General features: G+C 57.9%; 100 protein-coding genes, 2 tRNA genes, 3 rRNA genes and 4 pseudogenes (2 of these 109 only partly in view). 58 read left to right on the forward strand and 51 right to left on the reverse strand.

Annotation, left to right across the window (positions count from 1 at the left end):
* Both tsaA and QQ992_RS21645 read left to right on the forward strand, forming a co-directional pair.
* Positions 1-205, forward strand: partial view of a tRNA (N6-threonylcarbamoyladenosine(37)-N6)-methyltransferase TrmO gene (gene tsaA / locus QQ992_RS21640; protein ID WP_286110957.1) — the 3' portion only. It extends 488 nt beyond the left edge of the window; only the last 205 of its 693 coding nucleotides appear in the window; its start codon lies off the left edge, out of view; it ends in the stop codon at positions 203-205.
* A 108-nt stretch (positions 206-313) separates the two neighbouring features.
* A protein-coding gene (locus QQ992_RS21645; RefSeq protein ID WP_286110958.1) for an IS3 family transposase occupies positions 314-1,533 on the forward strand; the annotation gives its coding sequence in 2 pieces (ribosomal slippage) (positions 314-662 and positions 662-1,533; 1,221 coding nt in all).
* A 61-nt stretch (positions 1,534-1,594) separates the two neighbouring features.
* Here QQ992_RS21645 and QQ992_RS21650 read toward each other — a convergent pair.
* The 4 genes from QQ992_RS21650 to QQ992_RS21665 form a co-directional block, all read right to left on the reverse strand.
* Positions 1,595-2,917: a dicarboxylate/amino acid:cation symporter gene (locus QQ992_RS21650; RefSeq protein WP_019098118.1), complete on the reverse strand. Its 1,323-nt coding sequence runs from the start codon at positions 2,915-2,917 to the stop codon at positions 1,595-1,597.
* A 411-nt stretch (positions 2,918-3,328) separates the two neighbouring features.
* Positions 3,329-4,675, reverse strand: a complete 1,347-nt coding sequence (locus tag QQ992_RS21655) for an ATP-binding protein (RefSeq protein ID WP_286110959.1) — start codon at positions 4,673-4,675, stop codon at positions 3,329-3,331.
* A complete protein-coding gene (locus QQ992_RS21660) occupies positions 4,672-5,349 on the reverse strand; it encodes a response regulator (protein ID WP_119369028.1) in 678 nt (225 codons plus the stop codon). Before QQ992_RS21660 ends, QQ992_RS21655 begins: the two co-directional genes overlap by 4 nt.
* A 149-nt stretch (positions 5,350-5,498) precedes the next feature.
* Positions 5,499-6,104, reverse strand: coding sequence for an outer membrane beta-barrel protein (locus QQ992_RS21665; protein WP_016712024.1), 606 nt, complete (start codon positions 6,102-6,104; stop codon positions 5,499-5,501).
* 129 nt (positions 6,105-6,233) lie between these two features.
* Here QQ992_RS21665 and QQ992_RS21670 point away from each other — a divergent pair, with 129 nt between their 5' ends.
* Entirely contained in the window at positions 6,234-7,025 is a 792-nt protein-coding gene (locus tag QQ992_RS21670; RefSeq protein WP_286110961.1) for a dienelactone hydrolase family protein, read from the forward strand.
* Positions 7,026-7,079: 54 nt separating this feature from the next.
* Entirely contained in the window at positions 7,080-7,781 is a 702-nt protein-coding gene (locus QQ992_RS21675) for a 4'-phosphopantetheinyl transferase family protein (protein ID WP_286110963.1), read from the forward strand.
* A 3-nt stretch (positions 7,782-7,784) separates the two neighbouring features.
* On the opposite strand, the gene QQ992_RS21680 is transcribed toward QQ992_RS21675, so the two are convergent.
* Positions 7,785-9,392, reverse strand: a complete 1,608-nt coding sequence (locus tag QQ992_RS21680; RefSeq protein WP_286110965.1) for an ATP-binding protein — start codon at positions 9,390-9,392, stop codon at positions 7,785-7,787.
* The gene (locus QQ992_RS21685) at positions 9,389-10,087 is read right to left on the reverse strand and encodes a response regulator (protein ID WP_286110966.1); all 699 of its coding nucleotides are present in this window, start codon (positions 10,085-10,087) and stop codon (positions 9,389-9,391) included. The genes QQ992_RS21680 and QQ992_RS21685 overlap by 4 nt, the downstream gene beginning before the upstream one ends.
* Positions 10,088-10,918: 831 nt before the next feature.
* On the opposite strand from QQ992_RS21685, the gene QQ992_RS21690 reads away from it, so the two are divergent.
* The 3 genes from QQ992_RS21690 to QQ992_RS21700 all read left to right on the forward strand — a co-directional run bounded on the left by QQ992_RS21690 (position 10,919) and on the right by QQ992_RS21700 (position 15,829).
* Positions 10,919-13,798, forward strand: a complete 2,880-nt coding sequence (locus QQ992_RS21690) for a ribonucleoside-diphosphate reductase subunit alpha (protein WP_286110967.1) — start codon at positions 10,919-10,921, stop codon at positions 13,796-13,798.
* 139 nt (positions 13,799-13,937) lie between these two features.
* Positions 13,938-14,069, forward strand: coding sequence for a hypothetical protein (locus tag QQ992_RS21695; RefSeq protein WP_256589582.1), 132 nt, complete (start codon positions 13,938-13,940; stop codon positions 14,067-14,069).
* A gap of 509 nt (positions 14,070-14,578) precedes the next feature.
* A complete protein-coding gene (locus QQ992_RS21700; RefSeq protein ID WP_105945509.1) occupies positions 14,579-15,829 on the forward strand; it encodes a ribonucleotide-diphosphate reductase subunit beta in 1,251 nt (416 codons plus the stop codon).
* A gap of 172 nt (positions 15,830-16,001) precedes the next feature.
* Here QQ992_RS21700 and QQ992_RS21705 read toward each other — a convergent pair whose 3' ends face one another.
* Entirely contained in the window at positions 16,002-16,280 is a 279-nt protein-coding gene (locus tag QQ992_RS21705; RefSeq protein WP_286110968.1) for a helix-turn-helix domain-containing protein, read from the reverse strand.
* 144 nt (positions 16,281-16,424) lie between these two features.
* On the opposite strand from QQ992_RS21705, the gene QQ992_RS21710 reads away from it, so the two are divergent.
* The 4 genes from QQ992_RS21710 (at position 16,425) to QQ992_RS21725 (ending at position 21,098) form a co-directional block, all read left to right on the forward strand.
* On the forward strand, positions 16,425-16,907 hold the full coding sequence (locus QQ992_RS21710) for a hypothetical protein (RefSeq protein WP_286110969.1): 483 nt from the start codon (positions 16,425-16,427) through the stop codon (positions 16,905-16,907).
* Between the two features lie 687 nt (positions 16,908-17,594).
* Positions 17,595-18,848, forward strand: coding sequence for a nucleotidyltransferase domain-containing protein (locus tag QQ992_RS21715; RefSeq protein ID WP_286110971.1), 1,254 nt, complete (start codon positions 17,595-17,597; stop codon positions 18,846-18,848).
* Positions 18,832-20,619, forward strand: a complete 1,788-nt coding sequence (locus tag QQ992_RS21720; RefSeq protein WP_286110972.1) for a ThiF family adenylyltransferase — start codon at positions 18,832-18,834, stop codon at positions 20,617-20,619. Before QQ992_RS21715 ends, QQ992_RS21720 begins: the two co-directional genes overlap by 17 nt.
* A 158-nt stretch (positions 20,620-20,777) precedes the next feature.
* Positions 20,778-21,098, forward strand: coding sequence for a Mov34/MPN/PAD-1 family protein (locus QQ992_RS21725; protein WP_350156413.1), 321 nt, complete (start codon positions 20,778-20,780; stop codon positions 21,096-21,098).
* Here the strand turns inward: QQ992_RS21725 and QQ992_RS21730 are convergent, their stop codons facing one another.
* From QQ992_RS21730 to QQ992_RS21740, 3 genes are all read right to left on the reverse strand, one after another.
* A complete protein-coding gene (locus QQ992_RS21730) occupies positions 21,099-21,650 on the reverse strand; it encodes a 3'-5' exonuclease (RefSeq protein ID WP_286110974.1) in 552 nt (183 codons plus the stop codon).
* Positions 21,651-21,756: 106 nt separating this feature from the next.
* Positions 21,757-21,960 carry an AbrB/MazE/SpoVT family DNA-binding domain-containing protein gene (locus QQ992_RS21735; RefSeq protein WP_286110975.1) on the reverse strand — a complete coding sequence of 68 codons (204 nt, stop codon included), beginning with the start codon at positions 21,958-21,960 and terminating at the stop codon, positions 21,757-21,759.
* Positions 21,961-22,114: 154 nt separating this feature from the next.
* Positions 22,115-22,474 carry a histone-like nucleoid-structuring protein, MvaT/MvaU family gene (locus QQ992_RS21740; protein WP_286110976.1) on the reverse strand — a complete coding sequence of 120 codons (360 nt, stop codon included), beginning with the start codon at positions 22,472-22,474 and terminating at the stop codon, positions 22,115-22,117.
* 286 nt (positions 22,475-22,760) lie between these two features.
* Between QQ992_RS21740 and QQ992_RS21745 the strand changes: the two genes are divergently transcribed.
* The gene (locus QQ992_RS21745; protein WP_286110977.1) at positions 22,761-23,867 is read left to right on the forward strand and encodes an SAVED domain-containing protein; all 1,107 of its coding nucleotides are present in this window, start codon (positions 22,761-22,763) and stop codon (positions 23,865-23,867) included.
* A 97-nt stretch (positions 23,868-23,964) separates the two neighbouring features.
* Here QQ992_RS21745 and QQ992_RS21750 read toward each other — a convergent pair whose 3' ends face one another.
* The 3 genes and pseudogenes from QQ992_RS21750 to QQ992_RS21760 all read right to left on the reverse strand — a co-directional run.
* Positions 23,965-24,102 (reverse strand): hypothetical protein, encoded by a 138-nt coding sequence (locus QQ992_RS21750; RefSeq protein WP_286110978.1) that lies wholly within the window; start codon positions 24,100-24,102, stop codon positions 23,965-23,967.
* A gap of 18 nt (positions 24,103-24,120) precedes the next feature.
* Entirely contained in the window at positions 24,121-24,624 is a 504-nt protein-coding gene (locus tag QQ992_RS21755; RefSeq protein ID WP_286110979.1) for a hypothetical protein, read from the reverse strand.
* Between the two features lie 24 nt (positions 24,625-24,648).
* Positions 24,649-25,142 (reverse strand): annotated as a pseudogene (locus tag QQ992_RS21760) (transposase); the annotation flags it as partial.
* A 267-nt stretch (positions 25,143-25,409) separates the two neighbouring features.
* Here QQ992_RS21760 and QQ992_RS21765 point away from each other — a divergent pair.
* The 5 genes from QQ992_RS21765 (at position 25,410) to QQ992_RS21785 (ending at position 30,002) form a co-directional block, all read left to right on the forward strand.
* Positions 25,410-26,372, forward strand: a complete 963-nt coding sequence (locus QQ992_RS21765) for an IS481 family transposase (protein WP_286110980.1) — start codon at positions 25,410-25,412, stop codon at positions 26,370-26,372.
* Positions 26,373-26,848: 476 nt separating this feature from the next.
* Positions 26,849-27,937, forward strand: a complete 1,089-nt coding sequence (locus QQ992_RS21770; protein WP_286110981.1) for a hypothetical protein — start codon at positions 26,849-26,851, stop codon at positions 27,935-27,937.
* Positions 27,927-28,253, forward strand: a complete 327-nt coding sequence (locus QQ992_RS21775) for an STAS-like domain-containing protein (protein WP_286110983.1) — start codon at positions 27,927-27,929, stop codon at positions 28,251-28,253. The genes QQ992_RS21770 and QQ992_RS21775 overlap by 11 nt, the downstream gene beginning before the upstream one ends.
* 15 nt (positions 28,254-28,268) lie before the next feature.
* Positions 28,269-28,772 (forward strand): hypothetical protein, encoded by a 504-nt coding sequence (locus QQ992_RS21780; RefSeq protein WP_286110984.1) that lies wholly within the window; start codon positions 28,269-28,271, stop codon positions 28,770-28,772.
* A gap of 373 nt (positions 28,773-29,145) precedes the next feature.
* A protein-coding gene (locus tag QQ992_RS21785) for an IS5 family transposase (protein ID WP_286110985.1) occupies positions 29,146-30,002 on the forward strand; the annotation gives its coding sequence in 2 pieces (ribosomal slippage) (positions 29,146-29,484 and positions 29,487-30,002; 855 coding nt in all).
* A 343-nt stretch (positions 30,003-30,345) separates the two neighbouring features.
* On the opposite strand, the gene QQ992_RS28170 is transcribed toward QQ992_RS21785, so the two are convergent.
* Entirely contained in the window at positions 30,346-31,554 is a 1,209-nt protein-coding gene (locus QQ992_RS28170; protein ID WP_433963096.1) for a sensor histidine kinase, read from the reverse strand.
* An 842-nt stretch (positions 31,555-32,396) separates the two neighbouring features.
* On the reverse strand, positions 32,397-33,086 hold the full coding sequence (locus QQ992_RS21795; RefSeq protein WP_286110987.1) for a response regulator transcription factor: 690 nt from the start codon (positions 33,084-33,086) through the stop codon (positions 32,397-32,399).
* Between the two features lie 297 nt (positions 33,087-33,383).
* Between QQ992_RS21795 and QQ992_RS21800 the strand changes: the two genes are divergently transcribed.
* Both QQ992_RS21800 and cas2 read left to right on the forward strand, forming a co-directional pair.
* The gene (locus tag QQ992_RS21800) at positions 33,384-33,719 is read left to right on the forward strand and encodes a YegP family protein (protein ID WP_286110989.1); all 336 of its coding nucleotides are present in this window, start codon (positions 33,384-33,386) and stop codon (positions 33,717-33,719) included.
* Between the two features lie 75 nt (positions 33,720-33,794).
* A complete protein-coding gene (gene cas2 / locus QQ992_RS21805) occupies positions 33,795-34,067 on the forward strand; it encodes a CRISPR-associated endonuclease Cas2 (RefSeq protein WP_286110990.1) in 273 nt (90 codons plus the stop codon).
* 232 nt (positions 34,068-34,299) lie between these two features.
* Here the strand turns inward: cas2 and QQ992_RS21810 are convergent, their stop codons facing one another.
* On the reverse strand, positions 34,300-35,538 hold the full coding sequence (locus QQ992_RS21810; protein ID WP_286110991.1) for a hypothetical protein: 1,239 nt from the start codon (positions 35,536-35,538) through the stop codon (positions 34,300-34,302).
* A gap of 1,256 nt (positions 35,539-36,794) precedes the next feature.
* A complete protein-coding gene (locus QQ992_RS27995) occupies positions 36,795-37,166 on the reverse strand; it encodes a hypothetical protein (RefSeq protein WP_350156420.1) in 372 nt (123 codons plus the stop codon).
* 135 nt (positions 37,167-37,301) lie between these two features.
* Between QQ992_RS27995 and QQ992_RS21820 the strand changes: the two genes are divergently transcribed.
* The 3 genes and pseudogenes from QQ992_RS21820 (at position 37,302) to QQ992_RS21830 (ending at position 39,208) form a co-directional block, all read left to right on the forward strand.
* Positions 37,302-37,937 carry a scabin-related ADP-ribosyltransferase gene (locus QQ992_RS21820; protein ID WP_286110992.1) on the forward strand — a complete coding sequence of 212 codons (636 nt, stop codon included), beginning with the start codon at positions 37,302-37,304 and terminating at the stop codon, positions 37,935-37,937.
* A gap of 29 nt (positions 37,938-37,966) precedes the next feature.
* A pseudogene (locus QQ992_RS21825) lies at positions 37,967-38,663 on the forward strand (hypothetical protein); the annotation flags it as partial.
* Positions 38,664-38,743: 80 nt separating this feature from the next.
* Positions 38,744-39,208, forward strand: a complete 465-nt coding sequence (locus QQ992_RS21830; RefSeq protein WP_286110994.1) for a DUF6392 family protein — start codon at positions 38,744-38,746, stop codon at positions 39,206-39,208.
* Between the two features lie 33 nt (positions 39,209-39,241).
* Here QQ992_RS21830 and QQ992_RS21835 read toward each other — a convergent pair whose 3' ends face one another.
* Both QQ992_RS21835 and QQ992_RS21840 read right to left on the reverse strand, forming a co-directional pair.
* The gene (locus QQ992_RS21835) at positions 39,242-39,946 is read right to left on the reverse strand and encodes a hypothetical protein (RefSeq protein ID WP_286110995.1); all 705 of its coding nucleotides are present in this window, start codon (positions 39,944-39,946) and stop codon (positions 39,242-39,244) included.
* 398 nt (positions 39,947-40,344) lie between these two features.
* Positions 40,345-41,253, reverse strand: a complete 909-nt coding sequence (locus QQ992_RS21840; RefSeq protein WP_286110996.1) for a site-specific integrase — start codon at positions 41,251-41,253, stop codon at positions 40,345-40,347.
* A 174-nt stretch (positions 41,254-41,427) separates the two neighbouring features.
* Between QQ992_RS21840 and QQ992_RS21845 the strand changes: the two genes are divergently transcribed.
* Positions 41,428-42,405: a DNA-binding protein gene (locus QQ992_RS21845; protein ID WP_286110998.1), complete on the forward strand. Its 978-nt coding sequence runs from the start codon at positions 41,428-41,430 to the stop codon at positions 42,403-42,405.
* A 333-nt stretch (positions 42,406-42,738) separates the two neighbouring features.
* Entirely contained in the window at positions 42,739-43,167 is a 429-nt protein-coding gene (locus tag QQ992_RS21850) for a hypothetical protein (protein WP_286111000.1), read from the forward strand.
* A gap of 90 nt (positions 43,168-43,257) precedes the next feature.
* Here the strand turns inward: QQ992_RS21850 and QQ992_RS21855 are convergent, their stop codons facing one another.
* The 3 genes from QQ992_RS21855 to QQ992_RS21870 form a co-directional block, all read right to left on the reverse strand.
* Positions 43,258-43,416 (reverse strand): hypothetical protein, encoded by a 159-nt coding sequence (locus QQ992_RS21855; RefSeq protein WP_169725158.1) that lies wholly within the window; start codon positions 43,414-43,416, stop codon positions 43,258-43,260.
* 135 nt (positions 43,417-43,551) lie between these two features.
* Complete coding sequence (locus QQ992_RS21860) at positions 43,552-43,740, reverse strand: antitoxin Xre/MbcA/ParS toxin-binding domain-containing protein (RefSeq protein ID WP_286113989.1); 189 nt, start codon at positions 43,738-43,740, stop codon at positions 43,552-43,554.
* 1,212 nt (positions 43,741-44,952) lie between these two features.
* Positions 44,953-45,831 (reverse strand): hypothetical protein, encoded by an 879-nt coding sequence (locus QQ992_RS21870; RefSeq protein WP_286111002.1) that lies wholly within the window; start codon positions 45,829-45,831, stop codon positions 44,953-44,955.
* A gap of 399 nt (positions 45,832-46,230) precedes the next feature.
* On the opposite strand from QQ992_RS21870, the gene QQ992_RS21875 reads away from it, so the two are divergent.
* The 15 genes from QQ992_RS21875 to QQ992_RS21945 all read left to right on the forward strand — a co-directional run bounded on the left by QQ992_RS21875 (position 46,231) and on the right by QQ992_RS21945 (position 62,890).
* Entirely contained in the window at positions 46,231-46,899 is a 669-nt protein-coding gene (locus QQ992_RS21875; RefSeq protein ID WP_286111003.1) for a hypothetical protein, read from the forward strand.
* Positions 46,883-48,796 (forward strand): integrase catalytic domain-containing protein, encoded by a 1,914-nt coding sequence (locus QQ992_RS21880; protein ID WP_286111004.1) that lies wholly within the window; start codon positions 46,883-46,885, stop codon positions 48,794-48,796. Before QQ992_RS21875 ends, QQ992_RS21880 begins: the two co-directional genes overlap by 17 nt.
* A 4-nt stretch (positions 48,797-48,800) precedes the next feature.
* Positions 48,801-49,754 (forward strand): TniB family NTP-binding protein, encoded by a 954-nt coding sequence (locus QQ992_RS21885; RefSeq protein WP_286111005.1) that lies wholly within the window; start codon positions 48,801-48,803, stop codon positions 49,752-49,754.
* Positions 49,751-52,252, forward strand: coding sequence for a hypothetical protein (locus QQ992_RS21890; protein WP_286111006.1), 2,502 nt, complete (start codon positions 49,751-49,753; stop codon positions 52,250-52,252). The genes QQ992_RS21885 and QQ992_RS21890 overlap by 4 nt, the downstream gene beginning before the upstream one ends.
* A 455-nt stretch (positions 52,253-52,707) precedes the next feature.
* Complete coding sequence (locus QQ992_RS21895; RefSeq protein WP_286111007.1) at positions 52,708-53,037, forward strand: BRO-N domain-containing protein; 330 nt, start codon at positions 52,708-52,710, stop codon at positions 53,035-53,037.
* A gap of 342 nt (positions 53,038-53,379) precedes the next feature.
* Complete coding sequence (locus tag QQ992_RS21900) at positions 53,380-53,643, forward strand: hypothetical protein (RefSeq protein WP_286111009.1); 264 nt, start codon at positions 53,380-53,382, stop codon at positions 53,641-53,643.
* Entirely contained in the window at positions 53,630-54,364 is a 735-nt protein-coding gene (locus QQ992_RS21905) for an ATPase (RefSeq protein ID WP_286111010.1), read from the forward strand. The genes QQ992_RS21900 and QQ992_RS21905 overlap by 14 nt, the downstream gene beginning before the upstream one ends.
* A 555-nt stretch (positions 54,365-54,919) precedes the next feature.
* Positions 54,920-56,158, forward strand: coding sequence for an OprD family porin (locus QQ992_RS21910; protein WP_286111011.1), 1,239 nt, complete (start codon positions 54,920-54,922; stop codon positions 56,156-56,158).
* Between the two features lie 231 nt (positions 56,159-56,389).
* Entirely contained in the window at positions 56,390-57,196 is an 807-nt protein-coding gene (locus QQ992_RS21915; protein WP_286111012.1) for an NAD-dependent epimerase/dehydratase family protein, read from the forward strand.
* Positions 57,197-57,222: 26 nt separating this feature from the next.
* A complete protein-coding gene (locus QQ992_RS21920; protein ID WP_286111013.1) occupies positions 57,223-58,104 on the forward strand; it encodes a glucurono-1,5-lactonase in 882 nt (293 codons plus the stop codon).
* Between the two features lie 65 nt (positions 58,105-58,169).
* Entirely contained in the window at positions 58,170-59,141 is a 972-nt protein-coding gene (locus tag QQ992_RS21925; RefSeq protein ID WP_019098126.1) for a TRAP transporter substrate-binding protein, read from the forward strand.
* A 67-nt stretch (positions 59,142-59,208) separates the two neighbouring features.
* Positions 59,209-59,736, forward strand: a complete 528-nt coding sequence (locus QQ992_RS21930; RefSeq protein ID WP_286111014.1) for a TRAP transporter small permease — start codon at positions 59,209-59,211, stop codon at positions 59,734-59,736.
* Complete coding sequence (locus QQ992_RS21935) at positions 59,737-61,017, forward strand: TRAP transporter large permease (RefSeq protein ID WP_016712039.1); 1,281 nt, start codon at positions 59,737-59,739, stop codon at positions 61,015-61,017.
* A gap of 55 nt (positions 61,018-61,072) precedes the next feature.
* Entirely contained in the window at positions 61,073-61,996 is a 924-nt protein-coding gene (locus QQ992_RS21940) for an EamA family transporter (RefSeq protein ID WP_286111015.1), read from the forward strand.
* Between the two features lie 24 nt (positions 61,997-62,020).
* Entirely contained in the window at positions 62,021-62,890 is an 870-nt protein-coding gene (locus tag QQ992_RS21945; RefSeq protein WP_286111016.1) for an aldose 1-epimerase, read from the forward strand.
* A 149-nt stretch (positions 62,891-63,039) separates the two neighbouring features.
* Here QQ992_RS21945 and QQ992_RS21950 read toward each other — a convergent pair whose 3' ends face one another.
* The 4 genes from QQ992_RS21950 to QQ992_RS21965 all read right to left on the reverse strand — a co-directional run bounded on the left by QQ992_RS21950 (position 63,040) and on the right by QQ992_RS21965 (position 68,168).
* On the reverse strand, positions 63,040-64,335 hold the full coding sequence (locus tag QQ992_RS21950; RefSeq protein WP_286111017.1) for an MFS transporter: 1,296 nt from the start codon (positions 64,333-64,335) through the stop codon (positions 63,040-63,042).
* Positions 64,336-64,492: 157 nt separating this feature from the next.
* Positions 64,493-65,389 carry a LysR family transcriptional regulator gene (locus QQ992_RS21955; RefSeq protein ID WP_286111018.1) on the reverse strand — a complete coding sequence of 299 codons (897 nt, stop codon included), beginning with the start codon at positions 65,387-65,389 and terminating at the stop codon, positions 64,493-64,495.
* A gap of 85 nt (positions 65,390-65,474) precedes the next feature.
* Positions 65,475-67,511, reverse strand: coding sequence for a pyridoxamine 5'-phosphate oxidase family protein (locus QQ992_RS21960; protein WP_286111019.1), 2,037 nt, complete (start codon positions 67,509-67,511; stop codon positions 65,475-65,477).
* A gap of 27 nt (positions 67,512-67,538) precedes the next feature.
* Positions 67,539-68,168 (reverse strand): glutathione S-transferase family protein, encoded by a 630-nt coding sequence (locus tag QQ992_RS21965; RefSeq protein WP_286111020.1) that lies wholly within the window; start codon positions 68,166-68,168, stop codon positions 67,539-67,541.
* A 34-nt stretch (positions 68,169-68,202) separates the two neighbouring features.
* Here QQ992_RS21965 and QQ992_RS21970 point away from each other — a divergent pair, with 34 nt between their 5' ends.
* The 4 genes from QQ992_RS21970 (at position 68,203) to QQ992_RS21985 (ending at position 72,294) form a co-directional block, all read left to right on the forward strand.
* Entirely contained in the window at positions 68,203-68,337 is a 135-nt protein-coding gene (locus tag QQ992_RS21970) for a hypothetical protein (RefSeq protein WP_286111021.1), read from the forward strand.
* A 1-nt stretch (position 68,338) separates the two neighbouring features.
* The gene (locus tag QQ992_RS21975; protein WP_286111022.1) at positions 68,339-68,884 is read left to right on the forward strand and encodes a sigma-70 family RNA polymerase sigma factor; all 546 of its coding nucleotides are present in this window, start codon (positions 68,339-68,341) and stop codon (positions 68,882-68,884) included.
* Positions 68,881-69,822, forward strand: a complete 942-nt coding sequence (locus QQ992_RS21980; RefSeq protein WP_286111023.1) for a FecR domain-containing protein — start codon at positions 68,881-68,883, stop codon at positions 69,820-69,822. The genes QQ992_RS21975 and QQ992_RS21980 overlap by 4 nt, the downstream gene beginning before the upstream one ends.
* 138 nt (positions 69,823-69,960) lie before the next feature.
* The gene (locus tag QQ992_RS21985; RefSeq protein WP_286111024.1) at positions 69,961-72,294 is read left to right on the forward strand and encodes a TonB-dependent siderophore receptor; all 2,334 of its coding nucleotides are present in this window, start codon (positions 69,961-69,963) and stop codon (positions 72,292-72,294) included.
* 79 nt (positions 72,295-72,373) lie between these two features.
* Here QQ992_RS21985 and QQ992_RS21990 read toward each other — a convergent pair whose 3' ends face one another.
* The 11 genes and pseudogenes from QQ992_RS21990 to QQ992_RS22040 form a co-directional block, all read right to left on the reverse strand.
* On the reverse strand, positions 72,374-72,925 hold the full coding sequence (locus QQ992_RS21990) for a UPF0149 family protein (RefSeq protein ID WP_110740150.1): 552 nt from the start codon (positions 72,923-72,925) through the stop codon (positions 72,374-72,376).
* A gap of 91 nt (positions 72,926-73,016) precedes the next feature.
* Positions 73,017-74,006, reverse strand: a complete 990-nt coding sequence (locus tag QQ992_RS21995; protein WP_286111025.1) for an asparaginase — start codon at positions 74,004-74,006, stop codon at positions 73,017-73,019.
* Positions 74,003-75,157, reverse strand: a complete 1,155-nt coding sequence (locus QQ992_RS22000) for a hypothetical protein (RefSeq protein ID WP_286111026.1) — start codon at positions 75,155-75,157, stop codon at positions 74,003-74,005. Before QQ992_RS22000 ends, QQ992_RS21995 begins: the two co-directional genes overlap by 4 nt.
* Positions 75,158-75,167: 10 nt before the next feature.
* Positions 75,168-76,064, reverse strand: a complete 897-nt coding sequence (locus tag QQ992_RS22005) for a nitrilase family protein (RefSeq protein ID WP_286111027.1) — start codon at positions 76,062-76,064, stop codon at positions 75,168-75,170.
* Between the two features lie 145 nt (positions 76,065-76,209).
* Positions 76,210-77,046: pseudogene (locus tag QQ992_RS22010) on the reverse strand (FAD-dependent oxidoreductase); the annotation flags it as partial.
* Between the two features lie 171 nt (positions 77,047-77,217).
* A complete protein-coding gene (locus QQ992_RS22015; protein WP_286111029.1) occupies positions 77,218-78,861 on the reverse strand; it encodes an acetolactate synthase large subunit in 1,644 nt (547 codons plus the stop codon).
* A 230-nt stretch (positions 78,862-79,091) separates the two neighbouring features.
* A 5S ribosomal RNA gene (gene rrf, locus QQ992_RS22020) occupies positions 79,092-79,207 on the reverse strand.
* Between the two features lie 134 nt (positions 79,208-79,341).
* A 23S ribosomal RNA gene (locus QQ992_RS22025) occupies positions 79,342-82,233 on the reverse strand.
* Positions 82,234-82,476: 243 nt separating this feature from the next.
* A tRNA-Ala gene (locus QQ992_RS22030) sits at positions 82,477-82,552 on the reverse strand.
* Between the two features lie 24 nt (positions 82,553-82,576).
* Positions 82,577-82,653: transfer RNA gene (locus QQ992_RS22035), tRNA-Ile, on the reverse strand.
* 85 nt (positions 82,654-82,738) lie between these two features.
* Positions 82,739-84,275: ribosomal RNA gene (locus QQ992_RS22040) — 16S ribosomal RNA — on the reverse strand.
* The 16S, 23S and 5S rRNA genes sit together here with 2 tRNA genes alongside, the layout of an rRNA operon.
* A gap of 459 nt (positions 84,276-84,734) precedes the next feature.
* Between QQ992_RS22040 and QQ992_RS22045 the strand changes: the two genes are divergently transcribed.
* On the forward strand, positions 84,735-85,631 hold the full coding sequence (locus QQ992_RS22045) for a formate/nitrite transporter family protein (RefSeq protein WP_286111030.1): 897 nt from the start codon (positions 84,735-84,737) through the stop codon (positions 85,629-85,631).
* A gap of 3 nt (positions 85,632-85,634) precedes the next feature.
* Here QQ992_RS22045 and QQ992_RS22050 read toward each other — a convergent pair whose 3' ends face one another.
* Positions 85,635-86,726 (reverse strand): MBL fold metallo-hydrolase, encoded by a 1,092-nt coding sequence (locus tag QQ992_RS22050; protein ID WP_286111031.1) that lies wholly within the window; start codon positions 86,724-86,726, stop codon positions 85,635-85,637.
* 130 nt (positions 86,727-86,856) lie between these two features.
* On the opposite strand from QQ992_RS22050, the gene QQ992_RS22055 reads away from it, so the two are divergent.
* On the forward strand, positions 86,857-87,930 hold the full coding sequence (locus QQ992_RS22055; protein ID WP_286113990.1) for a diguanylate cyclase: 1,074 nt from the start codon (positions 86,857-86,859) through the stop codon (positions 87,928-87,930).
* Between the two features lie 51 nt (positions 87,931-87,981).
* Positions 87,982-90,567: a bifunctional diguanylate cyclase/phosphodiesterase gene (locus tag QQ992_RS22060; RefSeq protein ID WP_286111032.1), complete on the forward strand. Its 2,586-nt coding sequence runs from the start codon at positions 87,982-87,984 to the stop codon at positions 90,565-90,567.
* 87 nt (positions 90,568-90,654) lie between these two features.
* Here QQ992_RS22060 and QQ992_RS22065 read toward each other — a convergent pair whose 3' ends face one another.
* The gene (locus QQ992_RS22065) at positions 90,655-90,981 is read right to left on the reverse strand and encodes a DUF2025 family protein (protein ID WP_016713809.1); all 327 of its coding nucleotides are present in this window, start codon (positions 90,979-90,981) and stop codon (positions 90,655-90,657) included.
* Between the two features lie 117 nt (positions 90,982-91,098).
* Complete coding sequence (locus QQ992_RS22070) at positions 91,099-92,016, reverse strand: LysR family transcriptional regulator (RefSeq protein WP_198752966.1); 918 nt, start codon at positions 92,014-92,016, stop codon at positions 91,099-91,101.
* 112 nt (positions 92,017-92,128) lie between these two features.
* Here QQ992_RS22070 and QQ992_RS22075 point away from each other — a divergent pair, with 112 nt between their 5' ends.
* Positions 92,129-92,887 carry an SDR family NAD(P)-dependent oxidoreductase gene (locus QQ992_RS22075; protein WP_286111033.1) on the forward strand — a complete coding sequence of 253 codons (759 nt, stop codon included), beginning with the start codon at positions 92,129-92,131 and terminating at the stop codon, positions 92,885-92,887.
* A 35-nt stretch (positions 92,888-92,922) separates the two neighbouring features.
* On the opposite strand, the gene QQ992_RS22080 is transcribed toward QQ992_RS22075, so the two are convergent.
* The 7 genes from QQ992_RS22080 to QQ992_RS22110 form a co-directional block, all read right to left on the reverse strand.
* On the reverse strand, positions 92,923-93,780 hold the full coding sequence (locus QQ992_RS22080; protein WP_110740424.1) for an efflux RND transporter periplasmic adaptor subunit: 858 nt from the start codon (positions 93,778-93,780) through the stop codon (positions 92,923-92,925).
* 12 nt (positions 93,781-93,792) lie between these two features.
* Positions 93,793-93,999 carry a DUF1656 domain-containing protein gene (locus QQ992_RS22085; protein ID WP_016713807.1) on the reverse strand — a complete coding sequence of 69 codons (207 nt, stop codon included), beginning with the start codon at positions 93,997-93,999 and terminating at the stop codon, positions 93,793-93,795.
* Positions 93,986-95,974, reverse strand: coding sequence for an FUSC family protein (locus tag QQ992_RS22090; protein WP_286111035.1), 1,989 nt, complete (start codon positions 95,972-95,974; stop codon positions 93,986-93,988). The genes QQ992_RS22085 and QQ992_RS22090 overlap by 14 nt, the downstream gene beginning before the upstream one ends.
* Before the next feature lie 184 nt (positions 95,975-96,158).
* On the reverse strand, positions 96,159-96,275 hold the full coding sequence (gene ccoM / locus QQ992_RS22095) for a cytochrome c oxidase subunit CcoM (RefSeq protein WP_008097462.1): 117 nt from the start codon (positions 96,273-96,275) through the stop codon (positions 96,159-96,161).
* Positions 96,276-96,410: 135 nt separating this feature from the next.
* Entirely contained in the window at positions 96,411-96,572 is a 162-nt protein-coding gene (locus QQ992_RS22100; RefSeq protein WP_016713805.1) for a hypothetical protein, read from the reverse strand.
* Positions 96,573-96,639: 67 nt separating this feature from the next.
* Complete coding sequence (locus tag QQ992_RS22105; RefSeq protein WP_016713804.1) at positions 96,640-96,969, reverse strand: hypothetical protein; 330 nt, start codon at positions 96,967-96,969, stop codon at positions 96,640-96,642.
* Positions 96,970-97,031: 62 nt separating this feature from the next.
* A complete protein-coding gene (locus tag QQ992_RS22110) occupies positions 97,032-97,727 on the reverse strand; it encodes a M949_RS01915 family surface polysaccharide biosynthesis protein (RefSeq protein WP_105945875.1) in 696 nt (231 codons plus the stop codon).
* Positions 97,728-97,889: 162 nt separating this feature from the next.
* On the opposite strand from QQ992_RS22110, the gene rapA reads away from it, so the two are divergent.
* Together rapA and QQ992_RS22120 are read left to right on the forward strand one after the other, a co-directional pair.
* Entirely contained in the window at positions 97,890-100,736 is a 2,847-nt protein-coding gene (gene rapA, locus QQ992_RS22115) for an RNA polymerase-associated protein RapA (protein WP_286111039.1), read from the forward strand.
* A 303-nt stretch (positions 100,737-101,039) separates the two neighbouring features.
* Positions 101,040-103,304 (forward strand): putative bifunctional diguanylate cyclase/phosphodiesterase, encoded by a 2,265-nt coding sequence (locus QQ992_RS22120; protein ID WP_286111040.1) that lies wholly within the window; start codon positions 101,040-101,042, stop codon positions 103,302-103,304.
* Here QQ992_RS22120 and QQ992_RS22125 read toward each other — a convergent pair.
* Positions 103,204-104,091 carry an NAD(P)-dependent oxidoreductase gene (locus QQ992_RS22125; protein ID WP_286111041.1) on the reverse strand — a complete coding sequence of 296 codons (888 nt, stop codon included), beginning with the start codon at positions 104,089-104,091 and terminating at the stop codon, positions 103,204-103,206. The genes QQ992_RS22120 and QQ992_RS22125 overlap by 101 nt on opposite strands.
* A gap of 169 nt (positions 104,092-104,260) precedes the next feature.
* Positions 104,261-104,572 carry a DUF2288 domain-containing protein gene (locus tag QQ992_RS22130; RefSeq protein ID WP_016713799.1) on the reverse strand — a complete coding sequence of 104 codons (312 nt, stop codon included), beginning with the start codon at positions 104,570-104,572 and terminating at the stop codon, positions 104,261-104,263.
* A gap of 359 nt (positions 104,573-104,931) precedes the next feature.
* Here QQ992_RS22130 and QQ992_RS22135 point away from each other — a divergent pair, with 359 nt between their 5' ends.
* The 8 genes and pseudogenes from QQ992_RS22135 to QQ992_RS22170 all read left to right on the forward strand — a co-directional run bounded on the left by QQ992_RS22135 (position 104,932) and on the right by QQ992_RS22170 (position 113,856).
* Positions 104,932-106,047, forward strand: a complete 1,116-nt coding sequence (locus tag QQ992_RS22135; RefSeq protein WP_198752954.1) for a branched-chain amino acid ABC transporter substrate-binding protein — start codon at positions 104,932-104,934, stop codon at positions 106,045-106,047.
* 185 nt (positions 106,048-106,232) lie between these two features.
* On the forward strand, positions 106,233-107,156 hold the full coding sequence (livH, locus tag QQ992_RS22140; RefSeq protein ID WP_003254876.1) for a high-affinity branched-chain amino acid ABC transporter permease LivH: 924 nt from the start codon (positions 106,233-106,235) through the stop codon (positions 107,154-107,156).
* Positions 107,153-108,409 (forward strand): high-affinity branched-chain amino acid ABC transporter permease LivM, encoded by a 1,257-nt coding sequence (locus QQ992_RS22145; protein WP_286111043.1) that lies wholly within the window; start codon positions 107,153-107,155, stop codon positions 108,407-108,409. Before livH ends, QQ992_RS22145 begins: the two co-directional genes overlap by 4 nt.
* Positions 108,406-109,173 (forward strand): high-affinity branched-chain amino acid ABC transporter ATP-binding protein LivG, encoded by a 768-nt coding sequence (gene livG, locus QQ992_RS22150; protein WP_013973920.1) that lies wholly within the window; start codon positions 108,406-108,408, stop codon positions 109,171-109,173. Before QQ992_RS22145 ends, livG begins: the two co-directional genes overlap by 4 nt.
* On the forward strand, positions 109,174-109,875 hold the full coding sequence (locus QQ992_RS22155; protein ID WP_003254879.1) for an ABC transporter ATP-binding protein: 702 nt from the start codon (positions 109,174-109,176) through the stop codon (positions 109,873-109,875). It abuts the gene before it with no gap.
* A 136-nt stretch (positions 109,876-110,011) separates the two neighbouring features.
* Entirely contained in the window at positions 110,012-110,686 is a 675-nt protein-coding gene (locus tag QQ992_RS22160; protein WP_286111046.1) for a COG3650 family protein, read from the forward strand.
* 103 nt (positions 110,687-110,789) lie between these two features.
* Positions 110,790-112,397, forward strand: a complete 1,608-nt coding sequence (locus tag QQ992_RS22165; protein ID WP_119368993.1) for an NAD(P)/FAD-dependent oxidoreductase — start codon at positions 110,790-110,792, stop codon at positions 112,395-112,397.
* A 102-nt stretch (positions 112,398-112,499) separates the two neighbouring features.
* Positions 112,500-113,856, forward strand: a pseudogene (locus tag QQ992_RS22170) (IS3 family transposase).
* 158 nt (positions 113,857-114,014) lie between these two features.
* On the opposite strand, the gene QQ992_RS22175 reads toward QQ992_RS22170, so the two are convergent.
* Positions 114,015-114,479: an outer membrane lipoprotein gene (locus QQ992_RS22175; protein ID WP_009684613.1), complete on the reverse strand. Its 465-nt coding sequence runs from the start codon at positions 114,477-114,479 to the stop codon at positions 114,015-114,017.
* A 147-nt stretch (positions 114,480-114,626) separates the two neighbouring features.
* On the opposite strand from QQ992_RS22175, the gene QQ992_RS22180 reads away from it, so the two are divergent.
* On the forward strand, positions 114,627-114,860 hold the full coding sequence (locus QQ992_RS22180) for a hypothetical protein (RefSeq protein ID WP_286111047.1): 234 nt from the start codon (positions 114,627-114,629) through the stop codon (positions 114,858-114,860).
* A gap of 140 nt (positions 114,861-115,000) precedes the next feature.
* Here the strand turns inward: QQ992_RS22180 and pdxH are convergent, their stop codons facing one another.
* Positions 115,001-115,343, reverse strand: the 3' portion of a protein-coding gene (pdxH, locus tag QQ992_RS22185; RefSeq protein ID WP_016713790.1) for a pyridoxamine 5'-phosphate oxidase. It continues 305 nt past the right edge of the window; 343 of the gene's 648 nt are visible here — the last part of the coding sequence; its start codon lies beyond the right edge, outside the window; it ends in the stop codon at positions 115,001-115,003.

Here is a 115,343-nt window from a genome sequence, read left to right on the forward strand (position 1 = left end):
CCTTCCACAGGCCCGCGAGCATGCACTACGCCTGGCTGAGCCCCTGGTAGAGCTGATCGAGCAATGCCTGGCCCAGGACCCGCGACCGGCCTATCAGATACCACCGCCCGAGCGGGTGTATGGGGTGAAGTTCTGGGATGTGCAAGTGAGGTGGCATTACCCGCAGCCGGAGGTGATCCGGGTGCTGGAAGTGGTGCTGGCCTGAGCGCGGCACGAACATGAAAAAGGCGACCTCAAGGGTCGCCTTTTTCATTTAACCTGTCCCGTCCTGAATAAGGTTTACACCTCTCATCCCGATTTTCCGGAGAGCTAGATGGAGCAAGGTGTAAAGCGCACACAGCGAGATTACTCGCTGTCTTTTAAATTGGCCGTCGTTGATCAGATCGAAAAAGGCGAGCTGACCTACAAGCAGGCTCAGGTGCGGTATGGCATCCAGGGTCGCTCGACGGTTCTGGTATGGTTGCGTAAGCATGGTCGGCAGGATTGGAGCCAAGGGGCGTCGATCCGGGCCGAGAGGAGCTGCGCGATGTCCGACCCTAAAACGCTCACTCCAGAGCAGCGGATCAAAGAGCTTGAGCAGCAGCTTGAGCTGATGAGCCAGAAGGCTCAGTTCTTCGAGACCGTCGTTGATGTCCTGAAAAATGACTACGGTGTATCAGTCGTAAAAAAGCGATCCGGCAAGTCCTCTCGCAAGGTCAAGTCGCAGGACTGAGCATTGCCAGGGCTTGTCAGTTTCTAGGCATTAGCCGGCAGGCTTACTACAAGCGCAATCGAGCTGCTGATGGCAAAGATCGCCAGGCAGATCGGGTTGTCGAGGTTGTTCAACAAATCCGGATGCGTCAGCCACGGCTAGGCACACGGAAGCTGCACTATCTGCTGCATTGCCAGCCTGATAGGCGAGTCCAGGTTGGTCGAGACCGACTATTTCAGGTTTTGGGAGAGCGCCGCTTGCTGGTGCTACCCAAGCGGGCGTATCACAAGACAACACAAAGCTTTCATCACTTCTACCGCCATCCGAACCTACTCAAACCGGGCCCGAATCAGGTTATCCCGTCAGGGCCGGAGCACGTTTGGGTCGCGGACATTACCTACCTGCCAGCTAGTAGCGGCCCGTTGTACCTAAGCCTGGTAACGGATGCGTACTCCAGAAAAATTGTTGGTCACCACGTACACGAAAGCCTGCACGCCGAGTCAGTTGCGCAAGCCTTCAGACAGGCTCTGCGCAAGCGGCGGCATCGCCAGCCACTGGTCCATCACTCGGACCGCGGCATCCAATATTGCTCGGCGCTGTACCAGTCACTGCATGCGCGGCACGGAGTCCAATGCTCGATGACTGATGGATATGACTGCTACCAGAACGCGTTAGCCGAACGCATTAACGGAATCCTCAAAACAGAACTGCTGCTGAGTAACCCTGAAAACCTGGAGCAGGCAAGGAAGATGGTTGATGAGGCAGTGCAAATCTACAACACAGAGCGGCCCCACATGGCCCTGAAAAACAAAACGCCCGATGCGGTGCATCGGGCGTTTTGAGGCCTATCGGCCTACCTGAACAGGTGTAAACCTATTTCAGGACTAGACAACCATCCCGCGATCAGCGAGCCGGGCCTTCGGCCACGCCCAGGTCATCGGTAGGACGGGTATCGACCAGCGGAGCACCACCGGAAGCCAGCTCGGAAGCGAGCTTGTCGTTGTCCATTTCCTTGACCCACTTGGCAACCACCACGGTAGCAACGGCGTTACCTACCAGGTTGGTCAGGGCGCGGGCTTCAGACATGAAGCGGTCGATGCCGAGGATCAGCGCCAGGCCGGCAACTGGCAAGTGGCCAACAGCCGACAGGGTGGCGGCCAGCACGATGAAGCCCGAACCGGTAACGCCGGCAGCACCTTTGGAGGCCACCAGCAACACCAGCAGCAGGGTGATCTGGTGAGTGATGTCCATGGTGGTGTCGGTGGCCTGGGCGATGAACACCGCGGCCATGGTCAGGTAGATCGAGGTGCCATCCAGGTTGAACGAGTAACCGGTCGGGATCACCAGGCCGACAACCGACTTCTTGGCACCCAGGCGCTCCATCTTGGCCAACATGCGTGGCAGTGCCGATTCCGACGAGGAAGTACCCAGCACGATCAGCAGCTCTTCACGGATGTAGCGGATCAGCTTGAGCACGCTGAAGCCGTGGGCGCGGCAGATACCGCCCAGCACCACCAGCACGAACAGCAGGCAGGTGATGTAGAAGCAGGCCATCAGGTAGCCCAGTTGCACCAGCGAGCCAACGCCGTACTGGCCAATGGTGAAGGCCATGGCGCCGAAGGCACCGATCGGGGCCAGCTTCATGATCATGTTGATGATGTTGAACATGACATGGGCAAAGCGGTCGATCATGTCCAGCACCGGCTTGCCATAGCTGCCCAGGCGGTGCAAGGCGAAGCCGAACAGCACCGAGAACATCAGCACTTGCAGGATGTCGCCGTTGGCGAAGGCGCCGACCACGGTGTTGGGGATGACGTTGAGCAGGAAGCCGACGGTGGTCTGCTGCGCGCCGGCGGCGGCGTAGGCAGCCACGCTGCTGGCGTTCAGGGTGCTGACGTCGATGTGCATGCCAGCGCCTGGCTTGACCACGTTGACGACGACGAGGCCGATGATCAGGGCGATGGTGGAGACGATTTCAAAGTACAGCAGCGCGTAGCCGCCGGTCTTGCCGACCGACTTCATGCTCTGCATGCCGGCGATGCCGCTGACCACGGTGCAGAAGATGATCGGGGCGATGACCATCTTGATCAGTTTGACGAAGCCGTCACCCAAAGGTTTGAGGGCGACGCCCGTTTCCGGGTAGTAGTGGCCGAGCAGAATACCGATGGTGATGGCGACCAACACCTGGACATACAGGGATTTGTACAGCGGCTGACGTGTCGTCATGGCTCATTTTCCTCAAGTGTGCCGGCCCACCCTTCCCAGGGTGATGGGGCACCTGAATCGCTAACCCTCCTGCACCCGGAGGGATTTGTCGTTGTGTTCGAGCTGCCTGGGCAGGCCTCTGAAGGGATCAATAGCAAGGGTGGTGCCAAAATGCCCATGAAGGGTGCAAAGGCCGTATTTGCTAGGGATAAATGCCCAACGACGGGGCGATTTGCCTGAGGAAGGCTGGCGGATTTCCGCCCGGTGGCGGGATTTGTACAGGGGCGTTGGCGGGAATCCGCCCATTGCAGTTTTCCTATGCCGGCCCTTTCGCGGGCTCGCCCGCTCCCACAGGGACCGCACTGCATTCAGCTCGTGCGCAGTACCTGTGGGAGCGGGCAAGCCCGCGAAGAGGCCAGTACAGGCGACGGTTCATTCCAAATTGAAGGTGATCCTGAACGCCGCGCCACCCAACGGGGAATCGCCAAGGCTCAACACGGCGTCATAGCTGTCGACAATGTCCTTGACCACCGCCAGCCCGATACCCTGCCCCGGGTGCTGGCTGTCCAGCCGCTCCCCCCGCTCCAGGATGCGCTCACGCTGATCGGCCGGCACCCCCGGCCCATCGTCCTCGATACACAAGGTCAACTGCCCGGGCGCCTGCTCCAGGCTTACCCGCACCTGGCCCAGGCTCAGCCGGTAGGCGTTTTCCAGCAGGTTGCCGAGCATCTCCAGCAAGGCGCCCTGCTCCATCGGCACCTGCGCCGCATCAGGCACCTCCAGGGCCACGTTCACCTGTTTGTCCCGGTAAACCTTGGCCAGCGTGCTGCACAAACTGTCGAGCAACGGCAGCAGCCTCACGCTGTGGCGCACCAGGCCGCTCTTGCGCAGGCTGGCGCGTTGCAACTGGTAGTCGATCTGCTGGCTCATGCGCTCGATCTGGCTTTGCAGTACCCGCGCCTGCTCGCGCTCGCCGCTGCGCTGCTGCAGGCTCTCGCCCACACCTTGCAACACCGCCAGCGGCGTTTTCAGGCTGTGGGCCAGGTCATCCAGTGAATCGCGATAGCGTGTGCGTTGCTCGCGCTCACTGCGTAGCAGGCGGTTGAGCGAACGGGTCAAGCGCAGCAACTCGCGAGGGTGCTCGCCGCTCAGGCCTTCGCGTGCGCCCGATTCCACCTCATCCAGCTCGTGGCTGAGCCGCCGCAACGAGCGCAGCCCCCAGGTCAAGCCCGCCCATAACAGCACCATCAATGCCAGCAAGGCAGCACCAAAGCCCAGGTAGAGCTTTTCTCGCAGGCCATTGAGGGTGGCCTTGTATTCGCTCACCGGCTGCAGGGCGACAATGCTGTAGGCGGCGCTCTGGCCGCCCAGCAGCTTGATCTCGACGTCGTAAACGAAGAATTCTTCGCCATCGGACTGGTGAATGCGGGCAAACTCGTTACCCCGCCCATCGTAGCGCGGGCTGTAATTGATGTGCCGGTCGGCAGTGGCCCGCGACTGCCAGACCAGGTTGCCGTCGCGGTCGAAGATGTAGCCCAGCAGGCCGGTATACGGCAGGTTGTAACGCTCGTCCGGCAGCAGCGTCGGCATCTGCAGTTGGCCATGCTCGATGCGCGCGGCGGAAATCAGTGTGGTCACATCCGAGGCCAACCGCTGCTCGATCGACTCCTGCAGGGCCAGGCTGAAGGCTTTCTGCAAGGCCGGCAGCAGCGCCAGCATGAACAGCAGCGCCAGCACGGCGGCGGCCAACATCAGGCGTACCCGCAGGGAGCGGATCATCGGCAGCGCTCGGTGAACAGATAGCCCAGGCCGCGCACGGTGTCGATGGGTTTGAAGCCGTGCTCGCCCTCAAGCTTGCGGCGCAGGCGGCCGACCAGCACCTCGATGACATTGGGGTCGCGCTCCTCGTCCCCCGGGTACAGCTGCTCCATCAGGCGTTCTTTGGCCACTACCTGCTGATGATGGCGCATGAGGTATTCGAGAATGCGGTATTCGTACGCCGTCAGCGCCAGGGGCTGTTCGTCGAGGGTGGCCTGTTTGCGGTTGAGGTCGAGCACCAGGGGGCCGGCGGCGATGGTCGACTGGGTGAAACCACTGGAGCGGCGCAGCAGGGCATTCAGGCGAGCCTCCAGCTCTTCGAACTGGAACGGCTTGACCAGGTAGTCGTCAGCACCGGCCGCCAGGCCCTCGACCTTGTCCTGCCAGTTGCCACGGGCGGTGAGGATGAGGATGGGGAAGGTCTTGTCCTGGCTGCGCAGGCGCGTGATCAGCTCCAGGCCACTGATGCCGGGCAGGCCCAGGTCGATGATGGCCAGGTCGAAGTGGTATTGCCCGGCCTGGTACAGGGCCTCTTCGGCGTCGGCGACGGCCTCGACCACATGGCCGCTTTCGCCCAGTCGGGTGTAGAGGTGATGGCGAAGCAGGGCTTCGTCCTCGACCACCAGCAGTTTCATGTGCAGCTCCTTATGTGTATTGCCTGTAGCGGCCCTTTCGCGGGCAAGCCCGCTCCCACAGGTACTACACAGGCTTCAAAAGCCGTGCGGTACCTGTGGGAGCGGGCTTGCCCGCGAAAGGGCCGGTACAGGATAACGCGGCTCGCCCGTCAGAACTTGTAGCTTGCAGCCAGGTAAGTCTGCGCGCTGCTGGTCAGGCGCAGGGTGCCGTCCTTCGGCCCGCCACGCTCGCCCACTTCGGTCGCGGCGTTGGTGCGCAGGTAACGGTAGCCCAGTTCGACCGAGGCTTTGTCGGTGATGTCCTGGATCACACCCGCCTGCAGGCCATAGGCATAACCGTAGTCGGTATCGCGGCTGGCACCTGGCGAGTCCTGGGTCAGCTTGGTCACACCCAGGCTGCCACCGCCAAACAGCTTGGTGGTATCGCCCACCGGCAGGAACAGGTCGTAGCTGCCCAGCAGGTTTTCCTGGCGCAGCTTGAGGCCGCTGTGGTCGCCCGAGACGTTGTCATAGGTCATGTAGTAGCGGCCTTGGTCATTGATCTTGCCCAAACGCACGCCCCAGGTGTCGTCCTTGCCGATGATGCCATCGGCGTTGAGGTGGTCGGTGTTGCGCTGCAGCAGGCCGGACTTGCGAACCTTGTCGCTGGTCTGGCCGTAGGTCAGGCTGGCGAAGTTGTCGTCGGCGGCCTGGGCGGTGGTGATGCCAGCGGCGCAGACGGCCATGGCGGCAAGCAGGGTGTTGAAGGTTTTCATGGCTGGATACTCCAGTTGGGTGCGCTGTTTCGGTCTGGAAGCTAGAGTAAGCAGGGCACCCTGAACCGCGACTGAACCCTGGCTGAACACCGGCTGAACGAACTGTCTGCAAGACAAGGAGTAGTAACCATGCGTGCCCTGCTGGCCCTGACCCTGATGTGCAGCGCCGCCTTAGCCCAAGCGGCGGTACAAACCCGTGAAATCCCTTACCAGGACGCCGATGGCAACCGCCTGGTCGGCTATTACGCCTACGACGACGCCATCGAGGGCAAACGCCCTGGCATTGTCGTGGTGCATGAATGGTGGGGGCTGAACGACTACGCCAAGCGCCGCGCCCGCGACCTGGCGGCGCTGGGCTACAACGCGCTGGCTATCGACATGTATGGCGACGGCAAGCACACCGAGCACCCGCAGGACGCCCAGGCGTTCATGGCTGCCGCCATGAAGGACCCGGCAGCGGCGGCAGCACGCTTCGACGCCGGCCTTGAACTGTTGAAGCTGCAACCGAATACCAACAAGCATCAACTGGGTGCTGTCGGTTACTGCTTCGGCGGCAAGGTGGTGCTCGATGCCGCGCGCCGGGGCGAGAAGCTGGACGGTGTGGTGAGCTTCCATGGCGCGCTGGCTACCCTGACACCGGCAAAACCGGGCGTGGTGCGGGCCGATATCCTGGTCGAGCACGGGGCGGCGGACAGCATGGTCACCCAACAGCAGGTGGATGCGTTCAAGGCAGAAATGGAGGCGGCCAAGGTCAACTATGAGTTCGTCAGTATTGAGGGGGCCAAGCACGGGTTTACCAACCCGGATGCCGACCGGTTGAGCCATGGCGAGCATGGCGGGCCGGACATTGGCTATAACAAGGCGGCGGATGAAAGCTCTTGGGCGGATATGCAGGCGTTCTTCAAGAAAGTGTTCAAGTAACGATTGCCGGGGGCCGCTTTGCGGCCCGTTGCCGGGGCAGGCACAATAAGCCCCATGAACACACTCCCCGCCTGTTGCGCCCCGCTCCAGCACCACTGGCCCTTGCCCCGCCCGCTCCCCGGCGCAGTGCTGGTCAGTTGCGCCTTTGACCCCGCCCTCCTGGCCGCCGATGACTTCCAGCGCGCCGGCATCGTGCCCAGTGCCAGCCTGCAACGCTCGGTGGCCAAGCGCCAGGCCGAGTACCTGGCCGGCCGCGTATGCGCCCGTGCTGCACTGCAACGCCTGGATGGCCGCAATTACGTGCCCGGCACCCACGAGGACCGCTCACCGATCTGGCCGGCAGGCATCCTCGGTTCGATCACCCATGGCAAAGGCTGGGCCGCCGCCGTGGTCGCGGCCCAGGGCAGCTGCCAAGGCCTGGGGCTGGATCAGGAGTCCCTGCTGGATGACGAACGCGCCGAACGGCTGATGGGCGAAATCCTTACCCCGCCCGAACTCGAACGCCTGGACCTTCGCCAGCTCGGCCTGACGGTCACCCTGACCTTCTCGCTGAAAGAAAGCCTGTTCAAGACCCTCTACCCGCTCACTCGCCAGCGCTTCTATTTCGAGCACGCCGAGGTGCTGGAATGGTCCGCCGATGGCCTGGCGCGCCTGCGCCTGCTCACCGACCTGTCGCCACAATGGCGGCACGGCGCAGAATTGCAGGGCCAGTTCTGCCTGCAAGACGGCCATCTGCTCAGCCTGGTCAGCGCCTGACCTTTACAAAGGGGCCTGCTGGCGCGGCCAGTTCAGGCTGAAGCAGGCGCCGCCTAGCGCCTCGCTGCGCCCCACCGTGGCCCGGCCTGCGTGCCAGTAGATGATCCGCCGCACGATCGACAGGCCCAGGCCATGCCCACCCGAGGCCCGTGTACGGCTGTCGTCGAGGCGGGTGAACGGGGTGAAAATACGGTCCCAGAAGCCCTCGGGTATACCTGGGCCGTCATCTTCCACATCAATGCGGCAGCGTTGCTGCCCCAGCTGGTAGCTCAGCCGCACTTCGCGCTCGGCATGGCGCATGGCGTTGCCGACCAGGTTCTGCAAGGCCCGGTGCAGGTAACGCGGCTCGGCCTCGACCCAGGCGCCGTCGGCATCCGCCCCCTGGCAGTCGCCACGCACCACCTGCACCTCGGCACGCAGCGGTGCCAGCTCTTCGATCACGCGGTCGAGCAAGGCATCCAGGTCTACCCGCTGGAACTTCAAGGCCGGCGCGCCCTGCTCCAGCCGGGCATAGGTCAGCATCTCGTCAACCAGCTTGTCGAGGTCCTGGATATCCCCGTCCATGCCCGCCAGGTGCTTGGCCCGCGCCTGTTCGGTGGTGGCGCTTTCAATCATCTCCAGGCCAAAACGCAGGCGCGCAACCGGCGTGCGCAGCTCGTGGGACACCGCCCGCACCAGCTCACGCTGCATGGTCAACGAGCGCTGCAAGTGCTCGGCCATGCCGTTGAAGGCAGCGGCCAGGCGCCCGACCGAGTCGGCGTCGCCAGCGGGCACACGGGTGTCCAGGCTGCCCTGGGCGATGCGTGTGGCGGCAACCTCCAGGCCCGACACACGGCGCTCCAGCTGGCGTACCAGCAGGTAGACCACCAGGCCGATCAGGCACAGGCCAAGGAAGGCGATCAATATCAGCAACTGCGGCGGATACGGGTTGAGCTGGTACAACGGGCCGATTTCCAGCACCCAGGGCGAACCTGACAGCCCGGCAAACACACGGATCGAGTCGCCATCCCTGCCCAGCGCCATCACGGTGTCGCCCTCCTCGACCCGGCGCCGCTGGTCATCGTCCAGGCTTACCCGCTCGATGCGCTGCAGGGCGACACCAAAGCCGAAGCCCTTCTCCTGCTTGATCTGAGCCAACCGCTGCTGCTGTTCGGTGACCGGGTAGCGCACCAGCTCATCGGCCAGCAGGTACAGGGTGGCCCGCGCCAGCTGTTCGCTGATCTGTTTGATCTGCGCGACCAGCATCAGGTCCTCTTGGCCGACCTTGCGTAGCACTTGTGCCGCATGCGGGCCGCTCTTTTCGACCACCACCAGGCCACGGTACAGCCGCGCCCGCTGGCCGCCGTCGAGGGTGCGCGCAGTCATGGGCTGCAACGCCAGCGGCACACCCAGCAGGCGCTCCCAGATCAGCAGCGAGCGTTTGCGTTCGGTGTCATTCTGCTGTGCGAGGTTGTCGGCCATCAGGCTGAAGGTGCCCTGGGCCAGGCCTTCGCGGTGCTGGGCGGCGCGCACTTCGTTGACCAGATGCAGGCTGAGTATGCCAAGCAGGGCCACCAGCACCAGCACGGCCAGCATGCCGCCGTAGATACGCAGGAAGATCGAGTTGTTCATGGCGCCTCGCCGACAAACAGGTAACCCTTGCTGCGCAGGGTCTTGATCAAGCGAGGCTGGAGTGGATCATCGCCGATCTTGGGGCGAATTTTTGAAATGCGGATGTCGATGGAACGGTCCTGGCCATCGTAGCCCACGCCACGCAGCGCGGTGAAGATCTGCTCGCGGGTCAGCACCCGGCCGGCGTTGCTGGCCAGCAGCCAGAGCAAATCGAACTCGGCGCCGGTCAGGTCGACCAGCTGTTCCCCCAGGCGCGCCTCGCGCAGGCGGTTGTCGATACGCAGCGCGCCGAAGGCCAGCTCCTGGCGCTTGTTGTCCACGGTTTCGCTGCGGCGCAGCAGGGCCTGGATACGCGCCAGCAGCAGGCGTGGGCGTACCGGCTTGCAAACATAGTCGTCGGCCCCCAGGTCCAGGCCCTGGACCTGGTCGAGTTCGTCGCTGCGGGCAGTGAGCATCAGGATCGGGCCGGGGTACTGGCTGCGTACACGCCGGCAGATGCTCAGGCCGTCCTCGCCGGGCAGCATGAGGTCAAGGATGACCAAGTCGGGCTGGCTGTCGACGATGCGCCGTGCGGCGCGGGCGCCGTCGCCCTCGACGCTGACCTCGTAGCCATTGGACTGCAAGTACTCGGCGGTGAGCTCGGCCAAGCGCTGGTCGTCTTCGACAATAAGGATTCGGGGTGCGGGGTGGTCCATGGCCTCTGCCTTTAATTGTTGTTTTTCTGTTGCCTGTGCCGGCCCCTTCGCGGCTAAAGCCGCTCCCACAGGTGCTGCACAGGTTTCGAAAGCGGTGCGATCCCTGTGGGAGCGGCTTTAGCCGCGAAGAGGCCGGCACAGGCAACATAACCTTTTAACCAAAAGGCAACATCTGCCCCGGATACTACGTCCCGCTTCCGGATACTGCCAACCTGCCTGCCGCCCCCTCGACTGAACCGTTTTTTGTGATAGGGTTCGCGCCCGAAAAAAACTGCCCCGGGGCAGCAAGGCGCAGAAAAATACTGCAAACCACTTGGCACAAGGCCTACAGCGAATACCCACCATTCACACACAAAGTACGCACAAGTTATCCACAGGCGCTCGCCTTGCAAAGGCCCCAATACCGCATTATCTTGTATCCCGATCGCAGCGAACCACTAGATGTTGGGGTTCGTGCAAAATCACACACAAAAGTCAACCCGCAAAATCGAGCGATTTTCCGGGCTGAACTTCAAGTGATTTCAGCAGCCAAACCGCTCCTGCGGAGGCGACCGAGGCAAGCCCTTCCAGGGCCTTGTTCGGGTATGGGTGTTGCAGGCCAGGCCTGACACTCATCAGCAACAGATTTTGGGCTCAGGCCCAGAACCTTTGACTTCGGCCAGGGAGCGGCGAGCTATTGCCCTAATTCCTGAGTCTGTCCCGAAGTCGGTACGCCCGCGCGGGCGGATGCGCATGCATTGCGCATCCCCGCCGGGGCATCGAGCAAGTGGACGGAACGGTGGGCGCCCAAAAGGCGCCTGAACACTATAGAAACTGTGGAGACACCCACCCATGCAAACCGACACAACTCGCGAGAACCCGCAAGCCAAGGTGCCGCAAGCTGCCGATTCCAACCAGGATCTGGCCGCCACCGCCCCTGGCCAACTGCGCGTGATCAAGCGCAACGGCACTGTCGTCCCTTACACCGACGACAAGATCACCGTGGCCATCACCAAGGCGTTCCTCGCAGTTGAAGGCGGCACCGCTGCCGCTTCGTCGCGCATCCACGACACCGTCGCGCGCCTGACCGAGCAGGTTACCGCCACGTTCAAACGTCGCATGCCATCGGGTGGCACCATCCACATCGAAGAAATCCAGGACCAGGTCGAACTGGCCCTGATGCGCGCCGGCGAGCAGAAAGTCGCCCGTGACTACGTGATCTACCGCGACCAGCGTGCCAAGGAGCGTGCCACCCGCGCCAACACCGATGCCGTGGTCGAGCCGCACCCGTCCATCCGCATCACCCTGGCCGACGGCAGCCTGGCGCCGCTCGACATGGCCCGCCTGAACACCATCATCAGCGAAGCCTGCGAAGGCCTGGCCGAAGTCGATGGCGACCTGATCCAGCGCGAAACCCTGAAGAACCTGTACGACGGCGTGGCCATCAAGGACGTCAACACCGCCCTGGTGATGACCGCCCGTACCCTGGTAGAGCGCGAGCCGAACTACTCGTTCGTCACCGCCCGCCTGCTGATGGACACCCTGCGCGCCGAAGGCCTGGGCTTCCTGAGCGTAGCCGACAGCGCTACTCACCACGAAATGGCCGACCTGTACGCCAAGGCCCTGCCGGCCTACGTCGCCAAAGGTATCGAGTTCGAGCTGCTGAACCCTGCCCTGGCTGATTTCGACCTGGAAAAACTGGGCAAGGCGATCAACCACGAGCGCGACCAGCAGTTCACCTACCTGGGCCTGCAGACCCTGTACGACCGCTACTTCATCCACAAGGATGGCGTGCGCTTCGAGCTGCCGCAGGTGTTCTTCATGCGTGTGGCCATGGGCCTGGCGCTGGAAGAGAAAGACAAGGAAGCCCGCGCGATCGAGTTCTACAACCTGTTGTCGTCCTTCGACTACATGGCCTCGACCCCGACCCTGTTCAACGCCGGCACCCTGCGCCCGCAGCTGTCCAGCTGCTACCTGACCACCGTGCCGGACGACCTGTCGGGCATCTACCACGCGATCCACGACAACGCCATGCTGTCGAAATTCGCCGGTGGCCTGGGCAACGACTGGACCCCTGTTCGCGCACTGGGCTCCTACATCAAGGGCACCAACGGCAAGTCCCAGGGCGTTGTACCGTTCCTGAAAGTGGTCAACGACACCGCCGTTGCCGTGAACCAGGGTGGCAAGCGCAAGGGCGCCGTATGTGCCTACCTGGAAACCTGGCACCTGGACATCGAAGAGTTCATCGAGCTGCGTAAAAACACCGGTGATGACCGCCGTCGTACCCACGACATGAACACCGCCAACTGGATCCCTGACCTGTTCATGAAGCGTGTCTTCGATGACGGCAAGTGGACCCTGTTCTCGCCTTCGGAAGTGCCAGACCTGCACGACCTGACCGGCAAGGCCTTCGAAGAGCGCTACGAGTACTACGAAGCCCTGACCGAGTACAACAAGATCAAGGTGTTCAAGACCATCCAGGCCAAAGACCTGTGGCGCAAGATGCTGTCGATGCTGTTCGAGACCGGCCACCCGTGGCTGACCTTCAAGGACCCGTGCAACCTGCGTTCGCCGCAGCAGCACGTGGGCGTGGTCCACAGCTCGAACCTGTGCACCGAGATCACCCTGAACACCAACAAGGACGAGATCGCAGTCTGCAACCTGGGCTCGATCAACCTGCCGAACCACATCGTCGACGGCAAGCTGGACACCGCCAAGCTGCAACGCACCGTGAACACCGCCGTGCGCATGCTCGACAACGTGATCGACATCAACTACTACTCGGTGCCACAAGCGCGTAACTCGAACCTCAAGCACCGCCCTGTCGGCCTGGGCATCATGGGCTTCCAGGACGCTCTGTACCTGCAGCACATCGCCTACGGTTCCGATGCTGCGGTCGAGTTCGCCGACAAGTCGATGGAAGCGGTCAGCTACTTCGCCATCCAGGCTTCTTGCGACCTGGCCGATGAGCGCGGTGCGTACGAGACCTTCCAGGGTTCGCTGTGGTCCAAGGGCATCCTGCCACTGGATTCGCAACAGATCCTGATCGAAGCCCGTGGCCAGAAGTACATCGACGTCGACCTGAACGAGACCCTGGACTGGGCTCCAGTGCGTGCTCGCGTACAGAAAGGTATTCGTAACTCGAACATCATGGCCATCGCGCCAACCGCGACCATCGCCAACATCACTGGCGTTTCGCAGTCGATCGAGCCGACCTACCAGAACCTGTACGTGAAATCGAACCTGTCGGGCGAGTTCACCGTAATCAACCCGTACCTGGTCCGCGACCTGAAAGCCCGCGGCCTGTGGGACGCGGTCATGATCAACGACCTGAAGTACTACGACGGTTCGGTGCAGCAGATCGAGCGTATCCCGCAAGAGCTGAAAGACCTGTACGCCACTGCGTTCGAAGTCGAGACCAAGTGGATTGTCGATGCCGCCTCGCGTCGCCAGAAGTGGATCGACCAGGCTCAGTCGCTGAACCTGTACATCGCTGGCGCTTCGGGCAAGAAGCTGGACGTGACCTACCGCATGGCCTGGTACCGTGGTCTGAAAACCACCTACTACCTCCGTGCCCTGGCCGCGACCAGCACCGAGAAGTCGACCATCAACACCGGCAAGCTCAACGCCGTTTCCAGCGGTGGCGACAGCGCCCCGGTCCAGGCAGCCGGCCCAGCGCCAGTGCCGAAGGCCTGCGCGATCGACGAGCCTGACTGCGAAGCCTGCCAGTAAGGCCTGGATGCCGCGCGGGGTGCCTACGGGTGCCCCGCGCGGCATTTTTGTATCTGCGTCACTGAGAAGCCCTGCCCTTTTCCCGCTGCGGATGCGGTTCGGTAAAAGGACTGGACCTCTCTAAAAAGGACGCAAGCCCATGGCGCGGAAAAAAGTGGCAACTCGCAAGATTGGCCGTAACGCAGAAACCGGCCGCTTCACCTCGGTCGAAGCAGCACGCAAGCAGCCCAAGACGCACATTGTCGAAACGCTGCATACCCACCGCAGCTAGTGTTGCCTGACCTGGCCTCATCGCCGGCAAGCCAGCTCCCACAGGTACTGCATCGCCCTCCAGAATGGCGCGGTACCTGTGGGAGCTGGCTTGCCGGCGATGAGGCCGGCGCAGACAACATATGCCACCCGAAAACACTATATGGTGTGCCTTTAAATTTGAACTGGCACAACATATAGGTTGGCGCTACACTCTCCCCCCGTAGACGAACACAGCCATTTCATGAACGGACGCACGCAAAACCGGTCGAAAAAGTTACCCTCGCCGGCAACACGCGCGCCCCGATCGAAGCTGAATTCCGGTATACTTTGCGCCCTCTGAAAAGAGCACCATTCAATTGTCCTGGCCCCTCCCCGAGGCCTGGCCAGGTACAAGCCAGAACACATTCAGATGTAAACGAGAGTCAGCCTCTCGAGCTGATCATTTGCCCATTGGCCGTGCGTCAGGCATCACATTCTTAAAATCCAACCGGTTGCCCCAGGGCGACCCTCAAGCAGGAGCCAATCACCATGCTGAGCTGGGACGAATTCGACAAGGAAGACGGCGAAGTAGCCGCCAAAGGCAACACCCCTGCGCAGGCCGCTGCCGCCGCCACCCTCGACAAGCTCGACAGCGCCGGTGGTGCCGCCGCCCTGGAAGCCCGCGCGGCCACCGCCTCTGACTCCGAAGCGGTCAAACGTGCCAAGGCCGCCCTCGACGCCCTCGACATTGCCGAAGGCCTGGCTGAGCTGGAAGGTTCCTCTGCCCGCGTTGCGGTAGACGAAAAGCGCATGATCAACTGCCGCGCCGACCTGAACCAGCTGGTACCGTTCAAGTACGACTGGGCCTGGCAGAAGTACCTGGACGGCTGCGCCAACCACTGGATGCCGCAAGAGGTCAACATGACCGCCGACATCGCCCTGTGGAAGAGCCAGGACGGCCTGACCGAAGACGAGCGCCGCATCGTCATGCGCAACCTGGGCTTCTTCTCCACCGCCGACTCGCTGGTTGCCAACAACCTGGCCCTGGCCGTGTACCGCCTGATCACCAACCCGGAGTGCCGCCAGTACATCCTGCGCCAGGCCTTCGAAGAGGCGATCCACACCCACGCCTACCAGTACTGCATCGAGTCGCTGGGCATGGATGAAGGCGAGATCTTCAACATGTACCACGAGATCCCGTCGGTCGCGAAAAAAGCCGCCTGGGGCCTGAAGTACACCCGCGCCATCTCCGACCCGGAATTCAACACCGGCACCGTCGAAACCGACAAAGAGCTGCTGCGCAACCTGATCGCCTACTACTGCGTACTGGAAGGCATCTTCTTCTACTGCGGCTTCACCCAGATCCTGTCCATGGGCCGCCGTAACAAGATGACCGGCGTGGCCGAGCAGTTCCAGTACATCCTGCGTGACGAGTCGATGCACCTGAACTTCGGCATCGACGTGATCAACCAGATCAAGATCGAGAACCCGCACCTGTGGGACGCGGCGATGAAGGAAGAAGCGACCCAGATGATCCTGCAAGGGACCCAGCTGGAGATCGAATACGCCCGAGACACCATGCCACGCGGCGTGCTGGGCATGAACGCGGCGATGATGGAGGATTACCTCAAGTTCATTGCTAACCGTCGTTTGACCCAGATTGGTCTGAAAGAAGAATATCCAGGGACTACCAACCCGTTCCCTTGGATGAGCGAGATCATGGACTTGAAGAAAGAGAAGAACTTCTTTGAGACGCGCGTGATTGAGTATCAGACCGGTGGTGCACTGAGCTGGGACTGATTGTCCGGGCCTTATTTTTCAGCGAGCACCGAACAAATTTCAGACTTTCCGAATTCTCGCACCAAATAAGCGCATGAAATGAAAAAAGCCACCTGGGCCGCAAGGGCCAAGGTGGCTTTTTCGTAAAGACTAGAGCTGTACCTGATCGGTACTGCGGCAATCACAAGAACGGCTAAACCCCTACCCGCTTCAGCGCTCTGATTTCATCCCGGATTTTAGCCAGAAGCACGTCCACATCTCCCTCCTGACCGACCTGCATCAAGACAATCAAGGTCGCAGGATTCACGCCTAGTCGCTCAGCAAATTCTTCCATTTTTTCGATCGTTGGGCTGCGAATGCCGCGCTCAACCGTGGAAACGAAAGATTGACTCGCCCCCAGCTGTTCTTGTGCGATCTCCTTTCGTACCCGCACCTCCTTAAGCGCGGAGCCAAAAGCCAACTTGCGTTCCATCGGGTTACCCACAAAAGGAACGATGAAGCCCTGATGCGGACTCAAACACTATGCTGCATGCAGCATATATGAGAAAATTCGATGTACTACCAATTAATCAGTACGACCCCCGCTCCGTATCCGTTTTGATCGAGGTTTCAAGCCGTGTTTGTTTCAGATCCCCAGGAAGAGGTCATCACTCATATAGGCAAGGTCGACCCCAGCCATAAGAGTTGGCCTAGAGTCGATACCAGCGAGACATTCTTCCAGGTTCACACTAAGCAGCGAGGAGATCCCAAGCTCACCTTCGGCGTAATATTGCTGGCGACACCGCGAGCACTCATAGACTATCTCGAATGCTGTCAACGGGATGAGCAAATACGTATTGTACAAATTATTATTTCAACCCCTCCTCACGCTAACCGGTCCAGGACCTGGCGCACCGAAGCACTGGTCAAACTTGAGATAGGCTTCGATGACAATGAAGTGCCAAACTCGATCGTCTACCACACGATTGACGAAACCTACTATGAGGATCGAGTGTACGGAAAGCGTAAAGACCAAGGTCAGCAAATTTTAAAATCAGTATACAAAGCGCGCTCAAAGCGGCCGCCCCTCAAGAAAAGTAAACAAGCAGTAGTCATCTAGCCTGCGACGGCTGCGCCTCCCCCTGAAACGTGCAGCGCTTGAAATTAGTTGCAACAATCACGCTCTTTCCGTTCGCACACGACCCATGTCCCTCTATTCAGCAGTTGAGTGCTTCAAAATAAGGAAAGCGTCGACAGTAGTACACATGCAGCCCGAGTGCGACATATTAAGTCACACTCACCCCGTACGAATTAAATTGCAAATTACGATTCGAAAACACTTTGTTTTGTTTCAAAATATACACCAGATGAAACGTTTCATCATAATTAATCTACTTTGACTTCCAAATGAATCCGTGGTCAAATCTTGCCTAGAAAGAATATCCAGCCCCCTATCTTCAGTGCGTAGCCGTGAGGATTTAATCTTCAGCACAGCGATGTCAAAAAAGCGCCGTCAATATGACAGCGAGCACCACAGGAGCACAAGCTATAGCCTGTGGCAACTTTAGCCAAACAATCTTTGTGAGCACCTTAGGGATTTCACTCTGCGGTCGCACAAATGATTTACAAGCGCACAACTTACAACTGGCAAGCGTTAATACCTTCATTGCCGGTAAATCTAACGAGATTGATTCTGGCAACGCCGGAGCATCAGGAAGCATATGCGTTGAATGCGCGAAAGAATGGAGCTATTGCAGCCATTCAGACGCATTATGACCTTGGGCCACACTTCTGACGAGACTCGACCATGATTACGCAAGATGAATCGACCAGGCGTAGTAGCTGGGAGCGCCTACTGCTACGCGCTGCAAGCAGCATCTCTTTGACTGCGAGTCAATACGAGGTGATCGAGGATAGGTATTCACAACTGCAGAAAATTCTCTCGGCCTCTACAAATCCTTTGCTCGCTGGGGCACATATCTTCCCCCAGGGTTCAATGCGCCTCAGGACTACGATCAATCCAGTCAAAGATGCCCCCAAAGATCTCGGCACTATCGATGCTGATGCAATCGTCTGGCTTCCAAATGCCGGTCATGCGGATGCGGACACAGTTCTAGCAGCTATAGAGCAGCGTTTCCGCGAGGGTAGCCGAGTGCAATCCGAGATAGTCCAGCTGCGCCGGGGCATTCGTATCGAATACGCTGACGAAAATCCAGGATTCCACATTGATGTCACCCCTGCGCGCGCGGTGCAAGGTAACGACGAGAGTGACGGTCAAGGAAAACTTGAGGTACCTGACCGTGTCACCGGCTGGAAGGCCAGCAGCCCAATCCCCTACGCGGATTGGCTACATAGCGCTTCAGAGCAAAAGATCTCTCTGGCGTTATTCAAGAGCTTTGTAGCCAATGAGAGTCGGGCGATGGACTCTGCCACCCAAGAGCCCCTTCCCTCGTATCAGGAGTACGACAAGCTCGATCCTTTGCGAGCCACTATCAAGCTGCTTAAACGGCACCGCGATGAATGGGCAATCGAAACGCGAAATGAGAACTACCGGCCCATCTCTGCTGTGATCACCACCCTGGCAACTCATGCCTATCTCAAGGTGGTAAAGGAGTCACATCACACTCCGCTGACTCCGATCGATGCGATCCTCAAGATAGTGGAAAAAATACCGGAAGAGATCAGAGTCTTTGCAGGACAGTACTATGTACTGAATCCACGGGACCCCGGTGAAAATTTCGCCGAGAAATGGAATAGGCCTGAGGAAGGGCACAAATATTGCCAAGCCTTCGACAATTGGCATGCGAGTGCATTGGTTGCCTTTATGCTTGGCCTGCAGCCCCACGACAGCGCTGATTCATTCGCCAACGTCATGAAGCGAAGCTTTGGGATCGGCCAAAGTGTGATTACGGAAGTCAATAACGAAATACCTGGGCATTGGACGATGGCTGGTCGAAAAGTTGGCACCACCAAAAATATTCTAGCCGCCACTGCAATCTTTGGCAGCTCCAGCCACGCCACTCCACAAACGAATGTGAAGCCAGTTGAACGCCTCGGTTAAGCCCAATCTGTCCCCGGCCGTGGAGCGTGGCATCGCCGCGCTTCGCGCCTTTGTGGGTGAGGAAGTCGCGACTTCGATCCTTAGAACCACCGATCGAAAACAAGGCGAAGCTGCCTGCTTTCTGTTGCCTCTCCCCCCCGACTACACCGGCGTTGAAAGGCAGCTGCGCATCGCGTTTCCAAACCAGTTTCCATTGGTCTCGCTGAGGATCCAAGTCGAGCCGTCCCCCTGGCTCGCATGGCCGCATGCCACGAAATCAGGGCTCTGTCTGCACGGTTTCCGCGAACGGCCAATTACAGGAGATCCAGAAACAGTGGTACAGGACTGCCTCGTCCGGCTTGGGGCAATTCTTGAGTTTGTTCGAATAGATGCAGATCCCGCATTGCGGGATGCCGAGTTCCAAAACGAATTTACCTCGTATTGGAACATGCAGCTTGATCTTTCTCCTCAAGATGTCTTGCTGTTGGAGAGGCCTAAGGCGGCATCAGAACTGTTTGCAACTAGCGACCCCCGCCCAGCCCGACGCACCCGTACTGCCTGGCTTGCACCAGATGTGCAATTACTCAGAACGCATAGCAAACGGACTCTTGAGTTAAGCGCGAAAATCCAAGCACCGGCGGTCGCGGGGTTCTATCTGAAGTTGCTGACCTATCCCGATATCCGATTCCCAGCACCTGATCACTTACTGGAATGGTTGACACCGCACCTTAGTCCGGACGATAGCAAGAAATTCCTGGCCTGGTTCTCCGGTAAGGGCTCACTGGCCAATCGGTGGCTTGTAATTGAGCTGCCAGGCCCCCCAGGTGCGCCCCTGTACTGCCTAGATGTCCGCTCTTACAGCAAACAGCCAGACCATGGCCGCTGGTATGGTTTTCGCTCAGCTCGGCGATGGTCAGGGAAGAACCAGCCATCCCACTCGCCTGTTCTGGTGAGAGGGGCCTTCCTCAATGTGTTGGATCGGAACGACATCCTTTCCCGTGACCTCAGCGATACTGCGAAGAGCTTGGAAAAGTCCAAGGTCGTAATGGTCGGCGTCGGCTCGCTAGGGAGTACCGTTGCTTTACAACTCGCCCGCTCGGGAGTAGGAGAGCTCGTTCTCATTGACCCTGACATCCTAGAGTCGGCGAATCTAGGGCGCCATGTACTGGGCACAGATGATCTCGCTCAGTCAAAAGCGGCTGCTCTCGCCCTGAAGATTACGCATGATCTACCTACCGTTAAGGTTACGGGCTTCATGGATTTCGCCGAACTCATGCTGCTCAGGATGCCGGAAATTTTCGAAAACGCAGACATGGTAATCGTCACCACCGCAGACTGGTCATCGGAAGTAGCACTCTGGTTCCGCAAAGCGCAAGCTGCAGGCTGGAGTCTCCTGCAAGCGTGGAGCGAGCCCCACTCATTTGTTGGTCATGCGCTCTTGGCACCCAAAGGTGAGCATGATGGACGGTCCTTGTTCGATGACGCTGGGAATTTCAACTTCAAGTACACCGAGTGGCCGAACGGTAACGGAGTCGTTTCACTGCCGGCGTGTGGCCAAACCTTCATCCCTGGAAACGCTTCAGGTATGGCCAACGTGGCATCTCTAGTTACGCAAGTAGCTTTAAGGGCGCTGACTGGGCAGATCGGCAAGCCTGTGTGGACCACAAGTATTTATCGGCCTCAAGACATTCCTGTGCATGGGGGCATTTACAGTGGGCCAGCCTTGGCAGATGGCGCCCAACACACTGTGCTAGAACGCGAGTGGCCAAATGCGGAGAGTGGTAAGGAGTGAGTGCGATAGCGTGGACATGGCAATGGCCCGGCATTGATGTTCGCTTGCGTGTTTCGCATGCTGTTGCCGATGTACTCGATCAGTACAGGCAACGGACATGGAGAACTGAACGAGGTGGCCAACTGTTTATCGACCTAGCCAACCCCGAGGGTTTGACGATGAGCCTCGCCACACCTCCACATGCAGCAGACCGCGCGGGATGGACCTGGTTGGAACTCGACGCTCATCGTTGCCGGAAGGAAATTGAATTGGCCAACTCACAAGGGCTCCGACTTGTGGGGTATTGGCATACTCACCCACAAACCGTCCCGGCTATTTCACCGACGGATATAGCAAGCTTCTCTCGATTCGCAGCACGCTACGCGCAGGAACTACCCCACCCGATCGCAGTGATTGTGGGCCTATCCCCCAACCCCGACGGCATCAAGGCGTGGTTGTTCCGTGACGGAAAGTGCGTAGAGGCCGCCCTGGCTAACTGATCAGAGCAGCGTAGCCCTGCGCTGCAGCATCAGTTGGAAAAGCTCTGCCTGGTAGCGTGCATCATCTAGCGCGTTATGTGTGGCAGATGTCTGCGGTAGTAAATTTGCACTCATGTGCGATGACTTGGTCTGCTTCCAATCGAGATTGAAAGCCCCCATGTAATACGCCTTGATATCAAGCGCCGCAAACCCGAAGGGGTTCTCACCCACATACTTATGAAAGTAATAATTGACAAACGACCAATCAAAGGGAGCATTCAGACCGACAAATACCACTCTTTGGTCGGGCGAGCTGACATCGGCCAACCATTCTGCAAGCGCCTGCATCGCCTTCGTAGGGGCGGTTCCTGTAACTGCCAACTCCTTCAGATCGAATCCCGTTACAGCCAACGCTTCAGGATCATGTCTTCGGCTTTCTGGCTTTAGCTCCAGGTAGATAGCCTGATCTGGCTGCCCGACAACACACGCCCCAAGGGAAAGCATGCTGTACTCTCCAGGGATTGGTCCTGAAGCCTCGATATCTACAGAAATATAAAGTTCTTCACTACTCACTCCCCTACCCCCTGGATAGAAATCTAACGATCTGTGCGGCCCAGTTCACCATCCTACTAGAAAAAATGGCTAGCATTCGAGCGTTCAGAAATATGGCAATATTTATTTAAGCGCCAAACAGCTCGTCCACCCGATCAGGAATTTTTGGCGTCTTCGACAAGACCAAACAGCGACTGGTGCCGACGAATTCTTCAATCAGATAGAGGGAGTCCCCAACGTCAACGCCAAGCTCTTGCAAGGCTTGATCAGGTATGCGGACTGCTCCGTCTCCATCCCAGTCTTCAATGGTTACTCTGAATCGGGTATTCATCGTCACTCCAAACCCCGCCACGCCTTAGAAATCCTACAACACCTGTCCTGCTCAGCGCCTGACTCTACCAACGCATCAGCACTCAAACCTCGAAGCGTACAGGGGCCGCTGCCCATCCGGCCCCTCTGCTGAAAAACAGCATCAGTGGGGGGGCTCAGGAAAGCCAGGAGTCTACCGTGCCGGCGCCGTACTGAGCTTTCCATTCTTTCAATGTACGGTGATTCCCGCCCTTGGTTTCAACCACTTCTCCCGTATGGGGGTTTTTAAAGACCTTCACCTGGCGAGGTTTCCGAGCATTTTTGGCCGGCAAGACGGCTACTTCTGCGCGAGCGCTCGGGTCCAAAATCTGAATCACGTCGCGCAAGCTATAACCGTAATCTCCCAACAAAGTACGCAGCTTTCCTTCGAACTCAATCTCTTGTTTCAACGCGTTGTCATTTTTCAAGCTTTCCAGCTCGGCCAGCTGCGCCGCAAGCTTCTGCTCAAGAGCGCGAAATTCAGCGAGTTTAGACATGAGAAAAACCCTAAGTGAGTAAGTGAAAACATTCAATCATTAGCTTGCTTAGCATGTCAACCCGACGCAGTCTCCATTTACGACCGGCGGAAACATGCCGCGTCCAAGGCTTGCAAAAAAACCGTAACCATGAGGACATTTTGATATCATGCCTGCCAGCGTTAACAGCTTTTTTGACCCGCTGATATGTAAATTTTTATTGGCTCACCGTATTTATCCTCGATCAACTAATCACCTGTAGTCAGTCGTGAGGCTGCAGTGTCCCATCAGACGTAAGGATGTACTTATGCTTAAGGAAGAATTGCTGAACTGGGGAAGAAAGCTAGTCGACTGGTTTGTCCGCCCCAAAAATCTTGGCGTAACACTGATCCGCAACGGCGCTGTGGTGATAGGGCTCTCGCTAGCCGGCGGAATAGCCGGACAGATTGCGTATAAAAGCGACTCTACCCAGCTACAAGCCAGCTTAGACACATCAGGAGGGTCTGCTACCTGGATCAGCCTGATTGCCTTCGGCGTTGGCGTACTGATGATTTTGGCTGGGGTTTTCCTCAACCTGCAGGACCGTAAGCAGTTAGCCCGACAACGCGTCATCATCCTTGAGCAGAAAGGTCTATTCAAGATTGATAGCCCTTTGGACTCCGCAGTAAGAGACACCATCGGAGGCAACGTCGACACCATCCTTGTCGACATTCGCGAAGGAATTACCGAGGGCCGCATCACCAACCCAGAGGCCGCCCTGAAAAAGGTGATAGACGGCAGAGGCGATCTGGTCCGACGCCTTGATGGGCAGAACAAAAACGATATTGAGATCGTCTACGGCGGACTCATGGCCGTGCCATTCACGTTTTTGACTGGCTGCCTGATTGATGACGGGGGAGGCAAAATTAAGGTTTTCGATTGGGACCGCCTGGGAGCCGGACAATGGCGCTTGATTCAAAACGGTGTTGACGACAATCAGAGACTTCAAACTGTGTCTAAAATCACCGGCCAGGTAGAGGAAGTTGTCCTAGCGCTTTCGATTTCTTACCCAGTGGACGAGCCCGGTATCGCAACCACCTTTCCAGGATTGCCCATTTTACATATGAAAATGAACAATCTCTCGTCCAACGCCCACTGGTCCCTTGAAAAGCAAAGCGCCTTGGCAGAACAGTTCCTGCAAATCCTCAAGGAACTGTCAGCTAAAGGGGCTAAGACAATTCATCTCATCATCGCCGCCCCAAACAGTGTGGTATTCAATCTGGGGCGTATCTATGATCGACGACTGCTACCTTCGGCAATTGTTTATCAGTACGAACGGTCATCCATCCCGGCTTATCCCTGGGGTGTTGCCCTTCCCTCCCACGCCCAGGACGAGCCCTCAATATTTCGACACGAGGCGATACAAGCTTCTTAAACTACACGGGTGAAAGAGCCAGGAGTAGGTAGGCCGACTCAAGGCGTTAATGGCCGCCATATTGACGCCATTAACGCGGGCACTAATGGCGCTACGATTACTTTCTCTCAGGAGGCTTATAGTTTTCTAAACCCTCTACAATTGGAAGAGGTCTGGAATTCTTATTCGGTTGCTCACGGTCAGCAGCCTTTTCTGTTTGAGTCTGTTTTTGAGATGAATTTTTTGAATCGCTCATACACTTTTCCTAGAAACTTTAGGGAATAAGACAGAAATATGTCACCAGCAATGCAACTAGTAAACCTGTCGAAAATTGTATTTCCTTGTATGCTACTCCGAGGTTCTTGATCTTATTCTCCAAAAGCTCCTGGGCTCTGCCTACCGCTTCTTGGCAAGTCATGGCTACGCGGAAGTACATTGTAATGAGCTCTTCCTCTTCGGCTAACTGATTCGCGGCCTCCCCGATTTGCACCCTTGGGACATTAGATAATTTTATAGTAGCAAATATTCTATACCACGCTGAGATCAACGCAACCAGAGTTAGAGAAGCCAACACTATAAATAAGTAGGTACGCCAGCTTGGATGATTTATCATGAGCATCTTTGGTGAGGCCGCATTTATAAGGGCAGTGTACGCAACGATACCCACGCTCAAAATGCTGAGGAAGCGACTTGCTTTTTCATCGAGCCTCTTGTAGCGGTCAAGCTCATCATCCAAAGCCTTCTTGGATAGCTCGTACAGGAACTTGTATCTTTCCACTCATCCTCCTTAGCAGGGCTCTCCTTACCATAAGCTTCCGATACATGAAAGCGATATTCCCTCAAAGTAACACATTAGACTAGGCTCTGTACGAAAGAAATGTCGCAAACACTGCATGGAACAAGCCAGCGAGGCCATTGCGGCATAGCTTTTTGCAAACTGTCGCTGCGTGTCACGATGCGGCGGCTCTCTTTCAGCCAGCCAAACATACGCTCGATGATGTTGCGTTGTCGGAACTTGAGTCGATCAAACAGTCTGTGTAAACCAAGCTTGGGTTTGCGTTTCATCGTGCACATTGGGATGACGGCCTGCATTCGATATTGGTCGCAGTAGTGGCGTAATGCTTCGACGTCGTAGCCCTTGTCGGCAAGTAGCCATTTACAGCGCTTGCGCGGGCGACCACATTGGCTCGACGGAGTGCTGACCTCGCCCAACAAAGGATGGGCGTAGCTGATGTCACTGGCTTGGCCGCCAGAGTAGAGGAAGCGCAACGGAGTCTCGTTGGCGTCGCAGAGTACGCCATCGAGCATCAGACGATCGCTCAGGCGCGGCCGCCCTCAACCATGAGCTTCACTGAAGAGATCGGCGACGACACCCCAGGCCTCATCCGAGAGTTCGTAACGCTTTGCCATCACTGAATTCCTGACCGTAGATGGTCGCGAACCCTACAGAATTTCAGCTTCCGAAGGGCGCCGATTCGGTTTCTCGGGATTTCGTACAGAGCCTAGGTGTTCAGTCCCAGAGAGTCATGGTGCATCCTTAACGCCTCATGAGGAGGATGCATTTTGGAAGGACGTATCCATGGCTCAGCCCGCACGACGCCGCGAATCCGAGCCGAGCTCCAAGCGTCGAAAGAGTCGAATCGAAAGCTCGCCGCACGCTACCGGCTGAACGTAAAGACGGTCATCAAATGGCGATCACGAACTACCACGCAGGATGCTCGGATGGGGCCTGCCAAGCCATGCAGCGCCAAGCTGACAGCCGCTGAAGAGGCAATGGTGGTCGAGTTCCGACAGCGCACGATGATGCCCCTGGACGACATGCTGGGCCATCTCCTTGATTACTTTCCGCAGTTGAGCCGCAGCGCGTTACACCGTTGTCTGGTGCGCCACGGGATCAGCCAAGCCCCCAAAAGCGGCACTGCAACCAGGCGTGGAAAATTCGACAAAACAGAGATGGGCTATCTGCACATCGATAGCTCGGAGCTGCGTCTTGAGAGCGGCAAGCAGCACCTGTTCGTGGCGATTGATCGCGTAACGAAGTTCACATACGTTGCGTTTTTCGACGTTGCGACCAAGCGCAACGGTGCTGAGTTTCTACGCCAGGTGGTGCAGGCGTTTCCGTACAAGATCCACACCGTCCTGACTGATAACGGTGTGGCGTTCACTGAGCAGCCGCGGTATCGCAACGGCGCGACAAATATGTTCGGTGGACACATTTTTGATCGCGTCTGCCACGAAAACGGCATCAAGCACCGTCTGACCAAGGCCTACCATCCCTGGACCAACGGCCAGGTTGAGCGCATGAACCGGACGATCAAAGAGGCCACGATCAAGGCCTTCCACTATCCCGACTTCGCTGCGCTACAGGCGCATGTGCTGGCTTTTGTCATGGCCTACAACTTCGCCAGACACCTCAAGGCCTTGAGATGGCGTACACCCTTCAAGGTGATCTGTGAGGCCTGGACGAAAAACCCAGAGCACTTCACTATCAATCCGCACCATCTCATTCCGGGACCGTACGCCTAGGCAGGGAGGCTGCCAGAGGATTTCGGGCTTTACGACCACAATGCATGCGGCTGTGTGAGGCGGGCTTGGGTCGCTGGGGGCAGGTGTTCCAGGTCGATATCTTCTTACACATGGCAGTAGCCTTCGATTGCTGAAAGACAGCTTGTCTTCATATCCCTGTTCAAGCTCCGGGCCAAATTGTTTGTGAGCGTCGAGTGCTCCATCGTGGCTCGAGCTCGGTTAGCAGGTTGGTACCCCACGAGCTGCGTTCAAGACGAAGCGCGCGGGATCAGTCTTGAAGGCGCCGACGTGGTGGAGGGCGCGAAGCTACTGCTGTTGGTGAACTCTTCAGTTTTGAGCAGCACGAGCTTCGCAAGTTTGGCTAAGGTGGAATCCTGGCCGAACCTGGTTCATGCGACAATCCTAGGGGAGTCGGGTAAGATAGCTAAACGGGGAAGTTTATTGGTTGCGAAGAGCAAGCCAAAGCATGGAGAAATATGAAAAAGCGCAAAGAGTCCGACTGGACAAGACAACGGAATGCCAGCTATCGCAGTCATAGAAGCATCTATCGACCTGAATACTCTCGAAATCCATTTTTCGTTAATTCGGTGCTGGGGTTGTACCCGATTACTGTACCCTATGAGTTAACGTCATTCACAGAGCAGGGTAGGCAAGATTTATACGTCCTGCTTCGAAGAATAAAAGGAACCCCAGAAAAATGTAAGATCCTTCTAGATTTTAGAGGCCTGAGCAAATTCAAAATATCTGCAGCATTGATATTGTTTGCGCACCTGGAGATATTGATTGAGTCTCGTCCGAAAGTAAGGGTGCTATGGCACCCTCCTGAGGATGCCATAGCTAATGAAAAACTCGCAGACCTAGGGTTTTGGGAGGTAATGGGTGGAGCTTATAAAGCCAAAGAGGGCAGTATAAAAATCTGCTCAGTTTCCCATCAGCAGAAAGAAAATGATGATAAAAGACCCTTGAAAGAAGCTATCCGCTATGCAGAAAAAGCTATTGCTTCTTATGGTCTGCAAGATTCCGAGGGCGAAACAGATCAAGCTCTATTTGCCGCTGTCTCTGAATCATTCTCAAATGTGTGGCAGCATGCTTATGCTGAAGATATAAATAAAAAACATAGCACTCTTTGTGTAACCTCAAGGGCACAAAAGTGGTGGATCGCGCTTCAGCATTTCGAGGGGCAACTATTTATAGCTGTTTACGACGTCGGCGTGGGAATTCCTGCGAGCACAAGAAAAAAAGAATGGTACAAGTCGCTGAGCGGGGAAATTCTTAGTGCCTTGGGAGGGTTAAGTCCAGATAGCAGAGATATAAAGACTGCTCTCGAGTATGGTACGTCGCGCTATAAAGTGCAAGGTAGAGGTAATGGTTTGCCGGCGGTGAAAAGGTTTGTTGAAATCAACCCAGATGGCCAATTGCACATAATGTCTGGGAGAAGCCTTTATAGATATCGATCAAGAGGCAACTTTACGAAGTGGACTAATTTGATTGATTGCTTCCCAGGTACAATAATTCAGTGGAACATTGCTTTAGGTGAGGCTAATGGTGAAGACAATGAAGCCTGAAATAACACTAGACGTATCAAAGTATACGGATACTCCGATAGGACGAGATGCTTTGGATGGGCCAAAGAACGGCTCTGATTATCGAGATAATTACGTGATTCCAGCACTTGATGACTATCAGCGGGTGAAATTAGATTTCACGAAGACGATGGGTACTACACCTTCATTTCTTGAAGAAATATTCGGTGGAATTATTCGAAAAAGGGTGCTGGGGCCGCAGGAGCTGAAAGCAAGAGTGGAGGTCATTTATAAATATGAAAGTGTCAAGAGAAATATTTTAAATTATATTAATGAAGCCGCCGAAAAAATCAAGTAACTTGCGAGCTGAGATATGGATAAGGTCGCTTTGCTAGTCGCCGTAATTGCAATTATTGCAACTTTTTTGGCTGCTAAATCTTCAAGTGTAAGAAATGAATCGCATCAACAAGTTAATAATATTCACGCGCTGCTGAAAGAGATTTCAGATATCACGCATCGGTACTTCGAAGGCTATGTCGTTACCGCTCAAGATACCCTGGATATAGATAAAAGGAGGGCTAATACTTATGAGGCGGTCTGTAATATGAAGCTTGACTTGCTAGAGTCGTCCTTGACTCTGCTAGTTAGACGTTGCACCAGCTATTTTTTCTACGACGCCAACTCAGCTGAATTTCTTGAGAGCTATATTGATAAAATTGGTGCGATGCGAGATAAGATATCGGAAAAGGCTTATCTGGAGACGTTTCCGCACAGCAGCATATTTTCCATTGACTCAAGTCTTACGCGGCTTTATGCGGACTTAAATCAGTATATTGGCGATAGGTTTCGCCCAGTTTTCGAGAAGGCGACTGACTAATTGTCACGTATGGTACAACAGATAGCTATAGTTGACTTTTACACTCTATAGCCACATATTGGGGCGAGCTTATGGTTGCCAGTTTTCGTCTACAAACTACAGCCAGGGCGTTGAGAGCGAGCACTAGCGTGTCTCGGTAATTGATCCTTTGCCGTCCAAGGTTGAGATTAGGGCGTCTAGGCCTGCTGCATTTGGTAGCTAGAAGCCGGAGTCTGATTCCACCCGGCAGATTAGTATTATGAAAGTATTTGATTGGCCGCGCCGTACTAACGTCTACCTAGGCTCTGTAAGAAATCCTGAGAAACCCAATCGGCGCCTTTCGGAAGCTGAAATTCTGTAGGGTTTCCGGCCATCTACGGAAAGGAATTCTGTGATGGCAAAGCGTTACGAACTCTCGGACGAGGCCTGGGATGTAGTCTCCGATCTCTTCATCGAAACTCATAGCCGAGGGCGGCCACGCCTGAGCGACCGCCTGATGCTCGATGGCGTGCTCTGGGTGCTCTGCTCGGGCGCTGCGTGGCGAGACATGCCGGAGCGCTTCGGCCCATGGTCAACGGTGTATCAACGGTTTCGCGGCTGGCGAAACCAGGGGACGTTCGATCAGATGCTCAAACGCTTGCACCTGAGATTGAATGAGCAAGGCTTGATTGATCTGCAAACCTGGATGATCGACTCAACCGCAGTACGTGCAACCCGAGCCTCATCTGGCGCTCGGAAAAAAGGGGGCCTGACGAACCTGCCGATCACGCTCTAGGCCGCAGTCGCGGTGGCCTGACAACCAAGATCCACATGCTCTGCGACGCTAACGGGATACCGTTGCGCTTCCTTCTCTCTGGCGGTCAAGCCAGTGACATCAGCTACGCCCAGCCTCTGCTGGAAGGCGTCAGCATTCCTTCAAGCCAACGTGGTCGTCCGCGTAAACGCTGTAAATGGCTGCTTGCCGACAAGAGCTACGACGCCGACGCGCTACGCCGCTACTGCGATCAATATCGGATGCAGCCTGTCATCCCGCTACGCTCAATGAAGCGCAAGCCCAAACCTGGCTTACCCAGACTGTTTGATCGGCCCAAGTACCGGCAGCGCAACATCATCGAGCGCATGTTTGGCTGGCTGAAAGAGAATCGCAGGATCGTGACACGCTTCGACAAGCTTGCAAAAAGCTATGCCGCAATGGTCTCACTGGCTTGTTCCATGCGGTGTTTGCGACAACTCTTTTCGTACAGAGCCTAGGTCTTCGGTCTTGAGCGGGAAGCGGCCTCCCCACTGATGAAGTGAACTGCTAGCATGCGCCAGTATGTATGTAGATGCAGGATTCTCGAATGGAAATCGCACCTGCTAAGCCATCTAAACCCTGACCGAGAGGCCTTGATGCTAGGCCTGATAGATCCCGTCGAAAAACCGCAAAGTGAGGCTGTCCATAGCGGGTCGCACCACTAGAATATTCTCTCAGAGTTCCTCCCGTATCGGCAGAGTCATTCAACCCACTCAATGATGCCGAGGATTGCGAAATCCAGGCATCCAAAATGGGGCCACCTGAGGCATCAACTTGGGAGTTTAACAACTCCCAAGAACCTCAATGAGCCCTGGCAAGCTTTATTTCAAACCGCACGCCGCCCTTGATATTTTTGGCTGCTATGCTGCCACCCATTTTGTTTATGTACTGCTTGGCTATAAATAACCCAAGCCCCTGGTGATCACCCGAGACATCTCGACTGCTGACACCATATTCGAAAACTTCATCTATAGGGTAAAACGGAATATGAGGACCGCAATTATAAATATGAATCAACACCCAATTCAGATCAGAAAAAACCTGTAAAGTCACCACTGTACCATCGCCCCTGAATTCCTTGGCGTTGTTCAATATAGCCATTAGAGACGCTTCAAGCATATCTCCATCCGCACTCACATAGACTTCACCAGGCGGCCGATTAAAAACAATGATTCCTTCGCTGGATTCAGCCGCATTTTCTAAATACTCAGTGATATCCTCTCTTGTGATGTTTCCAGACGAAGCGCTGATGGCTTCTTTCGGTCCTAATACTTTTTCCGAGCTTTGACCAGAATACGTACTTGAGAGCGTTTTCAGCGCATAGGAAATTCGCTGCAAACTCTTCGCGCTCGGATCTCCTACTTGGTTGTGGCGCAACAATAGCTCCTGCAATGGAGATTTAATCTCGTGACCTAAAGCACGCAATAATTCACTTTCATTTCTTGCCCGTTCCAGTGCCTCTCGACCATAGGTAGTGATAGATTTATGAAGATCTTCAATACTTGCCCAGAGGACGCCAATCTCATCACGTCGGTTCGGGATGGAATACGGCAGCCTGAATCCAGCAGCATCCGAGTAACGCCCGCGCATATAAATCGTATTTCGCCTAACTCGGCTAAGTGGCGCGACGACAAAGTAATAGAATGCATAGCCACTAACGATCAGCAGGAAACTTAGAAAGAGCGCGAAGGCAATGATTGCTTTTGCAGCAGCACTCCATCCCCCTAGGACGAGCGCGGGATTACCATTTATTTCGACTTCACCACCATTCAGTAGTTGAATAGTTTTTTTGGTAGTGATAGACGGTGTAACCACACCCACAATGACACTTGCAAGCGAGCTGAGCAATGATCGCCCCTCACCACGCATACTAGGGCTGTCAGTCGCTTGGACGTCAACGGACTGTGTGCGATCTTGAGAGGTAAATTTGAGACTTTCACCAGGCGCAAGGTACTGGCTCATTGAATCGAAGGAAAACTGTGGTTTCTGGGCCAGCCTGCCCCCATCCATGAGAACAGGAGCTAATTTATCGTTAGTAGGCCCGACCAGTTTGAGCAAAACACGTGCGTCTGAAATACTTGCTGGTGGCCATCCTCCACCGCGTTGCTCATCCATGTATGCATACATCGGCACTTGTAGTATAAACTCATACGCAATCATCCCTTCCCTCGTCGAGCCGTGCGCCAATACACGCCCTTTAATATAGGGCTCGCGAGAAAACCGCTCGGGGTTGTCAGGAATGATTTTAAATCCTGCAATACTCCATGCCGGAGAAAACACAGCTGATTCGTAATTTTCCGAGCGGAGAACCGGATCAAAAGTAGCGATAAACCTGCTAACTTTATTTTTTGCGGTAATAGCGATGGTAAAATGATGCGACTCAAAAAGCGACTTTGAATATGTAGGCGACATTAAAGCCGCATTAATTCTAAATTGACCTCGAAGGTACACGACTGAGCCGTAATTCTTATTTTCCAGCACGCCAGCGCAAAGGTGACTGTCAGGATCCGCCATGGTTGCAAAGCTACAACCTCGAAGCGGCCTGAGCTCCTCCGCATGCCCGGGAATAATACTTAGAAATTCAAGCGGTAGTTTTGCTACAGGAACACCATTTTCATCAGAGCGTTGTTGATGCATGTTATTTAAAGCTATCTCCCCATCCAGGCTATCCAACTCAGCCGCGACTCGCTGCAAAGTACGCTGCAGCGCCGCCTGGTACTGCTTTGCTACCGGGATATAGCTAAATCTCAAAACTGCAAATGTACCGACGATTACAACGACTACCATGAAGCTCATGATTCCGACAATGAGAACTCGAGCAGTTGCTTTTCTCAGATTACTTCTCAGGCTTATTAACGATTCGACAAGTCTTGCCACTGGACACCCTTCATTCTTATCACGACCACGTGATCAGGAGACTCGCCGACTTCTTCTAAAGAGTCACGTATTAACTTGACATGCTGACGAATGGCTTCTGGATTCTTTCCAGTTTTCACAAGCTCATGAAACTCGGAATACGGCACATAAGAGCCTCTACGCCCATATATCCTCCAAAGGATACTCTTAGCGGTCTGAGGTATATTTAAAGGCTTTCCCTTAAATCTCATTTTACCTGTAGCTTGCTCATACGTAATAATTGCCTCTTTATCTTCGGCATCTGGTGCACTGTTACTTCTCAAGACCTGCCAGACCATTTCTATAAACTCTTGCCCATCTGGCGGAATTGGCTTTTCCATGTAGTCCCAAACATCGAGCTGACGCATTACCCCTCTATAAAGCGAAGGATCAAGCCCGGAAACCACCATGACCGGTGTTTTATGATTCTCAATATTGGTCCGCAATATGCCAACCCCGGCATTCTTTTCTGGCGGAAGCTCAATATCCAGAACTATCAAACTGTAACCACCTTCAATAATGGCTTTTTCTGCTGACTCTCTATCATGAAACTGATCTACGACAATATCCTTACTGATGCTTCTGCAGAAGCCAGCCAGGGCGTTGTTGGTTTCAGTTGAGTCTTCTACGATTGCTATCTTTTTCATGCCTTTTACCTCATGCGCACATTGGGGAAGAATATCAGTTGTACAACCCCTTCGGCTGCCGGCCAACGTGAGCGTTTGCTCACGTTCACCCAAGAAATCAAGCGTTCAATCACAAATCCTCTGAATCCACTGCTCCCCCTTACGTCTGCATCTGGATCCAATCGTTACGACCTTCAACCCTCACGACTCCTTGCGTAGCCTAGATTTCAAGCCGGCAACCCGGTCAAGAATCTTGTGCCCTGCACAAGGTCATTCACATCCAGGCCTCAATTTGAGAGGCAAATCAGAGGTTTCACCATGGCTGAACGTTACGAGATTTTCCGCTCCACTCAGAACCAGCAGTACTACTTCCATCTCAAAGCACCCAACAATGAAATCATCCTAGCCAGCGAGGGCTATATTCAAAAGTCCAGCTGCGAGAACGGAATTTCGTCATGTAAGGTTCACTCGCCCTTTGATGTCTACTACGACAAGCGGGTAGCGCAGAATTCTCGCCCTTACTTCGTGCTGCGTGCTGCGAACAACCAAGTGATTGGTACAAGTCAAACTTACAGTTCAACCCAGGCTCGCGACAACGGCATCGCGGCAGTGAAGGCATACGGTAAAAATGCACCCACTGTTGACCTCACCTAATCCTGAATATCGGGCTGTGCATGCCCTGCACAGCCCACCATATCAAGCTTTAACAAAAACTCATCGGAGAAACTAATGACCACCTATACCGTCACATACGACCTTATCAAAAGCAAAGATTACCAGACATTACTCGATGAGCTGAAACGCCTGGGCGGCCATCGCACACAAGAGTCGTTCTGGCTGATCGCTGTTAACAATACAGCCAAAGAGCTTCATGACCACTTGAAAAACTTTATTGACGGTGATGATCGGATCTGGGTCTCTGAGCTTACAAGAAACCACTACTACTCAAATGCCTTAGGTGGCACTAATGCGTGGCTCGAAAAAAACCGCCCTTCCCGGTAAGTGCTTCCACCTAATATCTCTCATCCTTCCTAGCAGCGACACCGACAACGACTCGCTCTGTAAGCCAAGGCCGTTGTATAAAGCTGAGCAAAAAGGGCGCTAGCAAGCGCCCTTTGATTATTTTAGGCCCCGAATGGCAAGGCACAGTTATTGTGATCAGCGCGCATCAACGCCAAGCTATGTACCGTTTCAAGCCGGCCATTAAAGTTGCGCCATACCTATCATCCGCCGCTCACGCCCAACGGCGTCGTTCCTTCGCTACCAGTTCCTGCATAATCTCAATCCGCAAAGCCGACGCATACGCTTTACGCTCAGCGCTCTGCTCAACTGATAGAAGGCGTTTAGCGTCCTCCGATGCACTGAAATGACATATTTGCAAGAAGCTCGCCTCGTCGACACGGCCTGAACGCATCGTCCGTGACCGGTCGTCAAATAACATGAAGCGAATCGGATTCTGCCGCAGCAGGTCGCGCCACCTTGCATCCAACGAAACAAAAAATGGGACGTAAAAGTCACCATGCGCTCTCTGCGTGGCTAACCGCTCAAGAAGACGTAAATGGGCAATATCCCAGGCCATTCCGCTAACCTTCTCAAGCATCGTGCTAGGGCATCCCAATATCGGGCCAAGAAATGCCGCGGTCTGCTTTGGGGAAATAGCGCTCCAAATCAAACTGAGATCCGTCAGCGGAGTGAAGCCCAGTTCAACGATACAAAAATCAAGAAGCTGCCCAAAAATCTTCTTAATGTCACGATTGGGCACTTTCCAAAGAGCCGCCAATCGTAGTAACAACGCCTCGGTGGCCAGTGCGGTTGCCTCGTGACGTATAAAATCCTCGGAGTGTTGGAGTTTGCCAATCAATTCTTCTGCAGCGGGACGCAGCTTAGCTTTCAAGGCTTCCAGTGTCATGCCGTCAACTCGAAGTACGCGCGAACTCCGAAACTCTTGCCAATCTACATAGTCCAACACACGAAATGCCACCAAAGTATCGACTGGCCGAGTATTACTAGAATTAGCGCGAGAAAGCCGGACATTTTCATAGAGGAAAGGCAACAGATCAAACTGAACACGCTCATTATGCGCCTTGAGCATCAGGACACTTTCGACATCCAGTAATTCACTATTTTCTCCAGCAGTTGTACGATTGACCAGAAGCTTGAGCTTCTCTGCGAAGTTAGAATCAAAGCTGAGTGAATAATCTAGAGTAACGCAGGAACGGCCGTTTTGCAGCACTCCTTGCGCAGCAGTCATGCCCGAGATAAAAAACGCCTTAGGACCAAGAAAAATCGGGATGATGCATTTATTACTTCCGCCCCCCAGGTTAAGATCTGTTTCTATCCCTCCTGAGTGGTCCGTACAGACCATGCTTCTCAGAAAAGCGCACTCTTCCGAGCGCTCCTCCAACCGTTTCCACACCTCGGGTTCGTCAAAGACCACTGCCCGATACAACTCATCAATCACCGCTCGCTGCACGCCCCCTCCCTAACAACTCAACCTTTGATAATATGCTGCAGACACAAAATAGCTGCGCAGTATGTAAGTTAAGCCGTGAAATGTGAAAAAGCTAGAATAAGTAGGTGACCACATTTCCATAACCCACTTTGTTCATGATAGGCACGCGGCGTTGAAGCCATTCCGTCCCTCTCGGCTCCAATAGGACCCGACAGAACATATGAGTAAGTCACCTGGAACTGTGCCCCACCATCGCTCCGCCCCTACACCATGGATGTGACGGTGTGCCCCCCCATGGCTTGGCCACTCGATTAGACATGCGTTTGCAGTCATCCTGCAAACGTATTAGCGTGAAAGAGTACCCTCCTAGACAAGGCTGAAAGCACCATCGCCGGCTACGACTTTGACATCTTCAAGAAGCTTTGCCTGTCCAGAGTCTTCTTCTCCTTGCACCTCTAAGCAGCCTAGGGCGTTCGCCTACTGCGGCATAAGTCCAGTGCGCAACTTCACAAGGTAGCCCTAGCTTGTCCCTTTCTCTTGGGCCCGATGCCTCGCATGTTTGATTGCTCAAGGGGCTGGTAATCAGCCTTCCCAGCCGTGTCACCCTAGTCATGCCCTTCGACATCGCAGATTCTCCGAACCACTCTTTACTTGGGAACTGATTCAGCGTGCCTGCTGCGACACAACATCCACCGGAAGACTTGGAAGCCACACGTCAAGCCGATGCGACGGTCTCCAGGCTGTGGCAAGCGGCGATTTTCAGGCGAAGTCAGAACTAAATAACGGTTACACATGGCCATCGCCAGAGCCGGGCAAGATCCGAACAGCACCATGAACGACTGCGAGGCGAAGATCCGTGCCTCCTCCACCTGCGTTTCGATTACGTTGTGAGTTCCGTGTCCACCGGCTCGGTCGTGTTCAAGACGGGATGATTGAAGCGATAACCTCACCGCCCCCCGCTGCAGTCGAGGGCGCAGCTCATGAGCATATGGTGGTTTTTCAATGCCGACTCTTCGGCTACGTGCAACAGAATCTCTGTGCGCGCGTGTCTGAGCGACTGAACTGTAAGCTCGCCTAGTGCTAAAACGTAACGAAATGATCGGCTTTTAGGTAGGAGCACTTACAGGCGGCTGCCCTGTACCTGTTGCTACCGCTGCCTTTTCGCCCAGTATGCCACCTCACCAAGCAGTCGCAGACTCCCAGGATTTCTGCGAACAGCCCCAACGGCCCGCAAGAGCCCCCCCAGTGAGGCATACCACCTCGCGAGCAATTGCCGATCAGTAAGTAGTTACGCTGTCGACACCGCACGCTCTCATTTGGTAATCGGTTATAGCGTGGAACAAAAACTCTGCAATTTGACGCAACCCTGCAACTTCGACCGCCGGTACACCTGAATTTTGAGCGTCGTGATACCGGCGCATCGCATCAACTGCCTCGGTGTAGGCAGGATGATCGGCCAGTAAGATCTTGGATGATTTGAACATCGGTGCCCCATGCTCAATGAGTCGAGTCAAACTCTGCGCCTTCACCTTGGAAGTATCCTTCGGCGAATTAAGGCTAACGCCACGCCCCTTAGCGGCCATACGCTCGACCTTGTGTTCATTGGCACCACTGATCGCCTCTGCTATTCTGGGCCAGAAACGCCGCATTGCAAGCCCTTCAATTACTGCAGCAATGGGTACTGCTCGCGACGACGGCAAGACTAACTACGGCGCAAGTTGCATAATTCTCAAATACTGAGAGCACACACAACCTGACCTCTTCCTTAAAGGGTATGAAAACGCATGAAGCGACTCGTTGAAAAATTAGAATCATCATTATCCGACGACGACACAACAGCCGCCCTGCAAGATATTATATATCACATAAATAATCACCCCTCCGAACTGGATAAGTTAAAACATGAACTTATTGCCAGGAGAGGCGTTGGAGGCTGCATAGCGCCTTTGTACGCAATCCTAAAAGATCTTGACTTCATCCCAAGCGTCACTGCTAAACAGAAACTTCCTGCCTGTGTTTATCGGGGAGAATCAAGAAACCCTTTTGAGATCTTGAAGGTTGGTGGTTTTAGACCTCTAGGCACCCAAAAAGGGGTAATAAGGCACAAGGCTTTCACCAGCGAAAGCATTTACATTAGTGCCACCAGATCTCTTCCCATTGCGATAGAGTTTGCGAGCCAGCACGGGTCAAAATGGGTCTATAAATTAAAGCCAGACAATGGCATCTGCGTTAACGACTTTCTGCACCCCGTTACACTTCATCAGGCTGAGATGGAGATCATTTTCCCGCACCATGTACCAGTAGAACAAATCCAGGGGGTTGCAATCGCTGACACATATAACTCTTTGGCCACACAATTTTTTACACTGGATCAAACCCAACAAATAAGAAAAGCCATGATAAATTATGGCATTCCATAACCTTGGTAAAGTGGCGATTGACTACCTTGCTCCCGGTCGGGATTTCGCCTGAGCAGTCCTCGGCCTGCCAGCGCTTGGCTGGAACACTGGCGACGATACTCCGCCAAGTCCTGGCACGCCGCGACACGACCCTATGGGTGTGGTGCTTCAGGTGCTGCGGGCATGGCCGGATTGGTATTTCCGGGCGGAGACCGTCAGACATCCACGCAGTCGTGACACGTTGGCCTACATGCCAGCGCTGTAAGGTGGCAATGAACTGATGCCAAAAGAGCAGGCGCTGTTGAACCTGTTCCTCGATGAGAAAGCGAAAGGCCGCATGGTCCTCACCGACGCCGTCTGCAGTGGGATACGCGATACGACGTCCAGGTTGAAAAAGGTCCTCCACCGCATCGACCACGGCGTCGACGTGTTGCTCACTAACCCGTAGCTGGTCAAGAACGGGCTGGGGACTTACCGACCATGGCGTTCCTGTAGACGGGGTACAACGTGCACACCCTGCAGCTGGCCGCGCGACGTTCGTGGAGGATCAGGCAACTGCACCCGCTGTGTCTGATGTTCTTCGGCTACGCCGGCAGCCCAGAAATTACCCGCCTGCAGTTGATGACGAAGAAGGTTGCTGCGGCACAAAGCACTTCGGGCAACGTGCCTGACTCGGGGCTCGACGCCCTGAACCAGGACGGTGATTCAGTTGAAATGGCGCTAGCTAGACCGCTGATCGCCGCATAGCATATGGCCACCTGCGGGTGGCCTTTTTTACCCGGGCGCAGTACAACTTGTATGAAATTGAGCCACCGATGGAAATACCAATGAAAGAACAACTTGAGTTACTGATCAACAATCTGGGAAAGTCCTATCATGATCTAGTGAAGCTTGGGCTGATTGAGAAATATTCGCTCCGTGAATCTCAATACGAGGATTGCGAATCGTTTGAAATTGAAAGCATCCCTGGTCTAGAACTTGTTTTTGAGCCAGTCGCATGTCGATTTGAGACTGTATACATCCGGCTCAGAGACGATACGGATTGTGACCTTCCCGTTTATTCCGCTCCGCTGCCAAATCCATTTAGCCTCATCACTAACAGAAGTGACGTTTGCAACCACCTGGGCATCCCCCTCGCCAGCTTCGAGGCCAAGCCAATTGAGGGACTGCCGGCCTACGACACGTTCCAGCTAGACCGCAACCTTCATTCTGCCGCCAGACTGTCTCTCCAGTACGGTGCCGACACGAAACTTAATACCATTGTTATTTCAGTATTCAACACTACGGTCTGAACCGCAGGCCACCGCGAGGTGGCCCTATTCAACCTAATGCTTGCCAGTGGCAACTTCGTTTTCCCGTCCGTAATAATCTTCACCCATGGCCTTTTCTTTCAACCAGTAATTTATCGTTTCGCCCACTGATACAGGCGTATGAGTTTCAAGCTCCCACATACCCACATCCCTCCACGCTTCGAAAGTCTGCTCACAAAGTCTATGGGTGACTTCCGCCAGAGGCATACTTGGATCGCACAACTCTTCCGCTGAGGTGCCTATGCCAAACCACTCATCAACACACAAAGAATCTGGAACTCCCTCAAACCTCCACCACCCATGATAATTTTCCGGAGTCCGGGATTGCCAACTTCTCTCATCTTTAGCTGTCCAGATCCCCTTCTCTTTCAAATTATCTCGACCTGCATTCATGTCCACAAAGAACATTTTCCATTCGTCCGGGCTAGACGTCTTCCAATCGAACCAGCATACATGTATATCGGACTGCCCCAAGCGCAGGACCGTCTCAATTACACTGGCCTTCGTGGGACCGAACACCCACTGATAGTCACGCATATAGTCAGGCTTATTTCCGTGCTCGATACCTTGACATGCATAGGGAAGCTGGTCTTTATTGGCCTTCCAAAACTGCTCCAAGCAGCTTAGTGTTGGCAGGTCAATTGCTATCGTTCCATTTTCAAGGACCAGCCCTTGGGCCAAGGGAATATCAACTGGATTAATCTTTTTCTGAGGTTTCATAAAGCTCACTGAGTAACTGAAATTAATATGTAACTACTGTAACGCCATTGGCAGAACTAATTGCGCACTCTGGCTTCGAACATTCCCCACTTCTTTGCTCACCGGGAACCATTGAAAATCGACTGCGGGTCCGCAGCCGGCCTGGACGATATCTGTCAGTCGCTCGAGACGAGCATCAGGATCAACCCATTCTGGGGCAATCTAAAGGCTGATAACCAACGGCTTTTGATCACGGATGTCCTCCCGGCCCAGGTCTGCTGCTGCCGTGATGATCACAAAACCGTCCTGCTCCTGGTGGGACGAACCCGCTGCGGACTTCCGCCAAGACTGCAAAATACAACAGTTCATCTTTGGTGGTCTTGATGTAGTCGAACTGCTTTCGCTTTGGATCGGCAGGGTCAACGTGCCCACTCCCCGAACGGCGCATCGCCTTCGACATACCGCGCAGCCGTCTGCACATCGCGCCACCCGACATAGTCCATCAGGGCTTTACTGCTCCATTGATTTTCACTCGCCCAGGTGGCAAAGCCTCTCCGCAGGGAGTGCGCCGAGTAACCTTGCGACTCTACACCGCTGCGCAGAAAAACCTGACGCAGCAACCGCGAAAGGCTGTTGGCGTTGAGCGCTTGCTCTCCGATATGCCCCCAACGATCGATTGAGCGAAACAGCGCGCCCTCGGTAAGCCCACTTTCATTCAACCACACCTCATAAGCTGCGACGGGGCACAAGCGCTTGAGTGCTGGAACTTTAACCACCCGGCCTTGGTTGCTGCGATCGGATTTACTACTCGGCAGGAACAGCTCCAAACCCTGCGCTTGACGCGATTTGATGTGCTCAATACGCAGCCGACTCAGCTCATCACCGCGAAACGCCCGCCAGAAGCCAAGCAAGATCAGCGCCTGGTCACGCGCAGCGCGCAACCTCACCACGCGTGCAGGGTTGGCAAGCTCAGATTCGAGTTGAGTGATGCAGCTTTCCAACTCCTTCAGCGCCAAGGCTTCGGCTTGTTTGACCGGCTGCGGGTGCAGTGCCCGGATGCCACGCAGCGTGTCGCGCACTCGCGTCGACTTGGTGGGGTCGGAAAAGCCTAATTGCTGATGCCACCGCGCCAAGGCGGCCAAGTGCACCCTCAGCGTGCTGCTGCTGAGTTGATCACCATAGTGCGTGAGGTAGCGCACGATGCTTTCGCTGGACGCGGGCAGCAATCCACCCCACTCCGCCTCGAAGTGCTCAATGGCTTGGGCATAGCGCCGCTCGGTACTGGCGCGACGCGCGGCCCGGAGATAACGCTCGGGCGAAGTGTCCACCAACGCCTCCTGCTGTACCCCTCATCCCGCCAAACAGCCACTAAAAAGCGCTATCACGTTCGAGAAACTTGGCTTCTCAAACGTCAGTCTGTCCGATTATTCGGATCGGATCAGGCATCTATACACGTGTACTTCCATACTGTTTGAACAGTACGAAAAAGTGAGAGCAACAGCATGGCCCGCGCCGGAATCAACAAAGCCCTCGTGCAGCGCGCCCGCGATGCCCTCCTCGCCCGTGGTCTGTCACCCAGTATCGAGGCCGTGCGAGCAGAACTCGGCCACACGGGCTCGAAGACCACCATCCTTCGCTACCTGCGTGAACTGGACGTAGCAGAACCCCATCCGCCACAGGTGAATCTGTCGGAAGAATTGCAGGCGCTGCTGCAGAGTCTAGCTGAGCGTTTGGCGAACGAAGCGCAGGCCACGGTCGCCGTCGATCGTGCCCGCCTGGAACGACAACAAGCGGCCTATCAGCAGCAGCGCGCGGTAGAGGGCGCGCGCCTCGAGCAGTTGCAGGTGGCACACACCGCAGAAATGGAAGCCCATCGGCAGTTGCGTCTGCGGGAAGTGCAGCTGACGGGTCAACTGCAATTGGCCGAAGGTGAGCGACGGCGTCTTGAAGAAGCGTGCCGGCAGCAGCTGCAGATGCTCGAGGAGCGAGCGACGACGATCCACTCGCTCGAGACCAAACACCAACAGGCGCGTGAATCCCTGGAGCACTTTCGCCACCAGCATCAGTTACAACGCCAGGAAGAACTGCAACGGCATGATCAGCAGTTGAGTCAGTTGCAAGCCGAGGTGCGGGGATTGCGTGAACAACTCGCTGTCCGCCAGGAAGAACTGACACAGCTCTACCGAGACCTGGAACGCTCGACCAGCACGCAGGGCTACCAGCAGCAACAGCTCCGTCAGCTCGAGCGGGAGTTGAACGCCGCGCAGCAGCACTTGGCGGCCGAGAAGCTGAACATGTACCAGGCGCATCAGCAGGCAGAAATCATGGCGAGTGAGATCACCTTGCTCCGCGAGAAGTCCAGGTCTTACCTCATCGCCCACCGTCATGACCAGCGCCTCCTGCGGGCGCAGGCGCAACAACTGGCACGCCTGCAGGGCGTGGTCGAGCCGGGGTCATCCGACAGTCCAATTCCTCAATGATGGATCAAACCTGGCGCGGAGTCGTCCCACCTCACGCGAGCGTCGCTGTGTACCTCAACGCATGCGGGGCAGGAAAGTTAAGAAAAAATGCAGAAAAACCTCAAAAATGAAGATTTTCATGGGCCACTTAAGAAAAAGCTGACGATAGGGCCTGTCTGAACAGAAAATTCCCGGATAGCCTCATCCACTCAAGCACTAAGCTAGCCTGCCACAGCAACCTGGCGATCCCGACTTACGACGCGGGGTCCTGCCCGCCCAGCACAAATTGTTGGACCCTTGGATCACATCGCAGAATTGAGGGGTAGGCAACCACTGATCACCAGACGGATATCCATGTCTATGCGCCCTACCCTTTCCCGAGAAACGGCCATGCTGGAAAAGGGCAAAGTACGTCTCCTGGGCAGCGGTGACTTCTTGACTGCCGAAGCGTTCGCAGTCCTGGCTCAGCTGAGCATGGAACAAGGTGCTCTTGAACTCATGGCGTGGAAACGGGCGGGAAGCATTTTTTCGCTGGCTCATGAAGACAAGGAATACTTTCCCCTCTATGCCTTTGACTCCGCTTCCGGCTTCCGCCCATTTTCGTCATTGACAGCCATCATCGCGACGCTCGGCCTCAGCAAGGCTGACTGGGCTATGGCGCTCTGGTTCGGCTCATCCAATAGCTACTTGGAAGGCCAGATGCCGAAGGATGTGATGATGGACGAGCAAGCGCGGGTATTGGATGCAGCCCGAAGTGAGGCGTACGGAGCGCTGCATGGGTGACAGATTGCCTGTACATTTCGCGTTAGCGTCGCCAACTCTGTGGGCATATCTGCCCATGAAGCCCTAAGCAATATTTTTTCGCCGGAAAACTCAACCAGCCAAGCGCCCTACTGGCTCCCAACTCCGGTCTTTAGAGGCGGCAATATCGATGAAGCGGCCCTGGCTACTGCGCTTGGCCAGCGCTTCGCGCGCTTCTGCTTGAAAGCGGGCGGCCATCAAGGGTTTGGGTTCCTGCTTGATCTGCCTCATAGACACCTCGTGTGTCGTGACCTTCGGGTGGATAGGATTGCTGGGCGGTGACGATGACAAGACGCGTCCTCACATCATACTGGACAGTAACAGTCCGGAGCACGCTAGGCGTGCAACTTAGAAGCCGGGTGGCGATCAATAAACACCGTAATCGAGCCGGACGAGGAGCTCCGCCAGCTCCGTATAACCGTTCTTGGTTTTCAACAGCATGCACGGCAGACGCCGGCCAAGTCCGATCGCCGGCTTGGTGAACCATGCTTCAGCCAGCTCACGATTTCCGAACACCTGCTCACCGGTTATCAAAATCTCATGGCGTCGTCTCATGAAGCAGTGATGGTTCAGACTCCAACACCTGTTAGGAAAAGGCGAGCTGAGTGCGAGAACTCTAAATGCCGTCATGCGCGGCTCCGGTTGGTGATTGCCCACAGGCGCTGCGGATGCCTCTGGTTTGTAACGGTATTCGTGAGGAGAGAATCGTCCCGCCCCAAACAATAACTGAGCGGTGAAAGACTCCACGAACGCCATCGCCTCCCTTTGCACGTACCGTTCGTAATGGGCGCGATATACAAGCGGTACAGTAGCGCGATTGCCTAAGCACAGGCTGACCAGCTCTGATAACACGTAGCCACGAACATCGTAACGGGCATCAGCGGCTCTGAGCACCGTTGCATAACAAGAGTGGAAAACGAGCTTTGCGCCAGGGGAGCTCTGAGAAGGTATTTGATCGCTAATCTTGCAATTCCTATGAGATCGTTGAGCAGCTACGGCAATGAAGACACCAACGGGTGGGCGATTGAGTCGTAGCGTGGCGCATTGATGAAACTGACGGAAGTATCCAGGCTGGAGAAAATCCGTCCAGCCCCGTGGCATCCTGGACTCAGTGAAGTTGTCCCTCGGCCAGCCTTTCAATGGGCGATAAAATTCAACTCATCCGGAGGCCTGCCCGCCATCGCTAGGAAGCGCCGGCCATTGACCTGTCGGGAGGGACCGGTTAGGTGTCTCGGCGCCGCTACAGGCCGGTCCCTTACTCCGGATCGGCTGCCGCGGTAATGCGCGTAGATATGTCCGAAAATGTCTGCAAAAAAATGTGTAGAAAACAGCCATGTTCAACCGATGAGAAAGCGAGGAAAGCCCCGCGTCATCTGATTCAGGGTGGATAGGAATTTATGCAGAAAAATGTGCAGAGTTGTTGACCCATCTCCGGATTTCGATACCGGCAAACGATGCCTCACGGGTACCACAAGCAGTCCTCCCACACCGTCCAGTCGATGAATCCTCTGCACGTGCCGGCACGAGACTACCATCCTGATATTTCGACTAGAGTACACATGTACTCCACGCCACTGACGCTTGGCATTTACGTCTGGGGCAGATGACAACTGACTCGTCCAGTAGATGGATCAACGCCAGAGCAAGCGGGAATATTGGCAGGGCCCGAAGTGTTGCTACTGGGCCGGTAGCCAGGCAAACAAAGGTTGACCGAGCTGAGCCTATCGCTCGGCGATCATTTTGTGATTTGGAGAATCTGATCCTTCTTCACATCGACAGCGTGACAACAAATCGTGCCCTTTTGACTAACGCCCGTTGCACTTCGATGGTTACCGCGGGCGGTTTCATGCCGTGCGGGAAGACCTCCGTGGATAGCAGCGTTTCCACCAACTCAGTGTGTTGCTGTTCAGCCAAAGACCAAAGCCAAAGCAGACATTCATCATCCCAACCGTCGACCCATCCGTTACTAATCAGCCGATCACCCAGTTTGATCTGCTTCACCAAGAGGCGCTCGAACCACCCAGCATCCGCCGGCCAAAACGCTATGTCACCCAGCTTGCCCTGGGCCTCTAGTGAATGAATTGCCTTCCAAAGCGGTACTGCCAGTTTTCTATGACCTGGTCGCACACACATCAAGCAGCAAAAAGCGGCAAAGGACTTACCTAACCATCGGCGCTGCATGAGGAACGTGCTCGATTTCGAGCGAAGGATCGCGAGCAGCGGAGCTAGCCGCTGCCAATGCGGGCAGCCAGAGAGTATTGCCAATGACTTCGAGCTGAAGCCTGCCAACTGCTTGCCATTCACGCGCACCGATTGCGCTAACTCTTCAGCGCGTGTGGGCAATAAATCTGGCTTGAGCAAGCTCCACAAGGAGGAATCGAAAACGCTGCGGAGGTCGGGAAAGCGCTCATACAAACTCACTCGAGCTGGTTCAGAGGCAACGGCGCCCTTGAATCGGCGTCGCCAAAGCTTGAGCAGTTCTAGAGGTGTTCCCGTTTGCGGGAGAACGGTGATGTCGTGGGCAGCTTCACAGGCTGCTACCGCTGCAGCACTGTCCTGACACCCATAGCATTCAGCCACCGAAACGGAAAAAGCGATGCCTCGAGCACGTCTGAGCTCGGGCAAATCCAACCGGCTATCCCTCATAACAAGAACTCCTTTCCAATGTCGCCCTAACCCATGAGGATCAAACGGATCGCATCTAAATGTAGTGTCGCAACAGAAAATGTAGCAGCACTACACATCAAGCCTTACCACTACATGACGGACTTGCGGCACTACAAAGGAGCGGTCATTGCCGTCCCTATTCACAAATGCAGAAGTTTTCGCATTTGTTAACCTATTGATTTTTCGAAAAACTGCCTACGTCAGAACAATAGATTTTATTCATATCATGGTCTGTCAAGGTGAACCGAGCTGGGTGAAAATGGAGTCAACGGGGATGCCTTCCCCGCTGACCCGCGTCAAGCCCACAGTCAGTGCCTGAGGCAGGGGAAGATCACAGTTTTGATTAGAGAGCCCAAAGCCCGTCTATACGGAGACTTTATGGAACTTGATCTGAAACGCCATCTGCCAGGCACGGTTACGATCACCGCGCGTGCTGAATTAACGACTGGTCAACACCATAGGCGAATCACCCACTTCCCATCGAATAAAAACAAGTCCGCTGTGGGCTGCACGGTACTGCAGCATTCAGATTTTTGTATTCACTTAGAATATGAACCCAGAGTCACAGGCTACTGCAGCCGGCCCGGAAAAATTCGCTTCGAAAAAACTAATCAGTGCTACAGCCCTGACTTCTGCGCCTTGTTCGACGAAGACCATATAGTCTTCTACGAACTATTGAAGCCTACAACTGTAATTCTTCAAGTAGAAAAAGATAGGCAGAGCGGGCTCCGCGCACTCTTTAGCGAAGCGGGGCTAAACCTGGAAATAATCATGCTCGCCAGCATTAGCCAATCCCCAAAAACTCTTAACCTTAGGCATCTTTACCATCACGCCCTGCATGGCACATCAGAAGGCGCGCGCCGGGTAGTTGCAACAATTAATAATTTCGCTTCTGATGAGGTATCAGTCCAGCATCTGCTCAGCAGTGGCCATCCGGCTAAAGACATTGCTTATTCAATTTTCTACCAGATGACCTCTGTCAATCTCAGCCAACCATTCAACCTCGATACCCGCCTGCGTAGTTCTCAACATGCGCGCTTTGATTGAAATTCGGGCGGGAGAGCGTTATCACTACTGCGGCAAAGATTACCAGGTAATGGAGGTTGACGGCGAACGCGCCCAACTACGTTCGATCTACGGCCCTGCTCAAGTTGTTTATCAATATGTCACCACGCTTCGTCGAGCCATTGACCAGGGCAAGATGATTAAACTGCAGGAAGCACCAATACAAACTGATCCCAACTTAATAATTTCCCGCCTACCCAAGAGGGAAGCTCGTGCTCTCGAAACTCGCACCGCCTATGTCGAAGCCTTCTTAGGAGACTGCGGGTGGGTCACACGCCGGACTCATCATGATTTTGTCGAAATCATGATCAAAAAAATCGGGCCTCATAAGGCTCCCAGTTATACTACTTTGTGGCAATGGAAACGGGCATTTTTAAATGCCGGTAGAAACTTTACCGCCTTAATACCTAACACTTTCAGGCCAATCAATAAGCACATTTCTCATCAACCCCTGGAAGTGCAGCAACTGATAAAGTCCAACATCGCCACACTTTTCTGGACCCCAACCCCCTTTACTAAAACAGCCCTAATCTCCAGCATTAGGTTGATGCTGAAAGCATTGAATGAACGCCGCCGGCTCACTGAGCAGTTTCGCGTTCCATCCATATCAACTCTTTATAGAATCATCAACGAGGTTAACGCTCACGAGACCATACTTCATCAGCGCGGCCGAAAAGCTGCCAAGAAAACTCATTACTGGGGCGCGCCGATACCTGAGCCTGCTCGGCTATTTGAGCGCGTAGAGGCCGACTCACGCCCCTTGGACGTCATAGTGGTGAATAAGCATGGCAAGCCAGTCGGAAAGCCTGTACTAACTGCCTTTATCGACGTTAAGACCCGCTATATTATCGCTTGGCTGATCTCATTTAATCCGGCGTCCTTGGACACTACCATCAATGTCCTACAGAGTTCGTTAAGCTCCAACAATCCGCGGGGTGGCTTGGCTGAACTATACATCTTTGATAACGGTGCCGAATTTATCGCTAAAACCCTGAGAAAACTTCTTCACTTCTTGGGCTCAGCGGTCACTTTTTGCGAGCAAGACGAACCGAATCAGAAACCGCATATCGAAGCTTTCTTTAAGACCTGGGCCTGTGAAATAGAGCACATGATGCGCGGCACGACCCACAAAAGTATTGAGGCGAGAGGTGACTACGACTCTGAAGGGCAAGCGATGTATACGCTCGAACAAATCCAAAGCATTTTCACCCAATGGCTTGATACGTATCATGCGGACAAACACAGTTCGTTGGAAATGTCCCCCGACGAAGCTTGGTCACAAGCCTTGGCTACCCAATTTCCGCCTCAGAGATTTTCGGACGAGGATCTACGTCGCTGTTTTTGGCGATCTGCCGAAGTAACGGGAAATCCAAGCGGACGGGTACGCCACCAGAACCTGCACTGGTATGGGCCTGCAGTTAGTTATTTAGCCACAAAGCAACCCCTAGTAAAGAAGCTTATCCTTTATTTTGATGCTGGCGACGTAAGCCAAGCCTGGATCTGCCACCCCAGCTATCCGCATGACATCCAGCCGCTAATCCCCATGCACCCTGAATACCAAAACGGTCTAACGCTGCATTTTCATCATGTGATCCGAGCGCAGCAAAAGGCTATCAGGAAGACGCAGTGTTATTGCAAAGCACTGGAGGCGCGAACACAACTACTCTGGAAGATTGCTAAGGCCAACAAAAAGGGCTACCAAACACTTTTGACAGCGCTAGAGGATGGGAAGTTGAGTACGCAGCAAGTGACAGAAATTTATGAGCAACCATCATTGCCATTGGACAACGTACTGCCTTGTCACGAATACAACACTGCAACTCCTGAAGACTTTACACTTTCAATAGGGGGCCGTCGAGATGGAGACCGCACGGATTAATTCAATGCTCAATGCATTCAAGCATTGTAGGGTTCACTTCCCAAGATTCAATGCTGCGCATTCGGTTCTACTGGATGCAATCGAGGATACGAAGGTATCAGAAGAACCTTATGGGGCAATATTGTGCGCCAGGACGGGCACAGGAAAAACAACGCTATGCTTTAGTGCTATGGAACAATACGTAGAAAGGTATGCAAGCATTGGCGAAGGTGGAGTCGACCTATGCAAGCCCGTCATCTACTTCGAAGTCCCTAGCGACGTGACCGTAAAGGGCATGCCGCGACAGATGTTAATCGCGCTAGGCATTAGCAAACCCAGAGGCAGTCTTGAGGAAATGACACAACAACTTGTAAGCCTCCTGAAACAACTACGTGTAGAGCTTGTATTCTTAGATGAAATCAACCGCCTTTGTATCGGCGCCGCCCAAAAAATACGCCCGCAAACTCTTGGTTGGATAGCATCTTTTACTACGAAACTAGGTAAGCCGGTGATTATTAGCGGCACCGAAGAATGTGTTGACATACGGTCGCATCTCGGCGCATTCGCGACACGCTTCCCATATCAAGTAACTTTGGAGTTTTTCACGTACAGTGACGATCCAAACTCAGAATACTTTCGCACATTGGAAAAGCTAAATGAGGCCCTTTTCACGGTCACAGGCCTTTCCAGTGACATTAATCTTCATGACCCTTCCATTGCTTTGGGCCTTTTTATAGCAACAGCTGGTAATCTTGGCTGGCTCAGGAAGATTCTCTTCGTTGCGCTGAAACGATGTCTTTTACGCGATGATGGCAAGGGTTTAAAGCTAACCGACCTGCATTATTCCTGTGAACACCTCAGTTTAGATACCAGGCTGTCATCTCGCAACCCCTTCGCAGCAGATCTAGTGAGCAATCTTCGACTTATAGAATCACAAGAGGTTCAAGAAAAGATAAAATCGTATCGGGTATCAGCATGAATGAAGTATTTTACTTGCCCTTCCCCTTGCCTGAGGAAAGCCCGACAAGCTTATTGAAACGATTCGCTTTAAAACACGGCTGCATTACACGCGCTCAATTTTCGAGTCTCGGCATCCCATTATCTATGTTTAACGCACTCAGCCGCAATGGGGAACCGGCAGTATGGCTCGGCGACAGATCAGGCGATTATAAAGATAAAGTATTATCAGGATTTTATGCCCCTTTAACTACGTTTCGATCAAATAGGCAACACTCCGTCAACAACCTTCTGATCAAGAACTCGATGATACGCTGGTCGGCACGAGGATTGTGTTCCGACTGCTGGCATGAAGGCATGGAGCACTTTCTTAAGGACATTCGATTTTGTTTCCATTGCCCACTGCACAGCAGAACCTATTTATTTAATTGCCCACATTGCAGCGCTCTCATCTCGTGGTTTGATGCACTGACGCTACACTGCAGAGCCTGCAAGAATGAATTGATCTCTCCACCATGCACTATCGAGGATACAAATCCAGAACAGAAATTACTTAACTGGTTTCGTGAGTCAAAGCAAGAAAATATTGAGTTGCTAGAGCATGCATTCCACGCTCTAAATTACACTTATCCTGTTTCGAACAGTGACCCTGACAGGGCTACGCTCCTTGTTGCAGTGGCGATTGTTGAAAATGACCAAAAAACCCTGAGTGAATTTCTTAACACCCTTCACTCCTGCCATCCGCATTTGGAACGCCGCATCATTGCGGCGGCATTATCGAGTGTAGAAACTGAAGCTTCTAGAAAGGTGGTTGAATCGTTCTTGGATAACAAAGACGCAGGCCATCCCGCTATCTCTGGTTCATCCAGCACATCTCACATACAACCAGGAAAAACGTTTTCCTTGGCTAGAACACAAGTCAGGAAACTCTTAAACCTACCTCAAAGTGTGCTGCTAGCCCTCTACAAAGAAACTCAGCACATTTGGAAAAGCGTTGGTCGCCAACGTATGATTCCTGAAAACCTTATCCTTGAGCTGATAGAAAAATCCGATGAATTCAGAAATCGCCCAATCAAGAAGCCAGAAACAAAAGGATTGACTCTAGGGTCTACAGCGCAACGACTCGGTGTAACTAGGCATAGGCTTAATCGAATCATCCAAGAGGGTCTGCTTGAGGTTACAGTTCATGGTGACAATTCCTATAGCGTCAACGAGCGTCAGATTCGAAATTTTGAAAATAGGTACGAAACCTTAGCGCAGTTCTGCTCAAGAACTAACACGGATAGAAATTCAGTGATATTGGCTATGCAGGCCCTCGATATAATTCCCCCTCCAGCCCAGCAATTCACTTATGCGGTCCCTCTAGAGCGCTCTGTTACCGATCGGCTCGGTGCATATCTGGAAGCACGAGTGCCGCATGAGAAGCACCCAAGAGCTCAAAGAGCTCAACTGGAGTTTATTGATGAGGCAGAAATCGATAAGTATTGCTGTTCGCAGAAAGCCTCAGAGCTGTCAAATCTCTCACCTTGCACAATCGCTAAGCTTATTAGAGATGGTTGGCTCATCGCTCGACGAAGAAAACGGAGGGGTAACTCTTTATACTTGCTAAAAACGGATGTTGAGGCAGCAAAATATGATTTCTTAAAAGCGGAAGAATTCGCAAAAATTATTGGAACCGTCCATAACTTAGCAACCAAGCTGCTTATAAGCCTGGGATTGAAGCCGTTAGCAGGTCCATTTACTGGCTGCGGTGACACTACAATATTTCACCGTAAAGACATTGAAGAAATAGTCCGCAAAAACTCAAGCCACAATAATGAAACGATGACAATCCTTGAAGCCAGCAGCTACCTTGAGCTTTCGGTAAGCACTGTAACAACATTATTGACAACTCGTGAGATATCTGCTGATTGCAATGGTGCGCCAAGCAACTTATTCATCGACAAATCGAAGGCAGATGAATTTCTAATCAATCATATCAGTGCCACCGAAGCCTCCAAAATGATTGGTATCAGCCCTTCAAAAATACAAACATTTTTAAAAAATAGAAATATATTACCGACACATAAAAACCCCAACGAAGCGTCTGAAACTTTTTTTCTTCTCAGGAATCTTCAACAGCTAGGCTTCAAGCTCGTTACCAACAGTTCGAACGAAACATATCTAGATGGTTTCGTATCACTGCCAGATGCATGCAATAAGCTTAAGATTTCCCTTCCAGATTTTACCAAGAATTTCACCAAGACGGGGTACGTGAACACCATCCGCGCAATGAACAAGGATTGGATCTCTCATGAAGATCACAACAAGGTTAGCCAGTTTCTGAAAGCCTACTGCACTTTAGCCATGGCAGATTCACGCGCAGGTGCAAAAGGGCGCTTTAAATATCTCATAGACATAGGTGCAATACGCATCGCAACCAAGCTTCCGCCCCAATTAGCGGGTGGGATATTCATCAGCAAACGGGCAGTCGCAATTCAAATCAAGCGTTTTGAATCGTCACCCGGTAGGCGTCATTAATATGACAGCCTACACTTCAAAAACTTACCTTCCAGGGCTGTAGTTAATTTAGGTCCAATCGACTGCCTTTGTAGACATCAATATAGTCTGCGAGAGGAGCGCACTCAATCATTCGGCCCACCACAAATCCCTGTGCTACAGAAGCGGTCGCAATCGCCCAGAGAGCAGGTCACCTTTTTGGCGCTTGCATAGTCTATAGACGTCCACCTGCGCTAGCGTCTGAGCGATCAGAACTCGAACCTAGGCGCCCTTGATAACATCAATACGATTGCCAGTGACTAAAATTCTTCTGGTTCAATTTTTTTGATATTTTTGTTCGGTCCGCGCTGAAAAAAACTATATTTATCAATGCCTATCATTCGGAAGTCAGTGAAAAATAAGGCCGGGCTGAAGCATCGAGAAGGCTGCCGATTGGCAGCCTTTTTTATTTTTATGGCAAGTACCAGGAGACCACCATGGTCAGCGAGTCCGGGGCCTATACCTTGTTGGCGCATCACCATGTGCCGGAGAACCGCCATTTGCGCTGGTGGCTGACGCATGAGGTGGTGGCGGTGCTGCGTGATGCTCAGGCTGATGGGGTGGACGATGCGCCGCGGCTGGGGCAGATGTGCTGGCCTGGTGGGCGGAGCGCTACGTTGCTGTATTGGCAGAGTGAGCCTTGGGTGAGGATGCGGGATATGCCGGTGGTGCTGGCCGGGGAAGTCGAGCTGCCGGGGCCGGTGGAGAAGCGCAAATTGAGTTGGCGGGAGTGTGCGCAGCGGGCGCTGCGGATGCATGGGGTTTAGCGGGCCATTTTTTTGCCTGTAAGGGCCCCTTCGCGGGCGAACCCGCTCCCACACCGAACTCGGATGCCTGGACTGATTCCGTTAGCCTGAACAGCGTTTGCGAGCTCTGCTACTACGCGGCTCCGGCTATTGCAGAACCAGTGGGAGCGGGATCAGTCTACTGCCAGTCAGTGAGCCAATTGGGGTCGCTTTACGGCCCTTCGCGGGCAAGCCGTACTGCTTTTGTAGGATCTTGATTCAACACTGCCAGCAAAAACCACACTCGCGGCCTTCTGGTTACCTGCCTGGGCTATTACACTGATGTGTATTCAATCCACGCGTGTGATCGAACCAGGAAAAGCTATGGCAACCTTGCGCGAAAACCAGCTTAGCGACGAGGCTATCGAGAATCTGGAGAACCAGATCCCAGAGATGGCCGCTGCTGCTACACGCCTTGCGTATTTCCGGGCTGTTGCAGCGGGGCATACAGTTGTCACCGTCGACAACAACCACATCATCGCAACCCACGCTGATGGCCATGTTGAAGTGCTTGCAGAAACCAAACCGGGCCTGAAGGTGAAGACCGGACAGCGCTTCACCGTGCGCAAGCTCAGTGGGCGCGCCTAAGCTTCGCGTTTTTGCCGGACCTAATGGGTCTGGCAAAAGCACCATAAAGGACCAGATTCCTGCTCGGCTGGTCAACCTTTACGTCAATGCTGATGAGCTTGAAAAGTCTGCCAAAACGACAGGGCTCATCGACCTGAGTGATTATGGCCTTGAGCTGACCGAACAGGCATTACAGGCGTATCTCACCCAGCATCCATTGATCATAAGGGCAGGCCTGCAGGAGAGCACAGGCCGGCTAACACTCGTAGGCCAAAAAATCGACCTCCGAGGCGTGGATATAAATTCCTACCACGCTGCCGTCATTGCAGACCTCATCCGACATCAATTGCTCGAACGCAGAATCAGCTTCACGTTCGAGACAGTAATGTCTTCTTCGGAGAAGGTTCGATTCATGGAGATGGCCCAGCAGATGGGCTACCGAACCTACCTGTATTTCGTTGCCACCGATTCACCGCAGATCAATATTCTTCGGGTAGCAAACCGGGTCGATGATGGCGGGCATGACGTCCCGAGAGACAAAATTACCCAGCGCTATGCCCGTACACTCTCACTGCTCCCCGAGGCCATTTCCGCGGCGAATCGGGCTTATATTTTCGATAACTCCGGAGATGAGTCGGTCTTTCTCGCAGAGATTACTGATGGCGCCACGTTGGAGTTTCATCAGGACGACATGCCAGATTGGTTCATCAATGCCTACCTGAGCCGGGTTTGGGAATTTTGATGAACTGGCTGAAGGAAAGAGGAGTGCGACGGCACAGCTTCTGCTTTCTTGCATGAACTGCTGGAGCTAGGGAGCGCTCGATCTCATCCGGTCAGTCGCTCCGCAAAAGAAGAGGCCCCGCCCACGCCAACAATAGGGGTACGGCACAGCTGTTGGGATAGTGGCTGGGGCTACCTTGGTCGTAGTATGTCTCTAGAACGCTCACAGTAGAGCTTCTACAGCCCGATTTTTGCCATGTCCCCCCTAATTTGCTCAGCCATCAAGCGTTGACAGCCCACCTTACCCTTGCTAATAATCGCCAACAGTTGTACGACAACACATAACAAAAACAACAATCAGTGGACGAACTCATGTCGACACCCATCCCGAGACACCCACGTCTGTTGCACACCCCTCTTCCCCCGGCCTGCCTGCGTACGCCCGTCAGTACCTAGCACCCGGTTACCGCGCACTCACCCCTGGCCCTGACCGGCCCGTTACCTACCCGCCCCTGCCGAAGGCCGCTTGCGCGTGCCCGGTGGACGGGCTGCCATACCCTTCGGGAGCACAACAATAATGAAAATCTGCCACACCCTGCCCTTCGCCCTGGTTGGCGCCGGGGTCATCGCCGGCCTGCCGGGTACCAGCCTGGCTGCGGGTTTTGTCGAGGACAGCAAGGCCACCCTCGGGCTGCGCAACTTCTACATCAACCGTAACTTCACCAACCCCAGCAACGCTCAGAGCAAGGCCGAGGAATGGACGCAAAGCTTCATTCTCGATGCCCGCTCGGGGTTCACCGAAGGGCCGGTCGGGTTCGGCGTGGATGTGCTGGGGCTGTGGTCGGTCAAGCTCGACGGCGGCGGCGGCACCTATGGCACAGCGTTGCTGCCGCGCCATGACGATGGCAAGCCAGCGGATGATTACGGGCGGTTGGCAGTCGCTGGCAAGGCGCGCATTTCCAAGACCGAGCTGAAGATTGGCGAGTGGATGCCGGTGCTGCCGATCCTGCGTTCGGACGACGGGCGCTCGTTGCCGCAGACGTTCCGTGGCGGGCAAATCACCTCTAACGAGATTGCCGGGCTGACCCTGTACGGCGGCCAGTTCCGCGGCAACAGCCCGCGCAACGACGCCAGTATGGAAGACATGAGCTACGGCGGTGGCGTGTCGGACCGCTTCAACTTTGTGGGTGGCGAGTACAAGTTCAACCAGGACCGCACGCTGGTGGGGCTGTGGAATGCGGTGCTGAAGGATGTGTACCAGCAGCAGTACCTGCAACTGAGCCACAGCCAGCCGGTGGGCAACTGGACCTTGGGCGCCAACCTGGGCTACTTCCATGGCGATGAGGATGGCTCCGAGCGCGCCGGGCAACTGGACAACAAGACCTACTCGGGGATGTTCTCGGCCAAGTACGGCGGCAACACCTTCTGGGTGGGCCTGCAGAAAGTCGATGGCGATACCTGGATGCGGGTCAATGGCACCAGTGGCGGGACCTTGGCCAACGACAGCTACAACTCCAGCTTCGACAATGCCAACGAACGCTCGTGGCAGGTGAGGCATGACTTCAACTTCGTCACCGTCGGAGTGCCGGGGTTGACCTTGATGAACCGGTATATCAGCGGGCGTGATGTGCATACCGGGTCGGTGACCGATGGCAAGGAGTGGGTGCGCGAGACGGAGCTGGCGTATGTGATCCAGAGCGGGGCGTTCAAGGATTTGAGTGTGAAGTGGCGTAACTCGTCGATTCGGCGGGATTACAGCAATAACGAGTTTGATGAGAACCGGTTGATCTTTAACTATCCGTTGTCGCTGCTTTAACCGGAACATTGGTGCTGCCTTTATTGGGGCCGCTTTGCGGCCCATCGCAGGCAAGCCAGCTCCTACACCGACCGCGCTGACTTCAAGGCATGTGCAGTACCTGTGAGAGCTGGCTTGCCGGCGATGAGGCCGGTAAAAGCCATACAAGTCTCATTGACAACACCCAAACCCACCGCCAATAATCAGCTTAGTCATACGACAACCTACAACAATTAACAACAAGAGCCGGCCATGACCCCTACTCCCCTCAATCGCCTGCTGCTCACTGGAGCCGCAGGCGGCCTGGGCAAGGTCCTTCGCGAACGCCTGCAAGGCTACGCCGAGGTCCTGCGCCTTTCCGACATCAGCCCCATGACACCTGCTGCAGGCCCGCATGAAGAAGTGATCACCTGCGACCTGGCCGACAAGGCGGCGGTACATGCCTTGGTCGAAGGCGTTGACGCCATCATCCACTTCGGCGGCGTGTCCACCGAGCATTCCTTCGAAGACATCCTCGGCCCCAACATCTGCGGCGTGTTCCATGTCTACGAGGCAGCACGTAAGCATGGGGTGAAGCGCATCATCTTCGCCAGCTCCAACCACACCATCGGTTTCTATCGCCAGGATGAGCGCATCGACGCCCACTCCCCGCGCCGCCCCGACAGCTACTACGGGCTGTCCAAGTGCTACGGCGAGGATGTGGCCAGCTTCTACTTCGACCGCTACGGCATCGAGACCGTCAGCATCCGTATTGGCTCGTCGTTCCCGCAACCACAGAACCCACGCATGCTCTGCACCTGGCTGAGCTATGACGACCTGGTGCAACTGATCGAGCGCGGGCTGTTCACGCCCGACGTTGGCCACACCATCGTCTACGGCGCCTCCGACAACCGCACCGTGTGGTGGGACAACCGCCATGCCGAGCACCTGGGCTATGTGCCCAAGGACAGCTCCGAAGCCTTCCGCGCCGCCGTCGAAGCCCAGCCGGCGCCCGCCGCCGATGACCCGAGCATGGTCTACCAGGGCGGCGCCTTCGCCGTGGCCGGCCCGTTCAACTGACCCCACGCACGCCAGGAGGCACGGCCATGAACTGCGAACTGATCGTCGACGCCCGCAACGGCACTGGCGAAAGCCCCGTGTGGCACGCCGCTGAACAGGCCCTGTACTGGGTCGATATTCCCGCTCGCCAACTGCACCGCTGGCAGGCGGCCGATGGCAAGCACCAGGTCTGGCAGGGCGACGAGATGCTGGCCTGCATCGCCCGCAGCGGCCAAGGTTGGGTTGCCGGCATGGAAAGCGGCATCTTCCAGCTTCAGGCCAAGGCCGACGGCAGCCTGGACAGCCGGCTGCTCAGCAGCGTGGCACATGCCCAGGCAGGCATGCGTTTCAACGATGGCCGCTGTGATCGCCAGGGCCGCTTCTGGGCCGGCACCATGCTGCTGGACATGCAGCAAGGTGCCCACGTGGGCGCGCTGTACCGGCATGACGGCGAAGGCCAGTTGCACCTGCAGCAGGACGGCATGATCGTGCCCAACGGCCTGGCCTTCAGCCCCGACGGCACACGCATGTACCTCTCCGACTCGCACCCCAACGTGCAGAAAGTCTGGGCCTTCGACTACGACACCGACAGCGGCACGCCGCGCAACAAGCGACTGTTCGTCGACATGCGCGGCTACCCCGGCCGCCCCGACGGCGCGGCTATCGACCAGGACGGCTGCTACTGGATCTGCGGCAACGATGCCGGGCAGATCCACCGTTTCACCCCCGATGGCCGCCTGGACCGCTCGCTCAACGTGCCGGTGAAAAAGCCCGCGATGTGCGCCTTCGGCGGCGCCAACCTGGACACCCTTTACGTCACCTCGATCCGCCCTGCGGGCATCGACCTCAGCGACCAGCCGCTGGCTGGCGGGGTATTTGCCCTCAACCCTGGCACCAAAGGCCTGGAGGAGCCTGCCTACCGGGGCTGAGCCCCACCTGCCACACCCACACTTGCACGTACGAAACCAGATAATAAAAACCACGGAGTTTCATCATGACGTTCAAACGCAAGCTGCTTCTTGCCGTACTCCCCTTCGCCTTCAGCGTGGCCATGCCCGCCTCGGCACTGGACATCAAGTTCGCCGAAATCCACCCGGCCGGCTATCCCACCGTGGTGGCCGAGCAGAACATGGGCAAGAAACTTGAAGCAGCCAGCAATGGCGACATCACCTTCAAGATGTTCGCCGGTGGCGTGCTGGGCTCGGAAAAGGAAGTGATCGAACAGGCGCAGATCGGTGCCGTGCAGATGACCCGCGTCAGCCTGGGGATCGTCGGCCCGGTGGTGCCGGATGTGAACGTGTTCAACATGCCGTTCGTGTTCCGCGACCATGAGCACATGCGCAAGATCATCGACGGAGACATCGGCCAGGAGATCCTCGACAAGATCACCAACTCCGACTTCAACCTGGTGGCCCTGGCCTGGATGGATGGCGGCTCGCGCAGCATCTACACCAAGAAGCCCGTACGCAGCCTTGAAGACCTCAAGGGCATGAAGATTCGCGTGCAAGGCAACCCGCTGTTCATCGACATGATGAACGCCATGGGCGGCAACGGCATCGCCATGGACACCGGGGAAATCTTCAGCGCCCTGCAAACCGGCGTGATCGATGGCGCCGAGAACAACCCGCCGACCCTGCTCGAACACAACCACTATCAGAACGCCAAGTACTACACCTTGACCGGCCACCTGATCCTGCCGGAGCCGGTGGTGATGTCCAAGACCACCTGGAACAAGCTCACCCCCGAGCAGCAGGCGCTGGTGAAAAAGGTCGCGCGTGAGGCGCAGATGGAAGAGCGCGCGCTGTGGGACGCCAAGTCCGCCGCCAGTGAAGAGAAGCTGAAGGCCGCCGGTGTCGAGTTCATCACCGTCGACAAGAAGCCGTTCTACGACGCCACCGCCTCGGTGCGTGAAAAATACGGCGCGCAGTACGCCGACCTGATGAAGCGCATCGACGCCGTCCAGTAACAGCGGCCCCTTTTCTGAACGACCTCGGCAGTGCGGCGCCCGCCGCCCTGCCGCTTTGGTGATGCCCATGAAAAACCTTGTTCTGCGTGCGAACGACACGCTGTACCGCAGCTGCATCTGGGTCGCCGGCCTGTCGATCCTGGCGATGTCGCTGATCATTCCCTGGGGCATTTTTGCCCGCTACGTGCTCGGTACTGGCGCCAGCTGGCCGGAGCCGGTGGCCATCCTGCTGATGGTGGTGTTCACCTTCGTCGGTGCCGCCGCCAGCTACCGCGCCGGGGCGCACATGGCGGTGGCGATGATTACCGATCGCCTGCCACCGCTGCAGCGTCAGCTGGTCGCGCTGCTGGTGCAGGTGCTGATGATTCTGGTGTGTGTATTCATGACCTACTACGGCACCAAGCTGTGCATCACCACCTGGAACCAGTTTCTGGCGTCGCTGCCGGGTGTACGGGTGGGTATGACTTATGCGCCGATCCCGGTGGGCGGCGTGCTGACCCTGGTCTTCGTGCTGGAAAAACTGCTGCTCGGCGACCAGAGCCAGCGCAAGGTGGTGCGTTTCGACCACGTAGAAGAAAGCGAAGGAGTGGCGTAAATGGATGCGTTCATTCTGTTGGGCAGTTTCGTTGCGCTCATCCTGCTGGGCATGCCGGTGGCCTATGCACTGGGCCTGTCGGCGTTGATCGGTGCGTGGTGGATCGACATCCCGCTGCAGGCGATGATGATCCAGGTGGCCAGTGGGGTTAACAAGTTCTCGCTGCTGGCCATTCCGTTCTTCGTGCTGGCCGGCGCGATCATGGCCGAAGGTGGCATGTCACGGCGGCTGGTGGCCTTCGCCGGGGTGCTGGTGGGCTTCGTGCGCGGCGGGTTGTCACTGGTCAACATCATGGCTTCGACCTTCTTCGGGGCGATTTCGGGCTCGTCGGTGGCCGACACGGCCTCGGTGGGCTCGGTGCTGATCCCGGAGATGGAGCGCAAGGGCTACCCGCGCGAGTTCTCCACCGCCGTGACCGTCAGTGGCTCGGTACAGGCGCTGCTGACCCCGCCCAGCCACAACTCGGTGCTGTACTCGCTGGCCGCTGGCGGCTCGGTGTCGATCGCCTCGCTGTTCATGGCCGGCGTGATGCCGGGGCTGCTGCTTAGCGCGGTCATGATGGGCCTGTGCCTGCTGTTCGCGAAAAAGCGCAACTACCCCAAGGGCGAAGTGATCCCGCTGCGCCAGGCGCTGAAAATTGCCGGTGAGGCGCTGTGGGGCCTGATGGCCATGGTGATCATCCTGGGCGGCATCCTGTCGGGCGTGTTCACCGCGACCGAATCGGCAGCCGTGGCGGTGGTGTGGTCGTTCTTCGTGACCATGTTCATCTACCGCGACTACAAGTGGCGCGACCTGCCCAAGCTGATGCACCGCACGGTTCGCACTATCTCCATCGTGATGATCCTGATCGGCTTTGCCGCCAGCTTCGGCTACGTGATGACGCTGATGCAGATCCCGTCGAAGATCACCACGGCGTTCCTGACCCTGTCGGACAACCGCTACGTGATCCTGATGTGCATCAACTTCATGTTGCTGCTGCTGGGCACGGTGATGGACATGGCGCCGCTGATCCTGATCCTCACCCCGATCCTGCTGCCGGTCATCACCGGTATCGGCGTGGACCCGGTGCACTTCGGCATGATCATGCTGGTGAACTTAGGGATAGGCTTGATCACCCCGCCGGTGGGGGCGGTGCTGTTCGTGGGCTCGGCCATCGGCAAGGTGAGCATCGAGTCGACGGTGAAAGCGCTGCTGCCGTTCTACCTGGCGCTGTTCCTGGTGCTGATGGCGGTGACCTACATTCCGGCCATTTCCCTGTGGCTGCCTAGCGTGGTGCTTTAACTGAAAACGGGGCCGCCTTGCGGCCCCGGGTTCTCTCTGCAAATGGACCCTGCACATGGCTGTTCCCTCCTCTGCTGCCCCCCTGTTCCCGCGCAAGCTGGCAATTGCCCTGCTTGCTCTCCTGGCGTGTTCATTCGCCGGCAACCACATCGCCGCACGCATCGCCTTCGATGACGGCACCGGCGTGCTGCTGGCGATTCTCTGTCGCTCAGGCATCACCTTGCTGGTACTTGCCTGCCTGTTGCTGTGGCAACGCCAGGCGATAGGCCTGCCTGCGGGCACCCGTCACTGGCAGTTGCTGCTAGGCCTGCTGATCGCCACCCAGAGCCTGTGCCTTTACTCGGCAGTGGCGCGCATCCCGGTGGCCCTGGCGCTGCTGGTGGGTAACACCTTCCCGATGTTGCTGGCATTGCTTACCTGGGCGCTGGGTGGCGCGCGACCTAGCGGCCGCACGGTGCTGTTCATGGGCCTGATTCTGTGCGGTCTGGTACTGGCGCTGGATGTGCCGGCTCGCCTGGCCGACAGTGGCGCAGCCAACCCGCACTGGGCGCTGGGCGTCAGCCTGGCCTTTGGTGCCGCCTGTGCGTTTGCCTGCGCCTTGTGGATCACCGACCACAAACTGGCTGCCGTACGCGGGCCGGTGCGCAGCCTGCTGACCTTGCTGATCGTGTTTTCCAGCATGCTGGTTGCAGGCGCAAGCGGCGTGATGCCGTCGGGCTTGTCACTGCCCAGCAGCAGCGGTGGCTGGGTCGCCTTGGGCAGCCTGGTGGTGCTGTACGGCCTGGCCTTCACCTTGCTGTTTGTGTGTGTGCCAAGGCTGAACATGGCGCAGAACGCGCCGGTGATGAATGTCGAACCCATCGCGACACTGCTGCTGGGCTGGGCGTTGCTCGATCAGCACCTGAGTACCCCGCAACTGATCGGCGCCGCCGTGGTGGTGTGCGGCATCGTGCTGCTGACCTACCGTCGGGCCCGTTGATTGTTCATTTGAAAGGAGCCTTGAATGGCTGTGACCGAGCTGCACCTGCAAGACAACCTGACCCGCCTGAGCCTGGCCCCGGAACTGGGCGCCAGCCTGGTCAACTGGGAAGTGAAGGCAACCGGGCAGCCATTGCTACGCCATTCCGACGCGGCCGCACTGGCCAGCGGTACCCCACGACGGCTGGCCTGTTACCCGCTGGCGCCGTGGTCCAACCGCATTTCCGAGGGTGGCTTTTCCCGGCCCGAAGGCTGGCAGGCACTGGCGCCCAATACCACGCACGACGCTTACCCGATTCATGGCAGCGCCTGGCAACAACCCTGGCAGGTGGAGCACCACAGCGAGCGGCGCGCACGCCTGACGCTGCGCAGTGACGTGCCATTTGCCTACCAGGCCACGCTGGATGTGCATTTGCACGAGGGGTGCCTGAACCTGGACCTGCATGTCACGCACCTGGATGAGCAGGCTAACTGGTATGGGTTGGGGTTGCATCCCTATTTCCCGCGGTATCCCGATACCAAGCTGCATGCAGCGGCACGCAAGGTGTGGCTGGCCGAAGATGGGCGGTTGCCGTCGTATGAGGCCGAGATACCAGAGCGTTGGCGTTTTGAAACCCTGCGAGGATTGCCTGACACAGTCGTGGATCACGCGTTCAATGGCTGGCCGGGGGAATGCGTGATCGAACAGCCCGGTGCCGGGTATCGCTTGGCGTGCAGTGCCAGTGGGGCTGAGCATTTCTTGCTGTTTTGTCCGCAAGGACAAGGCTTTTTCTGCTTTGAGCCGGTTACCCACCCGGTCAATGCCCATCACCTGCCGGGGCGGCCAGGGCTGAGGTTGTTGCAGCGTGGGGAAGCGGTGAGCCTGGGCTTCAGGATGCAGTATCAGCCGTTGTAATCGTGTCGCCTGGAATTGGGGCTGCTGCGCAGCCCATCGCGACACAAGGCCGCTCCTACAGTTGATCGCGTTCGGTCTGGGTTGCGCAGTCCCTGTAGGAGCGGCCTTGTGTCGCGATGGGGCGCAGAGCGGCCCCAAAATCTCAAACCCTACGCAACTACCTCAACTGGTGTCGCCATCGGCTTTTCAGCCGAAGTACCCCGCACCTCCCGTGCCACCTTCCACACCAACACCGCCGCCACAATATCGAAAGCGGCCAGCACCACGAACAACGGGCTGTACCCAATCTGCGTGACCAGCACGCCGAACACCAGGGTAAACGCCGCCGCCCCCAGGTATCCGCACATGCCGCCCATACCGGTCGCCGTGGCCACCTGGTCCTTGCTGAACGAGTCGGAAGTGATCGAGTACAGCGCCCCCGACAGCGTCTGGTGGGCAAACCCGCCAATGCACAGCAACAGGATCGCCGTGTACGGGCTTTCCACCAGGCCGATGCAGGCTGGGCCGATCATGCAGCTGGCACCGAACACCAGCACCATCTTGCGCGAGGTGAACAGCGATACCTTGAAGTAGCGGTGGAACAGCGGGCTGAGGTAACCGCCCAACACACAGCCGATGTCGGCAGCCAGGAACGGCAGCCAGGCGAACATCGCCACTTCCTTGATGTTCATGTGCCGTTCGGTCATCAGGTACAACGGAATCCAGGCATTGAAGGTTTGCCAGGCAGGCTCCGACAGGATCCGCGCCGACGCGATGGCGTAGAAGTTACGGGCCTTGAAGATACGCTTCCACGCGCCCTTCTCGCGGGTGTCCTGCTTGAAGTGCGCTTCCTGCCCGGCCAGGATGTAGTCGCGCTCCTCGTCACTCAGGCGTTTCTGGTCGCGCGGGTGCTTGTACAGCAGCATCCACAACAGGGTCCAGACAATGCCCGAAACGCCAACGATCACGAACGCCAGCTGCCAGCCACTGTGCAGGATCGCCCACACCACCAGCGGCGGCGCCAGCAAGGCGCCGAGCGACGAGCCGATGTTGAACCAGCCAATCGCCACCGATCGCTCCTTGGCCGGGAACCACTCGGTGGTGGCCTTGACCCCGGCCGGCAGGCCGGCGGCTTCGGTCATGCCCAGCAACCCACGCATGAACGCCATGCTCTGCCAGCCGGTGGCCAGGGCCGCGCCGGCGCAAGCCAGCGACCAGGCCATGGCGAACACGGCAAAGCCCAGCTTGGTGCCGATGAAGTCGATGAACCAGCCGGCAATGGGCTGCATGAGGGCGTAGCACACCTGCCAGGCAGCGACGATCTTGGCGTATTGCTCGGTACTGATGGCGAGGTCGGTCATCAAGGTGGGGGCAGCCACCGAGAGGGTGTTGCGGGCGAGGTAGTTGACGACGAGCCCAGCCGTGACAAGGCTGACCATCCACCAACGGATGCCTTTCATCTTCATGGTTCACCTGAATTTCTTGTTTTTAGAGTGGCGAGCGTTTGGCGCAAACGCCGGCAGGGCTATTTGCGACAAATTGTTTCAGGTGGAAGAGTGCCACGTCATAGGTCGTCGTACAACAAATATTATTTCAAGCTGTTTTAACCCTTGTTGTACGATCTCAATCGAGTTGTTGGGCTCGCAGTGCCTGCGCCAGCATGTCGATGAAGGCCCTGACTTTGGCCGAGCCATACTTGCTCTCCCGGTGCAGCACATGAATTGGCCAAGGCGCCTCTTCGTACTCGGCCAGAATCACCTGCAGTTGCCCGTCGGCCAGTTCATCGGCCACCTGGTACGACAACAACCGGGCAATACCCAGCCCGCCACTGGCAGCCGCGATTGCCCCATCGTTGCTGGTGACCGTCAGCCTCGGCTTCATGCGTACCATGGTCGGCTCTTCTGTCACACCAAAGCGCCAGCCGGCACGGGGCGACAGGTTGGTGGTGCCGATTACCGCATGCCCGGCCAGGTCCGAGGGATGTTTCGGCACGCCATGTCGCGCCAGGTAATCGGGGGATGCGCACAACATTCGCCGCACTTTGCCGACCCGCAACGCCTTCAACCCCGAGTCCGGCAACGGGCCGATGCGCACCGCAACGTCCATGCCCTCCTCGACCATGTTCACCACGCGGTCCAGGAAGTAGGCAGACACATCGACCTCAGGGTACTGCTGCAGGTAGCGGACGATGCACGGCATGACGAACTTCTTGCCGAACAGGATCGGCGCGGTAACCGCCAGGTCGCCCTTGGGGGTGGCGTTGATGCCCGCTGCGGCGGCGTTGGCCTCGTTGATGCTGGCGAGGATATGCCGGGTGTCTTCCAGGTAGCGGCCTCCCGCTTCGGTCAGGCGTACGCTGCGGGTAGTGCGCAGCAGCAGTTTTACCCCAAGCTGGTCTTCCAGGGCGCTGACGGCGCGGGTGACGGCGGCCGGGGAAATATCCAGGCGGCGGGCAGCAGCGGCGAAGCTTTCCAGCTCACCTACGGCGACGAACACCTTCATCAGGTGGATCTGGTCCATGCGGGCTCCTGAGGACATGAGGTGCCGGGATTATTATTCATCTGGGCATTTTGTGCTGCCCGCGAAGAGCGCCGGGACTGGTTTGTCAGATGTCCAGCACCAATGCCTGTAACCCCTCCTCCACCTGCGCCGGCACCGCACAACAGATCAACACCGACCCCGCCTCCGGCAGCTCTGCCGGTGGATTCGGATAATGGACCTGGCCACTCACAAGTTTGGTCTTACAGGTACCGCACGAGCCACCCCGGCAACTGAACTCCGGCGCCAGCCCGCGCGCCTCGGCCAGCTCCAGCAAGGTACCGCTACCGGGTGCCCAGCGCGCTTCCTTGGCTGACGCCGCGAAGTACACCGGTACTGGCTCGCTGGCGGCGGGGGGCTGTTGCAAGGTGGGCTGGTCGGCGTCCGTGTGCCGCCGCAACGTCGACGGCCCAAAGGCTTCTGCGTGAATCCGCGCATCCGGCACATGCACACCGCGCAACCCTTCATACAAGTCCTGGGTAAAACTGCCCGGTCCGCACAGGTAGAAATCGTAGTCGTCCAGCGCCAGCGTCGCCTTGACCTGCTCGATGCCCAGACGCCCGGCAAACTCGTAATCTCGCCCAAGCAGCGCATGGCCTTCCGGCTGGCTCAGGGCGCGATGGATGTGCAGCAAGCCTCCCGCCTGTTGCCGCAAGCTCGCCAGCTCCTGCCTGAACGGCAGGTCGGCCAGGCTACGCGCGCCATGGAACAAATGGATATGCCGCGTCTGGGCCTTGCTCAACTGCTCGCGCAGCATGGCCAGTAATGGCGTGATACCCACCCCCGCGCCAATCAGTACCAGCGGCCGCGTGCTCTGCACGTCCAGCGTGAAGCTGCCCATGGGTGGACGCACGTTAAGCACATCGCCGGGCGCGATGCGCTCATGCAAATGCCGGGAAACCGGGCCCTGGGCTTTGACGCTGATGCGCAAATAGCCGTCTGAAGGTGCGCTGGACAAGCTGTAGGTGCGTATCAGCGGCGCTTCACCGTCGCGCTGTACCTGCACCGGAACATGTTGCCCAGGTGCAAACACCACAGCGCTATCGCTGGGCGGCTGAAGGTAGAACGAACGGATATCGCGGCTTTCCTGCTCCACCCGCAGCACGCGCCAGGCTTGCCATTGGCGCTGTTGCTGACGTTGCTGCAAACGCGCCTCGGCCTCGGCCCAGATGCCGGTCATCAGGCTGGTCGGTGCGTACTCCTTGAAGGCCCAGCGCAGGGAAACCGCAGCCGGCCGCCACACCACCTGCTCGACCTCCAGCGTCCACAGCCGCTCTGCACCTTCGAAAGCCTGGATGGCCGGGCTTTCCAGCAGCACCTCGGCACGCCCGCACACCTGCAGTACGTTGCCGTTGCTGAAGTCGATGAACAGCAAACCTGCCCTCGGGTTAACCAACAAGTTGCCCAAGGTGTTGAAGTGCAGGTTACCGGCGTAGTCGGGAATGGTCAGCGTGTTGCCTTCGACCTTGACGAACCCTGGCCGACCGCCTCGGTGGGAAACATCCACCGAGCGCTGGCCGCCTTCATGCTCGACATAGCTGGCGACGAAGAATGTGTCAGCAGACTGGATCATGCTGACGGTCGTGGCATCCAGTGTTGTCGCATCGACGCGCCCCTGGGCCGGTTCGGTGACGCGGGTGTAGTCGCGCAGCTGGATGTACTGCGGGCAGTTGCCGAACGACTGGTCCACCGTCACCTGCAATTGCCCCGCAGCAGCCTGGCGGATATGCCCGTTAAGGCGGTTGCGCCGGCGGGTGTGCAGTTCGATGCCCAGCAGGCCGATTGCCTGCCCGGCGACCAGCCCCGGGGTGGCGGGGTCATCTGCCGGTAACCTGGTGTCAATCGTCAACTGGCGTGGGTCGGGCGAGCTGACGAAACCTTCCGGCCCTTCCAGCAGCGTCGCCCAGGGCCGCCCCTGAGCGTCAACGCTGGCCGCCACCATGAACGGCAACTGGTGATAGAACGTGCGGTGCTGGTCGGGCATGTAGTCACGAATGACCTTTTGCCCGAACGCCTCCATGCGCTCTGCTACACCGACCTTTTCCTGCAGGGTTTTCTCGCCCGCATGCCAGGGCGAGGGGCGTTGGTCCGGCGTCTGTTGCATGGCGGCGTTCCTCCCGAGGGCGGGGTGTCAGGCGCTGGTCTGCAGCCCGATCACGGTACGTGGCATGGGCACGAAGCCCGGCAGTGACTCGATCCGTGCCAGCCAGCTGCGCACGTTGGCATAGGGCTCCAGCGACACATTGCCCTCTGGTGCGTGAGCGATGTACGAGTAGTTGGCGATGTCGGCGATAGTGGCTGTGTTGCCAGCCAGGAAGGGCGACTTGGCCAGCTCGGCATCGATCACCTTGAGCAGGGTGTGGGCGCGAGTGATCACTTCGTCGGTGTTGAACGCAGCACCGAACACGGTCACCAGGCGGGCGGCGGCGGGGCCGAAGGCCAGCGGGCCTGCAGCGACCGACAGCCAGCGTTGAACGCGCGCTGCAGCGACTGGCTCTTCAGGCAGCCAGGTGCCGTTGTCATATTTTTTGGCGAGGTAAACGAGGATGGCATTGGAATCGGCGATCACCGTGCCGTTGTCATCGATGACCGGTACCTGGCCGAACGGGTTGAGGGCCAGGAAGTCCGGCTGCTTGTGCGCCCCCTTGGCCAGGTCGACGAACACCAGCTCGGTGGGCAGGTTGAGCAGAGACAGCATCAGTTCAATGCGATGGGCGTGGCCAGACTTGGGGAAGTTGTAAAGCTTGATCGGGTTCGACATGGGCTTGGCTCTTGGTCAGCACCGGAGTGGGCTGATGGAGCACATGCTGCACCTGATCGGCACAGAGCAGAATCCGTGTGATGAGGAAACCATAATTTCGCTGCGCGAAATAATTCGCCAGATCGGTCGTGCCAAACTCCAATTGCCGCGCCAGCGCGACCCCGCATAGAATGATGCAACTAATTCTCAATAACGAAATCAGCCTGCCCATGCCCTCGGATCGCGCCCCCATCCAGCAGCTCTACCGCAGCCATCACACCTGGCTGCAAAGCTGGCTGTACCGCCGGGTGAATGACCGCTGCGATGCAGCAGACCTGAGCCAGGACACGTTCGTGAAACTGCTCACCCACGCACCACCCGCCGAGCTGCGCGAACCGCGTGCCTACCTGGCAACCATCGCCCGGCGCCTGCTACTCAACCTTTATCGTCGCCGCTCGTTGGAGCAGGCCTACCTGGAAGCACTGGCGAACATGCCAGAGGACCAGGCCCCCAGTGCCGAATACCAAGCGGCCTTGCTCGAGGCCTTGAATGCCGTGGATCGGGTGTTGGCGCGCCTGCCGGGCAAGGCACGACGTGCATTCCTGATGTCGCAGGTGGAAGGCTTCAGCCAAGAGCAGATTGCCCGGGAGATGGGGGTGACCGTGCGCTCGGTGCAACGTTGGCTGGTACGGGCCTTTGAGGAATGCATCGTACTGGCGTCGGGGGAATGGGCATGACGGCACAACCAGTATCACGGCGTATAGCCCAGGAAGCGGCGCGCTGGTTTCTGTGCCTGCAAGGTGGCGCCAGCGATCAGCAGCAGCAGGCCTGCGCAGCCTGGCGCGCGGCCAGTGCCGATCACGAAAGGGCCTGGCAATTGGCGACACGTTTCAGTGCCCAGGTGCAGTCAATACCGCCCACGCTGGCCCGCTCGACGTTGCAGCGGCCGGCAGCATTGGGCCGCCGTGCGGCGGTGAAGGCGCTGACATCGCTGGTGGTACTGGGCTCGCTTGGGGTGACGCTGTCACGCACGGGGGCAGTGGATACCTGGCTGGCGGATGCCAGTACCGGTGTCGGTGAGCAGCGCGAGTTGACCCTCGACGATGGCACCGAGTTACGCCTGAACACCGATACAGCCGTGGACATCCGCTACAGCGCGAGTGCGCGCCTGTTGGTGCTGCGCCGCGGTGAATTGCATGTGCGTACCGGCAAGGACCCAAGGCCGATGCTGGTGCGCTCAACGTGGGGCATGTTCCAGCCGCTGGGCACGCGTTTTGCCGTGCGCCAGTTCACCGGGCATGACGAACTCAAAGTATTGGAGGGGACGGTCGCAGCAACGCCGAATACGGGTGCGACCTTGCGCATCATGGCCGGGGAGCAGGCACTGGTCAGCGATACCCAGGTAACGCGTTTGACCACGGTGCCGGCCAGGGTGGATTGGATCGATGGCGTGTTGCGGGTGGAGCGCATGCCGCTGGCACAGTTCCTGATAGAGCTGGGGCGTTATCGCCATGGATGGGTGCGGTGTGCACCCGAGGTTGCCCGGTTGGAGATTTCCGGGGTTTATCAGCTGGCGGACAGCGATGCTGCGCTGCGGGCGTTGGCCATGGCGTTTCCGCTGAAGGTGAAGTACGTGTCGCGTTACTGGGTGACGGTGCTACCGGCCGAGGGATGAGTCCCTGCGGCTGGACTCATCACAGGTGAACCCGCGAAGAGGCCAGCAAAACCAGCACATGAAAATGACCGTGTCGTGTTTTACCCGCCTCAGGTGTCCTCTTCCTGAAAACCACACTTCAGCCCATCAGGAAGCCCCATGCGTCTGCGCCTCACCCTGCTCGCCAGCTTCATCGCCTCGCCCCTCGCCTGGGCCGAGGACGACCGTCACTACGCGATCCCCGCCGGCCCCCTGGGCCAGGCTCTGGCCGAATTCGCCGCCCAGGCCGGCGTTACCCTGCCCCTGGACCCAGCCATGCTCGGCGACCTGCAAAGCCCAGGCCTGCAAGGCGACGTAGGCACCGCTCAAGGGTTTAACCTGTTGCTGCGCGGCACCCACCTGGAGGCCGTACCGCAGAGCGGCAACACCTACACCCTGCGCACCAGGCCCACCTCCTCGGCCTTGCAACTGGAGTCGACCAACATCAACGGCCTGCACGATCTGCGTCACTCGGCCATCGGTGCGCAGCAAGGCTACAAGGCCTCAAGCAGCACAGTGGGCACAAAGACCGACGCCGCACTGCGAGACATCCCCCAATCGATCCAGGTGGTACCGCGCCAGGTGCTGGAAGACCAGCAGGCCAACAGCATGGCCGACGCCCTGAGCAACGTCAGCAGCATCCAGCGCGGCAACACCCACGGTGGCAGTGTCGAGAGCTTTATCGTGCGTGGTTTTCAGGGCACCACCTATGCCATCGACGGGGTGCTGACCAACTCGCTGACCGTACGCCCGGAAATCCTCACCGACCTGGCCGGCGTGGAGCGAATCGAAGTGCTCAAAGGCCCGGCCTCGGTGCTGTATGGTCGCGGTAACCCGGGCGGGCTGATCAACGTGGTGACACGCAAGCCGACGCTGGTGCCGGAAGCCCAGGTCAAGCTGCAAGCCGGCTCCTACGACTATCAGCGCGGCCAGGCCTGGCTCAGTGGCCCCCTGTCGGCCGAACACAACCTGGCCGGCAGCCTGGCCATGGCCTACCAGACCGAGGGCAGTTTTCGTGACCTGTACCGCGACAGCCACCGCCGCCACTTTGCCCCGTCGCTGTCGTGGACACCGGGTGAGCACACCCGGGTAGACATGGGCCTGGAATACACCGAGACCGATGCCCAGTACGACCGCGGGCTGCAAGTGATCGGCGACCGGGTCGACTCACGGCACAAGGTGTTTCTCGAAGAACCTTGGTCACATAGCAACAGCGACAAGACTGCCGCCTGGTTCAAGCTGGAGCACGACCTGAACGATTGGCTGACCCTGCGCCAGGTCACCCGCTGGGACAAGTCGAACAAGACCATGCTCAACATCTCCCAGCGCACTTTGGAGAAGGACGGCTTTACCCTGACCCGACGTGCCACCGACTTCGACGAAACACAGCGCTCGCTCAGCGCCCAGTTCGAGGCCATCGCACGCTTCGCCACTGCCGGGCTGGCGCATCAGTTGCTGGCGGGGGTGGAGTCGGTAACGGGCAGGCGCAGCGTGACCATGCTACGGGCCGATGTTGCCCCGTTGAATATCTGGAACCCCGTGCATGGTGCGCAGCCAGGGCGGTTCCGCTTTGGTGAGGACTCGCGCTTCGACCAGGAGACTTACGGTGTGTATGTCCAGGACCAGATAGAGCTGGGTGAGCAATGGAAGCTGCTGCTGGGCGTGCGCCACGACCAGGTAAAGCAGCGTAACCGCAACTACACCGAAGCAGGCGACTACGCCGATATCGACATCGAGCCCTCCGACACATCGCCCCGTGCTGGCCTGGTTTACCAGCCTACCGATCGGCTGGCGCTGTACGTCAGTTACAGCACCTCGTTCGCCCCACAGAACCGCCTGACCCGCGACCGCAGCGTGCTCGACCCGGAAACTGGTGTCCAATACGAGGTGGGCGCCAAGTACGACATCATCCCCGAACGCCTGGCTGCCACACTGTCGGCGTTCGAGATCCGCCGCAAGAATCTGGCGGCCAATGACCCGTTGGACAGCAACTATTCGATCCAGACGGGCGAGCAGCGGGTGCGTGGTGTGGAGCTGGATGTGAGTGGTGAGATTCGCGACGGCTGGAACGTGATCGGCAACATAGCCGTGCTCGATGCCAAGCTGGTCGAGGATACGCGTTACGAGGAAGGCAACCGGTTGGAGGGTGTGCCTGTGGTCAGTGGCTCGCTGTGGTCAACCTACCAATTGCAGGATGGCCCGCTGCAAGGGCTGGGTTTTGGTGCGGGCGTGTTCTTTGCCGGCAAGCGCTATGGCGACCTGGCCAACAGTTACAGTGCCGGTGGTTACGGGCGGCTGGACTTGAGTGTGTTCCACGATTTCGACGAGCACCTGCGGGTGTCGCTGAACGCGCGCAATGTGCTGGACAAGGATTACATCGAGACCATTTCCAGTGCGGGGAATTATGCGGGTGAGCCGGCATCGTTGGTGGCAACGGTGAGCCTGGGGTTCTGAGCCGACTGTGTGCTGGATCTGCTGGCCTCTTCGCGGTTTTACCTGCGAAAAGGCCAGCAGCCTTATTGCAAACTCTGTATCAGTGCAGCTTGTTGAAATACCGGAACAGCCCCCGCGCGGCCTCGACCACCTGTGGCACACACGCCTGGATATCGGCTTCGCTCATCTGGTCCAACAACTCGAAGTTGTCCTCCAGCCCATGCAGCGAAATAGCCTTGAGCAGTTGATCCTGCTCTGGCGGCAACGCCTCCCAACCGGCAACCTGGGTACCGCGCATGTAACCGAAGCACCACTCTTCCATGACGATCACATTGCCTTCATCACCTTCGTTTTCTTCGAATAGCGGCTCGAAGTGGTCGACGTCGTCACCCAGCTCTTCTGCCACCTGGTTGGCATAGCGCAGCATCAACGCGGTGTACGCTTCTTCGTGCGCAGGCTTCTTGAACTTCGGCACCTTGCCACCGGCTACCGCAGGCAGCCATTGCTCGGGGTAGACGGTGACCGGCGAGCTGGCGAGCGCGGTGAAAAAACCATTGAGTTCGGCCAGGTTCAGCACCGAGTAGTCGTTGCCGTAAGTGATCAGCAGGTCTTCGAGGCGGTCGAGTTCTTTTTCGCTGAGTGCGGGGAGCATGGGCGTACATCCTGAGAAGCAAAAGTGTGTGCACCCTAGCACAGCAACGCTTGAAGGGTTGCCCGTGCGTGCCACTGCACGGGCAGATTTTTCAGGAGGGCAACCAACGCGGCAACTCATGCTGCCGGTCGGTGCCAATCAGCAGCCACAGCAAGATGCGGCACTTGCGCGGGCAAAGGTGCCCGGCCATGTGTACGCCTTTTTTCTGCATGTCGATCTCGGAGCCGGAAAACCCGTAGGTTGCCCCGGCTGTAGGTCCCTTACCTGTGCGAGTGGCGACAATGACTGGCATGGTTGGCGTCATGTGCTCCAGAACATCAGACCAACTGCCGGAAACATGGCCAGCGCCAAAGCCGGCGATGACCAACCCGTCGTAACCCAATGTGGGCACAGCCTGCAGCAATGCCGTGTCAGCGTCCAGGCACGCCTCGAGCAGGGCAACGCGCTGGTCGGTACGTCCCGGTAACGGCAGCACTTCCCGCCTGTCTGGTGGATGACGGTACGTTGCAACGCCCTCTACAACTTCGCCCAGAGGACCAAAGCCAGGCGACTCGAATGCCGCCATCGCCAGGCTGGCCGTCTTGCGAACCCTTGCCGCGCAATGAACCTGATCATTCATCACCACCAGCACACCACGCCCACTGCTGCCTTGTGCCAATGCAACCTGTGCCGCAGCCAGCAGATTGGCCGGGCCATCGTTGCCTGGCTGGCTGGCCGAGCGCATCGCACCGGTCATCACCAACGGCGCATCGAATGGCCAGAGCAGATCAAGGAAATAGGCCGTTTCCTCAAGGCTGTCGGTGCCTTGGGTCACTATCACGGCCCGGGCACCGCGCTCGACCTCGCAGCGAGCCCAGGCCAGCACATCCAGCAGCGCCCTGAAGCTGAGCGATGCACTGGGCACCAGGCACAATGACGTTACGTTCAACTGCGCCATCTCGCGCAACTGTGGGACCTGAAGCAGTTGCTGCTCACAATCCAGAGTGGGCGTTACACCACACCCAACCGCCGCAGCCTGCATACTGACTGTCCCCCCCAAACTGGCGATCGACAGCCTGGGCAGGCCCGAATGCTCAATCATGCTTCTCCCCCCACAAGTAACCCGATCAGCGGTACGATTCCCAACGTGCTGACGGCCATCGACACTACGTTGCCGATGTAGCCATGCACATAGGTCGGCAACCGCTGAGTGATCGCCACTGCCAGCGGCGGAGCCACCAGCGCACCCAGCACTGCACTGGCCACGACTACTTGCCAACTGCCTCCATGCGTCAGCACTGCGGCCGGCACGATCGAGACGATCGGAATGTAGGTAGGGTACCACCCACGGGCTTGCCACTGGCCGCGCCAGAATACGACCCCGACCAAAGACGCCAAGGCCTGCCCAGCCACTATGTGCATCACCAACATTGAACCGTATGCGGGGGCCGCCGGGGCCAACAGGTAAGCCAGTAACACGCCCAGTAGTAGACCGAGGCTGGCCAGTTCATTACCAAAGAACGGCGCTTCGCTGAAGTCGGCCAGCACACGCCGCAAGGTCCAGACCACACCGTAGTCTGGTTGGCTGGCCACAGGTTTCGCAACGTCGGGTTCGTGGCTTTGACGTACCCATGACGGGAAGCGCCTGCACAGCAGGAAAGCGACGACACTTGCCACGGCCATACCACTCACGTTGCCGATGACCACAGGCAACTGCAGGGGATAGCACAGGTAGTTGACCATCAGCAGACTCGCCGGGGTTACCAGTAGTGCCCCCAGTAGCGCGCCTGTGATCGTCACTCGCCAGCCCGCGCCAAACAGCAGCACCATGGCTGCCGGCAGTGACACGAAGGCCACAAACGTTGGTTGCCAGGTGCCACTGGCCAAGGTCCATCCCCACAAGGCGTGGCTAAGTAAAAGGCCCATTAGCGAGCTGGTGAACACCCATGGCCATAGTCCGCTTCCATAGCAGATGGCAAAACCCTGCCAGCGATACCCGCGAAGATGGGCCCAATGTGCCAGGCTAGCGCCTAGCAGCAAGCCCAGCGCTGGCAGCTCATGCTTGTAGAAAGCGACCTCGCTGATATCGCCCACTATCCAGCGCAAACGGCTCAGCGGTTGGTCGAGTGTTGCCGCCAGTTGCCCGTAGTCTGGCCATTGGCCTGACGCAAGGCTGGCTACCAGCAGCATTAACAGGCAGGTGAAGATCAACACAGGGGAACGCTGCCGATTGGGCAGCAATAATGGCTTCATCTGTGGATCCTCAGCGTGGCATAGGCGCATGCAGGCGGTAGCCAAGCGCAGCATCGTAGAGATCGGTACGGCGATCACGCTGCAGGTCGTTGAGGCTGTTCCAGATCGGCGCTGAACGTGCGCTGCTGAGGTCGACATCGGCATACAGAATGCTTTCCTCCTCCGCACTAGCCACCTCACCAATGGGCCAGCCATTGGTTCCGGCAATCAACGAACAACCGAGAAAGCGCCCCCCTCGCTCATTGCCGATACGGTTTGCGGCGGCGATGTAGACATTGTTTACGTGCGCGGCCGTCATGGTCAGGTACGACGCCATGCAACGCCCTGCTTCATCAAACAGCGGTGGCGGTGTCCACACCCAGTTGTTCAAGCTGCATATGATGTCTGCGCCTTGCGCTGCCATCAGCCGCGGCACTTCAGGGAACCAGATGTCCCAGCAGATCAGCAGGCCGATACGCCCGATTGGCGTCTCGAATACCGGAAAACCGAGATCGCCAGGGGTGAACCAGAGCTTTTCCTGGTTCCACAGGTGAGCCTTGCGATAGTGCCCAAGCAGGCCGTCGGGGCCGAACAATACGGCGCTGTCGTAAAGCTTCAAGCCATCACACTCGGCAAATCCTGCTGCCAGGTACACCTGATACTCCCTGGCGAAATCAGCCCAGGCTTTCAGGCTGCGGCCTGCCTGCAGCGTTTCGGCATGGGCATAGGCCTCGGCACGGGAGTGAAAGGTATAACCGGTGTTGGCCAGCTCGGGCAGCACGATCAGATTGGCACCTTCACGCGCCGCACGCCGGGCCAGTGCCAGGCCTCTGCTCAGGTTGCCATCGCAGTACTCTAGCCCGACCTGTGGGTCGTACTGGATGACAGCGATACGTACGGGGCTGACGGGGGTGCGTTGTTCAGACATGGCGACTTCCTTTTTGTGGTTGTTCTGGAAGGTCGCCAGTAGAGCGGGGTTGCGCTTGGGAGGGACAGTCGGGCAGGTCCTATGGGAGCGAAGGAGAAGCGAGTAAGTGCAGTAGGACGAATCTCACAAAAACACCCAGACGCCGCTATTTCCCAAGTTGATAATGCGGATAGTGCTCAAGGGTGAAGCCTCCATTGAACGTTGCGGATGTGTTGTTGCAAAGATTGATGACTGCATCGAGCGCGGTGCGTAAACACGGCTCGGTCCAGCCGGCGTCAACAGAGAAGGACTCTCCAGCCAGGTACAACCCCGAGCTGGCACTGTAATCGCGGTTGTATTTCATCAGGCCGACCGCGTCGTAGTAGGTACCTGCGCGATACAGCTTCGCGCAGCCGAGCGCATTTTTGTCCGTCGCCCAGCGCTGTATGCGAATGTTTCGGGTATCGATGTAGGGCGATATAGGTTCAGTCACATTGCTGCAGCGCAGGAGGATCCGGTCGAGTTCCTCAAGGCACTTGCTGGCCAATTCTTCATCAGTAAATGCAGCTAGCTTCGTTGCATCGTCCTCCCAGGTGTAACTGAGCAAGATACAGTCATCTGTGTAACGGTCGTTGTACCGATAGGCATAGACATCGTGGACAAAGCTGTCGGTAACAAGAATCTGGGGTAGCGCCGGCTGTCGGTCCAGAAAGCTCTTCTTCAGTGGTGCATAGACCTTGCAACTGGTTTCCCAGTGAGCATGCTTCCAGGCGTCCACAATCGACTGCGGCAGTACCCGACGGCTGAAACCTTCGAGGCGTATATTGGTTTCAATCAACCAGGACGGGAGGGTCAAGATCACGCTGTCGAAGTCATCGTACTGAAGGTTTTGATGCTCAGGGTCACTGTTGTGCCAACGGTATCCGACGCGAATGCCGCCCCCATCCAGTTTTTGCAGTGAACAAACCGAAGTGTCCGTCAACAGCCCGTCATCTCGTTGAAGCCAGATCAGCAGGATGGTTATGTGCCGAACCGATGGTCATATTCTCGTGCTCCCCATGAATTGAAGAGCCTGAGAATGTCCAATTTGGAGATCGGTTGAGAGGTTGCTTGCACCACCAGCCAACACCCACAGGACGTCTAGACCCTGTGGGTGCCAGCTTGAAGCTACGCCTTACACCGCCAGCGCGCGCTCACGCAGCTCGCTGTTGAGGATGCGGTCGTTTTCGCTGTAATCGACCGGGCAGTCGATCACATGTACGCCTGGGGTCTTGATGCAGTGCTCCAGCAGCGGCAGCAGGCCTTCGGCGCTTTCCACGCGGTGGCCATTGGCACCGTAGGCTTCGGCGTATTTGACGAAGTCCGGGTTGCCGTAGTCCAGGCCGAAATCGGTGAAGCCCATGTTGGCCTGCTTCCAGCGGATCATGCCGTAGCCGTCGTCACGCAGGATCACCACGGTGATGTGCATGCCCAGACGGACTGCGGTTTCCAGCTCCTGGCTGTTCATCATGAAGCCGCCGTCGCCGCATACCGAAATCACCGGGCGGTCCGGGTGCACCAGGTGCGCCGCCATGGCCGATGGCAAGCCGGCGCCCATGGTCGCCAGGGCGTTGTCCAGCAGCACGGTGTTTGGCTTGTGCGCCTTGTAGTTGCGGGCGAACCAGATCTTGTAGATGCCGTTGTCCAGGGCGACGATGCCTTCGGACGGCAGCACGCGACGGATGTCGGCGACCATGCGCTGCGGGTAGACCGGGAAGCGGTTGTCGTCGGCGCCTTCAGCGATTTGCGCTTCGTTGGCTTCACGGATGGCCATCAGGCGCGTGAAGTCCCAGTGCGAGGTCTCGGTGAGGGCTTCGCTGATCTGCCACACGGCGTTGGCGATATCGCCGATCACTTCTACCTGCGGGAAGTACACGGCATCGACTTCGGCGGAACGGAAGTTGATGTGGATGACTTCGGTGCCACCACGGACCATGAAGAATGGCGGCTTCTCGATCACGTCGTGGCCGATGTTGACGATCAGGTCGGCGGCCTCGACGGCGCGATGCACAAAATCGCCGGACGACAGCGCGGCGTTGCCCAGGAAGCGCGGGTGGCGCTCGTCGACCACACCTTTACCCAGCTGGGTGGTGATGAACGGGATGCCGGTCTTGTCGATCAGTTGCTTGAGGACCTTGGCGGTCATCTTGCGGTTGGCGCCGGCGCCGATCACCAGGATCGGGTTACGGGCGTTATGCAGTTTCTGCACGGCGGCTTCGATGGCCACATGCTCGGCCAGCGGGCGGCGGTGCAGGCTGCGCGGGATCGGCAGTGCATCGGTCTGCTCGGCGGCGATGTCTTCCGGCAGCTCCAGGTGTACCGCACCCGGCTTTTCTTCTTCGGCCAGGCGGAAGGCTTCGCGCATGCGCGACGGGATGTTGTCGGCCGAGGCGAACTGGTGGGTGTACTTGGTGATGGGGTCCATCATGCCGCACACGTCGATGATCTGGAAGCGGCCCTGCTTGGACTTCTTGATCGGCTTCTGGCCGGTGATCATCATCATCGGCATGCCGCCCAGGTAGGCGTAGGCGCTGGCAGTAACCAGGTTGGTGGCGCCGGGGCCGAGGGTCGACAGGCTGACGCCGGTCTTGCCGGTCAGACGGCCATAGGTGGCAGCCATAAAGCCTGCAGACTGCTCGTGACGGGTCAATACCAGCTTGATCTTCGACTTGCGCAGGGATTCGAGCAGGTCGAGGTTTTCTTCACCGGGAATGCCGAATACATACTCGACACCTTCGTTTTCCAGGCATTGCACTACAACATCGGCGGCCTTGGCCATCTTGCTTGCTACCTCAAGTGATGGGACGGTGGAAGTCCAGAAATGCGCAGCACGGTACGCTGGCATCGCCAGGCTCAGGGGCAGGAGTGCCCTGAACCAAAGTCTTGACGTAGGGTGGGCGAGGGAAAGTCACGTTGATGTGACAGCAATGTTGTCGCAGTCTTGATTTTTTTTGCCTAGAAAGACAAAACCCCTACCTGCATGTGCAGATAGGGGTTTTGCGAAATGAATCTTGACGATGACCTACTCTCACATGGGGAAACCCCACACTACCATCGGCGATGCATCGTTTCACTGCTGAGTTCGGGATGGGATCAGGTGGTTCCAATGCTCTATGGTCGTCAAGAAATTCTGTTGCCAGAAGATCCAGATGGATGCTCTAGCGAATTCGGATATGTGAATTTGTGGTTGCGAACTTTCGGTTCGTATCATCTTCACCACCACAATTTGGCTCTGACGCGCAAATTGCTTGGGTGTTATATGGTCAAGCCTCACGGGCAATTAGTATTGGTTAGCTCAACGCCTCACAGCGCTTACACACCCAACCTATCAACGTCGTAGTCTTCGACGGCCCTTTAGGGGATTCAAGATCCCAGTGAGATCTCATCTTGAGGCAAGTTTCCCGCTTAGATGCTTTCAGCGGTTATCTCTTCCGAACATAGCTACCCGGCAATGCCACTGGCGTGACAACCGGAACACCAGAGGTTCGTCCACTCCGGTCCTCTCGTACTAGGAGCAGCCCCTCTCAAATCTCAAACGTCCACGGCAGATAGGGACCGAACTGTCTCACGACGTTCTAAACCCAGCTCGCGTACCACTTTAAATGGCGAACAGCCATACCCTTGGGACCGGCTTCAGCCCCAGGATGTGATGAGCCGACATCGAGGTGCCAAACACCGCCGTCGATATGAACTCTTGGGCGGTATCAGCCTGTTATCCCCGGAGTACCTTTTATCCGTTGAGCGATGGCCCTTCCATACAGAACCACCGGATCACTAAGACCTACTTTCGTACCTGCTCGACGTGTTTGTCTCGCAGTCAAGCGCGCTTTTGCCTTTATACTCTACGACCGATTTCCGACCGGTCTGAGCGCACCTTCGTACTCCTCCGTTACTCTTTGGGAGGAGACCGCCCCAGTCAAACTACCCACCATACACTGTCCTCGATCCGGATAACGGACCTGAGTTAGAACCTCAAAGTTGCCAGGGTGGTATTTCAAGGATGGCTCCATGAGAACTGGCGTCCCCACTTCAAAGCCTCCCACCTATCCTACACAAGCAAATTCAAAGTCCAGTGCAAAGCTATAGTAAAGGTTCACGGGGTCTTTCCGTCTAGCCGCGGATACACTGCATCTTCACAGCGATTTCAATTTCACTGAGTCTCGGGTGGAGACAGCGCCGCCATCGTTACGCCATTCGTGCAGGTCGGAACTTACCCGACAAGGAATTTCGCTACCTTAGGACCGTTATAGTTACGGCCGCCGTTTACCGGGGCTTCGATCAAGAGCTTCGCTTGCGCTAACCCCATCAATTAACCTTCCGGCACCGGGCAGGCGTCACACCCTATACGTCCACTTTCGTGTTTGCAGAGTGCTGTGTTTTTAATAAACAGTCGCAGCGGCCTGGTATCTTCGACCGGCATGGGCTTACGGAGCAAGTCCTTCACCCTCGCCGGCGCACCTTCTCCCGAAGTTACGGTGCCATTTTGCCTAGTTCCTTCACCCGAGTTCTCTCAAGCGCCTTGGTATTCTCTACCTAACCACCTGTGTCGGTTTGGGGTACGGTTCCCAGTTATCTGAAGCTTAGGAGCTTTTCTTGGAAGCATGGTATCAACCACTTCGTCGCCTAAAGGCAACTCGTCATCAGCTCTCGGCCTTGAAATCCCGGATTTGCCTAAGATTTCAGCCTACCACCTTAAACCTGGACAACCAACGCCAGGCTGGCCTAACCTTCTCCGTCCCTCCATCGCAATAACTGGAAGTACAGGAATATTAACCTGTTTTCCATCGACTACGCTTTTCAGCCTCGCCTTAGGGACCGACTAACCCTGCGTCGATTAACGTTGCGCAGGAAACCTTGGTCTTTCGGCGTGCGAGTTTTTCACTCGCATTGTCGTTACTCATGTCAGCATTCGCACTTCTGATACCTCCAGCAAGCTTCTCAACTCACCTTCACAGGCTTACAGAACGCTCCTCTACCGCATCATCATAAGATGATACCCGTAGCTTCGGTGCATGGTTTGAGCCCCGTTACATCTTCCGCGCAGGCCGACTCGACTAGTGAGCTATTACGCTTTCTTTAAAGGGTGGCTGCTTCTAAGCCAACCTCCTAGCTGTCTAAGCCTTCCCACATCGTTTCCCACTTAACCATGACTTTGGGACCTTAGCTGACGGTCTGGGTTGTTTCCCTTTTCACGACGGACGTTAGCACCCGCCGTGTGTCTCCCATGCTCGGCACTTGTAGGTATTCGGAGTTTGCATCGGTTTGGTAAGTCGGGATGACCCCCTAGCCGAAACAGTGCTCTACCCCCTACAGTGATACATGAGGCGCTACCTAAATAGCTTTCGAGGAGAACCAGCTATCTCCGAGCTTGATTAGCCTTTCACTCCGATCCACAGGTCATCCGCTAACTTTTCAACGGTAGTCGGTTCGGTCCTCCAGTCAGTGTTACCTAACCTTCAACCTGCCCATGGATAGATCGCCCGGTTTCGGGTCTATACCCAGCGACTAAACGCCCTATTAAGACTCGCTTTCGCTACGCCTCCCCTATTCGGTTAAGCTCGCCACTGAATATAAGTCGCTGACCCATTATACAAAAGGTACGCAGTCACCTAACAAGTAGGCTCCCACTGCTTGTACGCATACGGTTTCAGGTTCTATTTCACTCCCCTCTCCGGGGTTCTTTTCGCCTTTCCCTCACGGTACTGGTTCACTATCGGTCAGTCAGTAGTATTTAGCCTTGGAGGATGGTCCCCCCATATTCAGACAAAGTTTCTCGTGCTCCGTCCTACTCGATTTCATTGACAAGAGATTTTCGTGTACGGGGCTATCACCCACTATGGCCGCACTTTCCAGAGCGTTCCACTAATCTCAAATCAACTTAAGGGCTGGTCCCCGTTCGCTCGCCACTACTAAGGGAATCTCGGTTGATTTCTTTTCCTCAGGGTACTTAGATGTTTCAGTTCCCCTGGTTCGCCTCTTGCACCTATGTATTCAGTACAAGATACTCAGCTTATGCTGAGTGGGTTCCCCCATTCAGAGATCTCTGGATCACAGTCTGTTTGCCGACTCCCCAAAGCTTATCGCAGGCTACCACGTCTTTCATCGCCTCTGACTGCCAAGGCATCCACCGTATGCGCTTCTTCACTTGACCATATAACCCCAAGCAATCTGGTTATACTGTGAAGACGACATTCGCCGAAAATTCGCATTTCGCTCAATTAAGAGCAGAACTCACAAATTTTACCTTAGCCTGATTTCCAGCAGTGAAACTGGTCATCAGTCTATATCTATCACATATCCGAATTTTTAAAGAACGATCTGACAAAAGTCAGAAATCAACATTCAAACTGAATGCTCATTTCTAAGTTCTGACAAGCTACTGTTACTGCGTAAGTGGTGGAGCCAAGCGGGATCGAACCGCTGACCTCCTGCGTGCAAGGCAGGCGCTCTCCCAGCTGAGCTATGGCCCCGTATTCTACGGCTTTACCATGTAATGGTAGGTCTGGGCAGATTTGAACTGCCGACCTCACCCTTATCAGGGGTGCGCTCTAACCAACTGAGCTACAGACCTATAACAGGGTTGCGTTACAGCATCGTCTTTTACAATGAATCAAGCAATTCGTGTGGGAGCTCATCAGCAGGCTGATGTCGTCGATTAAGGAGGTGATCCAGCCGCAGGTTCCCCTACGGCTACCTTGTTACGACTTCACCCCAGTCATGAATCACACCGTGGTAACCGTCCTCCCGAAGGTTAGACTAGCTACTTCTGGTGCAACCCACTCCCATGGTGTGACGGGCGGTGTGTACAAGGCCCGGGAACGTATTCACCGCGACATTCTGATTCGCGATTACTAGCGATTCCGACTTCACGCAGTCGAGTTGCAGACTGCGATCCGGACTACGATCGGTTTTGTGAGATTAGCTCCACCTCGCGGCTTGGCAACCCTCTGTACCGACCATTGTAGCACGTGTGTAGCCCAGGCCGTAAGGGCCATGATGACTTGACGTCATCCCCACCTTCCTCCGGTTTGTCACCGGCAGTCTCCTTAGAGTGCCCACCATAACGTGCTGGTAACTAAGGACAAGGGTTGCGCTCGTTACGGGACTTAACCCAACATCTCACGACACGAGCTGACGACAGCCATGCAGCACCTGTGTCAGAGTTCCCGAAGGCACCAATCCATCTCTGGAAAGTTCTCTGCATGTCAAGGCCTGGTAAGGTTCTTCGCGTTGCTTCGAATTAAACCACATGCTCCACCGCTTGTGCGGGCCCCCGTCAATTCATTTGAGTTTTAACCTTGCGGCCGTACTCCCCAGGCGGTCAACTTAATGCGTTAGCTGCGCCACTAAAATCTCAAGGATTCCAACGGCTAGTTGACATCGTTTACGGCGTGGACTACCAGGGTATCTAATCCTGTTTGCTCCCCACGCTTTCGCACCTCAGTGTCAGTATCAGTCCAGGTGGTCGCCTTCGCCACTGGTGTTCCTTCCTATATCTACGCATTTCACCGCTACACAGGAAATTCCACCACCCTCTACCGTACTCTAGCTTGCCAGTTTTGGATGCAGTTCCCAGGTTGAGCCCGGGGCTTTCACATCCAACTTAACAAACCACCTACGCGCGCTTTACGCCCAGTAATTCCGATTAACGCTTGCACCCTCTGTATTACCGCGGCTGCTGGCACAGAGTTAGCCGGTGCTTATTCTGTCGGTAACGTCAAAACAGCAAGGTATTAGCTTACTGCCCTTCCTCCCAACTTAAAGTGCTTTACAATCCGAAGACCTTCTTCACACACGCGGCATGGCTGGATCAGGCTTTCGCCCATTGTCCAATATTCCCCACTGCTGCCTCCCGTAGGAGTCTGGACCGTGTCTCAGTTCCAGTGTGACTGATCATCCTCTCAGACCAGTTACGGATCGTCGCCTTGGTGAGCCATTACCCCACCAACTAGCTAATCCGACCTAGGCTCATCTGATAGCGCAAGGCCCGAAGGTCCCCTGCTTTCTCCCGTAGGACGTATGCGGTATTAGCGTTCCTTTCGAAACGTTGTCCCCCACTACCAGGCAGATTCCTAGGCATTACTCACCCGTCCGCCGCTGAATCAAGGAGCAAGCTCCCGTCATCCGCTCGACTTGCATGTGTTAGGCCTGCCGCCAGCGTTCAATCTGAGCCATGATCAAACTCTTCAGTTCAATACTGCTTGGGTTTTTAAGAAACCCTAAACTTGGCTCAGCAATCTCAAATGACTATGTGATTTCTCGCATGGTCACTTGTGATGCTGATAATCTTTTTGACTATCAGTCCGTACTCACAAGCACCCACACGAATTGCTTGATTCGATTTGTTAAAGAGCGTTTGGTTAAGAGCTTTTCGTCTCAACCGAGGCGCGCATTCTACGCTTTCCTCATTTGCTGTCAAGTGTTTATTTTGAAGTTTTTTACTACTGCTTTCTTTCGAAAGCTAACAACTTCAAACACTTACCGCTTGCCTCGAAGCGTTCATCGCTGCGAGGAGGCGAATAATACGCGCTTTGAAATCAGAGTCAACACCTTGATCTGAAAAAACTTTCCGCGCGTGTTTTACCCCCCACCTGGCAACTAATGAAAGCGCCACGGATCTGTAGAGAAACACCCCCACGGAGCGTAGCGGCCATGAGCGATGCGCAAAGCGAGAAAACCCCGGGTCTGTCTGCAGATGAAGAACAGGAGGTCAGCCACAACCAGCCGCCGCGGGCGGCAGTGCTGCACGAGATGATCCGCTACCAGGGCGATCAGGAACTGGAACGTACCCTCGCCGCGTTGTGGTGGTCGGCACTGGCTGCCGGCCTGTCCATGGGGCTGTCGCTGATGGCCATGGGGCTGTTCTACGCACGCCTGCCGGAAGGAGAGAGTGCCCAGGTGGTCGCCAGCATCGGCTACAGCGCTGGCTTCCTCGCCGTGATCCTGGCACGCCAGCAACTGTTCACCGAGAACACCCTCACCGCCGTGCTGCCCGTCATGACCTCCCCCACCCTGGCCAACTTCGGTCGCCTGCTGCGCCTGTGGGGCGTGGTGTTGCTCGGCAACCTGGCCGGCACCCTGCTAGTGGCCTGGGTCATGCTGGAGCTGCCGATATTCGACAGCAAGACGGACGTGGCTTTTCTGGAGGTTGGCCGCAAGGTCATGAAGAACGACCTGAGCCAGATGTTCGCCAAAGGCATCGTGTCGGGCTGGATGATCGCCACCATGGTCTGGATGATCCCGTCCATGGAGCACGCCAAGGTCTGGATCATCCTGATGATCACCTACCTGATGGCCCTCGGCGACTTCACTCATATAGTGGTGGGTTCCGTCGAAGTGTCCTATCTGGTGTGGGCCGGCGAAGAAACCTGGCGCAGCTTCTGGCTGGCGTTCGCCTTGCCGACCCTGACAGGCAACATTATTGGTGGCAGCTTCATCTTCGCCCTGATCAGCCATGCCCAGGTGCGCAGCGACAGTGGCAAGCCACCCTCGCAACTGGTGAAAGACGACCAAGCCCCGCGCCGGCGCAGCAAGGATGACAACAACTGAATCTCAGCGTGCCGCCATCGTGCGCTCTTTGGCGTGGCCCCGCTGACGCACAGGCCGTGGCTGCCACCAGTTCTGCCCGGCATGCGGTGAGTCAAGGCTGACCCGTTCGCCCATCTGCGGCGTGCTCAAGCGCACCTGGGCCTGGTTGGCCAGCGTCAGTATGCGTTCGAAAGGCTCCTGCCAGCCGTGGGTAGACAGGTCGAACGTACCGTTGTGAATCGGCAGCATCCAGCGCCCGCGCAAATCCAGGTGGGCCTGCAGGCTCTGCTCCGGCTGCATGTGTACGTTGGGCCAGGCGACGTTGTAGGCGCCGGTTTCGATCAAGGTCAGGTCGAACGGCCCGAAACGCTCGCCTATCTGCTTGAAACCGTCGAAGTACCCGGTATCGCCACTGAAGAACACCCGCACATCGTCATCGATGATCACCCAGGACGCCCACAGCGTTCGATTGCTGTCCAGCAGCCCGCGCCCGGAAAAGTGCTGTGCCGGGGTGGCGACAAAGCGCACGCCCTCCACCTCGCTTTCCTGCCACCAGTCCAGCTGGCGCACCTTCGCCGGAGCCACGCCCCAGCTTATAAGTAGGTCGCCCACGCCCAGTGGGGCCAGGAATACCCCGGTGCGTGGCGCCAACTGGCGAATCGCCTGCTCGTCGAGGTGGTCGAAATGATCGTGCGACAGTACCACCGCAGCCAGTGGCGGCAACTGGTCCAGCGCCAGTGGTGGCGCATGGAAGCGCAGCGGCCCCGCCCACTGCACCGGCGAGGCGCGCTCGGCGAACACCGGGTCGGTAATAAAGAAGCGCCCGCGCAGCTTGAGCAATACTGTGGAATGGCCCAGGCGCCATACGCTGTGATCAGGGGCGTCGAGCACCTGCTCGCGGGTCATGGGCTGGAGGCTGATCGGGGTGGCCGGCCGGGTTTGCGGGGGCTTGCGCAAGAACAGGTACTTGAGCCCGATGCGCAGCTTTTTCAGCACCCCATCCTGCGGCAACGATGCCTGGTTGTGAAAACGCCCATCCCGCTGTGGCGCCGGCTCGCCGGCAGCGTTGGCCAAAGGGATCATCAGCAACACTCCGAGCAACAGGAAAGCCTTCATGTTACCCCACAGTGATCAGATCAACCGTGAATTGGCTTGTAAGGTCATTTTTCGCCGATGAAACACTGTTCAACAATATTCATGCGAGTTATGCGATAAACGGTACCCCGGTAGAATAGCGATGAACACGATGGACAACCGCAGCGGCAAAGGCCTTTCATTCGTCAAGCGCATCTACCTGCCGCGCGTCATTGGCTTGGGCATCGGTCTGTTCAGTGTCATGGCGGCCATCGCGCCGCTGTCTCCCCCCTCCTGGGCATGGCTGCTGGTGCTGTTCAACGGGTTGTTGTGGCCGCACATGGCCTACCTGTGGGCAAGCCGCTCGGCAATGCCCTACCAGGCAGAACAGCGCAACCTGCTGCTGGACTCGCTGATGGGTGGGTTCTGGACTGCCGCCATGCATTTCAACCCGCTCCCCGGCGTGACGGTACTTTCCATGATGACCATGAACAACGTCGCAGCCGGCGGCAAGCGCATGGTCTTTCGCGGGCTGCTGGCCCAGTTGGCCGGCATGCTTGTCTCCATCCTGCTGCTTGGCCCCGGCCTTCAGCTGACCGCCACCTCCCTGCAGGTGTACGCCTGCCTGCCAATGCTGACGCTGTACCCGCTGGCCTTGGGCTGGGTGTGCTACCAGCTGGCGATCAAACTGGCTGACCACAAGCGCCGGCTGAGCGCCCTGAGCCTCACCGACAGCCTGACCGGGCTGCTCAACCATGGCGCGTGGAAAGACCTGCTACTGCTGAAGTTCCAGGCCTGTAAACAACAGCAGGGGCACGCGGTCATCGCCCTGATCGACATCGACCATTTCAAGACCATCAACGATACCTTCGGCCACGTGGTCGGCGACTGTGTGCTGCGCCAGCTGAGCGCCGAGCTGCGCCGTAATCTGCGCGAAGGCGACCAGGCCGGGCGTTATGGCGGCGACGAGTTTTGTGTGATGCTGCCAGACACCAGTGAAGCCCAGGCTTGCCAGGCCATGGAGCGCCTGCGCGAACGGGTCGCCAACTACCGCAACCCACAGTTGCCGCACCTGCGCATCAGCCTGAGCATCGGCCTGTCCCCCTTCGAAGCCACCCTGGAGTCACCCGAACACTGGCTCGACCAGGCAGACAAGGCGCTTTACACCGCCAAGCACGCTGGCCGCGACCAGGTCAATTTTGCCCGCGGCGAGGCTTCTACGCTCAAGCTGGCCTATCCTGATTGAACCTCCTTCCTGACTGCCTGGCGGGAGGCTGCTTGAAGGAGCCGCTCACGCATGGCCAGGACTGCCAAACTCCACCCCGCCAGCCCCACACCGCGCTTTCAGGTGCGCCGCCTGATTGCCGGTTTCAGTGCAGTTTTCGGCCTGGCCTGCCTGGTTACGCTGGGCGCACTGTTCAACATCGCCGCCACCCTTGATCACCAGGAGCGTCAGCGTAGCGCCTTCCATGCGAACCAGGCCCTGGAGCAGCGACTGATCGCCTCGCGCCAGTTCTTGTCCAGCTATGCCGTGTGGGATGCTGCCTTCGAACACCTGGCAGGCCAGGTAGACTGGAAATGGGCCTATGAAGAAAAGAACGTAGGCGAGTCGCTGTACAGCGCCAGCGGCTACGAAGGGGTGTTCGTTGTAGAAGACAGCCGCACCACCTACGCGTTGTTCAAGGGACAGCCCAGCCAGGCAGGCGCCAACACTTATATAGATGCGCCCCTGCAGCCGATCATCGACCAGGCCCGCGCCGCGGCCGTACCACGGGAACAGACCACCCGTTACGTGCTGTTCAATGGCTGGCCGGCCGTGCTGACTGCCGCCGCTGTTCGACCGGACCGCGATGTCACCGACAGTGAGGTACGCCAGGCCCCGGTGATGCTGTTCATCGATCAACTCACCGAAGACAAGCTGACGCGGCTGGGCACCGGCGCCGGCCTTACCGGCATGCATGTGGACAAGGACAACAGGGGTGAGCACGGCCACTTGCGCATCGAGCTGGGCGATACCGGCTACCACCTGGCCTGGAACAGCCCGTTGCCGGGGCGCCAGCTGCTGTGGGCCGTCTTGCCGCCACTGGTAGGCGCGCTGCTGATGCTTGGCTTGATCATGCTGTACCTGTTCCGCCTCACCCTGCGCAGCTCGCGGGCAATCGGCCTTACACTCACTCACCTGCAACAGAGCAACCAGGCGCTGGAAGCCAGCGAGCAGCGTTTTCGCGCGGTGGCCGAATCGGCGTCTGACTGGATCTGGGAAACCGACCGGCAACAACGCCTGACCTACCTGTCGCAACGCTTTGCCAACGTCACCGGCTACCCCGTGGAGGACTGGCTGGGCCAACCGCTCAACCAGCTGTTGGCCTGCGATACCACCCCGCTCTCGCCTTGGCTGGACGCCCTGACCAGCGCCGACCCACAACAGTTGGCCAATTTGCGCTGTACCTACCGCGACCAGAATGGCCAAAACCGCTACTGCAGGATTTCGGCCCGCGCCATCTGGTATGACGACAAACCCAGCGGTTTTCGCGGCACCGCCAGCGACATCACCGACGAAGTCGACGCCCACGCGCGCATTCAGCACCTGTCGTTGCACGACCCACTGACCGGCCTGGCCAACCGCAACAAGCTCGCCAGGCACCTGGAGCAAGCCCTGCTGCGTGGCACCGACTCGCCACCCTTGAGCCTGCTGCTGCTGGACCTCGACAACTTCAAACCGATCAACGACTCGCTCGGCCATGCTGCCGGGGATGCTGTGCTGCAAGAGGTGGCGACGCGTCTGCGCGATACCACCCGCGACGGTGACCTGGTAGCGCGTCTGGGCGGCGACGAGTTCATCCTGGTGCTAAGCGGCATGGACAACCGCAACGAAATCGACCGCTTCTGCGCGCGCCTGATCAGCCTGCTGCAACAACCCATCACCTTCGACGGCCAACCCCTGCATGTCGGTGCCAGTATTGGCGTCGCCCAAACCCGCACCCAGGGTTTCGATGCGGGCGAATTGATCCGCTGCGCCGACATTGCCCTGTACCAGGCCAAAGCCGATGGCAAGAATACCTGGCGCTACTTCGCTGCCGAGATGAACCAGCAGATCCAGTACCGCCGCCAGTTGGAAAACGACCTGCGGCGGGCCCTGCGCAACCAGGAGTTCGAACTGCATTACCAGCCGCGCTACCGCCTCAGCGACCGACGCATCGTAGCGGTCGAAGCCTTGCTGCGCTGGCAGCACCCGCAGGAAGGGTTGCTGGGGCCGGACACGTTCATCCCGTTGGCCGAGCAAAGCGACATCATCGTCGCGCTGGGCCGCTGGGTGCTGCGCGAGGCTTGCCGCACAGCCCATGACTGGCCAGCCGACATTCTGGTTTCGGTGAATCTGTCGCCCGCGCAGTTCCTGCGCAGCGACGTGGTAGCCGACGTGCGTGAAATCCTGCTGGAAACCGCCTTCCCGGCCCAGCGCCTGGAGCTGGAAATCACCGAGAACGTGATGCTCAACGACATCGAAGGCGCGCTGGGCACCATGCTGTCGCTCAAGGAGCTGGGCGTGCGCCTGAACATGGATGATTTCGGCACGGGTTACTCATCGCTGGGCTACCTGCGTACCTACCCGTTCGACAGCATCAAGATAGACAAGCGCTTCATCAGTGGCCTGAACAACAACGGCGGCAGCGACCGAGCGGTGGTTCAGGCCATCATCAACCTGGGCGAAGCGATGGGGTTGACGGTGACTGCCGAAGGCGTCGAAAGCGAACAGCAGCTCAAAGCCTTGGAGAACGACCGCTGCCACGAAGTACAGGGCTATTTCATGAGCCGACCGCTGGACAATGCCGGGCTGGAGGCGTTGTTGCACCAAACATCCCAAAGCAGCACACAGCCTCTGTAGGCGCGGGTTTACCCTCGAACACCGGCAAAGCCGGTGCCATGCACCGCGTCGGATTCTTCGCGGGCAAGTCAGCTTCTGCAGGGGGCATCAGGGCTGTTGCAGGCTGCGCTCGGCCACGATCTCTGGCAGGTCCTGGCGGCGCAGGTAAGCACGCAGCGGCTCACCAATATTCAAGCGGTCATCCACATGCTGCTCCAGCAACAGCGCCAGCCGCTCACGACACAACGCCATGCGCTGCCCTTGCTCAGGCCGCCAGACAAACTCGTTGCACGGGGTAATGCTGTCGTCGGCCACGTCCATGCCGAACGAATCCTCGGAAAAACGCACAATATGGACACCACGCTTGCCATGAAAACCGACAAAGCCCTTGAGCTGGTCGGCAGCGTTGCAGATGTCCTGGGAAGTGATGGCCATGACGTAACCTCGCAATGATATCGGAAGATACGCACGCCTGGCGGGGGATGGGTCGCCTCTACCGGGCAACTCGCAAGCCGCAGCCTAACGCAGGTGCGCATGACCGCGCCATGGTTTTCAGCGCTCACCGTTTACCGCGTCGACCTGGGAGCGCAATAGCTCCGCCAGCCACTGCATGAAGGCCTGGACCCGACGGGGCACATGCCGTTGCCTTGCATACAACAAAGAGACAGGCATAGCCGGGGCCTGCCAGTTTTCGAGCACCGAAACCAGCTCACCTCGCCGCAGGTACTCGTCGACACCTACCGCCGGCACCTGGATCAGCCCCAGCCCGGCCAGGCAAGCCGCCGAATAGGCCTCGGCATTGTTGACCGTGACCCCACCGGCCATGGCCTGGTACTGCAGTTCACCGCCTTGCAGATATTCGAAACCGGCACTGCGTGCGCCCAAGGTGCGTACGTAATGCACCAACTGGTGCCCGGCCAGGTCTTGCAAGGTACGCGGCATGCCATAACGGGCCAGGTAGGCGGGGCTGGCACAGTTACGCATGCTCAATTGCCCGACCGGCCGTGCCACCACGTCCAGGTCATGCAAGGCGCCAATACGCATCACGCAATCGAACCCTTCGCGCAGCAGGTCAACCTGGCGGTCGGTGCAACTAAGCTCCACCTCCAGCTGCGGAAAACGCTGCATAAAAATCGGCAGCGCCGGGATGATGACCCGACGGGCCATCATGGTCGGCAGGTCGATGCGCAGTCGCCCAGCCAGCTCGGCATCATCGGCACGGAACAGGCTCTCGATCTCGTCCATGCCCGATAGCAGGTCCTTGCTACGCTCGTACAACAAGGCGCCATCCTGGGTCGCCTGCACACGCCGGGTGGTGCGGTTGAACAACTGTGTGCCCAGCAAGCGTTCCAGCGCCCTCACCTGCTCCGACACGGTCGACCGTGGCAACCCCAGGCGCTCGGCGGCCAAGGTGAAACTGTTGACCTCACACACCCGCACAAAGGTGCGCAATAACTCAAGCTTGTTCACTGCGGGCCTCGACTATCCGGTTTTCACGAACAGTATTTCCGTTTTTGCAGGATTTAACAGCCAGGCAGCGACCAATAACCTGTCCTCATCCACCCACCATGAGGTTTTCACCATGACCCGCAAAATTGCCCTGATCACTGGCGCCAGCCGCGGCCTCGGCCGAAATGCTGCCGAACACCTGGCTGCGCGCGGTATCGATGTCATCGGCACGTACCACAGCAAGGCGGACGAAGCCCACGCGGTGGTCGCACGGCTGGAAAAGGCCGGGGTCAAGGCCGCCATGCTTCAACTGGACGTCAGCGACAGCAGCAGTTTTGCCAGTTTCGCCGAGCGCTTGGGCGTGACCCTGCAGCAGCACTTTGGCCGCGAGCGCTTCGACTTCCTGGTGAACAATGCCGGGATCGGGCTGAATGTGCCGTACGTGGATACCACCGAGGCGCAGTTCGACCAGTTGCTGAACATTCAACTGAAAGGGCCGTTCTTCCTCACCCAGCGCCTGCTGCCACTGTTGGTCGACAATGGCCGCATCATCAACATTTCCACCGGTCTGGCGCGTTTTGCGCTGCCAGGGTATGCCGCCTATGCCGCGATGAAAGGCGCAATGGAAGTGCTGACCCGCTACCAGGCCAAGGAACTGGGTGCGCGTGGCATTCGCGTGAACATTCTGGCACCGGGGGCAATCGAGACGGATTTTGGCGGCGGGGTGGTGCGGGATAATCAGCAGGTGAATGCCTTCATTGCCGGCAACACGGCGCTGGGGCGCGTGGGCTTGCCAGATGACATCGGGGCGGCCATTGCGCTGTTGCTGGAAGACGGTAATGGCTGGATTACCGGGCAGCGGCTGGAGGTGTCGGGCGGGATGTTCCTCTGAGCCCGCCAGCTTGGGGCCACACAGTGGCCCCGCTTTCACTGCTCATGCACCTGCACACTGGCCGTCATCCCCGCACTCAGGGTCACCCCTTCCGGCACCTGGTCCAGGCGAATCCTGACCGGTATGCGCTGGGCCAGACGCACCCAGTTGAAGGTAGGTTCCACTTCCGGCAGCAGTTGGCTGTCCGGGTTGCTGTTGCGGTCGGTAATACCGCGGCTGATGCTCTCCACATGCCCTTGCATCGGCTCACCCGCCCCCATCAGCCAGACTTTCACGGTATCCCCCACACGAATACGGGGCAGCTTGGTTTCCTCGAAGTACGCCTGGATATAGAAGGTTGAATCATCCACCAGGGCCATGACCGCTTCCCCGGTGTTCACATAGTTGCCTTCGGCCAGACGCAGGTTGGTGATATGCCCGCTGCGCGGCGCCCGCACTTCACTGCGCGCAAGGTTGATCCTGGCCACCTGCAACTGCGCCTCGGCTTCGTGCAACTCGCCACGCGCGATGGCCGCATTGATCTGGGCGTTCTCACGCAACTCGGCACTGATCGCCTCGGGCCCCAAGGCCGTTCGCCGGGCGGCTTCGCGTTCGCGCAGGCGCAATTGCTGGGCGCGGGTCTCGGTCACGGCGCTGGCCTGGTCGAACGCGGCCTGGAAGCGCTCGCGGTCGATACTCATCAACAGGTCGCCCGCCTTGACCTGCTGGTTGTCATGGACCTTGAGCCCGCGTACCCAGCCGGACACGTCAGGCGCAATCACCACCACATCGGCGCGCACACGGGCGTCGCGGGTCCAGGGGGTAAGCATGTAGTACTGCCACAGCTGGTAGCCGGCCAACACGGCCAAGGCCACCACACACAGCGTCACCAAGGTACGTACGGCCGCACGCATCGAAACACTCCTTCATAAAGGCCCCAGCAGGCGTACCACCAGGAACAACACACAAACGAACAGCGCCGCATCAAACAGCGCCTCATGCCAGATCCAGCGCCCCAGCGGCGTGGCCTGCACCACCAGGCGCAACAGGCCGGTGAGCAGCAGCGCCAGCAACACATAAAGCAGAAACGGGCTGAGCAGCACGCCGCCCACTTCCCATTCACGCAACCCCATGGGCTTCCTCCTGCCAGCGGCACCACTTGCCCCAGCTTTTTTGCAGTTGCAGCACCGCACCTTCAGCCAGCCGCAACGGGTCGCTGGCAGGCAGCCGGCGCAGGGCAGCGATGAATTGCTCACTGGCGGTGTCCAGGCGCTGCCCGCGCCCGGCGGCAGGCCCTTTAGCCAGTACCGCCTCCACCTGTTGCAGGTACTCGCGCTCGGCACGCCCCAAGGGGGCCTGGGCGACCGCCAGGCACATGCGCAGGTGTACCAGTTCATCACCCATGTCCAGCCCATGCAGGCCGTCGTCCCAGCGCTTGCGCTCGTCTTCCGGTAATTCACTGGCATGCCGCGCCAGTTGCATCAGGCGGTCAGCCATCCGCCCGCCAAACCAGCTGTCGGCCCCACGCAGGTCGCGCCGGGTCAGGCGCACCAGGTCGCTTTGGGTGGCTGCGCGCAGTCGCCGGCCCAACCAGGCCGGGTGACGAAACACCAATAAACGAAAGGCCATGACTGCTGCAGACACCCCCACCAGCATGGCCAAGGCACTGTTCAGCAGGGTCGCCACGCCAAACTGCATGGCGTTGAGCGGCGACACCAGCACAATGAAGTGCAGGCAATAGGAAGTGGCCGTAGCCCCGGTACGGGGGTGGGCCATGCCCAGCGCACCCAGAAACAGCGGCACACCCATGGCCAGGCAGAGCATGGCGAAGCTGCTCCACTGCGGCAGCACAATCTGCCCGACCAGAAACGCAGCAGGTATGGCCAGGAAAATCCCGCGCAAAAAACTCAAGCCAATCTGCGCGCCGTTCTCACGGCTGGCGAACAGGCTACAGACTACGCAGGTCAGCACCAGGCCCCCCGGCGCCGAAGGCCAGGCCGTGGCCAACCAGAACCCGCTCATGACCAGAAAGGCCAGCGCACTGCGCGAACCAAACAGCAAGGCCAGCGACCAGTCGCGGTGCGCAGCCAGGCCTTGGGACACATCCTTGGGCGCCCTGCCCGCCTCCACATCCTCCAGCGCCTGGCCGGCAGCCATGGCGTAATCCAGCAGCAGGGCCATGCGCGCCAGGCAGAAGTGCTCCGCCGAACTGATCTGCTCATCGTGGGCGGCATCCCAGATACGTTGGCGCAGCAGTAACAGGCCGGGCTTGTCGGGTTTGCCCAACAGTGTGCGCACTTCGTGCAACCAGGGCGCCAGGTGCTCAGCCTCCCGCTCATCCAGTTGCCGCCACTGACGGCGTACCGACCGGGAGATACGCAACAGCACCATCAGCTTCTGGCTGAGCCCACGAATGGCACGGGCACGCTGCCGGCCACGGTTGCCTTCGAACCAAGCATGTTCGCGCTGGCTGTCGATGGCCACGATGCGCCCCAGGCTCTCCAGCAAGCCTTTGCGCGCCTCGTCCTCGCCACCCAGCATGGCACTGGCGGCTTGCAGACCGTTCTGCCAGGCCTGTCGGGCCTGCCCGCCCAGTTGCTGTTCCACGCGCATGGGCCAGAGCAAGGCACTGCTGGCGGTGGCGCAGAAAATGCCCAGGCAGATCTCGGTGCAGCGCGCCACCGCCTGGTCGAACACCTGCAGCGGGTGGTCGATGGCCGGCAAGGCGATGATGGCGGCGGTGTAACCGGCCAGCACGAAGGCATAGGCCCAGGCGCTACGCAGTTGGGTAGAGGCGGCGGTACACAGGGCCAGCCAAAGGGCCAGGGTGAGCAGAAACAAGCCTGGGGTCTGTGCAAACAGGCCAATGAACAACACCGACATGACGGTGCCAACCAAGGTACCCGCCAGCCGCGCCAGGCCCTTCTGAACCACCATGCCCGACAGCGGCTGGGCGACGATGAAAGCAGTCATCAGTGCCCATGCCGGTTGCTCCAGGCCCCAACGCATCGCCAGCCACAACGCCAGGCCACCACCGAGCAGGGTCTTGATGGCGAACTTGAGGGCGAGGCTGCTGGGGGCGAACAGGGCCTGGAAGGTAATGGGCACGAAGCGGACCTTGCGGGGATGGTCTTGTAGAAAAGATAGACAATGGCGAGCAGGATAAAGTGGAAATGAATAATTAGCTAGCTAATCATCTTTATCGGCATGCAACCAGAGCACAAATCCCAGGCAAAAAAAATGGGCGACCGAAGTCGCCCTAAATGCCTTGCGTGCTCGTGTACCCGGAAGGTCAGCGCGGCTTGCGCTTGTTCGAGTCCTTCCAGATGAAAATGCCCAGACCGGCAAAGAAGGCAAACATCAACCCGACCGTTACCACACCGGCGATAACCACGTTGTCGAAGAACATGCTGGCCTCCCCATTCGTTTGCCGTTGTCCGATGGGTGCAAGGTAACCAATGTGGCGGGGGGGAAAATTGATCGGGATCAATGGTGCCCGAGGCCGGGCACGCGAGGCGGGTGCAGGGTTGACCTGCGTCAAATTTCAGCGCTTCTTCGGCTTGCTCTTGGGTTTCTTTTTCTTGCTGCTGTTCAACGGCAGGGCCTGCTCGAACGCGTTGCGCATGTCGTTCAGGCGCTTTTCCTTGAGGTCGTGGACGCGCTTGGCGCGTTCGGCATCGAAATCGATGAGGTTGTCTTGGCTCATGGGTGGGCTCGACGATCAACTGAGACTTGCATGATGAGGCCAGCCGCAGGTGCTGACCAGTCCCCTGTCAGACTTCGATGTCCACCAGCAGCCCCTGGCGTACGTGTTCGCCCATCAACGGGGCCACCGGCACGGTGTTGTCGGCGTTGACCTCATCACCGGGCATGGCACTGTAGCGTTCCTGATCGCCCTTCTGCCTGCGTTGCTGCTGGCGACGCTGCTCATCGCGCAGCAACAGTGCCTGCTCCTGCGGGTCACGCTGGTGCTTGAGGTCGATGGCACTTTCGCCGGACGCAGGCTGCGTCGGCACCACCGGTTTGATGTCGGGGGTGGGTTTGACCGGGTCCTGTTGCGAGGTCACCGGTGCGGCACTGAGCGGAATGATCGGCGGCAGCATGGACGTTCTCCTGTGCCCCTGTATCGGCAGGTGCGGGTTTACCTTGATGTCATGGACAACATTTACTCGGTTTCGTCGTCAGGCTCGTCGTCATCTGGCGGGCTGGCTTCGCTCCAGGGCCGCTTGTAAACCTGCTGCCAGACCGCGTCCATATGGTCGCGCAATACCTGCGGCGCGGTTTTCAGCGAGGCACTGTCCTCGCGCTCGCCACCGACCGGTTCCTCGCCCGCCGGGGTGATCAGCGACTGGCCGGTAATGGTGTAGCTGGCCTGCCCTTCGCGCATCTCGATGGCAATGTCGTGCGGGTCGATACCGCCGCCACAGAAGGCATGACTGGCTACCGTCACCTCGGCGACACCGTCCTTGTTCAAGTCGCTGACATCACTGACGTCGGTGTAGAAGTCCACGTCCAGGTCCAGCCCCGGGCAGGTGGTTTCCTGTTCGATCTGCCAACGCGCCTTGAATGCATCGCTTTCGGCAGTGCGCCCGTACAAGGTGGCCTTGAGTACCACCTTGTCCACTTCCTGTTCGCTTTCCGGGTCACTGGCCTGGCCATCGCTGCGGCTCAGTACCAGCAGGCCCTCACCGTCGCGGTCACGGTAGTGCACGCTCTTGATCGGTGTCTGGACGCCCAGCACTTCAAGCTGTTCCATCGGAATGGGGGGCAAGGTCTCGAAATTCTTCTGCTCGCAGGCACTCAGCAGCAGCAGGCTGCCCACGGCCATGGAAGCGCTCATCCAGCGGTGCTTGGCAGACATATAGAAGCGGTGCCCTCGTCGGCTGCACAGTGCGAGGCGATGAAACAGCTAGACTGACTTACTTCCTGTTGTCGTTCGGCACCTTTCGGTGCGTTCGCACTTTGGTCTGACCGGCCGATCCGTTAACATAATCGGCTTTTTCATCGCGGGAGTTCAGGCAGTATGGCGCAGCAGTATCAACCGGGGCAACGCTGGATCAGCGACAGCGAAGCAGAGCTCGGCCTGGGTACCATCCTGGCGCAGGATGGCCGCCTGTTGACCGTGCTTTACCCGGCCACTGGCGACACCCGCCAGTATTCCCTGCGCAATGCGCCGCTGACCCGCGTGCGTTTTTCGCCCGGTGACCAGATCACCCACTTCGAGGGCTGGAAGCTGACCGTGCGCGAGGTCGAGGACATCGACGGGCTCATGGTGTACCACGGCCTGGACGGGCAGAACCAGCCGCGTACCCTGCCAGAAACCCAGCTGTCGAACTTCATCCAGTTCCGCCTGGCCAGCGACCGCCTGTTCGCCGGGCAGATCGACCCACTGTCGTGGTTCAGCCTGCGCTACAACACCCTGCAGCACACCAGCAAGCAGATGCAGTCGGCACTGTGGGGCCTGGGCGGCTGCCGCGCGCAACCGATCGCCCACCAATTGCACATCGCCCGCGAAGTCGCCGACCGCAGCGCCCCACGGGTATTGCTGGCCGACGAAGTGGGCCTGGGCAAAACCATCGAGGCTGGCCTGGTGATTCACCGCCAGTTGTTGTCGGGCCGTGCCAGCCGCGTACTGATCCTGGTACCGGAAAACCTCCAGCACCAGTGGCTGGTGGAAATGCGCCGCCGCTTCAACCTGCAGGTAGCCCTGTTCGACGCTGAACGCTTCATCGAGAGCGACGCCAGCAACCCGTTCGAGGACGCCCAGCTCGCGCTGGTTGCCCTGGAGTGGCTGGTCGACGACGAAAAGGCCCAGGATGCGCTGTTCGCTGCCGGCTGGGACCTGATGGTGGTCGACGAAGCTCACCACCTGGCCTGGCACGAAGATCAGGTCAGCGCCGAATATGGCCTGGTCGAGCAACTGGCCCAGGTGATCCCGGGCGTGCTGCTGCTCACCGCCACCCCAGAGCAGCTTGGCCAGGACAGCCACTTTGCCCGCTTGCGCCTGCTCGACCCCAACCGTTTCCACGACCTGGCCGCCTTCCGTGCCGAGAGCGAGCACTATCGCCCGGTTGCCGAAGCCGTACAGGAACTGCTCGACGAGGGCCGCTTGTCGCCCAAGGCGCACGCCACCATCCAGGGCTTCCTGGGTGCCGAAGGCGAAGCCCTGCTGGCCGCGGTCAACGATGGCGATACCCAGGCCAGTGCGCGCCTGATTCGCGAACTGCTTGACCGCCACGGCACTGGCCGCGTGCTGTTCCGCAACACGCGTGCCGCAATTCAGGGCTTCCCTGAGCGCCAGCTGCACCCCTACCCGCTGGCCACGCCCGAGCAATACCGCGACCTGCCGGCTGGCGAACACGCTGAGCTGTACCCGGAAGTGGCCTTCCAGGCCCAGGGCGAGGTAGCCGACGACGAACGCTGGTGGCGTTTCGATCCGCGCGTCGACTGGCTGATCGATACCCTGAAGATGCTCAAGCGCACCAAAGTGCTGGTGATCTGCGCCCACGCCGAAACCGCCATGGACCTGGAAGACGCCCTGCGCGTGCGCTCCGGCATCCCGGCGTCGGTGTTCCATGAAGGCATGAGCATTCTCGAACGCGACCGTGCCGCCGCCTACTTCGCCGACGAAGAATTCGGCGCGCAGGTGCTGATCTGCTCCGAGATCGGCAGCGAAGGCCGTAACTTCCAGTTCGCCCACCATCTGGTGATGTTCGACCTGCCAGCACACCCCGACCTGCTCGAACAGCGCATCGGCCGCCTGGACCGGATCGGCCAGAAGCACACGATCCAGCTGCACATCCCGTACCTGCAGGACAGCCCGCAAGAGCGCCTGTTCCAGTGGTACCACGAAGGCCTCAACGCCTTCCTCAACACCTGCCCGACCGGCAACGCCCTGCAACACCAGTTTGGTCCGCGCCTGTTGCCGCTGCTCGAAGGTGGCGAGAGCAAGGCCTGGGATACACTGGTGGCCGACGCCCGCAGCGAGCGCGAGCGCCTGGAGGCCGAACTGCATACTGGCCGCGACCGCCTGCTGGAGCTCAACTCTGGCGGCGCTGGCGAGGGCCAGGCACTGGTCGAGGCCATTCTTGAACAGGACGACCAGTTCGCCCTGCCGATCTACATGGAAACCCTGTTCGACGCCTTTGGCATCGACAGCGAAGACCATTCCGAGAATGCCCTGATCCTCAAGCCAAGCGAGAAGATGCTCGACGCCAGCTTCCCGCTGGGCGACGACGAAGGTGTGACCATCACCTACGACCGTGGCCAGGCGCTGTCGCGCGAGGACATGCAGTTCCTCACTTGGGAGCACCCGATGGTGCAGGGCGGCATGGACCTGGTACTGTCCGGCTCGATGGGCAACACCGCCGTGGCGCTGATCAAGAACAAGGCGCTCAAACCGGGCACCGTGCTACTCGAACTGCTGTTCGTCAGTGAGGTGGTGGCTCCGCGCAGCCTGCAACTGGGCCGCTACCTGCCGCCAGCGGCACTGCGCTGCCTGCTCGACGCCAACGGCAACGACCTGGCATCGCGCGTGGCCTTCGAAACCCTCAACGACCAGCTCGAAAGCGTGCCGCGCGCCAGCGCCAACAAGTTCGTCCAGGCCCAGCGCGATGTGCTGGCCAAGCGTATCAGTGGTGGTGAAGAGAAAATCTTGCCGACCCACATCGAGCGCGTGGCCGAAGCCCAGCGCCGCCTGGCGGCAGAGGCCGACGAAGAGCTGGCCCGCCTGGTGGCACTGCAAGCGGTCAACCCGAGTGTGCGTGACAGCGAAATCAACGCCCTGCGCAAGCAGCGTGAAGATGGCCTGGCAATGCTGGAAAAGGCCGCCCTGCGCCTGGAAGCCATTCGCGTGCTGGTGGCCGGCTGATCCCATCGGTCTCTTGTAGGAGCGGCCTTGTGTCGCGATGGGCTGCGCAGCAGCCCCGGTTATTTTGCATCAGTGCAGAAATCTAGGGCTGCTGCGCAGCCCATCGCGACACAAGGCCGCTCCTACAGAGATAGCACAAGGGCCAAATCCTTTATTCCTGGCTGCAATCACACTGATAACCAAATCATTGGAATCAATATGCCATTAGTCAGGAAGGCTTAAATACTCTTTCCTATACTGCCTCTGGACAGTCTGCACAGGGTTGTAGCGCAGACGAGTGAAAACTCGATCAAGAGGCATTCCATGGAATGGCTAGGGCTGCAACTGTTCGCCGACTTGCCGGCAACCGGGCGTATCGTCATTGATTGCCGCCATGAACCGTTTCTGGTTCTGCTCGCCTACTTCGTCGCCTGCGCGGCCTGCTTCGCCACGCTCGACATGGCCGAGCGACAATCCCACAGCCCCGAACCCACTGCCCACCGCCAATGGAACATGCTCGGCGCTTGCTGCCTGGCCGGTGGCATCTGGGCCATGCACTTCATCAGCATGCTGGCGTTCCAGGCGCCGGTGGAAGTGCACTACGACGTTTCCCTGACCATTCTTTCGCTGCTCATCGCCCTGGGCGTAGCCTGGCTGGCCATGCACAGCCTGGAACGCACACAAATGCGCACGCATCACTTTGTGCAAAGCGCAGTGTTGATTGGCCTGGGCATCATTCTCATGCACTTTGTCGGCATGGCCGCCATGGAAACCGGCGCCGTGCAGTATTACCAGACCGGCCTGCTGCTGGCCTCTGGCGCCATTGCCCTGCTCACCAGCCTGGCCGCGTTGTGCCTGGCCCGCTACTTCCGTAATGGCAGCGGCACCCTGTACCAGGCCATGAAGTACGGCGCCAGCCTGCTGATGGCTGCCGGAATCGTCGCTACCCATTTCACCGCGATGTCGGCCATGACGCTGGTCATCCCGGCCGATACCGCCCTGCGCCTGCCTTCTGGCGACAACAGCCTGCAACTTGGGCTGGGCATCGGCTTCATCACCCTGCTCATCAGTGGTGCCAGTATCAGTGCCGCATTGGCCGACAAGAAGTTGCAGAGTAAAGAGCACGACCTGCGCCGGGTCAGCGTGCTACTCAGCCAGCTGGACCAGGCCCGCGCCTCGCTGCAACAAGCGGCGCATTACGACGCGCTCACCAATCTGGTCAACCGCCGTGGCTTCAACCAGGTGTTCGCCGAGCGGCTGGCCGAACACCAGGCCAGTGAAAGCCGCCTGGCAGTGATGTTCCTCGACATCGACCATTTCAAGCGCATCAACGACAGCCTCGGCCATGACGCCGGTGACGAGCTGCTCAAGGTGATCGCCAACCACATCAAGGCCGCCACCCGCAGCCAGGACCTGGTCGCGCGCTTCGGGGGCGACGAGTTCTGCATCGTGACCAGCCTCAATAACCGCGACGAAGCCCGCCATCTGGCCCAGCGCATCATGCAACGAATGAAAGAGCCCATCGACCTGGGTGGGCGGCGTATGGTCATGACCACCAGCATCGGTATCAGCATCTTCCCTGACGACGGTACCAGCGTCGAAGAGCTGCTCAAACATGCCGACCTGGCCCTGTATCAGTCAAAGGACAACGGGCGCAACAGCCTGAACTTCTTCAACGACAACTTGAAGACCCAGGCCACGATGGCATTGCATCTGGAAGAAGAACTGCGCATGGCACTGCTCGAAGAACGCGGGCTTTGCGTCCATTACCAGCCCATCTTCGATATGCGCAGCGGGCAGCTGGCCAAGCTGGAAGCCCTGGTGCGCTGGCAGCACCCGCAACATGGCCTGCTCGGCCCCGAACGCTTTATCGGCATTGCCGAAGCCAACGGGCTGATCATCGACCTCGACCTGTGGGTACTGCGCCACGCCTGCAACGATCTGGCCCACCTGCAGCGCTATGGCTACGGCGACTTCAAGGTCACGGTCAACTGCTCGGCCGTGACCCTTAGCCATGACGAGCTACCCAACGAAGTGGAGAAAGCACTGTTTCACGCCGGGCTCTGCGCCCGGCAACTCGAGCTGGAAGTGACCGAGAACGCCCTCATGGGTGATCTCCAGCGCACGGTGAACCTGCTCAAGCGCGTTCGCGCCCTGGGTGTCGCGCTGTCGATCGATGACTTCGGCACCGGTTACTCATCTCTGGCCTACCTCAAACGCCTGCCGCTGGATGTACTGAAGATCGACCGCACGTTCCTGCAGGATGTGCCGGGTAGCCAAAAGGATCGTGAAATCGTCCAGGCGATCATCGTCATGGCACACACGCTGCACTTGCAAGTGGTCAGTGAGGGCGTAGAGACCACGGAACAACAAGCGTTCCTCAAAACCCACGGCTGCGACTATCTGCAGGGTTACCTGCTGGGTCGCCCGGTACCACTGGCCGAGCTGCGACCACTGCTGGAGCGGTTGCAGCGTCAGGACGGCGTGCTCAACCCTTGTTACGGTAAAGTTCTACCAGGGTCGCCGGATCTTTTTGCAGGTAACCCTGGCTACCGTGCAGGCGCATCAATTGCGCGGCGAGGCCACTGAGTGGCGTCGCCGAACCCTGCTCGCGGGAGAATTTGACCGCGCCATCAAGGTCCTTGAGTAGCGTGCGCACATGCCACTTGATCGGCTCGAAGCGGCTTTCGGCCATTTGCGGCGCCAGGATCTGCAGGGGCTTGGAGTCGGCAAAGCCACCGGCCAACGCTTCGGCGATCAACGTCGCATCCACCCCGGACTGCTCGGCCAACGCCACGACTTCGGCAATGACCAAGGCGTTGCACGCCACGATCATCTGGTTACAGGCCTTGGTCACTTGGCCTGCGCCCACCGCCCCCATATGCGTCACCCGCTGGCCAAGTACCTGCAGCACCGGCCGGGCACGCTCAAGGTCAACCGCCTCGCCACCGACCATGATCGCCAGGGTACCGGCTTCGGCACCGGGCGTGCCGCCGGACACCGGGGCATCCAGCCAGGCCATGCCGCACAGTGCGGCCAGTTCGGCAGCCATTTCACGGGTGGCGGTGGGCTCCAGGCTGGAGAAATCGATCAGCAACTGGCCACTGCGTCCACCCTGGGCAATGCCGTGTTCGCCGAACACTACCTCGCGTACCACAGCCGTATCGGCCAGGCACAGCAGCACCATGTCGCTGCCCTGGCACAGTTCGGCGGGGCTGTTGGCCAGGCGCGCGCCGGCGGCGACAAGTGCAGCGCACTTGTCCGGGCTGCGGTTCCACACGGTCAGCGGGTACCCCGCCGCCAGCAGGCGTCGGCACATGGGCAGGCCCATCAGGCCGATGCCGGCGAATCCAAGCGAAGGTAGTGCTGTGCTCATCAATGACTCCCGACTATTCGAATTGTTTTACAGGTTGGCAGAGGGGTAGACACATTACGCATCCCGTAAACTGTTACCGCCACGCCGAATTGTTACTTCCCTCTACCCGCCTTGAATGCTTTCAAGCACCAATTAGGGGCTGCTGCGCATTTTTGCGCACCAAAAACGATCACGCCACTTCCGGGCCTTTCACCTGAATCACGATGAACGGCGAAACCACTACCGCCCAGATCTCTGGATCGCGGCTTTGCAGGTCCAGCGCTTGTTCGGCCGACACCGGCCCAACAGTGCCATCACTACGCCACTTGGCGAAGATCTCGCTGCGATTCTCGGCCATCGCCTCGGCAACGGTGATCAGGTCCAGGCTGGGGTCGACCCAAATCAGGTCACCCTTGGCCCAGAAACGCTCCAGCGCTTTCCACTCGATGATTGCCGTCTCGCCAAGCAATTTGGCATAGAGGGTGCTTGTTTGATCAGTCATGGGTGGTATCCGCAAAAATCGGCCAATAAAAAAGGCCGGCATTTTTGCAGAAAAACCCGGTTTCAAATATGTAATTTGGTCGATTGACCCCGAAGTTGTGGGGTGGGGTCACAGATACAGGCAGTTTGATGGCGCCTTTCTGTATCTTTCTGTCGATCAAGCGACAACCCAGGAAACAGGCACTTTTCGACCGCTTTTCAAGCGCTCGAACAGCGCTCTACACTGTACCGGTACAGTTCCGGGACATGTTCCGGGGGAAGGTGGGCTTGCGCGTTGGCATGGCCACGCCGCAAATCCCGCCCGGTCTGTAGCCCTGGCCGCCAGGACTATAAGAATTACAACAGAATGAGTGGAGCACTATGATCAAGATTTCCAAGCTGTTCGCCGCAATGGTACTGGCCGGGGTAGCCAGCCATTCGTTTGCCGCCGATACCATCAAGATCGGGATTGCTGGCCCTAAAACCGGCCCTGTGACCCAGTACGGCGACATGCAGTTCATCGGCGCCAAGCAAGCCATCAAGGATATCAACGCCGCGGGCGGCGTCGATGGCAAGATGCTCGAAGCCAAGGAATACGACGACGCCTGCGACCCTAAACAGGCCGTGGCAGTCGCCAACAAAGTGGTCAACGACGGCGTCAAGTTCGTCATCGGCCACCTGTGCTCCAGCTCCACCCAGCCAGCGTCCGACATTTACGAAGACGAAGGCGTGATCATGATCACCCCGGCCGCCACCTCGCCGGAAATCACCGCCCGTGGCTACAAGCTGATCTTCCGTACCATCGGCCTGGACAGCGCCCAGGGCCCGGCTGCCGGCAACTACATCGCCGACCACGTCAAGCCGAAAGTGGTTGCAGTACTGCACGACAAGCAGCAGTACGGTGAAGGCATCGCCACCGCGGTCAAGCAAACCCTCGAGAAGAAAGGCACCAAGGTTGCCGTGTTCGAAGGCCTGAACGCCGGCGACAAGGACTTCTCCTCGATCATCCAGAAGCTCAAGCAGAACAACGTCGACTTCGTCTACTACGGCGGCTACCACCCAGAGCTGGGCCTGATCCTGCGCCAGGCTCAGGAAAAGGGCCTGAAAGCCAAGTTCATGGGCCCAGAGGGCGTGGGTAACGACTCGATCTCGCAGATCGCCCAGAACGCCTCCGAAGGCCTGCTGGTCACCCTGCCGAAGTCGTTCGATGCCGACCCGGAGAACAAGAAGATCGTCGACGCCATCAAGGCTGACGGCAAGGACCCAAGCGGCCCGTTCGTGTTCCCTGCCTACTCGGCTGTCGAGCTGATCGCCCAAGGCATCAAGGCCGCCAAGTCCGAAGACACCGACAAGGTGGCAGCTGCCATCCACGCCGGCTCCTTCAAGACCCCGACCGGCACCCTGTCGTACGACGAGAAGGGCGACCTGAAAGACTTCAAATTCGTGGTCTACGAATGGCACTTCGGCAAGCCGAAGACCGAAGTCTCCCCTCAGTAACTGCGTGACTAATAGCTGACCGAAGAAGCCCACTGTGCGAGCAGTGGGCTTTGTTTTACGAGGTTCATGGGCCCGATCCCCGCGATCCGGGGGCAGGCTCACCTGAAAATCTTAAAACCGTCACCCGCGGTTTCCTGGCCTACCCCCGCCAGCGAAATGCAAATCAGGTTTTTAGGAGCGCTGTAATGCCTGAGATCTACCATTTCTTCCAACAACTGGTTAATGGATTGACCATCGGCAGCACCTATGCCTTGATCGCCATCGGCTACACGATGGTGTACGGCATCATTGGCATGATCAACTTCGCCCACGGCGAGGTGTACATGATCGGTTCCTATGTGGCCTTCATCGCCCTGGCGGGCCTGGCCATGATGGGTATCCATTCGCTGCCTATCCTGATGACCGTCGCCTTCGTCGCGACGATCTTCGTCACCAGTGCCTATGGCTACAGTATCGAGCGCGTTGCCTACCGCCCCCTGCGCAACAGCAACCGTTTGATCCCGCTGATTTCCGCCATCGGCATGTCGATCTTCCTGCAGAACACCGTCTTGCTGTCGCAAGACTCCAAGGACAAGTCCATTCCCAACCTGATCCCCGGCAGCTTCTCCTTCGGGCCAGGTGGTGCTGAAGAAGTACTGATCAGCTACATGCAGGTCCTGGTGTTCGTGGTCACCCTGGTGGCCATGACCCTGCTTACCCTGTTCATCTCCCGTTCCCGCCTGGGCCGCGCCTGCCGTGCCTGCGCCGAGGACATCAAGATGGCCAACCTGCTGGGCATCAACACCAACAACATCATCGCCCTCACCTTCGTCATCGGTGCCGCCCTGGCCGCCGTGGCGGCCGTGCTGCTGAGCATGCAGTACGGGGTGATCAACCCCAACGCCGGTTTCCTGGTGGGCCTGAAAGCCTTCACCGCGGCGGTGCTGGGTGGCATCGGCAGCATCCCGGGCGCCATGCTCGGCGGGCTGGTGCTGGGTGTGGCCGAAGCGTTCGGCGCCGACATCTTCGGCGACCAGTACAAGGACGTGGTGGCATTCGGCTTGTTGGTTCTTGTCCTGCTATTCCGGCCGACCGGCATCCTGGGCCGCCCGGAGGTTGAAAAAGTATGAACAGAAATCTCAAACAGGCGTTCTTCAGCGCCTTGCTGGTATGGGCCGTGGCCTTCCCGGTACTGGGCCTGAAACTGAGCATCGACGGCATCAGCCTGATCGTGCACAGCCAGGGGTCGTTCACCATCAGCATCATCGCCGTGTGTTCGGTGCTGATGTTCCTGCGCGTGCTGTTCGACAAGCAGTGGAGTGCGGTGATGGGCAGCCGTTCGGATCGCAAGCTGATCCCGCCGGCCGTCAGCAACTACCTGACCCTGCCCAAGACCCAGCGCTACGTGATCATTGGCCTGATCGTCGCGGCACTGGTATGGCCGTTCTTCGGCTCGCGCGGTGCAGTCGACATTGCCACGCTTATCCTGATCTACGTGTTGCTGGGCCTGGGCCTGAACATCGTGGTCGGCCTGGCGGGCCTGCTCGACCTGGGTTATGTGGGCTTCTACGCCGTCGGCGCCTACAGCTACGCCATGCTCTCGCACTACCTGGGCTGGAGCTTCTGGGTGTGCCTGCCGATCGCCGGCCTGATGGCCGCCACCTTCGGCTTCCTGCTTGGCTTCCCGGTGCTGCGCCTGCGTGGTGACTACCTGGCGATCGTGACCCTCGGCTTCGGCGAGATCATCCGCCTGTTCCTGCGTAACCTCACCGACTGGACCGGCGGCCCCAACGGCATCAGCAACATCCCCAAGCCGGAGTTCTTCGGCCTCACCTTCGAACGCCGCGCCGCCGAGGGCATGCAGACCTTCCACGAGTTCTTCGGGCTGGAATACAACTCGATCAACAAGGTGATCTTCCTGTACCTGGTGGCGCTGTTGCTGGCCCTGCTGGCGCTGTTCGTCATCAACCGCCTGCTGCGCATGCCGATCGGCCGCGCCTGGGAAGCCCTGCGTGAAGACGAGATTGCCTGCCGTGCGCTGGGTCTGAACCCGACCGTGATCAAGCTCTCGGCATTCACCCTGGGTGCCTGCTTCGCCGGTTTCGCCGGCAGCTTCTTCGCTGCGCGCCAAGGCCTGGTGACGCCGGAGTCGTTCACCTTCATCGAGTCGGCGATCATCCTCGCCATCGTCGTGCTCGGCGGCATGGGCTCACAACTGGGCGTGATCCTCGCGGCCATCGTGATGATCCTGCTGCCCGAGCTGATGCGTGAGTTCAGCGAATACCGGATGCTGATGTTCGGTGCGCTGATGGTGTTGATGATGATCTGGCGTCCGCAAGGCCTGCTGCCTATGCAACGTCCACACATGGAGCTGCGTCGATGAGCCGCGAAATTCTGCAAGTCAGCGGCCTGAGTATGCGCTTCGGCGGCTTGTTGGCGGTAAACGGCGTAGGCCTGACCGTCAAGGAAAAACAGGTGGTGGCGTTGATCGGCCCGAACGGCGCTGGCAAAACCACCGTGTTCAACTGCCTGACCGGCTTCTACAAGCCCAGCGGTGGCACCATCCTGCTCGATGGCCAGCCGATCCAGGGCCTGGCCGGCCACCAGATTGCCCGCAAGGGCGTGGTGCGGACCTTCCAGAACGTGCGCCTGTTCAAGGAAATGACCGCGCTGGAAAACCTGCTGATCGCCCAGCATCGTCACCTCAATACCAACTTCTTCGCCGGCCTGTTCAAGACCCCGAGCTTCCGCCGCAGCGAGAAAGAGGCCATGGAGCGCGCGCAGTACTGGCTGGAGAAGGTCAACCTGACCGAGTTCGCCAACCGTACCGCGGGCACCCTCGCCTACGGCCAGCAGCGCCGCCTGGAAATCGCCCGCTGCATGATGACCCAGCCGCGCATCATCATGCTCGACGAACCGGCTGCGGGCCTGAACCCGAAAGAAACCGAAGACCTCAAGGCACTGATCGCCTACCTGCGTGAGTCGCACAACGTCACCGTGCTGCTGATTGAGCACGACATGAAGCTGGTGATGAGCATCTCCGACCATATCGTGGTGATCAACCAGGGCACCCCCCTGGCCCACGGCACGCCGGAAGAGATCCGCGACAACCCTGATGTGATCAAAGCCTACCTGGGGGAAGCGTAAATGCTGAAGTTCGAAAACGTTTCCACCTTCTACGGCAAGATCCAGGCGCTGCACAGCGTCAACGTGGAGATCAACCAGGGCGAGATCGTTACCCTGATCGGCGCCAACGGCGCTGGCAAGTCGACCTTGCTGATGACCCTGTGCGGCTCGCCGCAGGCGCACAGTGGCAGCATCAAGTACCTGGGTGAAGAACTGGTCGGCCAGCCGTCCTCGCACATCATGCGCAAGAGCATCGCCGTCGTGCCGGAAGGCCGCCGCGTGTTCGCCCGCCTGACCGTCGAGGAAAACCTGGCAATGGGCGGTTTCTTCACCGACAAGGGCGACTACCAGGAGCAGCTGGACAAGGTGCTGCAGCTGTTCCCGCGCCTGAAGGAACGCTACATCCAGCGCGGCGGCACCATGTCCGGTGGAGAACAGCAGATGCTCGCCATTGGCCGGGCACTGATGAGCAAGCCCAAGCTGCTGCTGCTCGATGAGCCTTCGCTGGGCCTGGCACCGATCATCATCCAGCAGATCTTCGACATCATCGAACAGCTGCGCCGTGATGGCGTGACGGTGTTCCTGGTGGAGCAAAACGCCAACCAGGCGCTGAAGATCGCTGACCGGGCGTATGTGCTGGAAAACGGCCGGGTGGTGATGCAAGGGACGGGAGAAGCGCTGTTGACAGACCCGAAGGTGCGCGACGCGTACCTGGGGGGTTAATCGGGAAAGGGCCTTCGGGCCCTTTTTTCTGCCTGCCAGAAATGTATCGCCAGCACTGGAAAGCAATAACTTGTGATCCGCCGCCAGCCTGCGTAACGTGGCCAGCTCTTTGGAAAAGATCCCCGGAGTTCGCCCCATGCGCCTCACCCCCACCCTGCTGCTCACCGCCCTGCTGCCCCTGTTCGCCGGCTGCCAACTGATGGCTAGCCCGCCAAGCGACCCGAACATCGGCACCACGCGCATGCAGGGCGAACTGCGTGCCGCCGGTGGCCAATTGCTGTTCAAGCCGTGCAGCGAAAGCCGCACCTTCGTGATCAACGACGTCGGTGCGACGGGCATCCTGCAAGAGGCCGCAAACCTCGCCAAGGACGCCAACGACAAGCTGTTCGCCGACGTCCGTGGTCGCCTCACCGGGAGCAAGCAGGCCAACAATGATGGTCAGCTCGAAGTGCGCCGCCTGTACCGCCTGGAACCTTCGACTCGCGCCTGCGAAGACCCCAACTTCAAGCAGCTGACCCTGCGCGCCAATGGCCATGAGCCCGAGTGGGACATCAAGGCCAGCGGCAAAGGCATGGTGCTCAACCGCGTCGGTCAAGAGCCCCTGCCCCTGCCCTTCCTGGAAGAAGAAGTACCTGGTGGCGGGTTGACCCTGACCAGCGAAGCCAACAATCAGCACGTGGAACTGTGGGTTTCACCGCAGCGCTGTGTAGACAACGCCACCGGTGCCATCCACCACCTGCGTGCCGAGCTGCGCATCGACGGCAAGACCCTGCAGGGCTGCGGTTACTACGGCGGCGCACGCGACAACTGATCGCCGGGCACTTTTATCCTGCCAGTCGGGGCGGCTAACAGCTTATACTTGGCGGTTTGTGTAAAGCCGCCGGCCGCCCATGGCCGGGATACTGGACCCTGCCATGCTACGAATCACCGAACTGAAGCTACCCCTGGACCATCCCGACGAAGCCCTGCGTGAAGCCATCGTCCAGCGCCTGGGCATCCGCGACGAGCAACTGCTCAGCTTCAACCTGTTCAAGCGCAGCTACGATGCGCGCAAGAAGAACAGCGAACTGCTGTTCATCTACACCATCGACCTGGAAGCCAGCAACGAAGCCGAACTGCTCAGCAAGTTCGCCGACGATCACAACATCGGCCCGGCGCCGGACGTCACCTACAAGTTCGTCGGCCAGGCCCCGGCAGGCCTGCAAGAACGCCCGATCGTGGTCGGTTTCGGCCCCTGCGGCATCTTCGCCGGCCTGCTGCTGGCACAGATGGGCTTCAAGCCGATCATCCTTGAACGTGGCAAGGAAGTACGCCAGCGCACCAAGGACACCTGGGGCCTGTGGCGCAAAAGCGTACTCAACCCCGAGTCCAATGTGCAGTTCGGCGAAGGCGGCGCCGGCACCTTCTCTGACGGCAAGCTGTACAGCCAGATCAAGGACCCGCAGCACCACGGCCGCAAAGTGCTGGAAGAGTTCGTCAAGGCCGGCGCGCCCGACGAGATCCTGTACATCAACAAACCGCACATCGGTACCTTCCGCCTCACCGGCATGGTCGAGCAGATGCGTCAGGACATGATCGCCCTGGGTGCCGAAGTACGCTTCCAGCAGAAGGTGACCGACCTGTTGGTCGAAGACGGCCAGCTGACCGGCGTGGTGCTGGAGAGCGGCGAGCAGCTGCATTCGCGCCATGTGGTCCTGGCGCTGGGCCACAGCGCCCGCGACACCTTCCGCATGCTGCACGCCAAAGGCGTGTACATGGAAGCCAAGCCATTCTCGGTCGGTTTCCGTATCGAGCACCCGCAAACGCTGATCGACAAGGCGCGCCTGGGCAAGTACGCCGGCCACCCGAAACTGGGCGCTGCCGACTACAAGCTGGTGTACCACGCCAAGAACGGCCGTTCGGTGTACAGCTTCTGCATGTGCCCGGGCGGCACCGTGGTTGCGGCTACCAGCGAGCCGGGCCGGGTGGTGACCAACGGCATGAGCCAGTACTCGCGGAACGAGCGCAACGCCAACTCCGGCATCGTCGTCGGCATCGACCCGGAGCGAGATTATCCGGGTGGCCCGCTGGCCGGCATCGAACTGCAAGAGCGCCTGGAAGCCCATGCCTATGTGATGGGGGGCAGCAACTACCAGGCACCTGCGCAATTGGTAGGCGACTTTGTAGCTGGCCGGCCCTCGACCGCCCTGGGCAGTGTCGAGCCGTCCTACAAGCCGGGCGTGACCCTGGGCGACCTGGCGCCAAGCCTGCCGGACTTTGCCATCGAAGCAATTCGTGAAGCGTTGCCAGCGTTCGACCGGCAGATCAAGGGCTACAACCTGCACGATGCCGTATTGACCGGGATCGAGACGCGCACTTCGTCGCCACTGCGCATTACCCGGGGTGAGGATTACCAGAGCCTGAACCTGAAGGGGCTGTTCCCGGCGGGTGAAGGGGCCGGGTATGCGGGCGGGATTCTGTCGGCGGGTGTCGATGGCATCCGCATTGCCGAGGCGGTGGCGCGGGATATGCTCGGCCTGTAATTTTGTATCGCCAGTAACGGCCCTTTCGCGGGTAAACCCGCTCCCACAGGGTGGACTGCCCCCAAGAAGTTGGACACCAATCCAATTTCTTGGGGTGTCCACATGAGCAAGTATTCAGACCAATTCAAGCTTACTGCCGTTCAGGCTTACTTGGAGAGTGGTGAAGGCTTCCGAACAGTAGCCCGCCGATTTTCCGTGGATTTCAGCCTGCTGCGGCGCTGGGTCTCAAGCTTCCAGAAACATGGACAGTTCAGTCTGCGCAAAATAGGCCAGCGGTACAGTGCGACCTACAAGTGCTCAGTCCTTGAGTACATGCACAAGCATCAGCTTTCCTTGCGTCAGACCGCCGCCCATTTCGGTCTCGGCCAGTCCTCGCAGGTAGGCATTTGGGCGCGGCAACACTACAGTGGTGACCCTGCACTGCCTGCTCCCAAGAAAAGAAAACCTGCTGCCATGCCGAAAAAGCCTTATCCCATCAAACCTACGACTTCCGATGACACAGAGAAAAGCCGCGACCAGTTGCTGGCCGAGCTTGAGTGGCTGCGCATGGAGAACGCCTACCTAAAAAAGCTGGAAGAACTGAAGAAGCAGGAACGAAGGCAGCCCAAAAAGCCCTGATCGTCTCGGCGCTCAAGGACCGGTTTCCCTTGGCCGCCGTTCTACAGTTGGCGGATCTGCCACGCAGTACGTTTTATTACCAGCTTCAAGCGCAGGCCAAACCTGACAAGCATGCTGCTCTGAAGCAGATGATTCAGCGTGTCTATCACGAGGAAAAAGGGCTATACGGTTACCGGCGCGTTGCAATCGTGATCCGCAATGGCGGCACCTTGGTTAACAAGAAGGTGGTGGAGCGTTTGATGGTCGAGCTTGATCTTCGCTCACTAGTACGGCCAAAAAAGTACCGGTCGTACAAGGGGGTTGTCGGCACCATCGCGCCCAACCTGCTGGAGCGAAACTTCCTCGCGCAGCGCCCGAATCAGAAGTGGGTGACCGATGTTACCGAGTTCAAAGTGGCTCAGGAAAAGATCTATCTCTCCCCTGTGATGGACTTGTACAACGCCGAAATCGTGGCCTACGAAGTGGCCAGCAGGCCGTGCCTTGGGCTGGTTACCAACATGCTGGACAAGGCCTTCGAGCGCCTGGGAAACAAGCCGAAACTGGTGCTTCACTCAGATCAAGGCTGGCACTACCAACACTCGCAGTACCGCCACAAGCTGGCAGAGCAAGGGCTGAAGCAGAGCATGTCACGCAAAGGAAACTGCCTGGATAATGCGGCTATGGAGAGCTTTTTTGGTACGCTTAAGTCCGAGTTTTTCTACCCGAAGCGCTTCGAGAGCGTTGAAGAACTGAAAGCTGGTCTGGATGAGTACATCCACTACTACAACCATGACCGCATCAAGCTAAAGCTCAATGGCATGGCCCTGTGAAATACAGGACCCATGCTGCGGCTGCTAGCTGAAACTGTCCAACTTTTCGGGGGCAGTCCAGGGATCGCACAACATTTTAAAGCTGTGCTGTACCTGTGGGAGCGGGTTTACCCGCGAAGAGGCCCTGACAGGCATTAAAAAACCCCGACTGGCAAGCGCCATGTCGGGGTTTTGTTTTACTGCGCTACGGTCAGTGCGAAACGCGGCTGGTACCGTCAACGGTCATGATGCGTACACGGTCGCCCACGCGGAAGATTTCATTCTCCTGCACGGCCTGAACGTAGGCGCGCATGCTGCCATCGTCCTCACGTACGGTGATCTCGACGCCTTGGGTGCGCGTCAGGCCTTCCTCGGCAGCGGACCCGGCCAGGCCGCCGGCAACAGCACCGATCACAGCTGCCACGATGCTGCCACGACCACCGCCTACGGCACTACCGGCAACGCCACCCACGATGGCGCCAGCGCCACCACCGATCGGGGTCTTGGTACCCTCGATCTTGACCGGGCGCAGGGATTCGATGGTGCCCATGCGCACGGTTTGCACGCGGCGGGCTTCGTCACGGGAGTAGCTATCACCGGTCAGGCTCGAGGCACAGCCCCCCAGCAGCAGCGACATGGTGGTAAAAGTCGCCACCAGCAAAGCGGATTTACGCATGGGTAAAGTCTCCATAAGTCAGGTGCTCATTAGACGCTGCACATTGACGGCTGTCACGGTACAAACGTAATAAAATTGTTTTCATTCAGCCGGGGGACAGCCTGCCGGGCTGTGTCGAAGGCCTTTCAAGTGAGACCAAGGATAGCCATGGATTACTTCATCGTCGTGGTCACCACCGTTGCAGGGCTGTATTTTCACGGGTGGTTGTATGTGCGCATGCGCCGCTGGATGGACCGTGACCTGGCGTTGTCATTGGCGGGGGCGGATGCGGGGAAGCGCGCATATATGCTGGAAAGGTTGGCGCAGGCGCGGCGGGAGAAGGTGGGGCGTAAACAGCTGGGGAGATGGTTGGAGCGTGAGGCGGCGGGGTATTCGGGGTAGCCTGATCTATCGCCGGGGCCGCGTTGCGGCCCATCGCGACACAAGGCCGCTCCTACAAGGGAACGCGCCAGTTGCTGGATACACGATCTCCTGTAGGAGCGGCCTTGTGTCGCGATGGGCTGCAACGCAGCCCCAAATTCTCAGGGTGCCAGACGCTCGCGCTGCCATTGCCCATCAACCAGCCGATAGTTCAGCCGGTCATGCAGGCGGCTCGCCCGGCCCTGCCAGAACTCGATGCGCTCAGGCAGCAAACGGTACCCCCCCCAATGCTCAGGGCAATGTGGCTGGGTGTCCGAGAAGCGTGCCTCAGTCGCCTTGACCAGCCCCTCCAGTTCTTCACGCCCGGCAATCACCCGGCTCTGCGGCGAAGCCCAGGCCCCCAGGCGGCTGCCCAGCGGGCGCACCTGGTAGTAGTCGTCCGACTCCTTGGCCGTGACCTTTTCCACCCGCCCCTCAATGCGCACCTGGCGCTCCAGCGCCGGC

It is taken from the genome of Pseudomonas kurunegalensis, from assembly GCF_030291635.1.
Lineage (GTDB): Bacteria > Pseudomonadota > Gammaproteobacteria > Pseudomonadales > Pseudomonadaceae > Aquipseudomonas > Aquipseudomonas monteilii.

Coding starts and splice junctions, on each gene's coding strand:
- QQ992_RS21650 (WP_019098118.1), bottom strand. CDS start 2,917: ATGACGACACGTCAGCCGCTGTACAAATCCCTGTATGTCCAGGTGTTG.
- QQ992_RS21655 (WP_286110959.1), bottom strand. CDS start 4,675: ATGATCCGCTCCCTGCGGGTACGCCTGATGTTGGCCGCCGCCGTGCTG.
- QQ992_RS21660 (WP_119369028.1), bottom strand. CDS start 5,349: ATGAAACTGCTGGTGGTCGAGGACGAAGCCCTGCTTCGCCATCACCTC.
- QQ992_RS21665 (WP_016712024.1), bottom strand. CDS start 6,104: ATGAAAACCTTCAACACCCTGCTTGCCGCCATGGCCGTCTGCGCCGCT.
- QQ992_RS21670 (WP_286110961.1), top strand. CDS start 6,234: ATGCGTGCCCTGCTGGCCCTGACCCTGATGTGCAGCGCCGCCTTAGCC.
- QQ992_RS21675 (WP_286110963.1), top strand. CDS start 7,080: ATGAACACACTCCCCGCCTGTTGCGCCCCGCTCCAGCACCACTGGCCC.
- QQ992_RS21680 (WP_286110965.1), bottom strand. CDS start 9,392: ATGAACAACTCGATCTTCCTGCGTATCTACGGCGGCATGCTGGCCGTG.
- QQ992_RS21685 (WP_286110966.1), bottom strand. CDS start 10,087: ATGGACCACCCCGCACCCCGAATCCTTATTGTCGAAGACGACCAGCGC.
- QQ992_RS21690 (WP_286110967.1), top strand. CDS start 10,919: ATGCAAACCGACACAACTCGCGAGAACCCGCAAGCCAAGGTGCCGCAA.
- QQ992_RS21695 (WP_256589582.1), top strand. CDS start 13,938: ATGGCGCGGAAAAAAGTGGCAACTCGCAAGATTGGCCGTAACGCAGAA.
- QQ992_RS21700 (WP_105945509.1), top strand. CDS start 14,579: ATGCTGAGCTGGGACGAATTCGACAAGGAAGACGGCGAAGTAGCCGCC.
- QQ992_RS21705 (WP_286110968.1), bottom strand. CDS start 16,280: ATGGAACGCAAGTTGGCTTTTGGCTCCGCGCTTAAGGAGGTGCGGGTA.
- QQ992_RS21715 (WP_286110971.1), top strand. CDS start 17,595: ATGATTACGCAAGATGAATCGACCAGGCGTAGTAGCTGGGAGCGCCTA.
- QQ992_RS21725 (WP_350156413.1), top strand. CDS start 20,778: ATGAGCCTCGCCACACCTCCACATGCAGCAGACCGCGCGGGATGGACC.
- QQ992_RS21735 (WP_286110975.1), bottom strand. CDS start 21,960: ATGAATACCCGATTCAGAGTAACCATTGAAGACTGGGATGGAGACGGA.
- QQ992_RS21740 (WP_286110976.1), bottom strand. CDS start 22,474: ATGTCTAAACTCGCTGAATTTCGCGCTCTTGAGCAGAAGCTTGCGGCG.
- QQ992_RS21745 (WP_286110977.1), top strand. CDS start 22,761: ATGCTTAAGGAAGAATTGCTGAACTGGGGAAGAAAGCTAGTCGACTGG.
- QQ992_RS21750 (WP_286110978.1), bottom strand. CDS start 24,102: ATGAGCGATTCAAAAAATTCATCTCAAAAACAGACTCAAACAGAAAAG.
- QQ992_RS21770 (WP_286110981.1), top strand. CDS start 26,849: ATGAAAAAGCGCAAAGAGTCCGACTGGACAAGACAACGGAATGCCAGC.
- QQ992_RS21775 (WP_286110983.1), top strand. CDS start 27,927: ATGAAGCCTGAAATAACACTAGACGTATCAAAGTATACGGATACTCCG.
- QQ992_RS21780 (WP_286110984.1), top strand. CDS start 28,269: ATGGATAAGGTCGCTTTGCTAGTCGCCGTAATTGCAATTATTGCAACT.
- QQ992_RS28170 (WP_433963096.1), bottom strand. CDS start 31,554: ATGGATGGGGGCAGGCTGGCCCAGAAACCACAGTTTTCCTTCGATTCA.
- QQ992_RS21795 (WP_286110987.1), bottom strand. CDS start 33,086: ATGAAAAAGATAGCAATCGTAGAAGACTCAACTGAAACCAACAACGCC.
- QQ992_RS21800 (WP_286110989.1), top strand. CDS start 33,384: ATGGCTGAACGTTACGAGATTTTCCGCTCCACTCAGAACCAGCAGTAC.
- cas2 (WP_286110990.1), top strand. CDS start 33,795: ATGACCACCTATACCGTCACATACGACCTTATCAAAAGCAAAGATTAC.
- QQ992_RS27995 (WP_350156420.1), bottom strand. CDS start 37,166: ATGCGGCGTTTCTGGCCCAGAATAGCAGAGGCGATCAGTGGTGCCAAT.
- QQ992_RS21820 (WP_286110992.1), top strand. CDS start 37,302: ATGAAGCGACTCGTTGAAAAATTAGAATCATCATTATCCGACGACGAC.
- QQ992_RS21830 (WP_286110994.1), top strand. CDS start 38,744: ATGAAAGAACAACTTGAGTTACTGATCAACAATCTGGGAAAGTCCTAT.
- QQ992_RS21835 (WP_286110995.1), bottom strand. CDS start 39,946: ATGAAACCTCAGAAAAAGATTAATCCAGTTGATATTCCCTTGGCCCAA.
- QQ992_RS21845 (WP_286110998.1), top strand. CDS start 41,428: ATGGCCCGCGCCGGAATCAACAAAGCCCTCGTGCAGCGCGCCCGCGAT.
- QQ992_RS21850 (WP_286111000.1), top strand. CDS start 42,739: ATGTCTATGCGCCCTACCCTTTCCCGAGAAACGGCCATGCTGGAAAAG.
- QQ992_RS21855 (WP_169725158.1), bottom strand. CDS start 43,416: ATGAGGCAGATCAAGCAGGAACCCAAACCCTTGATGGCCGCCCGCTTT.
- QQ992_RS21860 (WP_286113989.1), bottom strand. CDS start 43,740: ATGAGACGACGCCATGAGATTTTGATAACCGGTGAGCAGGTGTTCGGA.
- QQ992_RS21870 (WP_286111002.1), bottom strand. CDS start 45,831: ATGAGGGATAGCCGGTTGGATTTGCCCGAGCTCAGACGTGCTCGAGGC.
- QQ992_RS21875 (WP_286111003.1), top strand. CDS start 46,231: ATGGAACTTGATCTGAAACGCCATCTGCCAGGCACGGTTACGATCACC.
- QQ992_RS21880 (WP_286111004.1), top strand. CDS start 46,883: ATGCGCGCTTTGATTGAAATTCGGGCGGGAGAGCGTTATCACTACTGC.
- QQ992_RS21885 (WP_286111005.1), top strand. CDS start 48,801: ATGCTCAATGCATTCAAGCATTGTAGGGTTCACTTCCCAAGATTCAAT.
- QQ992_RS21890 (WP_286111006.1), top strand. CDS start 49,751: ATGAATGAAGTATTTTACTTGCCCTTCCCCTTGCCTGAGGAAAGCCCG.
- QQ992_RS21895 (WP_286111007.1), top strand. CDS start 52,708: ATGGTCAGCGAGTCCGGGGCCTATACCTTGTTGGCGCATCACCATGTG.
- QQ992_RS21900 (WP_286111009.1), top strand. CDS start 53,380: ATGGCAACCTTGCGCGAAAACCAGCTTAGCGACGAGGCTATCGAGAAT.
- QQ992_RS21910 (WP_286111011.1), top strand. CDS start 54,920: ATGAAAATCTGCCACACCCTGCCCTTCGCCCTGGTTGGCGCCGGGGTC.
- QQ992_RS21915 (WP_286111012.1), top strand. CDS start 56,390: ATGACCCCTACTCCCCTCAATCGCCTGCTGCTCACTGGAGCCGCAGGC.
- QQ992_RS21920 (WP_286111013.1), top strand. CDS start 57,223: ATGAACTGCGAACTGATCGTCGACGCCCGCAACGGCACTGGCGAAAGC.
- QQ992_RS21925 (WP_019098126.1), top strand. CDS start 58,170: ATGACGTTCAAACGCAAGCTGCTTCTTGCCGTACTCCCCTTCGCCTTC.
- QQ992_RS21930 (WP_286111014.1), top strand. CDS start 59,209: ATGAAAAACCTTGTTCTGCGTGCGAACGACACGCTGTACCGCAGCTGC.
- QQ992_RS21935 (WP_016712039.1), top strand. CDS start 59,737: ATGGATGCGTTCATTCTGTTGGGCAGTTTCGTTGCGCTCATCCTGCTG.
- QQ992_RS21940 (WP_286111015.1), top strand. CDS start 61,073: ATGGCTGTTCCCTCCTCTGCTGCCCCCCTGTTCCCGCGCAAGCTGGCA.
- QQ992_RS21945 (WP_286111016.1), top strand. CDS start 62,021: ATGGCTGTGACCGAGCTGCACCTGCAAGACAACCTGACCCGCCTGAGC.
- QQ992_RS21950 (WP_286111017.1), bottom strand. CDS start 64,335: ATGAAGATGAAAGGCATCCGTTGGTGGATGGTCAGCCTTGTCACGGCT.
- QQ992_RS21955 (WP_286111018.1), bottom strand. CDS start 65,389: ATGGACCAGATCCACCTGATGAAGGTGTTCGTCGCCGTAGGTGAGCTG.
- QQ992_RS21960 (WP_286111019.1), bottom strand. CDS start 67,511: ATGCAACAGACGCCGGACCAACGCCCCTCGCCCTGGCATGCGGGCGAG.
- QQ992_RS21965 (WP_286111020.1), bottom strand. CDS start 68,168: ATGTCGAACCCGATCAAGCTTTACAACTTCCCCAAGTCTGGCCACGCC.
- QQ992_RS21970 (WP_286111021.1), top strand. CDS start 68,203: ATGGAGCACATGCTGCACCTGATCGGCACAGAGCAGAATCCGTGTGAT.
- QQ992_RS21975 (WP_286111022.1), top strand. CDS start 68,339: ATGATGCAACTAATTCTCAATAACGAAATCAGCCTGCCCATGCCCTCG.
- QQ992_RS21980 (WP_286111023.1), top strand. CDS start 68,881: ATGACGGCACAACCAGTATCACGGCGTATAGCCCAGGAAGCGGCGCGC.
- QQ992_RS21985 (WP_286111024.1), top strand. CDS start 69,961: ATGCGTCTGCGCCTCACCCTGCTCGCCAGCTTCATCGCCTCGCCCCTC.
- QQ992_RS21990 (WP_110740150.1), bottom strand. CDS start 72,925: ATGCTCCCCGCACTCAGCGAAAAAGAACTCGACCGCCTCGAAGACCTG.
- QQ992_RS21995 (WP_286111025.1), bottom strand. CDS start 74,006: ATGATTGAGCATTCGGGCCTGCCCAGGCTGTCGATCGCCAGTTTGGGG.
- QQ992_RS22000 (WP_286111026.1), bottom strand. CDS start 75,157: ATGAAGCCATTATTGCTGCCCAATCGGCAGCGTTCCCCTGTGTTGATC.
- QQ992_RS22005 (WP_286111027.1), bottom strand. CDS start 76,064: ATGTCTGAACAACGCACCCCCGTCAGCCCCGTACGTATCGCTGTCATC.
- QQ992_RS22015 (WP_286111029.1), bottom strand. CDS start 78,861: ATGGCCAAGGCCGCCGATGTTGTAGTGCAATGCCTGGAAAACGAAGGT.
- QQ992_RS22045 (WP_286111030.1), top strand. CDS start 84,735: ATGAGCGATGCGCAAAGCGAGAAAACCCCGGGTCTGTCTGCAGATGAA.
- QQ992_RS22050 (WP_286111031.1), bottom strand. CDS start 86,726: ATGAAGGCTTTCCTGTTGCTCGGAGTGTTGCTGATGATCCCTTTGGCC.
- QQ992_RS22055 (WP_286113990.1), top strand. CDS start 86,857: ATGGACAACCGCAGCGGCAAAGGCCTTTCATTCGTCAAGCGCATCTAC.
- QQ992_RS22060 (WP_286111032.1), top strand. CDS start 87,982: ATGGCCAGGACTGCCAAACTCCACCCCGCCAGCCCCACACCGCGCTTT.
- QQ992_RS22065 (WP_016713809.1), bottom strand. CDS start 90,981: ATGGCCATCACTTCCCAGGACATCTGCAACGCTGCCGACCAGCTCAAG.
- QQ992_RS22075 (WP_286111033.1), top strand. CDS start 92,129: ATGACCCGCAAAATTGCCCTGATCACTGGCGCCAGCCGCGGCCTCGGC.
- QQ992_RS22080 (WP_110740424.1), bottom strand. CDS start 93,780: ATGCGTGCGGCCGTACGTACCTTGGTGACGCTGTGTGTGGTGGCCTTG.
- QQ992_RS22085 (WP_016713807.1), bottom strand. CDS start 93,999: ATGGGGTTGCGTGAATGGGAAGTGGGCGGCGTGCTGCTCAGCCCGTTT.
- ccoM (WP_008097462.1), bottom strand. CDS start 96,275: ATGTTCTTCGACAACGTGGTTATCGCCGGTGTGGTAACGGTCGGGTTG.
- QQ992_RS22100 (WP_016713805.1), bottom strand. CDS start 96,572: ATGAGCCAAGACAACCTCATCGATTTCGATGCCGAACGCGCCAAGCGC.
- QQ992_RS22105 (WP_016713804.1), bottom strand. CDS start 96,969: ATGCTGCCGCCGATCATTCCGCTCAGTGCCGCACCGGTGACCTCGCAA.
- QQ992_RS22110 (WP_105945875.1), bottom strand. CDS start 97,727: ATGTCTGCCAAGCACCGCTGGATGAGCGCTTCCATGGCCGTGGGCAGC.
- rapA (WP_286111039.1), top strand. CDS start 97,890: ATGGCGCAGCAGTATCAACCGGGGCAACGCTGGATCAGCGACAGCGAA.
- QQ992_RS22120 (WP_286111040.1), top strand. CDS start 101,040: ATGGAATGGCTAGGGCTGCAACTGTTCGCCGACTTGCCGGCAACCGGG.
- QQ992_RS22125 (WP_286111041.1), bottom strand. CDS start 104,091: ATGAGCACAGCACTACCTTCGCTTGGATTCGCCGGCATCGGCCTGATG.
- QQ992_RS22130 (WP_016713799.1), bottom strand. CDS start 104,572: ATGACTGATCAAACAAGCACCCTCTATGCCAAATTGCTTGGCGAGACG.
- QQ992_RS22135 (WP_198752954.1), top strand. CDS start 104,932: ATGATCAAGATTTCCAAGCTGTTCGCCGCAATGGTACTGGCCGGGGTA.
- livH (WP_003254876.1), top strand. CDS start 106,233: ATGCCTGAGATCTACCATTTCTTCCAACAACTGGTTAATGGATTGACC.
- QQ992_RS22145 (WP_286111043.1), top strand. CDS start 107,153: ATGAACAGAAATCTCAAACAGGCGTTCTTCAGCGCCTTGCTGGTATGG.
- livG (WP_013973920.1), top strand. CDS start 108,406: ATGAGCCGCGAAATTCTGCAAGTCAGCGGCCTGAGTATGCGCTTCGGC.
- QQ992_RS22155 (WP_003254879.1), top strand. CDS start 109,174: ATGCTGAAGTTCGAAAACGTTTCCACCTTCTACGGCAAGATCCAGGCG.
- QQ992_RS22160 (WP_286111046.1), top strand. CDS start 110,012: ATGCGCCTCACCCCCACCCTGCTGCTCACCGCCCTGCTGCCCCTGTTC.
- QQ992_RS22165 (WP_119368993.1), top strand. CDS start 110,790: ATGCTACGAATCACCGAACTGAAGCTACCCCTGGACCATCCCGACGAA.
- QQ992_RS22175 (WP_009684613.1), bottom strand. CDS start 114,479: ATGCGTAAATCCGCTTTGCTGGTGGCGACTTTTACCACCATGTCGCTG.
- QQ992_RS22180 (WP_286111047.1), top strand. CDS start 114,627: ATGGATTACTTCATCGTCGTGGTCACCACCGTTGCAGGGCTGTATTTT.